Raw genomic sequence first — 107,780 nt, 5'->3', positions numbered from 1 at the left:
GACGCCGACGACGCCGACCTCACTGTCGGCGAGTGCGGGGAGTTCACCAAGCACGTTCGACCCCAGCAGCATCCCGGTAATGATGTAGAACGGAATCACCGACTGATCGATCCGACTCGAGCAGATGCCGGCGAACGCCGCCGCGATGAAGAGGATCCCGACGTCGACGAGCGCCGTTTCAGTCGCCACTCATCTCACCTCGGGCGAGAACGGCCGTTTCGATCACTCTTCGAGTCCGGCTCCGAGCAGTTCCTCGAACTGGGCGCAGTCCTCGCGGTCGCCGATGACGACTAACGTGTCGCCGACCTCGAGGATCGTCTCCGGCGTCGGCGGCGAGATCAGTTCCTCGCCGCGCTGAATGGCGACGATGGAGACCCCCGTCCGATCGCGGATATTCGCTTCGGCGAGGCTCCGACCGGCGACCTCGGCACCCTCGGCGACGCCGTACCACTCGAGGTAGGTGTCGTCGGAGAGCATCGTCTCGACCTGTTCGGCCTGTACCGGCTGGAAGTACGCCCCCTCGAGAATCGTCCCGATCTTCCGGGCGAGCCGGTCAGAGACCTCGAACAGTTTGTCGCTGTCGGCGTCCGCGTCCGACTTCAGGTAGACCTCCCGTTTTCCCGTGTTGTGGGTCACGATAACGAGCCGTTCGTCGCCGTCGAGTTCGACCTCGAACTTCTTCCCGACGCCGGGGAGGTCGCTCTCGTAGATAGCCATACGACAAAACGCGCAGCGAATGCTAATAAATGGCGTGACCCGGTCGCCGGATTCGGGGTCCGGTCCGTCGACCGCTTCGCGGCTTACTCCGCGAGCCCTTCGATGAGAAACGTCGCGGACGCGAGGTTCGTCGCGAGCGCCGTGTCGTGGACGTCACAGATCCGCAACAGCGCCGAGATATCGGGCTCATGGGCCTGCGCTCGCAGCGGATCGCGGAGGAAGACGATCCCGTCGAGGCGGTCCTCCGCGACTTCGGCACCGATCATCAGGTCCCCGCCGAGCGGGCCCGACTCCTTGCGTTCGATCTCGAGGTCGGTCTCTTCCATGAGCCGCGCGCCCGTGGTCCCGGTCGCGATCAGGTCGTACTGCTGCAGTTGCTCCTCGTGCGTCCGTGCGAACTCGATAATATCCGGTTTCTTCTCGTCGTGGGCGATCAGCGCGACGCGTGTCATACCGTCCCATCACCCTCGGTCGAAATAAACGCTCGTCCGTGGCGGCTATCGATTTTTGTGCGTGGCGACCGACCACCGGGTATGGACGACCCGACCGAACCCGGCGACCGATCGGCGAGACACGTCTGGTCGGCCGGCCGGTACCCCGCGATGGCCCCGAACATGCTGCCCGCCATCGCGCGACTGGTCAACGTCGCCGGCATCGACCCGGGCAACCGCGTCCTCGACGTCGGCTGCGGGACCGGCAACGCCGCGCTGACAGCCCGCCGAGCGGGGGCCGACGTCGTCGGTCTTGACCTCGCCCACAACATGCTCGAGCTCGCCCGCGACAACGCGGCGCTGGCCGGCTACGACGACATCGGTTGGCTCACCGGTGACGCAGAGACCCTCCCCGCGCCGGACGACGCGTTCGACGTCGTCCTCTCGAACTTCGGCCACGTGTTCGCGCCGGACTCGACCCGCGCCGGTGCGGAACTCCGGCGCGTGACGAGGCCGGGCGGACGCGTCTGTTTCACCGCGTGGTCGCCCAACGGCGTCGTCGGGGATCTCACCGACGTCCTGACCGACCACGTCGCAGACCCGCCCAGCGATCCCTGGTCGCACCTGCAGTGGGGCGACCCCGCGTTCGTCCGCGAGCAGTTCGCCGACGTCGCCGACTGCTCGTTCCAGCGCCGTCTCCTCGAGTTCCGGTACGCGACGCCCCATCACTTCTGGCGCGAGTTCGCCGAGGAGTCCGGCCCGCTCTCGCCGGTGCTCCGCCGTATGGACGACGACGACGCGCGGGCCGCGCTCCGCCGGGACGCCGTCGCGGCCCTCGAGGAGTGGTTCGGGGACAACGCGATCCGCGTCGAGTACCTGCAGGTGCGGGCCGTCGTCGAGTGAACGCGACGCCACACAACCGGCGGTCGCCGGCGGTAGGGATGAGCCGAGTCCTCGATCGAGTCCGGCAACGCCGGTCTCTCCGATCGGCGACTCGTCGCCCGCTGGTCCGCGAGCCCGCGCGTCGGGCCAAGCTATTTCGACGTTCGCCGGATAGGCGGGGCCATGTCCTTCGACCCCGACGCGGTCGAAACGATCGCGTTCGATTCCTACGGCACGCTCGTGGACGTCTCGGCCGTCGCCGACCCCCTCTCGGAACACGTCGACGAACACGATCCCGAACTCGTCGCGAACCTCTGGCGGGAGCGGTCGCTGTCGTACGCGATGGTCGGCAACGCGATCGGCGAGTACGACTCGTTCTACGAGATGAACCGCCACGCGTTACGGTACGCCCTCGAGACGATCGGCGTCGATATCGGCGCGGACGAGCGCGAGGAAATCCTCTCGACATATCACGATCTGCCGGTCTTCGACGACGTCCACGACGGCATCGAGCGGTTACGCGACGCGGGCTACGACTGCTACATCGTCTCGAACGGCAGCGAGGACATGCTCGAGTCGCTGCTCGAGGAGGCCGACCTCGGCGATCTGATCCGCGACACGGTCAGCGCCGACGAGATCCAGCAGTTCAAACCCCAACCCGAACTCTACCGCCACGCGGCCGACGAGATCGGCACGCCGATTTCGGAGATCGCCTTCGTCGCCGCGGGCTGGTGGGACGTACCGGGTGGTAGCAACGCCGGGATGCAGGGCGTCTGGATCGACCGGCAGGACACCCTCTGGGGACCCTACGAGATGGACCCGGATCTGACCGTCGAGAGCGTCCACGAACTCGCAGACACGCTCGACGCCTAGCGGATTCGATATCGGCTGGTACGGCGCAGCTACCGCCCATCCAGTGGGCTCTCGGCGGCTGTGCAGGTCCGATTCCTTGCAGGGTACGATTAAAGGCAGTCGGTGGCGAGGGACCAATATATGAGTGAACAGGTCGTTCTCACGTCGAACACCGCTCCGGACGCCGTCGACGATGTCCCGCCGAGTGCCAAACTCGTGTTGACCGTCCTCGCACACGAGGGCAGCCTCACACAGTCCCGACTCGCCGAAGAAACGATGCTTCCCTCCCGAACGGTCCGCTACGCGCTGAAACAGCTCGAGGAACACGACCTCGTCACCTCGCAGATCTCCTTTTCGGACGCCAGACAGCACGTCTATTCGCTGAATACCGACCGGTTCGCGGACCCGGCGTCGTAGGTCGCCGATCCGCCCTGCGGGGTCGTCGCCAGGCCCGGGGTTCTTTCGGGAGGTCGTCGTACGTGTCTCCATGCCCGCAGACATTCCCGGCATCCACCACGTGACGGCCATCGGGAGCGACCCCCGACGTAACCTGGAGTTCTACACCGAGACGCTCGGGCTCCGGCTGGTGAAGCGCAGCGTCAATCAGGACGACGTCTCGGTCTATCACCTGTTCTACGGCGACCGCGGCGGGAACCCCGGGACGAGCATGACGTTCTTCCCGTACCCCGACGCCCGTCAGGGGCAGGTCGGTACCGGACAGGCCAGTGCGGTCGCGTTCCTGATCCCGGACGGAGCGGTCGATTTCTGGACCGATCGACTGGTAGACGCCGGCGTCGACGCCGACGAACCACGCGACCGGTTCGGCGACACCGTGATTCCGTTTCGCGATCCCGACGGCCTCCCGCTCGAGCTCGTCGCCCGGGCCGACGCGCCCGCCGGCGATCCGCCCGAGGGACCGGTTTCGGACGAGCACGCGATCCGCGGGTTTTTCGGCGTGACGCTGTCGCTTTCGACGGCCGACCCGACCGAGGGAGTCCTGGAGACGATGGGCTACGCCGAGACCGATTCGGACGGGAGTCGCCGGCGGTACGAGAGCGACGGCGAACTGGGATACGTCGTCGACATCTGCGAGGAGCCACAGGCACCGCGGGGCCAGCCCGGTGCCGGGACCGTCCACCACGTGGCGTTTCGGACGACCGCCGACGACCAGCCCGAGTGGCGCACCGTCCTCCAGGGAGAGGGACTGCGCCCAACCGAGATCATCGACCGCAAGTGGTTCGAGTCCGTCTACGTCCGCGAACACGGCGGTGTCCTCTTCGAGTTCGCCACGAAGGAACCGGGGTATACCGTCGACGAAGACCTCGAGTCGCTCGGCGAGCGCCTCGTCCTCCCCGAGTGGCTGGAGAGTCGGCGCGACGAGATCGAAGCCGGGCTCCCGGACCTCTCGCTCGACTGATCCCGCGCGGACCGACGCCTGCGGGCGACTCGACTCGGCGGCTACCCCATCGACAGCCTGCGGGGTGGAACCCGAACGGCAGACGGAAGCGTTTTTCTCCCGCGCTCGCACGACTTACACCATGACAGAGACAGCGCTCAGCGCACACCACGTGGGTCTCACCGTCACCGATCTCGAGGAGACGCTCGCGTTCTACCGGGACGTGCTCGACCTCTCGGTCGCCGACCGGTTCAGCGTCGGCGGCGAGGCCTTCGCCGACGCCGTCGGTATCGAGGGTGCAAGCGCCGACTTCGCGCACCTCGAGGCCGACGGGGTCCGCATCGAACTCGTCGAGTACGATCCCGAAGCGCGGGGCTCCCCGGCCGCGGGGCTCAACCAACCGGGAGCCTCGCACGTCGGCCTCTCGGTCGACGACCTCGAGTCGTTTTACGAGACCCTCCCGGACGACGTGCCGACGATCAGCGAACCGCGGACGAGCGAGACCGGGACGACGATCCTGTTCCTCCGGGACCCCGAGGGGAACCTGATCGAGGTACTCGAGGCGTAACGAGCGGAACGTGCGGACGACGCGGTCGATATCGGCTCAGTCGAGGAGGAGAGGGCTATCGGCCGTTGCACGCCAGCGTCGATCGAACCTGTTCGACCTCCGCGTCACAGTCCGAGCAGACGCGCTTCTCGGTGGCGATGTAGACGTCGCCACAGCGCGAGCAGTGAAAGAGATTACCGAACGAGTTCGAGACGCGTTCCTCGCCGCCGTCGTCTCCGTGGGCGGTCTCGTCACCCGCCGTTTCCGGCTCGTCCAGCAGCGTCGACTGAACCTGTTCGCGGAGGCGATGTGAGAACGACGTTACATTATTCTTGATTCCCATACAGTGTCCGACTATTATACGAACGAAGTAGCTGATGTCTAAAATATTTGGAACGGCTCGGTGTACCGTAGCACACTGCGAGACGCGGCACTGGATCGACCGACACCGCGAACGAACCGCTGCCGACGACGCTGCGTGTCTCTCCGTCGACAAGAGCCGGTGACCGCTCGATCGCGTTTCGACGACCCACGGAAACGTGACGGGTATCTGTCTCGAGTGCGGCACGAACCGTTTCGGCCGACGGTATAGCAACCTTTTCGACCGTCGCGGGACCACGTCCGGCATGAACTTCTTCGACCGCTTGCACGACCGCATTCGGACGGTCGACAGCGTCGTCTCGGTCGGCCTCGATCCCGACCCGTCGCGCATCCCCGAGCACCTCCGCGAGTACGACCTGCCGCGCTGGGCGTTCAACCGGCGGATCATCGATGCGACCCACGAGCACGCCGCCGTCTACAAACCCAACGCCGCCTTCTACGAGGACCCGGACGGCTGGGCCGCCTTGGAGGAGACCATCGCCTACGCCCACGGGAAGGACGTCCCCGTCCTGCTCGACGCCAAGCGAGCCGACATCGGGAACACGACCCGACAGTACGCGCAGTTGCTCGAGCGGGCCGACGCGATCACCGTCAACCCCTACATGGGGCGGGACTCGCTGCAGCCGTTTCTGGCGGATGAGGAGGCGGGCGTCTTCGTCCTCTGTCGGACCTCGAACCCGGGCGGCGCCGACATTCAGGACCTCGAACTCGAGACGGGCGAGCCCGTCTACGAGCGGGTCGCGGCGCTCGCGGACCTCTGGAACGAGAACGACAACGTCGGGCTCGTCGTCGGCGCGACCCAGCCCGAGGAACTCGAGGACCTCCGCGAGCAGGTGCCCGACCTCCCCTTCCTCGTCCCCGGCATCGGCGCGCAGGGCGGCGACGCCGAGGCCGCCGTGGAGTACGGCCTCGCGGACGGCGTCGGGCTGGTCAACTCCTCGCGCGGGATCATCTTCGCCGGCGAGGACGATGGCGAGGAGTTCGCGAGGGCCAGCGGGCAGGCCGCAAAGCGGCTCAAGAAGCGGCTGAATCGGTACCGGTAGCGTCTCACGCCGACTCCGCGTCGCAGAGCGGCCGGGCCGTCGACATCGTCGCCGCAATTTCGGCGTCGGTAATCCGAACGCTGAGCTGCAGACAGGACTGCTCGTCCCCCTGCCCGAGGAGGGTCCCGGACGCCCGCTCGTCGCCGGTGACCGCGTGGTAGCCACGCCACTCTCGTTCCGATTCCGGCTCGATGGCGACCGTTCGGTGTGCGTCGGCCTCGAGTTCGAACTCGTGCCATTGTCCGAGTCCGTCGTCCGCCTCGAGAACGAAGTGGAACGATCGGGGCTCGGCCGTCTCGTTCGACAGCGCCAGATGGAGCGTTCGGAGCCGGTCGCTGTCCACGAACTCGGCACAGCCGGCGGTTCCGAGCAGACCACCGACGCTGGCGAGGGCGAATCGCCGACGGCTGACGGGCATAGTATCCGATTCCGAACTACAGATAAAAAAGCTAGGTTTCGGCCCGTTCGCCGTGTGACTCAGCGGCGCTCGCGATTCCTGTTGACCACGCGCCCGGCGATCCGACCGTCGACTACACGGCCGACGATTTCGACTGCGACCGGCTCCGGCGGTGGCTGCTCGTCGAGTCGCTCGAGCCCCTCGACGACGGCGATGTCCATCGGACTGGCGTCGTTCGGGTGGTCGGCGACGAGGCGGCCGTCGCGCTCCTCGAGTCGGAGTTCGAACCGCTCGCCGACGCCGAGTGACTCGCCGAGCAGGTCGCGAATGGAGGTCACGATATCGGGTGCGTTCGCTGTCGTCGGTTAGAACCGGTTGATCTCCACGTCGTCGTTTCCGGGCCCCGGCTGGGCCTCCGAGGCGCAGTCGGCACACAACTCCATACTGTCCTCGAAGTGGACCTCGCACGCGAGCGTGCCGCAGTTGGAACACCGCTCCTGTGCGGGACGGGACTCACAGATCTGACAGAGACCACTGACGCTCATACCGGGGGTACGCGCTCGAGGGGCTTGAAAGCGAGCCCGGCACGTTCGAACCGGTTCGTCGACGCCGAGACTGTGGCGGGTTCGGGGAGCGCACTGTGACGGCGGTCCACAGCTGTAGCCGTGATAGCGTGGTTGATGGCGTAGTTTTCTCCGACTCGATGGTTATTCTATGACAAACATTGTCAATACACGGGAAGGCTTTTGCCGTGTGCTCGACTACCAGGGGATATGAGCCGTGACCGGGCTCTCCTCGAGCGAGCCCTGGACCGTGGCGAACAGGACGGTGGCAACGTCGAGTTCAAGGAACGGTTGTCACGAGACGTCCACCTCGAGGGTGGGCGGCGAGAGAGCCTGGCCGCACAACTCCGACACCGACTCCTTTCGGGCGACGGCGAGGCGACGTACGTCGTCGGCGTCACCGACGACGGCGGCCTCGCCGGCATCGATCCCGATACCTTCTCCGAGACGATGGACGTGCTGTCCCTGCTGGCCGAGGAGGCCGACGCACACATCGAGGACGTCCAGACGTGGGGTATCAACGACGGGCTCGTCGGCGTCGCACAGGTCCGGGAAGGCGGCGTCCTCGAGACGGACGACGAACACGTCGTCGTCGGGACGGCCGGCCACGTCGACCACGGCAAGAGTACGCTGGTGGGCTCGCTCGTCACCGGCAAGCCCGACGACGGGGACGGTGCGACGCGGGCGTTCCTCGATGTCCAGCCTCACGAGGTCGAGCGGGGGCTCTCCGCCGATCTGTCCTACGCCGTCTACGGCTTCGACGACGAGGGCCCGGTCCGCGTTCGCAACCCGAACCGCAAGGCCGACCGCGCGGACGTCGTCCAGGAGGCCGACCGGCTCGTCTCCTTCGTCGACACCGTCGGCCACGAGCCGTGGCTCCGGACGACGATCCGCGGCCTCGTCGGGCAGAAACTCGACTACGGCCTGCTCGTCGTCGCCGCCGACGACGGCCCCACCCGCACCACGCGAGAACACCTCGGCGTCCTGCTCGCGACCGATCTCCCGACGATCGTCGCGATCACGAAGACCGACACCGTCGACGACGACCGCATCGAGGAGGTCGAACGCGAGGTCGAACGGCTCCTCCGCGAGGTCGACAAGTCGCCGCTGCGGGTCAGCCGCCACGGCATCGACGCCGCCATCGAGGAGATCAGCGAACGGGTCGTCCCCATCGTCGAAACGAGCGCGATCACGATGGACGGCCTCGAGACGCTGGACGAGTTGTTCGACCGGCTCCCGAAGACATCCCAGGACACCGGCGAGTTCCGGATGTACGTCGACCGCAGCTACTCGGTCACCGGCGTCGGCGCGGTCGCCTCGGGGACGGTCATGTCCGGCGAGGTCGAGGCCGGCGACGAACTCCTGATCGGGCCGATGGCCGACGGCCGCTTTCAGGAGGTCGAGGTCCGCTCGATCGAGATGCACTACCACCGGGTGGACAAGGCCCAAGCGGGCCGGATCGTCGGCATCGCGCTCAAGGGGATCAAGGAGAGCGCCATCGAGCGCGGGATGGTCTTACTGCCCCGCGACGCCGACCCCGACCCCGTCCGGGAGTTCGAAGCCGAGGTCATGGTACTCAACCACCCCACCCGGATCGGCGAGGGGTACGAACCGGTCGTCCACCTCGAGACGATCGGCGAGGCCGCGGCCTTCTACCCGGAGAACGGCCGCCTCTTGCCGGGCGATAGCGGCAAGACTTCCGTCCGGTTCAAGTTCCGTCCGTACCTCGTCGAGGAGGGCCAGAAGTTCGTCTTCCGCGAGGGCCGCAGCAAGGGCGTGGGGACGGTGACGGACGTCCACCCCGCGGACTGAGTCCGCGGTTTCGAGGCCGTGGGTTCACACTCCGCGCAGTAGCCGAACACAAGCGTTTATGCGCATAATACTCACACGTGAGTCATGGGAGCATCAGGGTCCACTCCGGATGCCGTTCGGGAACGCATTCGGGACATCTTTCGGCAATTGGACCGGCCGTCGACGCCGATAACGGTCGCTGGAGTCGTTACCGAACTCGACTGTACCCGTCGGATCGCTCGACACCACCTGCGTGAACTCACCGATCTCGGTGAACTACAGTCGACGGAGATACACGACGGGACTCGAGTCTGGTGGCAGTCCGGGGATCGGCGGGGGACTGACCAATCCGAGCGGCGGGAGAACGATCGCCGACAGCGCCGGAAGCCCAACACCACCGACCGCGAGGAACGCGAGCGGGAACTCGAGCGAACCGAACGCCGCTTCGAAGCGATCTTCGAGGACCCGAACATTCTCGTGGGACTGCTCGAGCCAGACGGGACGGTCGTCGACGTCAACGGGACGGCGATGGAGTACGTCGACGCCGACCTCGCGGACGTGACCGGCGAGCCGTTCTGGGAGACGCCGTGGTGGGACGAGGGCGATGGGGTTCAGTCGGCCGTCAGGGAGTGGACCGAGCGCGCGGCGGCCGGCGAGTACGTCGAGTTCGAGGTCGATCTCACTCGGCCGGACGGGTCGCAGTACACGCTCGACGGGGTCGTCAGGCCGGTCACGAACGACGACGGGGACGTGGTGTCACTGATCGTCTCGAGCCGCGACGTTACGGCGCGAAAACAGCACGAACGCGAACTCGAGACGCTCGAACGCCGCTACCGAACCCTCATCGACAACTTCCCGAACGGGGTGGTCGCCCTCGTCGACGAGGACCTCACCTATCAGACCGTCGGCGGGACCTTCCCGTACACCGACACCACGAACGAGGGAATCGAGGGACAGTCAGTGGCGGCGGCCGTACCGTCGGAACTGGCCGGCGAACTCGTCCCGCGTTACGAGGCCGCACTCGACGGCGAGTCCGACGCCTTCGAAATCGAACTCGACGGCGGGTTCTACCAGTTCCATACCGTCCCGGTACGTGACGACGACGGCGACGTCTTCGCGGCCTTGGGCATGTCACAGGACAGCACCGAACGCCGCGAGTACGAGCGCCGACTCGAGGAGTCCGAACGCCGGTATCGAACCCTCGCGGAGAACTTCCCGAACGGGTCCGTGACGCTGTTCGACGACGAACTGGTCTATACCCTCGTGGCCGGGCAGGGCTTTGCGGATATCTCGGTCGATCCGGCGACGGCCGAAGGACGACACGTCCGCGAGGTCTGGGACGACGACACCGCCGACGAACTCGAGCCGGCGTTCCGTGGGGCGCTCGCGGGCGAGGTGCGGTCCGTCGAGTTCGCCTACGAGGATCGGGAGTGGGTCGCACACGTCGTCCCCATCACCGACGATCAGGGCGACGTGGTCGCCGGGATGGCGATGATTCAGGACATCACCGACCGCAAGGAACGCGAGCGAGAGCTGACCGAGTACGAAACGATCGTCGAGACGGTCAACGATGGCATCTACGTGAAAGACCGAGCGGGGCGGTTCACGATGGTCAACGACGCGTACGCGTCGCTCACCGGGTACGACCGCGAGGACCTGATCGGCGAACACGCCTCCCTCGTCGTCGACGAAGACGCGATCGAACAGTCGGAAGCGATGCGGGACGCGATGTCCGACGGGATCGAGACCAATCCGACCATGGAAGCGGCGATCCGGACGGCCGACGGCGACACCGTTCCCACGGAGGGGACCCTCTCGACGCTCGAGACCGGTGACGGCGAGCGAAAGCAGGTCGGCGTCGTCCGGGACATCACCGACCGCAAGGAACGCCAGCAGCGCCTCGAGGAGTCCAACGAGCGCCTCGAGCAGTTCGCCTACGCCGCCTCCCACGACCTCCAAGAACCCCTGCGGATGGTCTCGAGTTACCTGCAACTGATCGAGCAGCGGTACGCCGACGAACTCGACGAGGACGGCCGCGAGTTCATCGAATTCGCCGTCGATGGCGCGGACCGCATGCGAACCATGATCGAGGGCTTGCTCGAGTACGCGCGGGTCGACACTCGCGGGGAGTCCTTCGAACCCGTCGAGGTAGACGCGGTCCTCGCAGCCGTCCGCGACGACCTCCAGGTCAAGATCGACGAGCGGGACGCCGAGATCACGGCGACATCACTGCCCCGCGTCGAGGCCGACAGCGAGCAGTTGCGGCAGGTCTTCCAGAACCTGCTGGACAACGCCATCGAGTACAGCGGTGACGAGCCACCTCGTGTCTCGATCGACGCCGAGCGCGACGGCGAGGAATGGCTGCTCTCGGTTCGCGACGAGGGCATCGGGATCGATCCGTCCGACGCCGACCGCGTCTTCGAGGTCTTCCAGCGCCTCCACACGCCCGACGACCACGACGGAAGCGGCATCGGGCTGGCGCTGTGCAAGCGGATCATCGAGCGCCACGGCGGCGATATCTGGATGGAGTCCGAACCCGGCGAGGGGACAACCTTTTACTTCACGCTCCCCGCCGCCACGGACTCGTAGATCGACTCTCGCCGAGTCGAACCCGCTCTTCTCCCGTCCTCGAGGCCCAATCCCCACCGAACGGCCGACTGAGCCGGTTCCGGACGGCCGCCGCGGCGCGGATCGAAACCAAAGTTGGTATGTCCGCCTCGGCACATCAGAGTGAGATAAGATGGTACAGACGAGCGTTATCGGTTGTGGCAACATGGGGAGCGCCCTGATCAAGGGGCTCTGGCGGGCGGGGAACCACACGGTGACCGCGTGTGATCTCGACCCCGACGCACTCGAGTCGGTCGCGGATTACGTCGACCACACGACATCGGACATCTCCGAGGCGGCCGACGCCGACGTCGTGATCGTCGCCGTGAAACCGGACATCGTCGGCGCGGTCCTCGACGATCTCGATCTCTCGCCGGACCAGACCCTTCTCTCTATCGCCGCCGGCGTCTCTACCGACTACGTCGAGGCGCGAACCGACGCGAACGTCGTCCGGATCATGCCGAACCTCGCGGCCGAAACCGGGGACATGGCGGCGGCGGTCGCCGGCGACGATATCACCGACGAGGTACGCGAACTGCTCGACGACGTCGGCGAGTTCGCCGAGATCGACGAGAGCCGGATGGACATCGCGACCGCGGTCAACGGGAGCGGCCCCGCCTTCGTCTTCTATCTCATTCAGGCGATGGCGGACGCGGGCATCGAGGGCGGTCTCGAGGAAGGTGACGCCGAGACGCTGGCCGCACAGACGTTCAAGGGGGCCGCCGAGACCGTTCTCCGCTCGGAGCAGAGCCTCGACGAACTGATCGACGCCGTCTGCTCGCCGAACGGGACGACCATCGAGGGGATGGAGGTCCTCTGGGACAGCGACGCCGATGCGGACGTCGCCGCGGCGGTCGCGGCGGCCGAAGAACGCTCGGGAGAACTCGCGGCCGAATTCGGCAGTGAGGACGATGAGTAAGGGATTCACGGACGCCGCCGTCGCGGAGACGCGGCAGTTGGCGGCCGACGCCGACCGCGTGATCGTCAAGGCCGGGACGAACTCCCTGACCGACGAGGACTCCAACCTCGACGACGGGAAACTCGACAAACTGGTCGACGACATCGAGGACCTGCTCTCCCGCGACAAGGAAGTCATCCTCGTCTCCTCGGGCTCGATCGGGGCCGGAACGGGTCGGATCGAACAGTCGAGCGGGACCGTCGAGGAGTCCCAAGCACTGTCGACCGTCGGTCAGAGCCTCCTCATGCACCGCTACACCGAGAGCTTCGACCGGTACGACCGGAAGGTCGCCCAACTCCTCCTGACCCAGCACGACCTCGAGAACCCGGAACGATTCACGAACCTCCGGAACACGATCGAGACGCTGCTCGACTGGGGCGTCGTCCCGATCATCAACGAGAACGACGCCGTCGCAACCGAGGAGATCCGGATCGGCGACAACGACATGCTCTCGGCGGCGACGACGATGGGCGTCGACGCCGACCTGCTGGTCACGCTGACCGACGTCGGCGGTGTCTACACCGGCAACCCGAAAGAAGACGACGACGCCGAGCGCATCGAGGCAGTCGGGGCGAACTACGACGAGGTCCAAGAAATCATCTCCGAGAGCACGTCAGATGGGTTCGGCGGCATCCAGACGAAAGTCGAGGGCGCACGCGACGTCAGCGAGCACGGCATCCCGGCCTACATCGCGAAGTCGACGGAACCCGACGTGCTCGAGAAGATCGCTACTGCCAAGCCCGTGGGGACCATATTCCTCCCCATCAACGGTGGGAGCGATGACTGAGACCGACATCGAACGGGACGTCGACGAGGCACAGACCGCGGCCCTCGAGCTCGCGAAACTGGGAGACGAGGAGCGGAGCGCGGCCCTCCACGAGATCGCCGACGCGATCGAAGCCCGCACGGACGAGATCCTCGCGGAGAACGAGACGGACGTCGAGGAAGGCGAGCGACTGCTCGAAGACGGCGAGTACACGCAGGCGCTGGTCGACCGGCTCAAACTCTCCGAGTCGAAGATCGAGGACATCGCCGAGATGGTCCGCAGCGTCGCCGAACAGGACGACCCGCTCGGCAAGACGCTCTCGGCCAGAGAGCTCGACGAGGACCTCGAACTCTACAAGGTCGCCGTCCCGATCGGCGTCGTCGGAACGGTCTTCGAGTCCCGGCCCGACGCGCTCGTCCAGATCGCCGCGCTCGGCCTGAAATCCGGCAACGCGGTCATCCTGAAAGGCGGCAGCGAGGCGCTGCACTCGAACCGCATCCTCTTCGAGATCATCGAGGACGCCGCGGCCGACGCCGGAATCCCGGACGGTTGGGCCCAGCACATCGAGGCTCGCGAGGACGTCGACGCCCTGCTCGAGATGGACGACGCGATCGACCTCCTCATGCCCCGCGGCAGCTCCGCGTTCGTGAGCTACATTCAGGACAATACGAGCATCCCGGTACTCGGCCACACGGAGGGGATCTGCCACGTCTACGTCGACGACGAGGCGGATCTCTCCATGGCCGAGGACATCGCCTACGACGCCAAGGTCCAGTATCCGGCGGTCTGTAACGCCGTCGAGACCCTGCTGGTCCACGAGGACGTCGCCGAGACGTTCCTGCCGGCGATCGCTGACCGCTACGAGACCGCCGACGTCGAGATCCGCGGCGACGAGGCGACTCGAGAAATCGTCGACGTCGAGGCCGCGACCGAGGCCGACTGGGACACCGAGTACGGCGACCTGATCGTCTCGATCCGCGTCGTCGACTCGCTCGAGGCGGCGATCGATCACGTCACCGCCCACGGCTCGAAACACACCGAGTCGATCGTGACCGAGGACGCCGACCGCGCGAGCGCGTTCATGCGCAGCCTCGACTCCGCGAGCGTCTTCCACAACGCGTCGACCCGCTTTGCCGACGGCTACCGATTCGGCCTCGGCGCCGAGGTCGGCATCAGCACGGGCAAGATCCACGCCCGCGGCCCCGTCGGACTCGAGGGGCTGACGACCTACAAGTACCACCTCGAGGGCGACGGCCACCTCGTCGCCACCTACGCCGGCGAGGACGCCGCGCCGTTTACACATCAGGAGTTCGACGGCGAGTGGATCCCCGGCCGGCTGTCCGACGAGTAGCGGTTTTACTTTTTCTCACGCGCGGGCGCGAGTCGGTATCTGCTTTCGTCTCGTTCCCCGTTTTCGCCTCGCTCGGCTACGTCGAGCAGTACTGCCCACTCGAGGAGTCGCTCGACTCGCTCCTCCGAAACGCTGTTCGGGCGGGAGCGCCGCTCGCTGTTCGACCGGTCGTCGCCCAACGCGTCGGCGACCGCCTCGGCGGTCAGCGGCTCGTCGGCGCGCTCGAGGACGGCCAGCGCCGCGTCGGCTCCGTACACGCGGTCTCGAAACGCCCGGCCAAGTCGATCTCGGTCGAGAGCCGGCGAATCCGCGTCGCTACTCGAGGCCGGACCGCGGTGACGAAAGCCCGCCGGCTCCTCGGCCGCGAGCTCGAGCGCGCGCAAGAAGGTGAGCCACGTCGCCGCCTCGTCCCGGGTCTCGAGGGGCGTTTCGTCGATGAGGAGCCGACAGCAATCGTCGATATCGCCGGCGTCGGTGGGGAGGGTTCGCCGGACCGTCGCGAGGAGCGCGAGGTCGGCGGGCGGTTCGGGAACCGGCTTGAACCGCACGATTACAGCTCGAAGGAGTCGACGAGCAGTTCCTCGTCCGTTTCGCCGTGCACGTAGGTCGGACCGCCGATCACGTCGATCGTCACCGCCGCGGGTGCAAAGAGGTCCGACGGCACCTCCGCGAAGTCCCAGTCGAGGTCGTCGAAGACCTCGCCGAACGGCCGGCCGTGGTCCTCGGCGGCGGTCGACGGCACCGAATCGAAGATATCGGCGTCCTCACGAACGGTGAGGTGTGCGCGCCCGCCGTAGGCGATCGCGTCGTTGGTGCGGGCGATCGCCGTCCGCTCGTCGCCCGCGACGGGCGCGACCGGTGCGCGGCCCGTCGCCGAGACGATGTCGAGGGGATCGTAGCCCAGTTCCGAGAGCCGGAAGGTCGCGAGTTCGGCGGCTCGAGCCGCGTTCGTAATACTCCCGGCGATGCTCGCGGTCGGATAGGCCAGCAGGAAGACGCTACTCGTCTCGACCTCGGCGCGGTCGGCGACGTGTTCGGCCACGGATTCGGTCGGGTCCATCTCGGTCTCGACGGCCAGCGCCGTCAGATCGAAGGCGTCGGTGTAGCCGATGCGGCGGAACTCGTCCTCTTCTGCCACCAGTGCACGCGCGGGCCCGCTGCCGAGCCCTTCGAAGTCTTCCGTCATCACTTCCCAGCCCGCCTTCTGGGAGCACAGCAAGGAGAGGGCCGGCTGATCCGTCGACAGTTCGACGTACGGAATCGACGCGTCGCCGAGTTCACCCAGCTCGTAGCTCGGCGTCGCCATCCCGGCCGTCTGGATCTCCGTCAGCAAGAGCCCGGCCTCGATCCCGCCGTCGAACTCGAGCCCGAAGTCGAGTACCGTCGATTCGTTCTCGAGGTCGTAGCCCCCGATGTTCAACTCCTCAGCGTAATCGAGGGCCTCGTCGACCAACTCGATCGCCATTCGATTGAGACTTTCCATGCGACCGGATTCACCCTCCGTGGTAAAACCGTTTGTCCGTTCGTGTCTGACCGGTGTCTGACGAGGGCAGCCTCGAACCTCGACGGTGTCGCCCGCGTCCTCGGTCGTCCCCGAAACCGACGCCGCGTCGACGCTCGTCTCGTCGTGCTCGACTCGCACCTCGTCGATCCCCCGATCCGCTCGTGCCGCCGCGGCTCCCTCGAGCGCCGTACGGTCGCCCGACCACCGCCGGCGCGCGGATCGGGTTCTTCGTGCTCGGCGTCGCGGCTATGGTCCATCCGAGCCTGCTGCTCCAAGCGGGGTCCCTCGTGGCCGCACTGGGGCTGTACGCGCTTCAGTCGACCATCGGAACGGAAACCGGATCGGCGGACCCGCAGGTCCCCGGTCAATAACGACGATCGGCGGTTTTTTCGTGGCGAGAACGGACCGACGATGGGAATCGATCGGGTACTTGCCCGGTTCGGGCGATAGCTGTCCGCCGTCGCGATCGCTCACTACCCCTCGCGGTTCGTCGCCGGCCGACCGAGGTGCTCTTCGACGGCCTCGACCTTCTCCGACGCGTCGACGTCTCGAGTCCGTTTGTCGTCGATTTTCAGCACCGTACTCACGCGGTCGGCGTCGACGGCGTCGTGAGCCGCCTGTGCGGCCGAAAAGAGTTCGTCCGTCGTCTCGGCCTCGATCACCGTCCCCATCGGGTTCGTCTCGTAGGTAACGTCGTACTCCTCGAGCGCGTCGACCGCGTTCGCGACTTCGTCGGCCATGCTGTCCTCGATTACCGGTGCGACGCTCAGTAGTGCGACTACCGTCATACGGATCACTAACGGCAGACGGGGACCTAAAGAGGTGTCATATGGACGTCTCCCCAGTGCCGACGAACGTCTCGAGGGCCCCGAACGGCCGCGACGCTCGCGGAGCGGTCGTCGGGGCCGTGAAAAACGATCAGTGCCGACTGCGAGGTGGCTGTGACCGAGGACGGTCAGTTCGTCGTCGGCGTTCGGGGCGCCTCCGCGGGCGGGTAGATGATGACGTCCCCGTTCGCGTAGACGTACACCTCGTGCTCGAGGGCCGTGAAGGCGATGTGGCCGCCCGTTCGCTCGGTGCCGTCGGCCTTTTTGCTGAAGATGCGATCGAGCGCGTCCGGGTCGACGCTATCGTAGAGGGAGAACTCCCCCTGTGAAACGTCGGTGTCCGCGATCGACGCGAGGGCGTGGACGATCGTCGTCGTGATCGTCGCGGTGCCGTCGGGGTCGTGGCGGAAGACGTAGCGGTCGTTTGGTTGGTCGTACTGGAGATCGTCCGTGCCGTCTGCGGGTGAGAGTTCGGTCTGCATTGCTAAATCTGATCGTTCAATCGTGTGTTAGACCGTAGTTACTCACGGTATAAAAGCCACTCGTCGCCGCAAACAGTAGTCATACGTGAACTAGTCTATCGTATGAGTATCGAATGTGAAATCCCTGTTCCGAAGGGCATTCCCGGGTCGGTGCCACCCGTTGGCCGCACACAGTCACGACAACACGGACTTTGACTTCGTCAATCGGTGATTGCCACCGCTCAGTTCGACCGCCGCTCACGTTCGTGGCTCCTGCTCTCGATTATCTCGAGTTCGGGGCGACAACGGGATCAGATCACACGGCCCGCCGCTTGCTACGGCCGCCCGGTGCCTTATCCACGCACGCGTCCTCGGCACACGTATGGCACCTGACTCTTCCAACGACATCAGTTCGGAACTCGAACGATTCGAGGACGACCTTCCGGCGACCGTCGACGAGGCGGCGATTAAGCGCATGCAAACGGTCGCCCGCATCCTCGACGAGGGGGTCCGGCTTCCGGGGACCGATTTCAAGTTCGGGATCGACCCGATCGTCGGGATCCTCCCCGGGGCCGGCGACACCGTCACGGGGGTCGTCTCGCTGTACATCGTCGCCGAGGCCGCCCGGATGGGCGTCTCCCAGTCGACGCTGCTCCGCATGCTCGCGAACATCGGCGTCGACACCATCGGCGGCTCCGTCCCCGTCCTCGGTGTGGTCTTCGACGCCTTCTGGAAGTCGAACAAGTGGAACCTCCGCCTCGCCCTCGAGGATCTCGCCGAAGCGGACGGGCAAGCGGACGTCGAACCGAAGACGGTTACGATCGATTAACTCGAGTAAACAAGCGAGTCGATGAGATGAATCGTTAGGGGTTCCTCCGTGCCGTTGTAATCGGCACGTACGCGCAACACACTATTGGGGGCGCTCGTAGGATTGGATTCAGAGAAGCGCCGACTGGGATTTGGACAAGGCGAAGACGGTCCCGCTCGCTCACGTCGTTCGCTCGCAGGCTGCGACTTCTCTCGTTCAAATCCCTGGATGATTTTCCGATACTCGAACTCCTCGCTTCGCTCGTCGTTATCGAGTATCGAAAAATGCGCTGGCTGGGATTTGAACCCAGGTTGTGACCATGGCAAGGTCACGTGATACCACTACACTACCAGCGCGCTCGACTGCCACTCGCTCTCGAGTGCAAATAGACGGTTGCCCCTCATCTATTTATAAATAACGAACCGATGACAAAGAGTTGGATATTCATCATCATCCGGGTTTCGGTGGGTGGTCCACTGCGGTATCATCAGCCCCGGGAACCATTTCGTGGCGCAAGTACAGACTCGAGGCTCGAGAAACGCGCTGGCTGGGATTTGAACAACGCGAAGACGGTCCTGCTCGCTCACGTCGTTCGCTCGCAGGCTGCGACTTCTCTCGTTCAAATCCAGAACGATTCCTGTCGCTCACGGAGTTGTTCGCGACAGAAATGCGCTGGCTGGGATTTGAACCCAGGTTGTGACCATGGCAAGGTCACGTGATACCACTACACTACCAGCGCCCTGTTGCACTCATACCTACTGCCGGATGGATGTATAAGGGTTGCGAATCGGTTCAGCATCGGCATGCCCACGCATGGCGATTCTCGAGCTATCGACCGCCGAGTCGGCCCGTCTTGCAGCAATTTTCTCCGATGCCGCTGCGGATCGAATGTGACTAGTTATCGCGAGTGAGTGTGTGTCCGTTCGGCACGAATTCGTGGGTGTGAGCCGTTGACAGCCGGAATCGAATCCGCTATTCTTTTAAGACCCTCTCCGCAATACATCGCTACAGTCTAGTGACGCGGCGCCGAAGCGTTTCGGCATGACTGTCAGCGTACTCGTGCCGTCGTCGCTCAGCCGAGAAGCCGAGGACAAACGCGAGGCAACTCGCAAACTCGGATACGTCGCCCGCGCGGCGACGATCTTCCGTGCTGATCGCTTGGTCGTCTATCCCGATCGGGATGGGGAAACCGGGCAGTTCGACGGCGGGTTCGTAAGCACCGTACTGCGATACGCCGCAACGCCCCCCTACCTCCGCAACGAGGCATGGGGGATGCGGGACGAACTGGAGTACGCGGGCGTCTTGCCGCCGCTCCGCGCCATGTCACAGACCGGCTCCGAATCTACCGGTTCGGGGTCGTCAAGACAAGGAATCGTGACCGAGGTCGGACCTGAAGGGCGCGTCCGGGTCAATTGCGGACTGCAACACCCGATCTCCCTCAACGTACCGCCGAAAATGGCGGTCGAGGAGGGGGAGCGCGTGACCGTCAGGATCTCTTCGCGACGACCGGTCCGGGCGAAGCTCGTCGACGAACCCCTTCCGGGGCTTTCGATCGAGCAGACGGACCTGCAGGCAGCACTCGGCCGTGAGGACGCCGGCGTTCGCATCGCGGCCTCCCGATTCGGTGCAGAACTCACCGTCGGGCGGCTCGAGACGCTGGCCGGACGCACCAAGCGCGACGGGATGACCGTCGCCTTCGGCGCGCCCGAGAGAGGGCTGCCGGCTATCCTCGGAATCGAGGAATCGGCCATCGAAGCGTCGTCCGGACAAGGCGACGCGGCCGATAACGGAGTCGAACCCACTGCCGATCCGGGGTTCGACCTCTGGCTAAACACGGTTCCGGATCAGGGAAGCGAGGTCGTTCGAACGGAGGAGGCTCTGTTCGCGACGCTTGCTCCCCTCTCACTGAGAGAGTGATAGAATGCCACAAGCAAATACACCACGCAAAGGCTCACTCGGGTTCGGCCCACGAAAGCGTGCGACCAGCGAGGTCCCACGCTTTAACTCGTGGCCGGACACTGACGGACAGCCGACGCTCCAGGGCTTCGCGGGCTACAAGGCCGGCATGACCCACGTCGTCATGGTCGACGATAAAGCGAACTCGCCGACCGAAGGGATGGAAGAGACCGTCCCTGTGACGATCGTGGAGACGCCGCCGATGCGCGCCGTCGCACTGCGAGCATACGAAGACACGCCGTACGGTATGAAGCCGATAACCGAGGTCTGGACCGACGAGTTCGTTCCCGAACTCGATCGCGTTCTCGACCTTCCCGGTGACGACTACGACACCGACGCCGCCGAAGACGAGCTTCGGGGCCTCCTCGAGGAGGGTCGCGTCGACGACGTCCGCGTCATCACCCACACGGTCCCGGGGGACGTTCCCTCGGTGCCGAAGAAGAAACCGGACGTGATGGAAACGCGCGTCGGCGGCGGCTCCGTCGACGACCGCGTCGAGTTCGCCCTCGAGACCGTCGCTGACGGTGGCGAACACGTCATGAACGACGTCTTCCGCGCCGGCGAGTACGTCGACGCAAGCGGCGTCACGAAAGGGAAAGGGACCCAGGGTCCCGTCAAGCGATGGGGCGTCCAGAAACGCAAGGGCAAGCACGCCCGGCAGGGCTGGCGCCGCCGCATCGGTAACCTCGGCCCGTGGAACCCGTCCCGCGTTCGGTCGACGGTTCCCCAGCAGGGTCAGACCGGCTACCACCAGCGAACGGAACTGAACAAGCGCCTCGTCGACATCGGCGACGGCGCAGACGCGACGGTCGACGGCGGCTTCGTCAACTACGGCGAAGTCGACGGACCGCACGCGCTGATCAAGGGCTCGCTCCCCGGACCGCAACAGCGCCTCGTGCGCTTCCGTCCGGCGATCCGACCCGGAGACCAGCCGCGCCTCGATCCCGAGGTGCGCTACGTCTCCACCGCATCCAACCAGGGATAACACATGGACGCAACAGTACGAAACCTGGACGGCTCGGACGCGGGCACGGTCGAGCTCCCGGCGGTCTTCGAGACCAACTACCGCCCGGACTTGATCGGCCGCGCCGTGCGCGCCGCGCAGGCAAACCGAAAACAGGACTACGGCTCCGACGAGTTCGCCGGCCTTCGAACGCCGGCCGAATCGTTCGGCAGCGGCCGCGGTATGGCCCACGTCCCACGACAGGAGGGTCGCGCACGCCGCGTCCCCCAGGCCGTCAAGGGACGAAAGGCACACCCGCCGAAAGCCGAGAAGGACCAGTCCGAATCGATCAACACGAAAGCAAAGAAACTGGCCGTCCGCAGCGCCATCGCTGCGACGACCGACGCCGAACTCGTCGCCGAGCGCGGTCACGAGTTCGACGAAGACGTCGAGACTCCCGTCGTCGTCGACGACGAGTTCGAGGACCTCCACAAGACACAGGAGGTCGTCGACTTCCTCGAGGCAGCCGGCCTCGCGGACGACATCGAACGCGCCGACGAGGGTCGGAGCGTCCGCTCCGGTCAAGGGAAAGCCCGCGGCCGGAAGTACAAGACGCCGACGTCGATCCTCTTCGTCACCTCCAGCGAGACCGGCCCGTCGCGAGCGGCCCGGAACCTCGCGGGTGCCGACGTGACGACCGCAGCGGAGGTCAACGCGGAGGATCTCGCGCCCGGCGCACAGCCGGGACGACTCACCGTCTGGACCGAGAGCGCACTCGAGGAGGTGGCCGACCGATGAGCTCGGCCATCGAACACCCGCTCGTGACCGAGAAGGCGATGAACGACATGGACTTCGAGAACAAGCTCCAGTTCGTCGTCAACCCGGACGCCTCCAAGCCGGAGATCCGGGACGAGGTCGAGGAGCGGTTCGAGATCTCGGTCGAGAACATCAACACGCAGGTAACGATGAACGGCAAAAAGAAAGCGATCGTCCGCCTCTCTGAGGACGACGACGCACAGGAAGTCGCTTCGCGAATCGGGGTGTTCTGAGAATGGGACGACGCATTCAAGGACAACGACGCGGTCGCGGTACCTCCACGTTCCGTGCCCCGTCCCATCGCTACAAGGCGAACCTCGAGCACAAAAACGAGGAAGACGACGACATCGTCCGCGGGACGGTCGTCGACATCGAACACGACCCGGCCCGATCCGCGCCGATCGCCGCCGTCGAGTTCGAAGACGGGGATCAGCGACTGATCCTCGCGCCGGAAGGCATCACCGTCGGCGAGGAGCTGCAGGTCGGTGTCAGCGCTGAGATCAAGCCCGGCAACACGCTCCCGCTCGCGGAGATTCCCGAAGGAGTGCCGGTCTGTAACGTCGAGGCCAACCAGGGCGACGGCGGTCGATTCGCTCGAGCCTCGGGGACCAACGCTGACCTGATCACGCACGACCGCAACGCGGCGGTCATCCAGCTTCCCAGCGGCGAGGTCAAGCGCCTCGATCCGCAGTGTCGTGCCACCATCGGCGTCGTCGCCGGCGGTGGCCGAACGGAGAAGCCGATGGTCAAGGCAGGGAACAAGTATCACAAGATGAAGGCTCGGGGCACCAAGTGGCCTCGCGTCCGCGGTGTCGCGATGAACGCCGTCGACCACCCGTTCGGTGGCGGCGGCCGACAGCACCCCGGCAAGCCCAAGTCCGTCTCGCGGGACGCCCCGCCGGGACGGAAGGTCGGTGACATCGCGTCCCGAAGCACCGGCCGAGGTGGAAACAAATGAGTCAGGAGTACCGAACCGGCCGTGAAGGTGAGTTCACCTACCGCGGCCACACGCTCGAGGAGCTGCAGGACATGGAGCTCGACGAGGTTGTGGAACTGCTACCCGCACGACAGCGGCGAAGTATCCAGCGCGGTCTCTCCGTCGAGAAGGAGAAGCTTCTCGAGGAGGCCCGCAGCAAGGGCGAAGAAGAGACGGCGAACGACCCGATTCGAACGCACCTGCGGGATATGCCGATCCTGCCGGAGTTCGTTGGACTGACCTTCGAGGTCTACAACGGACAGGCGTTCGAGCGCGTTCGCGTCGAACCCGAAATGATCGGCCACTACCTCGGCGAGTTCCGGCTCACCCGGACCTCCGTCGAGCACGGTCAGGCCGGTATCGGCGCGACCCGATCGTCGAAGTTCGTCCCACTGAAGTGATCATCGTATGGGAATCAACTACTCAGTCGACGCGGACCCCGACGCCACGGCGAAAGCCATGCTTCGGGAGCGTCATATGAGCAACAAGCACAGCAAGGAGGTCGCACGCGAGATCAAGGGCCGAACCGTCGGCGACGCGAAGGCCTACCTTCAGGACGTGATCGACGAGGTACAGTCGGTCCCGTTCAAGTCCCACAACGCCGGCGCGGGTCACCGATCCGACGTCGACGGCTGGGACGCCGGCAAGTACCCGGAGAAGGTCTCCGGCGAGTTCCTCGACCTGCTCGAGAACGTCGAAGCCAACGCGGATCATCAGGGCTTCGACGGCGAGTCGATGGAGATCGTCCACGTCGCCGCCCACAAGGTCGGCGAGTCCGTGGGCCGCAAGCCCCGCGCGATGGGGCGTGCCTCCTCGTGGAACACGCCGCAGGTCGACGTCGAGATCGTCGTCGAAGAAGTCGACGAGGACGAAGCAGGTGATAGCTAATGGCTGACGAACACCAATTCATCGAGAACGGCCTGCAGCGGTCCCAGATCGACGAGTTCTTCCAAGAAGAGCTCGGCCGCGCGGGCTACGGTGGCATGGACGTCGCCAAGACGCCGATGGGAACCCAGATCGTCCTCAAGGCCGAAAAGCCCGGGATGGTCATCGGCAAAGGCGGCGAGAACATCCGGAAGGTCACGACGGCCCTCGAGGAGAAGTTCAACCTCGAGGACCCCCAGATCGACGTCCAAGAGGTCGAAGAACCCGACCTCAACGCACGGATCGTCGCTGACCGACTGGCGAACGCACTCGAGCGCGGCTGGTACTTCCGAAAGGCCGGTCACACGACGATCGACCGGATCATGGAAGCCGGCGCGCTCGGCGCGGAGATCGTCCTCTCCGGGAAGGTCACCGGCGCGCGATCGCGTGTCGAGAAGTTCAACCGCGGCTACATCAAGCACAACGGCGAGCCCGCCGAAACGGTCGTCGACCACGGCCAGGGCGTCGCGGTCATGAAACTCGGCACCATCGGTGTCGACGTCAAGATCATCCCGCCGGGCGCGGAGCTGCCCGACGACTTCGAGGTCAACGAGGACATGGACCCCGAAGAGATCGTCCCCGACGCCGTCGAGGTCAACGAGGAAGGCGGCGTCGAGGAACTCCTCGAGGGCGAACCCGAGGACGCCGAGGCCGCCGAAAGCGGTGCTGAGGCCGCGGCCGACGAGACCGTCGAGACCGAAGACGAAGCCGACCTCGACGAGGACGTCGTCGAGGAGGTCATCGAAGAGGAAGTCGAGGCCGACGCCGACGAGGAGTTCGACGATGTCGAGGTCCCCGGCGGCGACGACGACGTCGAAGAAGAACTCGAGGAACTCGAGGAAGACGTCGAAGCGGAAGCCGAGGAACTCGTCGAGGAGATGGAAGACGAGGAGACGGACGAAGCAGATCCGGACGAGGGAGGTGACGCCTGATGGCGATCCTCCACGTCGAAGAGATCCGCGACATGACGCCCGCCGAACGGGCGGAAGAGCTCGAGGAACTCGAAACGGAACTGCTGAACGCCAAATCCGTCCTCGCCGCCGGTGGTGCCCCGGAGAATCCGGGCCGCATCGGCGAACTGGGCCGCACCATCGCGCGGATCAAGACGATCCAGCGCGAGGAAGGCGACCTGGACGACGAAGTCGAAGCGCAAGCGGAATAACGTAACCACACACAATGGCACTGACACCCGAGACCCTGCCGCGACACGAACTCAACGGACTCCCCGTCCGAGTCGTCGAGAGCGACGACTCCTCCCGGGTGGGTCTGGAGGGGCGGGTCGTCATCGAGACGACCAAGACCCTCTCTATCGAGATCCGTGACGGCGGCGAGTCTCGGGTCGTGATGGTGCCGAAATCGGGCTCGACGTTCGAGTTCGCGATCACAGATGACGCCGCCGAGGACGCGAAGTCCTCGGGGACTGCGTCCAAACTGGCCGATACTCAACCCGCTGTAGAGGAGCAATCCACTACGGCGGACCGAGCCGGCGGCGATGCCGCCGGCTGTCGCGATGACGGTCCCTCGCGGGACCGCCGTCGCGCTGCTGGCGAGGATGTAGCCTACGTTACGGTCGATGGATCGCGGCTGCTCTCACGACCCGCCCGACGCACGGAAACGAGTGGTGACTCACCATGGCAATAGGACTAGACGTTGAAACCCCTCCGGAACCAGAGAACCCGGAGGAATACGACTACGAGAAGTGTCCGTTCTACGGCGAACTCTCCGTTCGAGGACAGATCCTCGAAGGGACAGTCGTCTCGACGGACATGGACAAGACCGTAGTCGTCGAGCGAGAGTACGATGTGGCGGTCCCGAAGTACGACCGACACATGAAACGACGCTCGCGCATCCCGGCACACGTACCGGGCGTGCTCGAGCCGCTCTCGGTCGGTGACACGGTCAAGATCGCAGAGACCCGACCACTGTCGAAGACGAAATCGCACGTGGTCGTCGAAGTAACCGAAGAAGCGACTGCCGAGGACCTCGCCGAGCTCACGAATCAGGCCGAGCCTGAGCCGGCGCTTTCCGACGAGGACCTCGCCGCAGCCGAAGAGGGTGATCAGTGATGGAGGCGATGAAAGCCGACGTCACCCAGGGCCTGAAGAAGGGGTCCCTGGTCACGTGTGCCGACAACACCGGCGCGCGCGAACTCAAGGTCATCAGCGTCGCGGGCTACCACGGCACCAAGAACCGCCAGCCGAAGGCGGGGATCGGTGACAAGGTGACCGTCTCGGTCACCAAGGGTACCCCGGAGATGCGCCGACAGGTCCTCGAGGCCGTCGTCGTCCGCCAGCGGAAGTCGATCCGCCGGCCCGACGGCACGCGGCTCAAGTTCGAGGACAACGCGGCGGTCATCATCGACGAGAACGAAGAGCCCCGCGGCACGGAGATCAAGGGGCCGATCGCCCGCGAAGTCGCAGAACGCTTCGGAGCAATCGCCAGCACGGCGACGATGATCGTATAGATATGACTGAACAACCACACAAACAGCGAACCCAGACGGAACGCGCGCCGCTGCACCAGCGACAGAAGCAGCTGCACGCGACGCTGTCCGACGAGCTCCGTGAGGAGTACGACACCCGTCGAACCCGCGTCAACGCGGGCGACACGGTCGAGGTCATGCGCGGCGACCACGCCGGCGAGGAAGCCGAGGTCATCCGCGCGATCCTCGAGGACGGAACCATCCACGTCGAGGACGTGACCGTCGAGACGGCCGACGGCGAGGAAGTGCCGCGGCCGCTCGACCCCTCGAACGTCCGTATCACGGAACTCGACCTCGAGGACGAGCGTCGCGAGGCGCGTCTCGAAGGTGATAGCGAATGACGAAACACCAGAAACGACTATCGGTACCGAAGTCCTGGCCGGTCGAGCGAAAGACCGAGACCTTCACGGTCAAGGCCGACGCCGGTCCCCACGGCGAAGACGGCGTGCCGCTCGTCGTCCTCCTGCGGGACGTGCTCGGCTACGTGGACTCGCGGAAGGAAGCACGGTACGCCCTCTCCGAGGATTCGATCCTCATCAACGGCGACGCGATCAACGACGAACAGCGCCCGATCGGCATGTTCGACATCGTCGCGTTCCCCGAGCGAGGGGAGTACTACCGCGTCTTCCCCGACGAGGGCGGTCGGCTCGCGCTGACCGAGATCGACGAGGACTCGGCCCAGAGCCGCCTCGGCAAGATCACGGGCAAACAGCAAGTGTCGGGCGGCGACACCCAGCTGACGCTCCACGACGGGACGAACGTCATCGTCGAGGACGACTACAGCCCGAAGGACTCGATCGTCATCGACAACGACGACAAGTCCGTCGTCGCACACTTCCCCTACGAGGAAGGCGCACTCGTGACGGCCGTCCGTGGCAACCACGGCGGCAAGGTCGGCGAGATCGACGCGATCAACGTCACCCCGGGCAGCGGCTCGAACAGCGTCGGCGTTTCGACCGACGACGGCGGCTTCGAAACCGTCGAAGAGTACGTCGTCGTCATCGACGAGAACTTCACTGGTGATGACGATGAGTAGTGAAAGCGAGACCAGCGGCGACTTCCACGAGATGCGCGAACCGCGCGTCGAGAAGGTCGTCGTCCACATGGGCGTCGGTCAAGGTGGCCGCGAACTCGGCAAAGCCGAGGACATCATCGAGGCAGTCACGGGTCAGGAGAGCGTCCGGACCCAGGCGAAGCGAACCGAACCCGACTTCGGTATTCGTCAGGGCGACCCGATCGGCGCGAAGGTCACCCTTCGCGACGACGACGCCTACGAATTCCTCGAGAAGTCACTGCCGCTGACGGAGATCTCGCCGGCGCAGTTCGACGACACGGGGAACTTCAGTTTCGGTGTCGAGGAACACACCGAGTTCCCGAGCCAGGAGTACGACCCGAACGTCGGGATTTACGGGCTGGACGTCACCGTTAACCTGGTCCGTCCGGGCTACCGCATCGCCAAGCGCGATAAGGCCACCCGATCGATCCCCTCGAAGCACCGACTGACCCCCGAGGACGCCATCGGCTTCCTCGAGGCCAACTTCGACGTGAACGTGGAGGGAACGGACGATGAGTGAAAGCGAAACAGAAGAAAACGACCGCACGGGCGAGCACGCGGCAAAGCGAACGGGGCAGGCCGAGTCCTGCCAGCGCTGTGGCCGCGAGCAGGGACTTGTCGGGAAGTACGACATCAATCTCTGCCGGCAGTGCTTCCGCGAGATCGCCCGCGACATGGGATTCAGGAAGTACCGATAATATGACCGGGAACGATCCACTCAGCAACGCGCTCTCGGGACTCGATAACGCCGAGAGTGTGGGTCATCTCACCCACGAGGTAACGCCCGCTTCGAACGAGATCGGCAGCGTACTCGAGGTCTTCTACGACCGCGGGTACATCGACGGCTTCGAGTACGTCGACGACGGCAAAGCCGGTCAGTTCGAGGTCGAACTGAAAGGAGCGATCAACGAGTGCGGCCCCATCAAGCCCCGCTACGCTGCTGGCGCCGAAGACTTCGAGAAGTGGGAGAAGCGCTATCTCCCCGCTCGAGACTTCGGAGCCCTCGTCGTCACGACGAGCAGTGGCATCATGAGCCACTACGAGGCGCGCGACCAGGGTATTGGGGGCCAGGTGATCGCATACGTCTACTAATCATGCGAGTCGAACTGGAAATCCCCGAGAACGTATCCGTCGAGGTCGACCGTTTCGATGTGACCGTCGAGGGCCCGGAAGGCGCCGTTACGCGCCGCCTCTGGTACCCCGACGTGACCGTCGAAACCGACGACGATCAGGTGGTAATCGAGAGCGGTGCCGAGGACGCGAAGACGAATTCGACCGTCGGCACCTTCGAGAGCCACATCACCAACGCCATCCACGGCGTGACCGAGGGCTGGGAGTACGAGATGGAAGTCTTCTACTCTCACTTCCCGATGCAGGTCCGCGTGGACGGCGACGATGTCGTCATCGAGAACTTCCTCGGCGAAAAGGCACCGCGACGAACGACTATCCACGGTGAGACTGAGGTTACCGTCGACGACGAGCAGATCGTCCTCTCCGGCCCCAGCAAGGACGATGTCGGCCAGACGGCGGCCGACATCGAGCAGCTGACGAAGGTCAGCGGCAAGGACACCCGCGTCTTCCAGGACGGGGTCTACATCACCAACAAGCCCGCGAAAGGAGGTGCCTGATAGATGGCAGACGATCAATCGGACGACCCACAGGAACTCGAGGACATCAGTGGCGTCGGCGCGAGCAAGGCGGACGCGCTGCGAGAGGCTGGCTTCGAGTCCATTCAGGACGTCAAGGAAGCGGACCAGGACGACCTGGCCGAAGCCGAAGGCGTCGGGAACGCACTCGCCGCTCGTATCAAGGCCGACGTCGGTGACCTCGAGGTCACCGAGGAGACCGAGGCCGAAATCGAAGACGAAGGCGTCGAGGAGGAAGCAGAACCCGACGAAGACGTCGAAACCGAACTGCAGCCCCGCGGGCTGACCGAGAAGACGCCCGACCTCTCCGAAGAGGAGGAGCGACTCCTCTCTCGTCGGAAGAGCGAGGGGAAACCGCAGTTCAACCGACAGGACTACCACAAGAAAAAGCGGACGCCCGAATCCTGGCGACGACCCCGCGGTACGCTGTCCAAGCAGCGCCGCGGCGTCAAGGGCAAGGGGCCGAAAGTCCAGGCCGGCTTCCGAACGCCGAAAGCCGTCCGTGGCAAACACCCCAGCGGCTTCGAAGAGGTCTACGTCGAGAACACGGACGACCTCGAGGGCGTCGACGGCTCTCGAGAGGCAGTCCGTATCTCGTCCTCGGTCGGCGCGCGCAAGCGCGAACGCATCGAGGAACTCGCCGAAGAGCAGGACGTCCGCGTCCTGAACCCAACCTACGAGGAAGTCGAGGTGGAATCCAATGACTGATCTGACCGCACAGAAGCGACTGGCAGCCGATGTCTTAGACGTCGGTCAGAACCGCGTCTGGCTCGATCCCGACGCGCAAGGCGACATCGCCGAAGCGATCACTCGCGACGAGATCCGTGAACTCGTCGACGAGGGTCGCATTCAGGCCGCCGACGCGAAGGGTAACTCTCGCGGCCGCGCCCGCGAACGGAACGCGAAGCGCGCCTACGGCCACCAGAACGGCCAGGGCAAGCGCCGCGGCAAGAAGGGCGCACGCCAGAACGAGAAAGACGAGTGGCAGAACAAGATTCGCGCACAGCGACGGAAGCTGCGCGAACTCCGCGACAAGGGCGAGCTGACGCCCACGCAGTACCGCGAGCTCTACAAGAAGGCTGGCGGCGGGGAGTTCCGTAGCGTCCGGTACCTGTTGAACTACATCGACGAAAACTACGGTGACCAATAATGGCGACAGGACCACGATACAAAGTGCCGATGCGGCGTCGCCGTGAGGTCCGGACGGACTACCACCAGAGGTTGCGCCTGCTGAAATCGGGGAAGCCCCGCCTGGTTGCTCGCAAGAGCAACAAGCACACTACGGCGCAGCTGATCACTCCCGGACCTCAGGGAGACGAGACGCTCGCGAGCGCACATTCGAGCGATCTGGCGGAGTACGGCTGGGACGCACCCACGAGCAACATTTCCGCGGCGTATCTGACCGGCCTGCTGGCCGGCACACGAGCCGTCGAGGCGGGTCTCGAGGAAGCGGTCCTCGACATCGGTCTCAACACGGCCACGCCCGGCAACAAGGTGTTCGCGGTACAGGAAGGCGCAATCGACGCCGGCCTCGAGATCCCGCACAACGACAGCGTGCTCGCGGACTGGTCGCGTACGCGCGGCGAGCACATCGCCGAGTACGCAGAACAGCTCGACGAGCCGCTGTACAGCGGTGACTTCGACGCGACAGACCTCCCCGAACACTTCGACGAGGTACGAGAGGCGATTCTCGAATGAGTGGAAACAACTACAACGACAGCGGATGGGAACCCGTCACCCGTCTCGGTCGGAAGGTCCAGGAGGGCGAAATCGAGGACATGGAGACCGCCCTCAACTCGGGACTTCCGCTGAAGGAACCCGAACTCGTCGACCAGCTCCTTCCCGGACTGGAAGACGAAGTGCTGGACATCAACATGGTCCAGCGGATGACCGACTCCGGACGACGCGTGAAGTTCCGATGCGTCGTCGCCGTCGGTGACCGAAACGGATTCATCGGCTACGCCGAAGGCCGCGACGATCAGGTCGGGTCCGCCATCCAGAAGGCGATCGGTATCGCGAAGCTGAACATGATCCAGGTCCCCCGCGGTTCGGGATCCTGGGAGGACCGCTCGGACCGGCCACACTCGCTGACCCGACGGACGACCGGCAAAGCCGGCTCCGTCGAAGTCGAGCTCATCCCCGCCCCCGAAGGGCTGGGGCTGGCCGCCAGCGACACCGTCCGTCACGTCCTCGAACTGGCCGGGATCGAAAACGCCTGGACCAAGAGCCACGGCAACACCCGAACGACGGTGAACCTGGCCAAGGCGACCTACAACGCCCTCGAGAACGCCTCGCAGTCGCGCCATCCGCGACGGCGACCCGATCGAGAGCGAGCTGAGGTGAGCGAGTGATGAAGGCAATCGTTCAGATCCGCGGCGAAGTGAACCGACAGGAAGACGTCCAGGACACCCTGTCGATGCTCAACATCCACAACGTCAACCACTGCACGCTCGTCCCCGAGACCGACGCCTACGAGGGGATGATCGCGAAGGTAAACGACTACGTCGCCGTCGGAGAGCCCGACGCCGAGGTACTCGAGACCCTGCTCGCGAAGCGAGCGGAGCCCCTCGAGGGCAAGCAGTCGGATGTCGACGCGGAGTGGCTCGCCGACAACACGGCGTACGACGACTTCGGCGCTCTGGCCGAGGCGCTCCTTGCTGAGGAGACGACACTTCGTGACGAGGGACTGTCACCGACGCTTCGACTTCACCCACCGCGGGGAGGTCACGACGGTATCAAAAAGCCGACCGTTGAGGGCGGCCAACTCGGAAAGCATACAACAGGGGAGATTAACGACCTCCTAGAATCGATGCGATAACCATGACGAGCAAAAAACGACGCCAGCGCGGATCGCGGACCCACAGCGGCGGTTCCCACAAGAATCGACGCGGTGCGGGCCACCGTGGTGGCCGCGGCCGTGCCGGGCGCAGCAAACACGAGTTCCACAACTACGAACCGAAGGGCAAACACGGCTTCAAGCGACCCCACGACATCCGCGAGGATGTCGCGGAGATCGACGTCCAGAAGCTAGACGAGGACGCGATCCTCTACGTCGCAGAGGACCTCGCCGAGGAGACCGACGGCGGCTACCGACTCGACGCACGCGATATCGTCGAGGACGGCCACGAGGTCGACAAGGTGAAGGTCCTCGGATCCGGACAGGTCCGGAACACGCTCGAGATAACGGCGGACGCGTTCTCCGATGCCGCTCGCGAGAAACTCGAGGCTGCCGGCGGCGAGGCAGTCGTCTCGGAGCGAGGACAGGAGGACGACGCCGACGACGACCAGGACGAGGAATAACATATGGGATGGAAGGAAGCCGCTGAACCGGTCCTAACGCGGATGCCAGCAGTGCGCCGTCCGGAGGGGCACGTCCCCTTCAAGCGGAAGCTGATGTGGACGGCCGGCATCCTCATGTTGTACTTCTTCCTGACGAACATCACGCTGTTCGGTATGCAGTCCGGCGGGGCGACCGACCTCTTCGGCGAGTTCCGTGCGATCCTCGCCGGTTCTCAGGGGTCGGTGTTGCAGGTCGGTATCGGACCGATCGTCACCGCGAGCATCGTCTTACAGTTGCTCGGCGGTGCGAACCTGCTCGGTCTCGACACGGACGACCCGCGGGATCAGGTGCTCTATCAGGGCCTCCAGAAGCTGCTGGTCGTCATGATGGTGATTCTGACCGGGCTCCCGATGGTGTTCGCCGGCGGCTTCCTGCCAGCCCAGCAGTCGTTGCAACTCGGCGGGTTCATGCTCGATCAGACGGGCGTCCAGATGCTGATGTTCGCCCAGATCTTCGTTGGCGGTGTCCTCATCCTCTACATGGACGAGGTCGTCAGCAAGTGGGGCGTCGGCAGCGGGATCGGCCTGTTCATCATCGCCGGCGTGAGCCAGCGACTGGTCACCGGACTCGTCCAGCCCTCTCAGGGAGGGTTCTTCTTCGACTGGTACCGCATTCTGACGGGGCAAGTCGAAGTCGGCTCGCTCGTCTCGACGAGCGGCCTGCAAACGCTGCTGATCAACGAGGGCCACATCATCGCCCTGCTGACGACCGTGCTGATCTTCGGGATCGTCGTCTACGCGGAGTCGGTCCGCGTCGAGATCCCGCTGAGCCACGCGCGGGTCAAGGGTGCTCGCGGTCGCTTCCCCGTGAAGCTCATCTACGCGAGCGTCCTGCCGATGATCCTCGTTCGCGCTGTGCAGGCGAACGTCCAGTTCATGGGCCAGATCATGAACAGCCAGTGGGGCGGCATGCCCAGCTGGCTCGGGACCTACTCGTCACAGGGACAACCCACCGGCGGGTTCTTCTACTACGTGGCCCCGATCTACTCGCCTGAAGACTGGATGTGGTTCAGTGCGAACGTCGCCCAGGAGTGGTGGCAAGTGATGATCCGGATCGGCATCGACGTCACCTTCATGGTCGTCGGTGGCGCAATCTTCGCCATCTTCTGGGTCGAAACCACTGACATGGGCCCCGAATCGACGGCGAAGCAGATCCAGAACTCCGGGATGCAGATCCCCGGCTTCCGACAGAACGTCGGCGTCATCGAGAAGGTCATGGAGCGGTACATTCCACAAGTGACCGTCATCGGCGGCGCACTGGTCGGCCTGCTCGCCGTCTGGGCGAACATGCTCGGTACCATCGGCGGTGTGAGCGGAACCGGCCTGCTGCTGGCCGTCTCCATCACGTACAAGCTCTACGAGGAGATCGCCGAAGAGCAGATGATGGAAATGCATCCGATGATGCGCCAGATGTTCGGCGGCGAATAACGGCCATCTGCCATCTCGGTTCTTTTTCCGTTCGTTGTTTCGTGAGCGACTGCAGTCGCCACCGAAGTCGGCGACTCGTCGTTCAGTCCGAAATCGATTGTCCTTCGACCCGTTCGCGGACAGTTGCGAGGCGGCGAGCGACTTCGCGCTGCGTGTGGGAGCCGACGAGGTGATCCTCGAGCGTTCGGTCGAGGGCGAGCGTCTCCCGACAGATCGGACACTCGACCGGCGGCTTGAATGGCATATCCGCTTTCTCTGCCCGCTCGAGGGAAACCGTTACCGGATGCATGTGCGTGGTTCGACTCGAGAACAGTGTGGCTCGATCGTCCCGATACATCAATCAGACCGACTGTCCCGTACAGCGAGCAGCAAAAGGGTGTTTCCCGCGACCGTTGTAGCCCTGCACGATGACCGAGCAGCCATCGACCGACTGGGAGTTCGAGGCAGTGTTCGCGGACGCACTCGAGGCGGTACCGGACGACCAGTACGATCCCGAGCGGTTCGTCCCCGGCGTCGGACCGCTGTCGGCGGACGTGATGCTCGTCGGCGAGGCACCCGGCGGCCAGGAAGTGAAACAAGGCGAGCCCTTCGTCGGCCAAGCCGGTTCGCAACTGGATCGGGCCCTCGAGTCGATCGGATACGATCGGCGGGACTGTTACATTACCAATCTCGTCAAGGTGCGACCGCCGGAGAACCGCGATCCGCACGTCGACGAGATCGAGGCCTGGTGGCCGGTGTTAGACGCCGAGATCGACCGCGTCGATCCGGCCGTCCTCGTGCCGATGGGGAGTTTCGCGACGGCCGAGATCCTCGATACCGACGAGACGATCACCGATCTGCACGGCCGGGAGTTCGAGGACGACGGTCGGATCGTCGTCCCGTCGTTCCACCCGGCGGCGGCGCTGTACGACCGCAGCAAGGTCGACGCCATCGAGTCGGATCTGTCGACGGCCCTCGAGTTGGCGTAGTCCGGTCGGCGTCGGTCCCGTTCGAACGCTGCCGGCATCGATCCCGGTCCGTGCAGGCAGGAACGGCTTCCCCGAGACGGGACTACCCTCGGGCATGAGTCCGACGTTTACCGACGACGACATCGACAAGCCCGTCGAAAGCGCGGACGGTGAGACGCTCGGGACCGTCGCCACCGTCGACGGGGAGACCGCACACATCGATCCGGAGCCGGACATGACGGATTCGATCAAAGCCGTCCTCGACTGGGAGCCCGCGTCCGGCGATATCGTGCCGCTCGAGAGCGACGCCGTCGACGAGATCACCGACGACGCGGTTCGGATCGGTGCCGCGTTTTCGTCCGAAAGCGTCGAGCCGGACGACGAATCCGCGGCCGAGGCGGGGAACGGCCGTTCGGACGAGCGAGACGGCGGGTCGGAGCCGCGAGTAGGCGGTGATTCGGCCGCCGGACCGGACTCGGCGCCCGACACGGGAGCGGCAACTGACGTTCCCGGAGCGGACCGCGACCCCGACTCCGGCAGACCCGAGGAGTCGGAACCGATCGCGGACGACGAGTACTACGACACCGTCGAAGGGGGAGCGCGCGTCGATCCCGACAGGGAGATGGACGAGACCGAGGAACCGGCGACGAAGGGGACTGAATCGTCGGAGCGGGCAGCGCGGTCGGAGGAGACGGAGCCGGGCGAGGAGCGGACGGCTCGCGACGTCGATGTCGATCCGGACGACGTGACGGACGGTGATCCGGACGCCGAGATACGCAGTGGGGAGGACGTCGGAGACCGAACGGACTCGTGAGGGAGTGAGAGTTCGACGACGGACAGCACGGTGACGTGATCACCGAAAAGACGAGAAAGACGGCGAGAGAACGGATTGATTCGATCCGAAACGGTCGGCGTTGACGAGAGCCCTACTGGATCGAGTACCCTGCGGCGAGGGTCAGCAGGAACACCATGAACACCGCAGTGAGCATCAGATAGGTGATCGACCGGGGCTCGTCTTTCAGGTGCTGGAAGTAGCCGGCGATCAGCGAGACCTTGATGGCCGCGAGAATCATCGTACCGCCGACTGCCATCTGATAGCTGAAAATTTCGGGGAAGTGGAAGAAGACGAACTTCCCTGTCGCTAACAGTATCAATGCCACGTAAATCAGGGTGTACGACCGGAGACTCGCCATTAGTGGGGAATGTGGGTGACGGATACTTATACCTTCCTCATACGACTTCCGTCGGTCGATCGGCGGCGAAGCGACACGTAGATGGACCGCCGGAACGAAGCGCCGACAATGAGTGAACGGTCGGCTCTCGTTCGCCGAACCGGTATCGTTCTCGCGCTCGCGCTGGTCGCCCTCGCCGCCGGAGCCGGCCTCGCCGCCGCGAGCAACGTTGCGTCCGGCCTCACCGGCGGCAGCAGCGACGTGAGCGTCCCGACGTGGCTCTATCTCGCGACCGGCGGCGGTGCCGTCGGTGCTTCGGCGCTGTTGACGATGCTCGTCACCGATCGCGGGATCATCGGCACCTACCACGACCGCGCGCTCGAGGCGTCCGTCGACCGGCTGCTGACCGCCGGCTCGCTCCTGTTCGGCGCGATCGGCCTCCTCGGGCTCGCGCTCATCTTCGCCGCCGGCATCGACGGGCCGAACATCGGACTGGTCAGTGCGACCGTCCTGGTGACGTTCGTCGGCGGGCGCGCGCTGCTGACGATCGCCACGTACGCCGTCGGGAACCCGTGGCCGGCGCTCAATCCGTGGCGGCGGATCGCATCGGCGCTGCCCAACGGCTACGAGGAGTATCCCTCGTCCTACAAATCTTGGCCCGCCGTGGTGGCGCTGCTGACGTTCGTCTGGCTCGAGGTCGTCGCCCCGCTGACCTCGTCGCCGCGGGCGTTGCTGGCCATCCTCGTCATGTACTCGCTGTTTACGATCTCGAGTGCGGTCGTGTTTTCGCCGGAGACGTGGTTCCGGCGCGGCGATCCCCTCTCGCTGTGGTTCCGACTCTACGGAGCCGTCGCGCCGATTCAGCGGACCGACGACGGGTTCGAACTCCGGTATCCGGGATCGCGGTTGAGCGAGGCCGACCTCGTCACCGATCGCTCGCTCGTGGCGTTCGTACTCGTGTTGGTCTGGGAGCTGACCTACAGCGGGTTCATCGTCACGCCGATCGGCGTCCGGACCATCGAGGCGCTGGTCGGGATCGGACTGCCGCCCGTGCTCGTCTACCTGCTCTTGCTCGTCGGCGGTTTCGCCCTGTTCTGGAAGGTGTACTGGGTCGCCATCGACCGGACTCGCGAGCGAGCGGAGACGTACCTCTCCCGCGAGTACCTCGGGCTCAGGCTCGCCGCGCCGTTGCTCGCCATCGCGGCCGGCTATCACCTCGCACACTACGTCGGCTTCGGGCTCTCGCTGTCGCCGGCACTGTTCGACGCGCTCGCGATGCCGCTGAACCCGCCGCCGAACCCGACTCGATACGCGCTGCCGGGCTGGTTCGGCTACGTCGAGATCGCCGGCATCCTGCTCGGGCACGTCCTCGCGGTGTGGGTCGCACACACCGTCTCGTTCGACCTGTTCCCCGGGAAACTGCAGGCGATCAGGAGCCAGTTTCCGCTCATCATCGTCATGGTCTTCTTTACGATGGTGAGCCTGTATCTCGTCTCGCAGGGAACGATGGATCCGCCGTACGTCCCGAGCTAACCCTGCCGGCAGCCCGTCGAGACGCGAGCGCCAACCGGCAAACACTTCCTCGCGCCACCACAACGGTCGACCGAATGGCGACCGATCGCACGCTCAAGCGAACGTACGAGGTTCCCGCGGACGAAGCGCCCGGGGCGACCTGTCCGTACTGCGGACGGCCGTTCCGGTCCGAGCGATACGCGACCTTTCATATCGGCGTCGACCACCCCGAGGAGTGTTCCGAGGCCGAACGGGACGCCTTCGACGAGGAACGCGACGACGAGGAGTACGACCTGTTTACGTTTCACTTCAAGGCGGCCATCTCCGTCTTCCTCGTCTACTTCCTGTTTACGTTCATCTACGCGCTGGTCTGGGCGGGGTAGGCGACGCTCGAGCGGGCGATCCTCTTTCGGAACGACAGCCTCGAAGTAGTTCGTTCTCCAGAATCTCTTTGTTCGGTGACTACACAGTGACCGTATCATGGCGTCTGGCCGCTCCGGTACGATGTTTCCCTCCGTCCTCGCAGTCATCACTGTCCTCCTGCTCGCGTCCGTTTTCGCGCCGATCGCGCTCGAATCGGTGGCGGGGGCCGGCGACGAGTCACAGTCGACCGCTTCGGACGATTCGATCGTCATCGACGACGACCTTCCCGAAAACGGGTCGACTGTCGAGGTCGTCGTTCGACTCGAGGAGGCGACCGTCCGCGAGACGGCGTCCGATGCCGCGACGGAACGACGGCTCGAGACACACGCTGAGACGACGCAGGATCCGCTCCTCGACTACGTCCGGGACAGGGACGGGGTATCCGTCGAGGAGACGTTCTGGCTCACGAACGCCGTGCTGATCACCGTCGACACGGTCGAAGTCGACTACGAGACGTTCGAGCGATTCGACGCGGTCGAGGCCGTCCACGAGAACTTCGCGGTGACCGTTCCCGAGCCGCCGAATCATCCGAACGCGACGACGATGGCGACAGCGTCATCTCCCGCAGTAGGCGAGCGACGAACGACGACCGGACTCGCACAGCTGAACGCGTCCCCCGTCTGGGACGCCTACGACACGCAGGGCGAGGGCGTCCGCGTCGCGGTCCTCGATACCGGAATCGACGTCGACCATCCGGACCTCGAGCTCGCGACCGACGACCCGTCCGATCCGACGTATCCCGGCGGCTGGGCCGAGTTCAACGCGACCGGCCAGCGCGTCACGGGGTCGACGCCACACGATACGGGCACGCACGGAACACACGTCAGCGGAACCGTCGCCGGCGGGGCGACGACCGGCACCGCGATCGGCGTCGCCCCCGAGGTGGAACTGCTTCACGGGCTCGTTCTGGCCGATACGAGCGGCTCGTTCGCCCAGGTCGTCGCCGGGATGGAGTGGGCCCTGCGGGAGGACGCCGACGTGATCAGTATGAGCCTCGGCTCGACCGGCAAACACTCGCAGCTCATCGATCCGGTCCGAAACGCACGGGAGAGCGGTGCGGTCGTCGTCGCGGCGATCGGAAACGAGGGGGCGGAAACGTCCGGCTCCCCCGGTAACGTCTACGAGTCAGTCAGCGTGGGCGCGGTCGACCGGAACGGAGCCGTCCCCTCGTTCTCCGGCGGACAGCGGATCAACCGGACCGACTGGGCGGGGGCCCCGGACGACTGGGCGACACCGTCGTCGTACGTCGTTCCCGATGTCGTTGCACCCGGCGTCGCGATCACGAGCGCCGTTCCCGGCGGCGGCTACGAGTCGATGCCGGGGACGTCGATGGCGACGCCGCACGTCTCCGGAACGGCCGCGCTCTTACTGTCGATCGAACCCGACGCGACGCCCGACGAGATCGAGACGGTGCTCATCGAGACGGCCCGCGTGCCGGAGAGCCGTACTGCCGACGGGACGACGGACGGCACCGACGGTGATGTGGTCGACACCCGCTACGGCTACGGCATCGTCGACGCCAGCGCCGCCGCCGATGCACTCGTCGCTGCCCGCGCCAGTCTCGAGCCAGTGACGGCGGACGAGCCAAACGGCGAGACGGACGGAACCGACGCGTCCAACCCCCTCTCGAGTCCCGTTCTCCTCGGTGGCATCGTACTCGTCGCCGGCCTCGTCGCGGCGCTGACCGTCGCGAGTCGGCGGCGAAACGACGATCGCTAACTGGACCGCGTTCTCTATCGGGCTTCGAAACCCGGTGTGTCCTCTTCGAGCAACGGTTCGTGTGACAGCAGCGACTCGCTCGGCGCGACCCGGTCGGAGACCGTCTCCCAACCACGGAGTGGCGTCCGACTGCCTCGATTGGCGGGCGCGGTACCGTCCGGGATATCGGTCCCGCTCGAGTCGGCATCCGCTCCCGGTCAGCGAGTCCGCTGTCCGATCGCGGTATCGTCCCGGATGGTGTCGGTCACAGTCGAAGCGGGGGAAAATAGCCCGAAACGGCACGGCGGAATCACATGTAGCGCCGGAGCGCTACATCAGATAGAACAGCGGGAACAGGAAGACCCAGACGATGTCGACGAAGTGCCAGTAGAGTCCGAAGTACTCGACCGGCATGTGGTCCTCGAGATAGGCGTCGATCGAGACGACCCGGTAGATCATGAACACGGCGATCAACAGCCCGAGGAGCACGTGCAGCGCGTGCAGGCCGGTGGTCACGAAGTAAATCGAGTACTCGATTCCGCTGAACCAGTAGTGACCGTCGGCGAACTTGCTGCTGTACTCGAAGGCCTTGACGCCCATGAACACGAGTCCGAGCAGGACCGTCGCGGTCAGCGCGCCGAGTAGTCCCTTCTTGTTCTCGCGTTCGGCCATCACGTGTGCGAGGATGACCGTGAAACTCGAGGTCAGCAGGACGTACGTGTTGAACAGGCCGGCCTCGGTGATCGAGTCGAGGTGCCAGTTGCCCCATCCCATGTGGATGCGCATGAACACGTACGCGCCGATCGCAGCACCGAAGACGACGACGTCCGAGGCCAGGAAGACCCAGACGCCCATCTTCTCGTTGCTGATGCCGCCGAACGGCCAGCGTTCGGCGACGGCCATCTCGGGCGCATCGAACTGCTCGCGGCCGAACTGGAACAGTGTGACGGCCATCATTCCCAGTCCGAGCACTACGAGCGCCGGGTAGATGATGCTCTGTTCGGGTGCCGATGACAGGCTCACGAAGTCGCCGACATCGCTGTGGATGTGCGACTCGACGAACGAGAAGACGTACGGCGTGATGCCGCTGAGTCCGAGGAAGAAGGTGAACGTCGCGGCACCGATTCCGAGCGGCCAGATACTGGCGTGGTCGGCGTGCTCTTCCTCGTGGCTCGCGGCCGTTGTACCGGCTGTTTCCTGTCCGTGCGTGACACCGCCGTCGGTCGCGGCCGCAGTGTCGTCGACGAACTCGAGTTTGCCGCTGGCGTAGCTGGGCCGGTCCGGCCAGTTCTCGAGCGGCGGCGGCGATGGAATCGCCCACTCGGCGGTTCGCGAGTACGTCCACGGGTTGTCGGGCGCGTCGGGGCCCGAGACGAGACTCTTTCCGAGCGTGACGAACATGATCAGGAACGACGCGCCGAACACGAACGCCCCGACGGTCGCCAGCTGGTGGTAGAGCTGTGCGCTCTCAGCGTAGTGGAAGACACGTCGCGGCGTCTCCCAGGCCATGAACATCGGGAAGTACAGCAGATTGAACCCGATGAAGTAAACCGCGAAGTTGAGTTTCCCGAGTCGCTCGGAGTACATCTTCCCGGTTATCTTCGGCCACCAGTAGTAGATGCCGCCGACCAGCGCGGTGACGCCCGAGACCATCACGTAGTGGAAGTGGGCGACGACCCAGTAGGTGCCCCGGAACTCGTAGTCGAGGACGACGGCACCGAGGAAGACGCCGGTGATCCCGCCGAGGATGAACAGGACGAGGGCACCCAGCGAGAACAGGAACGGCGTCGTAAACCGAACTCGACCCTTGACCATCGTGTAGATCAGCGCGAAGACCATCAGGTCGAACGGCAACGAGATCCCGATCGTCGTCGCCATGAAGAGCGTCTTGATCGGGAGGTTGATCGTCGACAGGAACATGTGGTGCATCCAGACGAGGAACGACTGGACCGCGACCAGGACCATCGCGATGATGACCCACTTCCGCCCGACGAGTCGCCGACCGGTGAACGTCTGGAACGTCTCGAACATGATCCCCAGCGCGGGGAAGAAGACGATGTACACCTCCGGATGACCGAAGAACCAGAAGACGTGGGCCCACAGCAGGCTCGAGCCCTGATCGGTCGCGAAGTACTGCGTGAGGAACAGCCGATCGACCGATAGCAACAGGAGCGCTGCCAGCAGGGCCGCGAAGGCAAAGAGCATCATCCAGACGGTCAGCAGCCACGACCAGGAGAACATCGGCATGTTCCACAGGCCGAGCCCTTCCGCTCGGGATCGGTGCATGGTCACGAGGAAGTTCACCGATCCGATCGTGATCGAGATGACGAACAGGGTCAGCGCGAGAATCGTCGCGTTTCCGCCGGTCATCGCCTGCATCGCTCCCGTGTAGGTCGGCACGTTCAGCGGGGCATACATCGTCCAGCCGCCGGAGAACGAACCGCCCTGGAAGAACGAGATCCCCATCAGAATCCCCGAGAACAGGTAGAACCAGTAACTCAGGGCGTTCAGACGGGGGAACGCGAGGTCCTTCGCCCCGATCTGGAGCGGGACGAAGTAGTTCGCGAAGCCGCTCGCGATCGGTGACAGGAACCAGAAGACCATGATGAGTCCGTGCGCGGAGACCGCTTGGTAGAACTGATCGTTCGTGAGCAGACCCGTACCGCCAGCCTCCCACAGGTGAGTCCGGAACAGCAGCGCGAGGAGGCCCCCGAACAGGAGGAAGAAGATCGCCGTCGAGATATAGAGGATCCCGACGTCCTTGTGGTTGGTCGTGACCAACCAGCGTTTGACCGACCGCATCGGCGGGAGATCACTCATCAGTTCTCGCCTCCGTCGTTCGCGTCACTTTCGTTGGCATTACTTTCCGTCTCATTCATCTCGAGCGTGAAGGTGTCGTCGGTCGGACTCTTCACGTCGGTTTCTTCGATCGGCTCGAACTGGCCGTCGGTCGGCGTCACCGTCACGTTGTACGGCCCGGCGTGCTCGAGTTCGTCGATCGTGATCGATCCGTTCTCGAACTCGTCGGCCGTGTACGTCTCGTTGAAGTTCGTTTCCTGATGGTCGAGCGTCAGTTCGTAGCCGTCGGTGACACGGGACTCGTTTTGATCCTCCATGGTGAACGACATCGTCAACTGGTCGTCCATCCACTGGTCGAACTCGTCGGGTTCCACGACCTCGAGCGTGCTGACCATCGAGGTGTGGTACTCGCCACAGAGTTCATAGCACTGAATCTCGTATTGGCCGGTCTCGTCGGCCTGGAACCACGTTTCGTCGTACTCGCCCGGAATAGCGTCGGCTTTCACCCGTTGCTCGGGTATGCCGAACGCGTGCCAGACGTCGCCCGAGGTCACCTGCACCCAGACCCGCTCGCCGGCGGGAACGCGGAGGTTACTCGGCTCGACGCCGTTTTCGTACTCGTAGCTCCACGCGAAGCCGTCGCCGACGACTTCGACGTTGAGCGCCTCTTCCTGTGCGCTCTCGCCCTCGTCGGCGGGGTCCTCGACGTACAGGAGCATCCCGTACGTCCAGATCACCAGCGAGATGACGATGATGGCACTGATACCGAACGAGAGAAACAGTTTCTTACCGCCCTTTCCGCCTGTCGGTAACTCCCCGACGGATGGCAGATCTTCGTCATCGCCGGCATCGCCCGTATCACGGTACTTGTACGCGTTGTACAGCGTATACGTGATCACGACGATACCGACGAGCGCACCCAGTCCGAGGAAGACCAGGAAGATCCGGTCGAACACGTCGACACGTGTCTGCATCGGGGTCGTCAGTAGGTTGATGATTGTATTCACCTCTTTTGAACTCCAGTTATATGTCGGAGGATGATTGCTGGGGCCACTTATCTATTTGGAAACCGCCCGACTGATGCCGTCTGTCGGCGAGCGTCCGGCGGACCGCTGTCTCGATTTTCGGATGGGGGCCCGTCTTTTCGGTCCATCACTGTGCCGTTGGGCCCGACGCTCTTTTTTCTGTCGCTGTCGTACGCAGAACCTGTCTAACGAACCACATACCAACCCCGCATACGAGGGGTTCCCCGAGCGGGTTCGGCTCGAGCGCGATTCCGAATCGAATCGTCTCGCCCGCTCGAGTTGGATTACCGTTCTCCGTTACTGTTCGTCCCCTCGCTAGCGATGGAGCCGGCCGTTCACGGTTGCTCACACCTCGACGGCCCAGACGCGAAACACCGACGGGAGGTCGTACACCTTGCAGAAGACGTCATCGACGAATTGGGCGATCCGGTTGGGATCCGCCTTCGCGCTGATCCGGACGTTGACTCCCTCGACTTCTTCGGGCCGATTCAGTTCGTCGATTTTGAACGCCGGGAACTCGCCGAGGACTGTCTTGAGCGTATCCAGTTCCTCGTCAGTACAGTCGACGTTGATCGTCCCGTCACCGAACTGCACCCACGGGACGCCGAGTTCGGCAGCCGTCTCGGCGTCGGTATCAGTGTCCGTGTCAGTCTCGAGGGCGCTCTCGTCGGCCTCGAGTGTCAAGAATCCGCTCCCGCGTTCGCGATGGGCGGTGATGGCATCGACGTACAGTTTCCGTCGCTCGGCGGGCTCGGTGGCATCGAAGCGAGTCATAATCGGACGAACGTGCCCGATTCTTTAAGCCTTTATGTGCTGGCACTGAACGAGGCCGTATGGCTCAGCCACGAATCCTGATCCTGGGCGCGCCCGGGGCGGGTAAGGGGACTCAGAGTGCAAAGATCACCGAGGAGTTCGACGTCGATCACATCACGACCGGCGATGCCCTCCGGAACAACAAGGAGATGGACATCTCCGACATGGACACCGAGTACGATACCCCGGGCGAGTACATGGATCAGGGCGAACTCGTCCCCGACGCGGTCGTCAACGCCATCGTCGACGAGGCGCTCAGTCAGGCCGACGGCTTCGTCCTCGACGGCTACCCGCGGAACGTCGAGCAGGCCGAGGAACTCGAGGACATGACTGACCTCGATGTCGTGCTCTATCTCGAGGTCAGCGAAGACGAACTCGTCCACCGACTAACGGGCCGACGGATGGATCCAGAGACCGGCGACATCTACCACGTCGAGTACAACCCGCCGGAGGACCCCGAAGTCGAGGAGCGACTGGTCCAGCGGGACGACGACACCGAAGAGACGGTCAAGGAGCGACTGTCGGTGTTTCGGGAGAACACCGAGCCGGTTATCGAGTACTACGACGACGCGGGCGTGCTCGAGCGAGTCGACGGCGAGCAGGCACCCGACGCGGTCTGGGAAGACGTGAAGGAAACGATCGACGACGCGGCGTAAATTGGCGGATTAGTTGTTTTTGACGTCGATCTTGTGATGAGCGATGTTGAGGTAGGTGATCTGTGGCGGTAATCGGTACGATTCGGGATGGAGGGGGATATCAGCCGCCTTGAGGCTATCGTCGTAGGTGAGCTCTGCTTTCGAAGCCTGTATGTTCACTGATGACGCAACGATGGACCCGTAAACGGAGGGGTTCGAATGGATACAGATCTGACTGTCACAGTTGCCCTTCTCCGTTGACGACCAACTGTCATCGTTACTTGCAGCGTAGAGGACTCCTTCGAAGCGAGAGTTCCCACCCGGACCGAATTGGGCGCGCATCTCGGAGGTACCGAATACCTGTATGCGTTGTGCACTGGTGTCTTCCCCGCACGGGTCGACGCATATATCGCCACCGTTCGTGGCATCTAGGTCTCCTGTCGTATACACCTTCAGTGAATGGTCATCACTCGCCTCGGTGACAGTGATCGTCGAATCGCTCGCGTTGATATCACCGTCGAGGAATAGCGTTGCGTTCCCGTCTGAGAGATCGACTTTCAGATGGCCTGATTCTTCGATACTGTCAGCGACGTATGTCCCGTCGCCTTTCGTGAGAGTCGTATCGATCGTCCCGAGATCCTCGTCAACGCCTATCGAGTCGGTTTCCGTGTCGTTCATCATGCTCTCGATAACGGAATCGAGAGCCGGCATCTTTCCTGGACTCACTGGTCCGTCGACGTCCGCGTTCTTGTGTGCGTCGTACCCGTTCGCGTAGGTGATCCCCGAATCGAAAGCGGAGTCGACCTCCAGATACCCGAGTTTCACGGTGACCGTTCGGTTCGCATGATCGACGTTCCGGACGACGGCGTCACCGGCTTGATGTCTAAAATACGACTCCCAGCCACGATAGTAGTCGCTCGTCACCGTCATCGTAACCGATTCGTTCTCCACGAAATCCTGCATCGGTACGGTGGTGTTGTGGGACATCGTTACTTCGCCCGACGACAACTCCTTCTTTTCACTGATGTCTGCCACCGAGAGCCACAAGGTTTCCTGCTCCACGTCGTAATCGATCGGCGGTGCGGACAGCATCCGCGTCTTGTTCCCTCGCTCGCGCCAGACGCCACCGGCCTGATAAGCGACAATGCTCCCGCCGTCACCTCGGTACTCGATCGCACCGAGTTGGATCTCCTTACTGACGTTGCTGGACTCGATTTTGATTGTTCCGGCGTTGGTCTTGGTGATTGCACCGGTCTGTCCAGACGTGAACGTCATGGCGTGTGTCACGTCGTCGTTCGTCGCTGCCGACGACATCTGCTGACTCAACTCGACGAACGACTGTTCGATACGCTCCTGCTCGGATCGCTGTTCCGCATCGGCCATCGCTTCACTGCCGACGAGCAGAATGCCGATGCTGGCTGTGGCCACCATGCCGATCAACAACACGAGAGCCAGTACGGAGGCTTGCCCTCGAGCCTCCCCCCCACGCCCACCGCACCGTGAATTCATGCTCAGAACAGTTTCTCTTTCGGTGATAAGATGCTCGTCCGATCATATCTTCCAGAATCGTTTATCTCTGTTTAGTACTGATATTCACTACACTATCCGCGGTAGAATATTATGCCATAGAGGGGGCTTATGGCACAGATTGAGACATTAAACAATACCAAACGATTGCCGCTTAATACGGAGAACAGTAGGGTCGGTGTCTGATGAAGGAAGCAAATCTCACCGCCTCGATCACATCTACTGGTCAGTCTCTCCCAATTTTAACCGACTGCTCTGTCACCTCAACGGAGTAATCGTTCGGGGATGTCGTCGGTTCGTCCATGGACGCGACTTCGAACGTTGCTGGGGATGACGCTGTTACGTTCGAAGCAATTCCTTCGAAGATATCACTCAGGTTTTCTGCATTTGATACGTGTTCGTACCTGCCGCCAGTTTCGTTGGCAATGTCCTTCAATAGGTCCTCGTCTGCATCTCCACCGAGTCCAATAGTATATATCGTGGCCGGAGAGGAATTTGCTGCTTCTAACGTCTTTTGTCTAGGGTCGTCAACACTCCCGATCTCATTTTTCCCATCTGTAAGTAGGATCATGACTTCTTTCGAGTTAGAATCTGGCTGGTATATCCCATTCGCTTTCTCGATTCCGCTTTTCATGTACGTCCCTCCTCCAAAGTTAGCTACGAGTGATTGATTGACTGCAGTGAAATCCGAATCGAGCCCTTCTTCATGAAGACGACTTGCAGTCGTATCGAACTCAACAGCCCCTGCTCTGTCCGTCTCATTCAATTGACCTACGAACGTTTCAGAAGCAGTGACACGATATCCAAGGGGATCACTACCAGATTCGTTTGTTATAATATCCACTTCTGGTTCAGTAGTACCACAGATGATTCCGATACACCATTCCTCATCTTCCCCATCGACTCGGACTTGTTCATCCGTTTTGATTACACCTCTCTCACCGGAGGAAACTGTCCGGTAATCTCCGCTCTCGCCAACTTCTAATGGGTCGGACTCGTCTTCAAGCTTGAACTGTCCCGTATACGAAGGATAGTGCCAATCGTTTCCTTCAATGCTTTCTGTCGAATATCCCATCGAACCTGATCGGTCAAGCACGAATGTCACATCGATCGGAACCCGTTCTTCACCGTACTCGACCGTTATATCCCTATTTTCTTCTGGGATTGGGATATCGGTCCGAAGCGTCTTGTCGAAGTGGATGTCCAAATCACCGTCAATATTATCGACTTCCCCGCCGACAACCGACCCATATATTTCGGTGTTGGCGAACGTGAGACCGCTTCCCGGCGCGTAAATAACGCCGTGGAAGTCGTTTTCGACGGTAACCTCGGAACTGCTCGTTCCGTAGATCCACAGGTTTCGGGCCCGTTTCCCGTCTACCTCGACATCGCTTGTCTCGATATTTCCGGAGACATAGAAGTACGCTTGCCCATTGCCCTTTATATTGACCCCCTCGAGATCGAGGTTGCCGTCGATGGCAACGTGAACGGCACCATTACTGGTATCGATTTCATCGATGCCATTGACGGTGCCCTCCGCGTAGTAGAACCCGTCTTCGTCAGATTTAGCCTCGAGCGTTCCCGTGGCTCCCGATGTCGTGTTTTCGTACTCCTCGATCAGACCGATCGCCCGATCAGTTTCCCGATTAATACCGTCGACCTCGTCGAACGGTCTCGACATCTTTGCACCGAACATCCGTGCCGGAGTGGATCCAGTGACGTTGTAGACTTCCGTTCCGTTGATCACGTCCATCCGCTCTCCGCCCGGTTCAGTGGCAAAGGCGATGTTAGAGAGGTTCGCATCGTCCTCGCTTTCGAACTTACCGTTGACCACGGGAACACCGGTGACGTTCGCATCCGCTCCCAAGTTGAACCCGTCGTTGGCTACGAGCAGATCTTCCGTGACGTTGTCGTCGTCGGTCCATCCGGCACTACTGTTGTACCTGTCGACTGTGATCGAACTGTCGACGGTCAGTTCGTCTCCCTCGGTGTAGAGTCCGCCGTATATCGTCGGGTCAATCCCGACGTGGCTCGCGAATGGATTCTCTCCTTCGATCGGTGCGATCACGGTGACTTCTTCGCTGCCTTCGTTGTGGCAGATCGTGGTCTCAGTGGGTGTTCCACTGGGGTTACAATCGCCGCCCGAAGCATCGAACTCCTCTCGTAGGAAGTCCGCCCACGCGTTGTGGTACGGGGAGTCGGAGACCGTTATTTTGACGTAATTGACGAAGCCGAGATCCCGCGTCAGATCCATGCCGTCGCCGCCCGAGCCCGATCGGGTCGTTACCCTGTTCTCGCCCCCCTCGACGTTGCCACTGAGATTAGCAATAGAGATATCGAGCCGTCCGTTGGTGTCGTCGGTACCGTTCGGCTCCTCGTAGTATCGAATATCCGGCTTCGAAACGACTCTCGCATTCTCGCCTTCACCTCGCCAGACCCCGCCGGCTTGATGGGCAAAGACGTTCCCCGCTCCGTCCTCGTATCTAATGGTCCCCATCGAGATCGTCTCGCTCCGTTCGGCGTACTCGTTTACGGCGGTAATCTGTATATCCCCGCCGTCGGAGAGGTTGTATTCACCGTCTTCCTCGAGATAGACGGAGCCGGTCGTATTGTCCAGCATCGCCGTCTGAAGGTCGTTATCGAACTGGAGCATCGCTTGCTCGCCGCGTTCGGCCGATGCCTGTGTCTCGATCGAGTCCAGCGCGATCATCCCCACACCGACAACGAGCGTGGCACCGATAACGACCAATCCGAACAGCAGTATGATCCCGACCTGTTGACTCGCTCCCCGTTCCGTTGACTCGGCCACTGATGGCCCCCTCCCTCGTCGTCTCATTCGTTGGCTGGTCTATTACTATTCATATTATAAAAATCTGGGCCCGATATATTCCCCGTCTGTGAAAACTATAATAAACTCTCGAAACATTATATGTCCATAATTCCGCCGCTACAAACTGTAATAAACGGTGGAAAACAGGCACTGTCGCGTTCCGGATGGGAGATCGTGACACCATATTGGTAGTATCTGAACTGACTAGCCGCTCTATGGGTGCCCGTGTTCTCTACTGCAGACCGAAGAAAAACACTTGTATACCGGACGACGCCTAGCACAAAGCAGATGACGCGTACAGCCGAGAAGATCGACGCCCTCGTCCGTGAGGATTCCTCGATGGCGAGCGCCCTCGAGGCGATCCGCGAGGAAGCCGACAGGAACGGCGGCGAGGTCCAGTGGGCCGACGTCAGCGACGACCTGACGAGCGGACAGTGGGGGCGATTGATCGAGAAAGGAGTGTTAGTCGACGGCGACGAGGGGTTTGAGATCGCCGATCGCGAGGCCTACGATCAGGCCCTCGACGGTGACGGCGACGGCGGTGCCGCGGCCGACGTCGATATCGACGAGGAGGAATCGAGCTGGTCACAGTGGGACAAACTCGCCGGCGTCGGCGCGCTGCTGTTGATGCCCGGCTACTGGTTCGATTCGATTCGGAACGTCGTCGGGAGTACGATCAACGCCGTTCTCGGACCGCTCGATGCGGCGTTGCCGTTTTACGGCGTGATCCTCTCGGTCGCGTTGATCACCGGTCTCTACTCGTCGCTGCTGCAGGCGAACCTAATGAACACGGAGGTCATGGGGAAGTACCAAGAGCGAATGCAGGCCGTCCAACAGGAGCAAAAGGACCTCCGTCAGGAGAAGAAAGACGCCGAAGAACGCGGGGCGAGCGAGGCCGAAATCGAGCGCATCGAAAACGAGATCGAGCGCGCACGCGAGGAACAGATGGAGGCAATGGCGGACAACCTCGGGATGTTCAAAGAGCAGTTCCGCCCGATGGTCTGGATCATGCTGTTGACGATTCCGCTGTTCCTCTGGATGTACTGGAAGATCCAGTCGGTCGGGATCGACGGCGCGGAAGCGACCGTCGTCATGCCGCTGGTCGGCGAGACCAACTGGCAGTCAGGGCTGTTCGGCCCGATGCCGGCGTGGATCGTCTGGTACTTCCTGTGCTCGATGGGGTTCTCCCAACTCCTCCGGAAGTCCCTGAACATCGATATGTCGCCGTCGAGTACCTGATCCGGCTCGCAGCGGTTTTCCGATTCGACAGCTCTTCTCACGACTACTCATCGCGTCCGCAGACGCGGCCGCTGCCCGCGCTCGCTGATTCAAAACCCATTTTACCCGGCCCCTCGCAGAGGGAGTATGTTACTCACCGTCTCCGGCCCGCCGGGAAGCGGGAAGAGCACGACTGCCGAGTTGCTCGCCGAGGCCTTCGATCTCGACCACGTCAGCGGCGGTGACATCTTCCGCGAACTGGCCGACGAGCGCGGCTATACGCCCCTCGAGTTCAACAAACTGGCCGAGGAAAACGACGAGATCGATCGCGACCTCGACCGACGGCTGCGCGAGATCGCCGTCGAGGAAGACGATCTGGTCCTCGAGTCCAGACTCGCCGGCTGGCTGGCCGGCGAGCAGGCGGATTTCCGCTTCTGGCTCGACGCGCCGGCACGGGTTCGCGGCGAGCGGATCGCCGACCGCGAGGACAAGGATCCCGTTCGTGCGACCGAGGAGACGCAAGCCCGCGAGGCCAGCGAAGCCCAGCGCTACGAGGAGTACTACGGGATCGACATTCGGGACCTCACGATCTACGATCTCTCGGTCAACACGGCTCGCTGGGAGCCCGACGCCGTCCTCGACATGCTCGTCACCGCCGTCGAGCGCTACGACGCCGACGGCGACGAAGGGAAGGCGCTCGTAACCGGCGTCGAGTACGACTTCTGATGAGCCTGCGTGGCCCACCAGCGGACCGGTCGCCCGCCGAGTTGCTCACCTTCGGCGTCGTCAACCTCGATAAGCCGCCCGGCCCCTCCTCGCATCAGGTCAGCGGATGGCTTCGGGACGCCGTCGTCGACACGCTCGCCGAACGCGGCGTCGAGTCGACGATCGACCGCGCCGCCCACGCCGGTACCCTCGATCCGAAGGTGACCGGCTGTCTCCCGGTCATGCTCGGCGACGCGACCCGGCTCGCACAGGTCTTCCTCGAGGGCGGCAAGGAGTACGTCGCCGTCCTCGAGTGTCACGCGCCGGTTCCCGCCGACGCCGAATCGGTCGTCGCGGAGTTCGAGGGGCCGATCTATCAGAAACCGCCCCGCAAGAGCGCGGTGGCCCGTCGCCTGCGCGTGCGCGAACTCTACGATCTCGAGGTGCTCGAGACCGATGAACGTCGCCTCCTCCTGCGAATCCGCTGTGAGAGCGGGACCTACGTCCGGAAACTGTGTCACGACCTCGGACTGGCGCTGGGAACGGGCGGGCACATGGGACACCTGCGCCGGACCGCGACGGATCCGTTCGACGACCGCACCCTGCACAGCGCCCACGACTTCCTCGACGCGCTCGGCTTCTGGCTCGAGGACGACGATCCCGAACCGCTGTACGACGTGGTCGATCCCGCCGAGCGGATTCTCGAGGGGATTCCGAGCGTCGTCATCGCGGAGAGCGCGGCCCGCGAGGTGGCCGAGGGGGCTCCCGTCTACGCGCCGGGTGTGCTCGAGGCCGACGACGGGATCGACCACGGAGCGCTGGTGGCCTGCTACACGCCCAACGGCGCGGCGGTCTGTCTCGGCGAACTGGCCGGCAGCGTCGACGCCGAGAGCGGGGTCGTGGTCGACCTCGAGCGGGTGCTGGTCTAACGTGTCGGGCTCGAGGCCGTGAAACCCGGTGACGAACCGGTGACGAAACGACACCCTTAAGCGGCAGACGACCATCGGTTCACGTGCGGGACCGTGGGGTAGTGGTATCCTCTGCGGATGGGGTCCGTAGGACCCGAGTTCAATTCTCGGCGGTCCCACTTTTTCGACGCAGCAAGCGAGGGAGCGGAGCGACCGTCGCAACGCAAGGAGAAAAAGTGGGATCAGGGAGCAGCATCGCTGCGACCGTGGTCCCACTCGAAATTCTCTAAGTGTTCAACTCTTAGCGGCTCGTACCCTCGAGACGGCCGAAAATCTAATTCTCGGTTTCAGTATATCATCACGTAGCCGACAGGCTGTCTGGAGGTGGTCGGCGTGACGGTCGCGCCGTGGCCATCGGTCGACAACTCGACCTGCGACCACTGCGAGCGCACGTCACCGACCGATTTCGTCGCGTCTTCGGTGACGACGACGATCGCACTCCGAACAGGAGGTTGCGAAGCTCGCGTGGTCGCACGTGATCGTCCGATGGGAGTCGGTCCGGAGGTGACCATTGGGTGAGCCGCGGTGAGCGTCGACGCCGATCACGACGATCGTGACCTCGAGGCCGAGTTGGCGAGTCCATCGGCCGGCCAGATCGGCATTCTTGTCGACGCAGTCTGCGTGGGCTGTGGACGGACCCGTGTCAAGCGGACAAGCCTCGAGGATATAGACCAAGACGGTGCTGACCCTATGACGCTCGAGGCGACGGACTGCACGTCGTTCAAGCACGTCTGCGATCCGTGCGGGGTGCGATGTGGAGGAATCCAATCGCGGTTCTCACCGGCTCACTCGAGACTGAACGCGAGCGACGTAAGTAACGGTACCCCAAGTCGAGACGACACCGCACGAGACCGAGGGCCGCTGGAAGTGGCCTGACTGGGTTCGTGGTCTGTACGACGCGCTCTCGTCAGTCATGTTCGGGCCGCCCTTCGAGAGCTATCTCGAGATCGATACCGAGATCGACGGCGACTATCACAACCGTATCCGTCACATCGCCGACGGCCAGTGATCGCTCGAACTGGTTGAGAGAATCGACGCCTGATTGACAATCTATTTGATGGGCTTGAGAACACTCCATAGGTCGACGGTCCGTAGATAAACGCGCCGCTCGAAGTTCAACTCACCTGGCAGATAAAAGAAAAATCGGTGTCCGACTTAGCTGTCGTCGTAATCGTAGGTGTTGATGACGTTATCGCTCCCGTCGTACGTCCCGATCACTTGGATTGTGCCGGTACCGCCGTCGGTACAGGTTACTGTAGCTGAACTACCGACGTCTCCGAGCGTTGTGCTGGAACTCCCTGAGATGTCACAGTCACCGCTGGCTTCGACAGTCAATTCATCGGCTCGGTCTCTGGAGTTCACTGTAACCGTGATTTCGCTATCACTGCCAGATGTATCCTCATCGAACGAAATACCGGCTTGTGCGCTCTGACTCTGGCCTTGCCCCATATCGAGGACGAAGGCCGCGATCACGGCCGCGAGAATGACCGTGATTGCCACCATCAGGATAACCCCAATGACGGGTGATACTGCTCTTTCATCGCTATTCCCAATCAGCTTCGAACGGTATTGTGTCAAGTCTTTAGAACTCATGGTTCAACCTCGTAGGTGTTGATGACGTTTTCGCTACCGTCGTAGGAACCAGTCACGGTGATCGTACTATCGCCACAACCCGAGAGCGTGATTGAATCGCCTGCGGATGGGTCGTCGTTATCGGCACTAGGACTGTTAAATCCATTAGTATTATCGATGCTGCTACAGGAATGATCGATAGCTAGAGAATCAACCCGGTCGGCAGAGTTCACCGTAATCGTACCGCCGTCACCGTCTTGGTCGAACTGAAGCCCTGCCTGCGCACTCTGACTCTGGCCCTGTCCCATATCGAGGACGAAGGCCGCGATCACGGCCGCGAGAATGACCGTGATTGCCACCATCAGGATAACTCCGATAACAGGAGATACTGCGCGCTCGTCGTCCGACCCGATCAGCTTCGATCTGTATTGTTTCAAATCCATGTTTGCCACAGCACCGACAGATGAACGGTGAGAAAGCTTATCCGAACCCTCGTGGAACCGAGGGGTGCGGACCGGGGGAAATGGAACCACCCGTTTGTCCCCGCTTTCTCGAGCCGCCACCGTCTGATGCTAATAGCCACGACTCAATCAGGACCATATATATCTTCCTGATAGTCAAGCAATCCGAACGGTCAAACGATTTCAGTTATGATAATCAGTGGCCGCTATCCACCGTACAGCGGGGCCTTGAAGCGTCGCCGTCTTGCGATTAGCCGACCACACCGGGAAGACATAGATATTTGACTACTCAAGCTCACCGACTCGCCATGTCCGTTTCGGAACCGATCATCGACGAACAAACACTCGCGCGCACCTACGATGGTAGGGCCTACGCCGGCCGTGGGATACAGTCGAAGAATACCGCGCGGTCATGCGGTATGCGTCGAACCATCCGAACAAAGGGTCCCAAGCCGTTTCCACAGCGACCGAGACGCCGCGATCTTGAATCCGAACGTGGGTTGACGACGGCGGCGCGCCCGATGTAGTCCGCGGCCTCGAGACAGCCCGCGACTATGGGTGTCTTGAGGCGGGTTACGGTGATCCCGAATTTACAGCCCTGAATACGCCCGTCGCGAACATCTTTTCCGGCGGCTCGATTTCGGAGGCCTACTACCAACCGTCGTTTGTGATCAACCATTGCAGCGAAGAAAGCCATGCCTTCCATGCCCTCGAGTTGGCCGGGTCGAGTTTGACTACTCGAACTAAGCACCAACCCTGTCCACTGACGACTGCTGGTCTCCGAGCGTATGCTCTCAGTCGTTGAGTACGGGAGTATTCAATCCCCTAATTTGCCGAACTACAGGGGGAGTAGTGGGAGTACGAACTCGGCGGTCGGGCCGAAAAATGAGAACGCGAACACTCCCATGAGAACAGTTGTGAGTCCGCTTCCGATACCCAGTAGGGCAGCACCGACGGACGTGTTGGAACGGTCGAACGCAGCGGAAAGACTCCATAGCCCAGTCCCGGCCGCGACGACGAGAGCGAGGAGGGCGATTCCCTGTACCGTCTCGTCGGCAGTGTAATTCCGCACCACCATGGTTACGAGAACGAGTTGCCCGCCGACGAGGATGGTTCCTGCATAGGTAAACCCGAGCCACAGTGACCGGTCGGTTACGGTCGCACGTACCCATGGAAGGCGGGTGACACCGTATACGGCGAGCGGGAACAAGGGGAACACGTATCGAACGGTGAGCATCGCGTGGAGTGGAAGCCGGTAGATGTACAGTAGCGTGACCAGGATCGCATAGGTCAGGACGAAAATATCCGCGGCAAAGACCGGTCGGGACCGAAGGCGCAGAGACGAACGGCTACTCAAACTGTCGAATACCGTCCGAAAGGCGACAACGGGTGCGGCGATCAATACGCCTGCGATCGGAAGCGCTTCTAAGAAGGCGACGTTGATAGCGCGGCCGGTCGCACCGGATGACGAAAATCCGAAGTAGCCGCTCCGAACGAACGTACGGTACAGTCTGGTCGGCTCCTGACGGACTGCAGTAAGACCGTCGGTGAGAAACTCCGTGAAGAGGAGAACCCTGTCGAGAATACCGAGCAGTGGCGCTATAATTCCGCCGACGGTACTGCCGTCATCCGTGGCACTATCAGTTCCACCTCCAGTTTCTGAGCCTCGGTCTGTAGCAGACGTGTTCCCAGACTCCGAGTCACCACCCGAAGTAGACGTGTTCCCGGTCCCCGAGCTATCACCTGCAGTAGACGTGTCCTCTGCCCCTGAGTTCCCACCCGAAGTAGATGTATCCCCAGTCACCCGGTTGCCGACCGCATCGCCACCGTAGCGATCGAGCATCCGTGGCGGCGTGAACGGGTCACCGGATATCAGATAGTTCGTCAGGAAAAATGGGAGCAACGAGACGAGCAATCCCATCGCAACCGTCGCAAGCGTTCGGACGCTATTCTCTCGAGCAGTAGCAAAGTCGGCAACGACCAGAGCCCCGAGCAGAACGAGCCCCTCGGATGCGTGTAACCACGCAGTAAGGCCCACCGGAACGTAGGCGACGGCCCTGTATCGCCGGTACGTCGAGATGCGGTCGGTCTCTCGGCTTCGGTAGAGGAAGAACAGCGTGAGCAGCGCGAACAGGGCAGTAAGAACGTGCCGTTTCGGGATCGTCGCCCAGAGCAGCGCCGGTGATGCTACCCCGACAGCGATGCCAGCTGCAAACCCGACATCGGACGAGTGGATGCGTGAGAGAAGCCGATAGACGACGAGTGCACATCCGGCAGTAGCGAGTATCGTCGCGAGTTGGAGCGCGGGATACGCGAGGTGAACGAGCGGAAACGGCGTCGCAATGGCCACGCTGATGACGAAACTACTGAGTGCAATCCCTCCCCCGACGAGATGGGCTGCTCTGTGACGGTTCACTAGCCGTCCGCCGACGCTGACGGTGGCGAACACCGAGAGGCTCCACAGTGCTGCAAGAGCGACGCGGACGTCGGCGACTGCAGCGACCCCGTCCAGAACCCAGAGGATCGGAAGTGCGAAAACGATATGTGCGAAGTTCCGCGGAAACGCTTTTCCGTTGTAGTCGGCCATTCCCGGACTTCTGAGTGTCTCCCCATATGCCGGCGTGGTGACGTGGAGGTGTCCATCGCTCAGCGCGACTAGTCCGTTGGCAACGGTCAGGTTATCGTTGATCGAAAACGTCGTTCGCCAGAGTACCATCGCTGCGCTACACGTGAGGAGAAAGACGAAGACGCCACCGTAGTCCCCGAACACCAGCCGTCCGAGGCGGTGTGCGATGGCAGTCGCTCGTTGCGAGTGGGTATCGAGAACGGCATAATATCGTGATCGAGAGCTCACGCTGCCACCTCTACCGTGATATTTCGCCTGATCAGCGTCCGTTCGACGGTGGTTTGGTTCTCAACGCCGTGGTAGGTCAGACGCACTTCTGCATCGTACTGCTCCTCGCTGACGCGGTCCGGGCTGAGGGTAGTTTCCGACATAGAAACGTGGAGCATTTCGGGGGATTCCTCGCTTACCGTCACCGCGGAAAGCGAGGTGATACCAAGTTCGCTAATACTGATCTCATAGGTAACTCTCACACACCCTTGGACATCGGTTGCCCTCACTGTCGCGTCAGGAACGTCAAGTTTCCAGACTTCCGCCCCGAACTCGGATCGTGTGAGAGTCGCCGACTCGGGAATGGACGATGGCTGGATTACCGCGTTTCCCTCGCTGGAGAGTGAGCCTCCCTCACAGGGACTCTCATACGTCGTGAATTCCACCGGCACGAATGGACCTGAAGCGAGTACCGTCGCAGTAATGATACTGACGACGATAATCGACACAACTCGAGGCCCGACCATACTGATTCCTCATCTCGAGGTATGTACAATAAGTATAGCGGTAGATAGTTCCTAGAAGTCGGGTCGTCCGCGAACTCGAGCAGGAGACGATCGATTTCCAGTAGGGCTATCACATCTGTCTCTCCGGCCTGTCGAAAGTCGAAGTTCTCCACGGCGCTACGTGACGCGGAGCTCGATTCGAACCTCGAGAAACTGGGGTCACCGACGAGTGTGTTCGGTGATCGACTCTGCGAGAGGGCAAGCACATCATCAGATCATCAATGAGTTAACGTTCTCGAGCCCGTTTCGAACGGTTCGACTAGCCCACGAACCCCACAGCGACCGCATTCGTCGATGACCGGTCGCCGCCTCGAGACTGTATCGAGGGAGTTATTTACGTCCTCATTGCCGGGAGGGATATGACGAGTTCAGTTCCGACCAGTCTCAGGGTCGTCGAGGGGGTGGCGGCACACGAGGGCGTCGATCCGGTCGAGTTAGAGCCGCCGTTACACGAGGTGATCGATACGGACGCGCTCGATGCGCTGTTTCGGTCGACGGGCGACTCGAGTGCGACGATCGAGTTCACGTACCGCGGAAAGCGCGTGTGCGTCGACGATTCGGGACAGGTCCAGGTGACCGAAGCGTCCAGCAATACCGGTGGCTCGACGGTCGCCGAATAACGGGGCCGCTCGGTCGATCGGACATGAGGGCGACGCCAGTGGACTCGGATTACGGCAACGCTCGAGCGGTAGCAGCGCCACTGCCTCGTGTTTGACTCGGGGCTCGAGGAGGCGGAATCCGAAAACGAGGTGTGAAGCACCTCTTGGCGTTCGTCTGCCGGGCGTTCGTGAGCCTCGAGTCAGTCGTCCGATCCGACGAACGACGTCGCCGGTGTGAACATGTGGTCGTCGAGGTATCCCCAGTCGTCGAAGTCGCCGACGCCGCCGCTCGCGGAGAACCCGTAGTAGTCACGCGGCGCGTTGTAGTTCATCACGCTCGAGTAGCTGCTGAAGCGGTACTCGTCGGTATCGATCCCCTCGAAATCGGTGTTCGAGAGACCGAGCGAGTGACCCAGTTCGTGCATCGCGGTCGATCCGGTCTGATCGCGGCCCGACTGCGATTCGACCATCATCGTCCCGAGGCCGGCTTTGCCGATGACGTTCCCCTCGCTCGTATCGCCGGCCACGTCCTCGACGATGACCAGATAGTGATAGCCCAGTCCCTGCCGATCGAAATACCGCGCCCGAATCTCGTTCAAGTCGCCGACGTCGGTCTCCGAGTCCCACGGAATCGTCTCGTCGAGGTCCACGTGGAGGGCCGCGCCGGTCGACCCGTCGGGATTCTCGAGCGGGGCCTCGTCGAACTCGGTGACGATCCGCTCGACTTCGCGCCGCTCGAGGTCGGTCCGCTCCATGGTGTCGGCCTCGACGTAGATGTCCGTTCTGAGCGGGTCGGCGTCGGGGAAAACGTCTTGCCGATTGACTTCCGCACCGTCCGAGAGTCCGTCCCCGTCGGTATCGGAAGTCGTCGGTTCGGTCCCGTACTCGTGGACTTCCTCCCCGTCCGCCAGTCCGTCGTCGTCCGTATCGGCAACGGTAGGATCGGTCTCGTGCTCGAGCACTTCCGGGCCGTCTGCGAGGCCGTCCCCGTCCGTATCAGCGGTCGCGGGCTCGGTCCCGTATTCCTCGAGTTCGCCGAAATCGGACAGGCCGTCGTCGTCGGAATCCACTGCGAGCGGATCGGTCTCGTACTCGCGCAGTTCGTCGCCGTCCGCGAGGCCGTCGCCGTCCGTATCCGAACTGGTCGGATCGGTGCCGGTCTCGCGTCGTTCCGTGCCGTCTTCGAGGCCGTCGCCGTCCGTATCGGCCTCGAGCGGGTCCGTCCCGACCTCGGACACCTCCGCGCCGTCGTCGAGTCCGTCCCCGTCGGTATCGGCCGCGGTGGGGTCGGTCCCGTATCGCCGTTCGGCCCCGTCCGCGAGGCCGTCGCCGTCGGTGTCGGCGTCGAAGACGGCAGTTCCGTCGCGGAGTTCGGTCACCGGCGGGACCCCGTCGGAGTCGGGATCGACGACCGTCGTCCCCCCGACGAAGCCGACCGTGCCGAGTCCGACGAGGAGGACGAGAACGAGCCCCGCGGTGGACCGCGACGATACCATTTTCTGAATGTCACGAACGAGGGACTATCTGTATTGTGGCTTCGGTACGGATCGGCGCGAATACCGCGACCCGCCGGCCGGACCGATTTCGATCCGCCTCTCGCCGGTTTCACTTTCACCTCGCTGTCCAAACCCTCTTACACGCCGGTCCCCGAGACGACGGTAATGGACGGGAACGAGCGCCTCGAGTTGCCGGTCGCCGACGACGCCCTTCCGTTCGATCCGGCCACGACCGCGATCGAGGACGGTGACGTGTTCGAGCTGCTCGAGCCCGCGGTACAGGAGTGGTGGCTCGAGGAGTTCGGCGAGTTCATTCCCGAGAACGAGGGCTTCTTCACGCCGCCACAGCAGGGGGCCATCCCGAAGATCCACGACGGGACGAACACGCTGGTCTGTGCCCCGACCGGGTCGGGGAAGACGATGTCGTCGTTCCTCTCGATCATCAATTACCTCTACGAGCGAGACCGCGAGGAGCCCGACGGCCTCGTGAACTCCGTCTACTGTCTCTACGTCTCGCCGCTGAAATCCCTCGCGAACGATATCCACCGCAATCTCGAGGTCCCCCTCGAGGGGATCGAAGAGATCGTCGCCGAGCGCGACGGCGAGGAATCGATGGGCGAGATCCGCCACGCGATCCGCCACGGCGACACGTCCTCGAGCGACCGCCAGAAGATGCTCGAGGAGACGCCACACATCCTCAACACGACCCCCGAGACCCTCGCGATCTTACTCAATTCCCCGAAGTTCCGCGAGAAACTCCGCACCGTCGAGTACGTCATCGTCGACGAGATCCACTCGTTGGCGGCGGGCAAACGGGGCACCCACCTCTCGGTCAGCCTCGAGCGACTCGAGGCGATGGCCAACGGAGAGATCACCCGGATCGGCTGCTCGGCGACGATCGAGCCCCTCTCACGGGTCGCGGAGTTCCTCGTCGGCTGCGAAGCGAACGGCGAGCCTCGCAACTACGAGATCGTCGACGCTCGCTTCGCCCGCGAGTTCGACATGCGACTCGAGTGCCCCGCGGACGACCTGATCAACACGCCCCGCGAGGTCGTCCAAGAGCGGTTCTACCGAATGCTTCACGAACACATTCAGGAGCATACGAACACGCTGGTCTTTACCAACACGCGCTCCGGGGCCGAACGAGTCCTCCACAACCTCCGGGAGGACTTCGACGCCTACGACGAGGACAATTCGGGCTGTCACCACGGCAGCCTCTCGAAGGAGGTCCGACAGGACATCGAGGGCCGGCTGAAAGACGGTGACCTCGACGTTGTCACCTCCTCGACGAGCCTCGAGTTGGGGATCGACATGCCCCACGTCGACCTCGTCGTACAGGTCGGCTCGCCGAAGTCCGTCGCCGCCCTCCTCCAGCGGATCGGCCGCGCGGGCCACCGCGTCGGCCAGACGGTGACGGGTCGGGTCATCGCCCTCGACCGGGACGAACTCCTCGAGTGTGCGGTCATGCTCAAAAAGGCCGAAGACGGGTTCGTCGACTCGGTGTCGATCCCCGAGAACGCACAGGACGTGGCCGCCCAGCACGTCTACGGGATGGCGATTGCAGAGATCCGACCCGAAGCCGAACTGAAGCGGATCCTCCGGCGGGCCTATCCCTACCGGAACTACGGCGAAGCGGAGTACGAGTCGCTCATGCGGTACCTCACCGCCGAGTACGCCGGCTTGGAGGAGAAAAACGTCTACGCGAAGGTCTGGCGCGACGAGAACGACCCGCCCGACGGCCAACACCATCACGAGGAGTTCCCCGTCGGCGAGCCCCTGATCGGGAAACGCGGTCGGCTCGCGCGGGTCATCTACATGACCAACATCGGCACGATCCCGGACTCGTTCGCCTGCGACGTCACGACGCGCGCGAGCGACGAGTGGGTCGGCCAACTCGACGAGTCCTACCTCGACACCTTGGAGAAGGGCGACGTCTTCGTCCTCGGCGGCGACCACTTCGAGTACCGCTACCGGCGCGGGTCGAAGGTCTACGTCGACCGCACGAGCGCCCGGCCGACGGTCCCCTCGTGGTACTCCGAGCGCCTCCCGCTGTCCTACGATCTGGGCTGTGAGATCCTCGCGTTTCAGGGGGAACTCCTCGAGCGCTACGCGGCCGGCGGGCCGCCCCGGGTCCGCGCGTGGCTCCGGGAGTTCCCGCTGGACGACGACAGCGTGCGGGCGATCGCCCGGCTGTTCGACTACCAGTGTCAGTACGCGGGCGCGGAGAGCGTGAGCACGACCGATCGCCTCTCGATCGAAGTCGTCCGGGACCGCGAGGAGTACGAGCGCCACTACTACGTCCACTCGACGTACGGCCGCAAGGTCAACGACGGGCTCTCGCGGCTGTTCGCCTACCGTTGTGCACAAGAGGCCACTGCGAACGTCCGCGTGGCGGTCGCGGACAACGGCTTCGTCCTCTCGATGCCGCTGAACCGGAAAGTCGACATCGAGGGGATCATCGCGGACCTCGCGGCGGAGGACGTCCGCGACGACCTCCGTGCCTCCCTCTCGGGAACCGACCTGCTCCAGCGCTACTTCCGGATCAACGCGACCCGCGCGCTGATGATCCTCAAGCGCTACAAGGGCTACGAGAAGTCCGCGGCCGAACAGCAGGTTTCCAGCGAGATGCTGCTCGGCTTCGCCGAGGAACTCGAGGAGTTCGCGGTGATCGAGGAGACCTACCGCGAGATCCTCGAGGACAAACTGAACGTAAGCGAGATCGAGGACATCGTCGACGCGATCGACGCGGGCGAACTCGCCGTCTCCCGGCGACTTCTCGATTCGCCGACGCCGCGAGCGTTCGGGCTCGCGACGCTGTCGGCGAGCGACGTCGTCCTCGCCGAAGACGAGAGCGCCGCGCTGCAGTCGTTCCACGAGCACGTCCTCGAGGAGATCGGCGAGGAGTCGCTGGCGGGGCTGACGGCGGGCTCCGAAGACGAGTAGCTGCCGGATGGGGTTAACATCGGTAGCCCTCTCCCAAACTGACTTTATCTTGGAAGGTGAACGGACGGTGTGTCACCACGGATTATGCGAGTGAAACACACACGGAACGGTCGAGATCGCCGCGATCGCCGGCTCATTGCCGTCCGCCGCCGATCGGGGGACGCCGCGAACGGAGGGTCCTGAATGGTCGACCACGACGCGTGGAGCGACCAACAGTCGTCGACGACGGTCTCGGTCGACGGCCACGACCTCGAGGTCGCCTACCACGAGGACGGCCCCGACGAGAGCGCGGCCCCGCCGGTCGTCTTCCTCCACGGCATTCCGACGTGGTCGTTCCTCTGGCGCGATATCGTCCCGGCGGTCGCCGAGGATCGGCGGACCATCGCCCCGGATCTGGTCGGCTACGGGAACTCCGCGATGGGCGACGGTTTCGACCGCTCGATTCGCGCACAGGAGGCGATGCTCGAGGCCCTGCTCGACGACCTCGGGGTCGAGGAGATCGCGCTGGTCGCCCACGATATCGGCGGCGGTGTCGCGCTGCGCTTTGCCGCACACAGCCCCGAGCGGGTCGAGCAACTCGTCCTCTCGAACGCCGTCTGTTACGACTCGTGGCCGGTCGAGTTCGTCTCGGATCTGGGGCTGCCCTCGACCGCCGACCTGGACCGTGAAGACCTCGAGGAACAGCTCGACTCGGCGTTCGTCGAGGGGGCCTACGGCGAGGCCGACCCCGAGTTCGTCGCGGGGATGAAAGCGCCGTGGCTGACCGACGAGGGTCACCTGTCGCTGGTTCGGGACGCCGTCGCGACGAACACGAACCACACGACCGAACTCGACTACGGCGCGATCACCGCCGAGACGCTGCTGCTGTGGGGCGAAGACGACGTCATGCAACCCTACGCCTACGCGGAGCGACTCGCCGAAGACATCGCCGACGCCGAACTCGACCCGCTGTCGGACGCCTACCACTGGGTCCCCGAGGACCGGTCGGACGCCTACGCCGATCGGCTCCGTGAATTCCTGACAGGAGCGGAAGTGTAACAATATGTCAGCTACGACAGTCACGATACCATGAGCGACGACGAACCACCGAACTGGGATTTCAAGGACCGCGATATCGCGATCCTCTGTGAACTCTCGAACGATCCGCAACTCTCCTCGCGGGAACTCACGCAGGTGCTCGAGGCGGAGTACGACATCGACGTCTCCCACGTCACCGTCAGCGAGTCGATCAGGCGGATGCGCGACGAGGGGGTCTTCCGCGAGGCGATCATCCCGAACGAGGAGTACTACATCTTCGCGCTGTTCGAGTTCAAGTTCAACGCGGAGCACTTCGCCGACAACTGGCGCGAGGCGATGGAGTACATCAAGGCGGACAAACACACCCTGTTTTTCTTCCTCTCGGACGGGGAGTACCAGTGGAAGACGGTGATGATGTTCCGCGACCGCCAAGAGGTCTCCCGGTGGATCCACGAGTGCTACACGGAGTACGGCAACGTCATCGCGAACATCCGGAACTCGGCGGTCCACAACGTCCTCAAGTTCCAGACCGATCCGCGGATCTACGAGGACCTGCGAAAGGAACGCAACGAACGATAACCCACCCGCCCTGATTCTCCCGCGGTCAATCGCAGTTCGCGCGAGAGCGATCTCATCTCGTCCTCGCCGGCCACGACGTTCCGGCCGACTCGAGGGGCTTCGAACCGAGTGCGCAGTCAGTTCCCGTCGATGCCGTCGCGAAACAGCCGGTAGGTGGTGCGACCGACGGCGGCCTCGCCGTCGGCCCCCTCGACAGTGACGTCCGTGACGCCGGTCGAGCCGCCGGCCCGGAGCACCTCGGCCTCGGCGCGCAGGTCGCCGGTCGCGGGCCGGAGATACGAGACGTTGAGATCCGTGGTCGTCAGGTGGGCCTCGCTGGGGTCCTCGAACGTGCTCCGCAGCGCGAACGCGCTCGCGGTGTCGATCAGCGTCGCCACGATCCCGCCGTGGACCGGATCGTAGCCGTCGCTCCCGATCGGGTTCTCGAAGTCCTCGTTCCGTTCGACGACGAGGACCGCCCGCCCCTCCTCGAGGGATTCGACCTCGAGGTCGAGCCACGACAGGTAGCCGTGGCGCTCGACGAACGACGCCCACTCCGGCCAGCCCGGCGCGTCCGACGACCCGCCGGTCATCTCACTTGCCCTCGAACTCGGGCTCGCGGTCCTCGGCGAACGCCGCGGTGCCTTCCAGCACGTCGTCGGTGCTGATCAGGAGGCCGAAGCCCTGACTCTCCATGGCGAGTGCGGCGTCGAGGCTGGCGTCTTGGCCCTCGTTCATGACCTTCTTGGCGACTTTCAGGCCGATCGGCGGGCCACTGTGCAGGTCGTCGACGAACTCCTCGACGGTGTCGTCGAAGTCATCCCGCTCGACGGAGCGGTTGATCAGGCCCCAGTCCTCGGCGCGGTCGGCGTCGATGTGATTGCCCCGGAAGACCAGTTCCTTCGCGCGGGTCTCCCCGAGGATGCGGGTGAGCCGCTGGGTCCCGCCGCCGCCGGGGATCAGGCCGAGGCCGATCTCGGGCGCGCCGAAGGAGGAGCGCTCGGTCGCGATCCGCAGGTCACAGGCCAGCGCGAGCTCGAGGCCGCCGCCGAGACAGAAGCCGTCGATCTTCGCGAGGACGGGCCGCGGGAAGTCGTTGACCGTCTCGAAGGCGGGCGTGACGTCCATGAGGTCCGCCGGGTCCGCGTCGCCGAAGCCGGAGATGTCCGCGCCGGCGCTGAACGCGCGGTCGCCCGCGCCCTGGAGGGTGACACACCGGACCTCGTCGGTGTCGACCGACGTGAGCAGGTCGTCGATCTCGGCGAGCAGGTCGTCCGAGAGCGCGTTCATCCGGGACGGCCGGTCGAGTTCGATCTCGAGGAGGCCGTCCTCGAGCTCGTAGTTCAGGTCGTGGTAGGGGCCGAGTTCGGCGTCGCCGTAGTCGTAGAAGCCCGCGCCGGCGTCCTCGCCAGTCTCGCCCTCCGCGACGAGTTCCTCGAGGTACGGATGGGGCTCGAAGCGGTCCTCGCCCGTCTCCTCGTAGAGTTCCTCGAGTTTCCCGAGGACGGTGTCGAGACCGATCTTATCGGCGCGTCGGCAGATTCCCTCGGGGAAGCCGAGACCGAGTTGGACGCCGGTGTCGACCTCCTCGGGGGTCGCGACGTCCTCGCCGACGAGGAAGGCCGCGCGGTTGATCATGCGGGCCTCGACCCGAAGCCAGTCGAAGTCGCCCGCGTCCTCGGGCTCGTAGTCCGCGCCGTCGCCCTCCTCGTAGTCGTAGAAGCCCTTGCCGGTCTTCTGGCCGAGTTCCTCGGCTTCGACCTTCTCCTCCGTGATCGGGGGGATCGGGCTGTCGCCCTCCTTGCGGACGTGGTAGCCGACGTCGATTCCGGTCAGGTCGGCGAGTTCGAACGGTCCCATCGGATAGCCCCGCTCGTGGGCCATCGTCGCGTCGGCCTGCTCGATCGTCGCCTCGCCGTTCGAGACCATGAACGCGGGCTCGCCGCCGAAGGGACCGACGATGGTGTTGACGACGAAGCCGCGGACGTCCTTGCGGACGTAGATCGGCGTCTTGCCGACCGATTCGACCCACTCGTAGCCGGCCTCGGCGGCCTCGTCGCTCGTGTCTTCGCCGTAGATGACCTCGACGAGGTCCATCTTCACCGGCGGGTTGAAGAAGTGTAGGCCAAGCACGCGCTCGGGCGTGTCGACGGCTTCCGCGATGTCCGAGATCGGCAGGCTCGAGGTGTTCGTCGCGAGCAGCGTGTCCTCGCTCGTGTACTCCTCGAGGTCGGTGAAGATGTCGTGTTTCAGGTCGAGGTCCTCGGGTGCGGCCTCGATCACGAGGTCGGCGTCGGCGACGGCCTCCTCGAGATCCGTCGTCGTGTCGATCCGCGAGAGGATCTCGTCGGCGGACTCGTCGATCAGCTCCTTTTCCTCGAGCTTCTGTAGACTCCACTCGATGGACTCGTAGCCGTCTTCGACGAACTCCGATTTGATGTCCCGCATCGTGACATCGTAGCCGCCCATGGCGGTTACTTCGGTGATCCCGTGTCCCATGTTCCCCGCGCCCAGAACCGCAACGCGGTCGATGCTGTCCAGTGACATGGTCGTGCCATCGGCCGGAAATGTCTTAATTCCACCGACACCGCTTTACCATTGTTAAGAGTTGCTTCGAACCGCTCACAATCCGTATACTGACATCCGGCTGCTGGAACTGTTGTAATGTTTCCAGCCGTTTACTCGGAAGTGAGACGGTACTCGCGTTCGATTGCCGAACCGTCGGCAGCGACACTGCGGCGATTCGGATTTGATCGCGGGTCTCAGTTCGCAAACGATCGGGGTGGAACGTTTAGAGCGGCTCGTCGCCCTCGATGATCCGTTTGGCCCGCGCGGCAAGCGCCGGCACGCGGTCTTCCATCTTCGGGTACATCGGATCGTCGCTGTTGCCCTCGAGATAGCGCCGGAAGAACATCTCGCCGAGGGCGGCCAGCTTGTAGACGGCCAGCGTTCGGTAGAACCGCTCGTGTTCGAACTCGTAGCCGGTTCGGTCCTCCCAGCGTTCGACCAGTTCGGCCCGGCTCGAGTAGCCGTCCCGTTCCATGAAGCGGGTTGTCAGTTCGGGGATCGACGGCTCGGGGTCTTTCGCGTCGCGCCAGTAGGAGAGCATCCAGCCCAGGTCCGCCCGCGGGTCGCCGAGCGTGGCCATCTCCCAGTCGAAGACGCCGACGAGTTCCGGCGGCGTCCCGGGGGCGAACATGACGTTGTCGAGCTTGTAGTCCCCGTGGACGAGCGTGTGGGGGTGCTCTTCGGGGACGTTGTCCCGAAGCCAGTCGCCGACCTCGTGGAGGTCCGGAACCTCGCGTTCGTCCTCGGTGACCTCGAACGCCCACGAGAGCTGTTTCCCCCAGCGGTCGACCTGCCGTTGGGTGTACCCCTCGGGGCGGCCGAACTCGCCGAGACCGATTGCCTCGTACTCGAGGTCGTGGATCGTCGCCAGCGTGTCGACCAGTTCCTCGCCGATCCGACGGCGGTGCTCGGGCGCGGCGAACCGCTCGGGTTCGCCCTCCCGGAGCACGTCGCCCTCGAGTTGCTCCATCACGTAGAAGTCGCTCCCGATGACGTCGTGGTCCTCGCAGGCGAGCAGCGGTTCCGGAACCGGCACGTCCGTGTCGGCCACGGCATCGGTCACGCGATACTCGCGGAGCACGTCGTGGGCCGTGTCGGCGGTTTCGCCCGGCGGCGGCCGCCGGATGACGAGTTCGCGGTCGCCCCACGTCACGAACAGGGTCTCGTTCGAGTGGCCCTCCTGATGGCGGGCGATATCGTAGTCGTCGACCTCGCCGAGATTCGCCTCGAGATACGCGACCAGCGCGTCCTCGTCGACGAGGCGTTCGTAGTAGTTCTCGCTCATGGGGCTCTCCGTACCGGTGTGGTGGCTGCCGTTAGATCACGGATCTCGATCGACATGGTATACGGTAGCATAACTGTCTGCCTAACGAAAATAGTTACGCTGTCTCCCTTATTTTACAATGTTCATGTGGTTAGCACAGGTCCCCGCCCGGCCCTGATCGAACGAGCCGCTCATGTCGCTCTCGTCGCGACCGTCTCCTCCGTCGTCGGGCTACGTCCCGCTGTCCGGCGAGCGCGGCACATCGCCGTCGACGATCTCGAGAACCTCTTCCGGCGAGTCGATCCGGTAGGAGACCGCCGGGCCGTCGTCGGCTCCGAACGCGACGCCGTGCAGTCCCGCCTCGGCGGCTCCCTTCACGTCGTGCTCGTATCGATCCCCGATCATCAGCGACCGCTCGGGATCGACGCCGGCCGTCTCGAGCGCCGCCTCGAACATCGCGGGATCGGGCTTGGTCCGTCCGACCGCCTCCGAGGTGGTGATCGAATCGAAACACTCGCGGACGCCGAACCGCTCGAGCATCTCCCGGCCCTCCGCGTCGTCGACGTCGCTGATGACGCCGACGTGGAGGTCCCGGTCGGCGAGGCGTTCGATCGTCTCGACGGCACCCGGCACCGGCTCGATCGACGAGCGAACGATCTCGTCGAATCGGGGTTGCCACTCCTCCCGCGGGATCTCCTCGCCGACGACCGCTTCGACGCCGCGGTGGTAGCCGTCCCGCGCGGAGCGGAACTCGGTCCCGTCGCGCTCGCGGAAGTACTCCCCGACCGCCGTCCCCCACGTGTCGACGGCCTCCTCGACCGTCGCGTCGACGCCGTGGCGCTCGCACAGCTCCGCGACGAACTCGGCGTGTGCGCCCTGTACCGAGTCGAGCGCGAGGATGACGCCGCCGATGTCCCAGAAGACCGCCTCCCACTCGGGGTCAGTCGAGTCGGTCGTGCCCTCGCCCGCGTCGCCGCTCATCGGTCGGGCCTCGCGGTCGCCGCTTGGTCGGCCGCGTCTATCGCGCCACCGTTGCTCTCGAGTCGCCGCGTCGAGCCGTATTCGAGCGTGTGTCCAATCATGGGTCTCGGATTCCTCACGGCGACGGCCGTTCCGCCGCCGTCGCGTAACTATCTGTGTCAGCGATTGCCACTCACTTAACGGTACGGTATCCATACCCATCTTTATTAACAGTTGCTACGAATGGGCGAGTGGAACTAACAATGGTAAGAAATCGAACGCCGATCGCAGTCGCAGGTGAGCGCCCATGAGTACCGCCCAGTTCAGCGTCGACGGCGACGTCGCCATCATTACCGGCTCCTCGAGCGGGATCGGGAAGTCGATCGCGGAGCGGTTCGCCGCGGACGGCGTCGACGTGGTCGTCTGCTCGCGCGAGCAGGACAACGTCGATCCGGTCGCCGAGGGAATCAACGAGAGCGACAAACCGGGCCGAGCGCTGGCGGTCGAGTGCGACGTGACCGACCGCGAGGCCGTCGAGGCGCTCGTCGAGGCCACCGTCGAGGAGTTCGGCGGGCTGGACGTGCTGGTCAACAACGCCGGGGCCTCCTTCATGGCCGACTTCGACGACATCTCGCCGAACGGCTGGGAGACGATCATGGACATCAACGTCAACGGCACCTACCACTGCACCCACGCCGCCGCGGAGCACCTCAAGGACGGCGGCGGTGCGGTGATCAACCTCGCCAGCGTGGCCGGCCAACGGGGCTCGCCGCTGATGAGCCCCTACGGCGCGGCCAAGGCGGCGGTGATCAACCTGACGACGACGCTCTCCTACGAGTGGGCCGACGACGACGTCCGCGTCAACTGTATCGCGCCGGGCTTCGTCGCGACGCCGGGCGTCGAGAGCCAGATGGGCGTCTCCGCCGACAACATCGACCGCGAGGCGGTCGCGCGCCGCATCGGTACCGTCGAGGAGATCGCCGACCTCACGCAGTTCCTCGCGAGTCCCGCCTCGTCGTATATCGTCGGCGAGACCATTACCGCACAGGGCGTCCCGCAGATCGACGAAGAGCACGACGTGTAGACTCGCGTCTCCGCTCGAGCGACTCGAGACGCGAGTCGTCCTCGAACTGACACCCGGCAACGATCGATCAGTCGCCGACGGGGTCCGTTTCGGTCCTCGTTCCCGGCCTCATCGGACACCACTCGGAGCGGTGGTGGCGTTCGTCGGCGCTCGTTTCGATCGGACCCCGCGATAGTCAGTGTATAAGAGCCCTCTAATCGGATTTAATTCGGTCAAATCACTCAGTACGGTACGAACGGTGTCTACCATATTCGGGCAGTCCGCGGGTCGGCAAGACGTATGCTCGAACGACGTGCCGATGCCGATATCGGACTCCCTGCCTCGGCGGGGACCCGACTGCTCCGGCAGTTCGCTACACACCTCGAGGCGGTTGTCCTCCGGTTCGACGCGCGCGAGAATCAGTGGCGGCGTTCTCGCCGGCCGGTTCCGCGGGCCAGCGAACGACTCGAGTGCGCCGAAAAACAGCACGCGGATCGGTCCCGACTCGAGTGATGAGCGACCGAATCCACAGCGTCGATGCGATGCGAATCGTCGCGATCGGCTTCGTCGTCGTCATCCACACGAACCCGTTCGAGGGCGTCGGAACCGACGGCAATGCGTTCAATTTCGCGCTGGAAACGACGGCGCGATTCGCGGTCCCGTTCTTCTTCGTGGCAGCGGGGTACTTCTTCGCGCTCGGAGCTGCCCGCCGCGACCTGACGGCCGCGATCGTCGATCGAGTCACCGGTCTCGTCTCGCTTTACGTCTACGGGATCGTCCTCGCGGCCCCGGTTTTCCTCACGGCAACTGTTTTGCCGGCGGATTCCGGCGGGCGTGATATCGTGCGCAGCGCGATTCCCAAACTGGTCGAATTCGGTTCGCCGCTCGAGTTGCTTTACTACGGGACGTCCGTCTCCGAGATCCTGTGGTTTCTCCCGGCGCTCGTCTTCTCGTATCTGCTGATCGCTCTCTGTCTCGAGAGCGGTCTCGGGGGTTACGTCCTGCCGATTTCCCTCGGCTTCCACCTCGTCGGACTCTTGGGGTCCGGTTATACGATGTTCGTGGATATTCCGTTCGAGATCAGAGACGCGCTGTTCTTCGGGTTCTTTTACGTGAGTCTTGGCTACACCATCTACTCGCGCGACTGGCAACCGAGTCCCGAGCGAAGTACGCTCTATCTGGGAGCGACCGTCCTCTTCGGCGCGCTCCATCTCGGGGAACGGTACGTACTGGGGTACGTCCTCACGGGGGAGACGATCGGTCAGGGCGTCTACGCTCCCAGTTATACGATCGCGACCGCACTGGGTACCGTCTCGCTGTTCTGTTTTCTCCTCTCGCGACCGGGGCTCGGGCGGTCCACCGCGTTACCCTCGTGGGGACGGCGGTACGCCGTCGGTATCTACGTCGCACACCCGCCAGTGTTGTTCGTTCTGGAGACGGCGAGCGAGACGGTCAGTCCGTTCGGATACGAGATCTCGAATACGATCCTCTGGCATCTCGGTTCGACGCCCGCAACCGTCCTCGGGGCCCTGATCGTCTATCTCGCCAGTCGCAAACTGAGAGCTATCGCGGGCGACGGAAACGACCTGCCGCGATCGGAGCGGCTCCGAAACCTCGGGTCGAAATAGACCGAATCGGCTCGTCACTCGAGCCCGATAGAAACGCTCGCCCTCACGCCACCAGTTCCCATACAGACAAAAGGCCGGACTCCGTCTGTGTCTGACGATGACTGATAGAGATGTCCACCTGCCGGTGGCCGCACAGCCGACGATCGACTCGATCGTCGACTACGCTCAGACGGCCGAGGACGGCGGCTACGACTGCGCGTGGCTCCCCGAGACGTGGGGACGGGACGGCGTCACGGTGCTCTCCGCGATGGCCGAACGCACCGAGTCAATCGATATCGGCTCGAGCATCCTGAACACCTACTCGCGGACGCCGGCCGTGCTGGGCCAGACGGCGGCGACGCTACAGGAGCTGTCGGAGGGCCGGTTCCGGCTGGGACTCGGTCCGAGCGGGCCCGTCGTGATCGAGAACTGGCACGGCGTCGAGTACGGCAACCCGCTTCGGCGCACCCGCGAAACGGTCGACATCGTCCGGCAGGTGCTGTCGGGCGAGACCGTCGACTACGACGGCGAGGCGTTCGATCTGTCCGGATTCCGCCTGCGCTGTGACCCGCCGGAGACCCCGCCGCCGATCGAGGTCACCGGCATGGGGCCCAAGGCGGTCGAACTCGCGGGCCGCTTCGCCGACGGCTGGCACGGCATCATGCTCACCCCCGAGGGGATGGCAGAGCGCATCGAAGACATCGAGCGCGGTGCCGACCTCGGCGACCGCGACCCCGACGACGTACAGGTCACCGCCGGCGTCACCTGCTGCGTGCTGGACGATCCGGCGGAGGCCCGCGCGCTCACCCGCCAGCACATCGGGTTCTACATCGGCGGCATGGGCACGTTCTACCGCGACGCCCTCGAGCGGCAGGGCTACGACGAGGCCACGGAGATCCACGACGCGTGGCAGGCCGGCGACCGCGAGCGCGCACTCGAGTTGGTCGACGAGGCCATCCTCGACGACCTCTGTGCGGTCGGCGATCCCGAGACCGCCCGCGAGCAACTCGAGGCCTACGAGGCGGTCGACGGCCTCGACGCCATCGCGGTCAGTTTCCCGCGGGGCGCGAGCGAGGAACAGGTCCGCCAGACGATGGACGCGGTCGCACCCGACGCCTGACGCGTTCCGAACCGACGCCTGAACGGCTTCCGAACCGGTGTTCGGCGTGTCCGCTGAGTTGCGTTGGCTACGGATCGCTATCGTGTTCGCACGAACGAGTCGATTTCTGCCGAGATCACCGCCGGTGCTTCGGCGGGACCGCTGTGACTCACACCGTCGAATTCGACGAGGCGGCTGTGCGGGAGCACGTCGTGGGTTGCGCGGGCGCTCTCCCGGAGAAACCCGGGGCCGTCGGTGCCGGTCAAGACGAGTACGGGGGCGGCAACGTCCAGACTGCTCGGGAGGCGGTATCGCTCGACGGCGCGGTTCATCCGGACGACCTCTTCGGCGAGGTCCGTACACGCCGGCCAGACCGGCCACTCCGCGAGCCACGCGTCGAGATCGTCGATCCCGTCGGGGTGGAGAACCTGCTCGATGTACCGCTTTACTGCCTCACGTCGTTTCCCCGCGTCGATGAGCGTCTGCATCCGGTCCGCGAGGTCGGCGTCCGCGCGGTAGTCGTCGGGGAGGATCGCCGGTTCGTACGCGACGACTGCCGCCACTGGTGTGTTCGTCGCCGTTTCGATCGCGGTGAGTGCGCCGTAGGAGTGACCGAAGAGGATGGGCTCCTCGTCGAACGCGTCGACGAGTGTTCGCACGTATTCGACTTCCCGATCCAGCACCTCGTCGGCGCTGGTCTCGGCTCGATCATCGAGACACGTTCCGAATCCCGGGCGTTGCGGGACGATCGCGGTGTATCCGTCCAGGTGTGGAATAACGGGCTGCCAGTATTCTTTGGGAGCCATGCCTCCGTGGAGGAGAATCAGCGGTGGGCCGTCACCGTGGCGCTCGTACGTTACCTCGATTCCGGCATCGGAGTGTGTCGTCTGCATGCGTCACTGCATTCGGGACAGACTGGGCTAAGCCGTTCTCTCAGTGCTGGGGGCTTTTATATGAGCGAGGGAACGACGAGTGTCGTTTCGATATGTCAATTTGCGCCGCTCCTTCCCGACTAACGGGCTACTGTGAACTCTCCTCGAGCGACGGTTCTCCGACAGCTACAAACCGTGCATCCACCCAGTTCGTGGTATGCCCGGCAAGGTGAGTCCGGACGATTTGCTCGCACACGTCTTCGAGCGGACGGGTGCGGCCGAAACGGACGAGACGGTAGTACAGGGCCCCGCGGACGGCGAGGACGCCGCCGCGATCGACTGGCCCGACGGCGACGGCACGCTCGTGGTCAGTTCTGATCCGATCTCGCTCGCCGCAGAGGGGGTCGGCACGCTCGGCGTCGCCGTCGCGTCGAACGACGTGGCCGTCTCGGGGGCCGACCCGCGCTGGCTGACGGCCGTCGTCTTGCTCCCGAGCGACGCCGACGCGACCGATACTGGTGGTTCCCTGCTCGAGCAAATATCTAGCGACCTCGACGCGGCTGCTCGCGAGGTCGGCGCGTCCATCGTCGGCGGCCACTCGGAGTACGTCGACCAACTCGAGCGGCCGATCCTCTCGCTGACGGCGATGGGGATGACCGAGCGCTTCGTCCCGACCGGTGGCGCGAAACCCGGCGATGCCGTTCTTCTCACTAAGGCCGCCGGAATCGAGGGCTCGGCCATCCTCGCGGCCGACTTCGGCGACGACCTCGCGGTCGATCCCGAAACCCGCGAGCGCGCCGAAGGGTTCCTCGAGGAGATCAGCGTCGTCCCGGAGGCGCGGATCGTCCGGGAGTACGCAACGGCGATGCACGACCCCACCGAGGGCGGCGTCGCGGCCGGCCTGCTCGAGGTCGCCCGCGCGTCGAACGTCCGACTCGAGGTGGACCGCGACGCGGTCCCGATCCGCGAGGAGACTGCGGCGCTGTGCGACGCCGCGGGCGTCGACCCGCTGCGGATCTTCGGCTCCGGCGCGCTGCTCGCGACCGTCCCCGCCGACGCGGTCGACGACTGTCTCGCGGCGCTCGAGGACGCCGAGCTCGAGGCCGCGGCGATCGGCACCGTGAGCGACCGCGAGGGCGGCGAGTCCGAGCTCGTCCTCGACGGCGAGTCGATTACCGACCCCATCGAAGACGACCTCTACCCGCTCTGGGAGGCGGCCGACGCGGCGGAGTGAGCCGCGGCTTCGTCCGGTCGGGTGAGGATCGCGCCGATCCCGGTTGCGATCGAGGCCAGCGCGACGACGGCAACCCCTTCTCCCGGACGAAACCCGCTCATCGGAGTGCACGAATTCGCGCGCTTGGAACTTATTGACAGGGGAGTTCACCGAGGCCCATGGCGAAGATCGCGTACGAAGGGCCCGACGGAACGGCGTCCGAGGAGGTGGCAGCCGAGAACATCACCGACTCGGGGAAGGTACAGGGCGTCCGCATCAGACTCGAGGACGAGAGCTTCATCCACCTGCCGTACACCCGCCTGTACTGGATTCGGATGAGCGAGGAGGAGGGGAGGGTGGACTACTCGTCGGCGTAGCCGGTCTTCTCGCTCTCGCTGCCGGTCGATCGGTCGGCGACGACTCGCTGCGCGACGGCCGCCGCTTACCCGCTCGAGTTCAGGGCGTCATCACGACTTTGATGCAGTCGTCGTCCTTGTTGTTGAACGTCTCGTACATCGCCGGGCCGTCCTCGAGTCCCACCTGATGGGTGATGACGAAGGAGGGATCGATCTCGCCGTCCTCGATCCGCTCGAGCAGCGGGTTCAGATAGCGCTGGACGTGGGTCTGGCCCGTCTTGATCGTCAGGGCCTTGTTCATCACCGACCCGAACGGGAGGTTGTCCGACCGCCCGATGTAGACGCCGGGGACCGAGAGCGTGCCGCCCTTCCGGCAGCACTTGATCGCCTGCCGGAGCACGTGGGGCCGGTCGTCCTCGAGTCGCGCCTCCTGTTTGACCTGATCGGCGACGCCCATGGCACCCGTGCCGTGGGCCTCCGTTCCGACCGCGTCGATACAGCGGTCCGGCCCGCGGCCGCCGGTCATGTCCATCAGTCGGTCGTAGACATCGTCGTTCTCGAAGTCGATGATCTCCGCGTTCCCGTGGTCCATCGCCATCTCGAGTCGCTCCGGGACGCGGTCGATGGCGATCACCCGATCCGCGCCGAGCATCCACGCGCTCTGGATGGCGAACTGCCCGACCGGGCCGCAGCCCCAGACCGCGACCGTGTCGTTCTCCTCGATGTCCGCGTTCTCGGCGGCCATGTATCCCGTCGGGAAGATATCGGAGAGGAAGAGCACTTGCTCGTCCGGCAGGTCGGACTCGATCTTGATCGGCCCGACGTCGGCGTAGGGCACCCGCAGGTACTCCGCCTGCCCGCCGGCGTAGCCGCCCAGCATGTGGGAGAATCCGAGCAGGCCGGCCGGCGAGTGGCCCATCACCTCGCTCGCGACCTCGGCGTTCGGATTCGAGTTGTCACAGAGCGAGTACAGTTCGTTCTCGCAGAACCAACACGAGCCACAGCTGATCGTGAAGGGGACGACGACCCGATCGCCGACCTCGAGGGTCTCGACCTCGCTGCCGACCTCGATCACCTCGCCCATCGGCTCGTGGCCGAGTACGTCGCCCTCCCGCATGCCGGGCATGTAGCCGTTGTAGAGGTGGAGATCGGAGCCGCAGATTGCGGTGGCCGTGACCTCGATGATCGCGTCGGTCGGGTTGACGATCTCGGGCTCGGGTACGTCGTCGATGCGGACGTCCTGTTCGCCGTGCCACGTGAGTGCTCTCATCGGTTCGGTCCTCCTCGCCCGCGTCGCTTCGATTCCGTGAACTCGCCCGCGCTACTCTCGTCCATTGTGCGTTCTCGGGAGCATGCCACACGCAAGAACGCACTAAAAGTGGGCCCTGCTGGTGCAGTGCCGGCGGCACCCGCCGGGACGAGGGTCGGGACGAACCGAGACGGGATCGGCGAATGAACCGCCGGTCGGCCGGCCGCTCACCGCCGCGCCCACTCGAGCATCCGTTCGTAGACCGGGTCCGACGCGAGCGCCGACGAGTCGCCGACGAGCACCAGCGCGCGCTTGGGCCGGGTCAGGGCGACGTTGATCCGCCGGTAGTCCTCGAAGATCGGCCCCTCGAGCGAGCCGGTCGCGGTAAAGGAGACGATGATGACCTCCTGACTCGAGCCCTGGAAGCGGTCGACGGTGTCGACGGCCACGTCGTCGGGAACGTGTTTCGAAATCTCCGACACCTGCGCCCGGAAGGGGGCGATGACACCGATTTCGGACCGGTCGAGCCCGGCGTCCTCGTACGTTTCGATCAGTTCCGCGATTCGTGCGGCCTCCTCTCTGTCCGTGTACTGTCCCCGGTCGCCCTCGACGTCGACGAACGAGACCGGATCTCGCAGCGTCTCGGGAAGTCGGTCGCGGGAGACGCCCTCGAGATCGTCCAGATTTCGGCTCGCAACGTCGGGCGTCGCGGGCCGAAGCTGGCCGTCGTAGAACTCGGTCGAGGCGAAGACCTGAATGCGCTGGTTCATTCGGTACTGCCGGTCGAGCATCACGCCGGCCTCGGGGTGGCAGTCGACGAGTCGCTCGAACAGCGACTCGGTGAGGTCGTTTTCGGCCCGGACGACCGGCGGGAGCTGCTCGTGGTCGCCCACGAGGACGAACCGCTCGGCCAGATTGATCGCCGCGCAGGTTCCCGGCTCCGTGAGCTGGGCGGCCTCGTCGACCAGCGCCGCGTCGAACTGCTGTTCCTTCATGATCCGCGAGCCGCACGTCGAGGTCGTCGCAGCCACCACCTGTGCGTTCTGCAGTTTCGCGACGCGGTCCTCGGGCTCTCCCGCTCGCTCGAGGCGATACGGCTCCATGTCATCGCGGATCCCGCTCTCGGAGCCGACCCGGACGACGCGCTCTTCGTCGATGACATCGTCGAGTTGCTCGAGTAAAGCCTCCAAGGCGTTGTCCACGGCGCGGTTCGTAAAGGCCGACAGCAGAACGCGCTCGCCGCGCTCGACCATCGCGCGGATGGCGCGGGCGATGGTGTAGGTCTTCCCGGTGCCCGGCGGGCCGTGGATCAGCGCGCAGTCCTCGGCACCGACGGCCTTCGTCACGGCCTCGTTCTGGCGCTCGTTGTTGTCGATGAACGTCTCCTCGATCTCCCCGAATTCGGGCTCGGCCCGCCCGAACAGGATGTCTTTCCGGCGTTCGTCGCCTTTCAGGAGCGCGTCGTGCATCGCGACGAGCAGCCGGTCGGTCGTCAGTTCGGAGGGGTAGACGTCGAGCCGGGTGACTTCGACCGGCTCGTCCGCGGTGATCACGATCTCGTCGTTGAGCCGTTCGATTCGAGCCAATTCTGAGTTCCCGCGAACCGGATGACCGTCGCTGGCCAGCACCAGATCGCCCTCCCGAAGCTTCGAGTTCGCACCGCCCGTGTTGCGCGCTCTGAGTTCCCACCGGCCGCCCTCGAGCGGCCGCTTCTCGACGAACGCGAGGTCGATCAGCGCGCGGTCGTCGTCGGCCCGCTCCTCGGCCGTTTGCTCCCAGAGCTTGGCGTACTCGCGGTGGACCTCCCGGCGCTCCTCCTCGATCGCCCGGTAGAAGCGATCGAAGTACTCGCGTTCCTCCTCGGGCAGGGACTGCCCGATCTGGCCGGCCTTGGACTCCTGATCGAGCCGGCCGGAGACGACCATGCAGGTGTCCTGTTCGAAGCAGTACTCGCACTTCGCGTCCGCCTCGTACCCCGTCGGGATGTCGCCGGAGGTTTCCATCGCCGCGATCTCATTGCGCAGCCGGACGACGTACTTCAGGAGCCCGTCGCCCATCGAGAACTCCTTCGCGGGGGTCAGGTCGCCGGTCTCCTCGTTGCGGTCCAGCGCCGAGTTCTTCGTGTAGAGCAGCGTGCCGATATCGACGTCGCCGCCGTGTTCCTCGAGCAAGAGCGCGTAGCAGGCGGCCTGAACTTTGTCCTTGAACCGCGGCTCCTTCTTGAGGTTCTTCCCGGTCTTGAGTTCGACCGGGGCCCCTCGGCGGACGGCGTCGGCCCGGCCCCGAATCCCGAAGGTCTCGCTGATGAGCAACTGCTCGGAGCGCCAACTGTCCTCCTCCGTCAGGCGACCCTGCTCGAGCCAGCCCTCGATCGCTTTGGCGTTCTCCCGGATCTCCTCCTTGACGGCGTCGGGGGTCTCGCCGAGCAGCCCGAGTTGGAGGCCCCGTTCCTCGACGCGGGCGTCGATCGACTCCTCGAGGTCCCGACCTCGGAGCAGGTCGCCGAACACCTCGTGGACGAGGGTCCCTTTCACCACGGGGTAGTTCAGCGGTACCCCGGAGAGCTTGTTTAGGTAGTAGAGACGGGGACACTCGACCCAGTTGCGGATCGAGGTAACGCTGACGAGGAAGGACGGCTCGACGACGACGTAGGACTCGCCCGTCGTTGCGTACTGCATCTCACCCTGATACTCCTCTTCTTTCGCGTTCGTCACGAGCAGCTCCATCCCCGGCTCGAGCAACTCGGCCGACTCGGTCCACTTGTTCCAGAGCGTCACCGTCGTCGTCTCGCGGCTATCTGCGACGGCCGCCGTTCCGCCGTCGCTGCGCGTCGGCGCGGCGTCGCCGGCGGGCTCGTCGCCCTCGGTCGCGATCCGGAGCGGGACCTCCGCGAGGTCGCTCTCGCCGTAGCTCGTCGACACCGACCGCACTTCGACCTCGTCCGCGACGGTTCCGCGTACGTGCACAGCTATCGTCACGAGCGAGCGATCAAAAACGCTATCGGTCGCAGTGCTGCACTGCGTTGCGCTCGCGCGAGTCGGACTCGTCCGCCCAGTCGCGCGCAGTCCGCGCCGACGATCGAGTCCGGTAATTCGTGATTACCACGGCTCTCGGTTTCGCTCGAGTCGCCACCGCGGCTGGAACAGGCACGTCGCTTTTGGGATCCCGAACCCTACGCTCGGTGCCATGAGTGACCCGAACGACGACGATCGTCGGACGAGCGACGAGTCGGGACCCCGGACCGGTTCGGGGGGCAGAGCCGACGACGGGCCGGTCAATCGGCCGGAAGAGGCGGCCGCCGACATCGACTCCGGAACCGGCATCGGAGACGGGGAGCGCTCCGGCGGTCGCGACCCGCGCGACGAGTCGACACAGGTCGCAAGCGAGGAGCGGCGGCGCAAGACCTCCGTCGTCAGCCTGCTCGTCGCCGTCCTCGGCGCGTGGGTCGCGCTCTCGGTGGTAGTCTTCGAGACCGCCGCGGCACCGCTGTGGAACAACGTCTTGGTCGGGCTCGTCGTCCTCGCCGCCGCCGGCTACAACTACTATCGGGTTGCAAACGACGTCCCGCTCAGTACCGGTATCGCGTCGCTGATCGCCGTCCTCGGGATCTGGCTGATCGTCTCGGCCGCGCTGCTCGAGATGACCGGCGGCCTCTTCTGGAGCACCCTCGCGACCGGGGTCCTGATCGCCGGACTCGCGGGGTACAACGCCTACGAGGCCCGCGAGGCGCGGACGGTCGCGACCGAACCCGGGCCGGGCGCTTAGGCCTGGTCGGTCCCGTACTCGGTCTCGAGCCGGCGGACGCGGTGTTCGGCGGCGTGGTGGCCCATCGCGACGACGGCGAACCCGACCATGACACAGGCGAAGGCGATCGAGACGACCGGCGAGACGCCGTTGACGTAACTATTGCATACCTGGCCGAGCGCCAGCGCGAGCGGTGCGAGCGTCAACAGCGAGCTCTTGGCCGGCGTGGCGCGAAACAGTTCGACGAACGAGAGTGGTTGGCGGACGGACATAGGGAAAGCGCTGGTTACGTTTCCTGACTGGGGAGTCATGGTATTCCTTTTGGTTCTAATCGGGTGTTTCGGACCGTGAAGGTCCAATTATGGCGTTTTTCGGTGCAACCGACACGTTCATTCTGCGCGCGGTCCAATCGCCGCCCATGCGGATTCGCGAGTGGCAGGACATACTCGAAGACGTCACGGAGCGAAACGTCGATCCGGAGGACTGGCGCGCCGTCGCCGGTGACCGCGCCGGCGGCGTCGGCGAAGACATGTACCTCGCGCATCCCCGGGCCGGCGTCTTCTTCCTGAAAACGTACGCGAAGAATCCCTTCGAGGTCCGCGGCGTCGGCACGCGAGTCGCCCGCAGCCTCGACGACGAAATCGGCTCGTTCATGCCCGAACGGGACTCTGGCGGGCGCTTCGCGGTCCAGTCCCCGCCCGAAGACGAGGCGGAGGCCGAGACGGTCGGCAAGCGCCTCGAGACGGTTCTCGAGACGCACGCGGACGCGCCGACCCGGCCCCAAGACCTGTTCGACGACGTGATGGAGGCCATGGAGAGCCCCGCCTTCGGGCCGATGGAGTACGATCAGTACGACCGGCCCGACGAACTCGAGGGGCTCGCCGAACGCTTCGACGAGGCAGACGAGTTGCTGAACGCGGAACTCGAGGACCTGATCGAGACCGACGAGGTCGACCGCGGCTTCATGTGAACCGAACGTTTTCCGCTCGGGTCGCTCACTCCGTTCGCAACCACTCACGCAAAAACGTCCTCAGAAATCGAAGATTTCTGATGGGCCCGCGAGAGCGGAACTCTCGTGGACTTCGATGAAAAAGTCCGCCGCCGCGGGGCGTTGCCCCGCTCCGGCGGTGTCGTTCGAAAGAGCGCTGAGCGCTCTTTCGTGACTGAGCGAATCGGAGATTCGCGAGGTCCGCGAAGCCGGAAGGCTTCGCTTGATGCCGAGAGAGCGCTGCTCTCTCGTAGCAAATCGCTCACTTCGTTCGCGAATACTTGCGTAGAGTTCTCCTCAATCGACGAACAGACGGACAGCCCAATCGAGCAATCGAATGCACCTGCGACTGTCCGGTGAATCTTTGCAACCGGCCTCCGATAGACGCCATATGAGCGACCACGCCGAGACCGTCGTCCGCAACTACTACGATGCGCTCCGGAACGGTGACCCCCTCGAACCGTACTTCCTCGCAGGCGAATCGACCGTCAAGTTCGGCATCAGCGAGTCCCTGTTCGGGGGCAGCGAGGTCGCCACAGCCCTCGAGGAACAGACCGAAACGACCGACGACTGGACGATCGAGAGCCGCAATCTCGTCGTCAAGGAACGAGATGCGTTCGCGACGGTCGCCGATGAAGTCGACATGGAGTGGACGGACACCGACAGCGGCGAGCGGTATCGGTTCGACAGCCGCTGGAGCGCCACGCTAGTTCGGCAATCGGACGACGGCTCGAGCGCGAGCGACTGGCGATTCGCGACGATGCACGTCAGCGCCCCCCGCGAGCTATGAGCCGCGGTCGCGGGCCGGGACGGGGCTCCTCGCGCTCGAGCGAGCGACCCGCCGGTTCCGGACAGCTCAAAGCCGTCTTCGTGTTACTGGTCGGGCTGTCGGGCGGCCTGATCGCGATCCAGAACAACGCCCCGCTGGCGGTGATCGGCGCGGCGATCGTCGGCGGGAGCGTCGCCGGCGGCGCGTTATTGTGGTACCTGATCTGGATCACCACCGACTGAATTTACTGTGCGCCCGCTGCGGTGCGCGCGCTGGCCCACGACGAGCGAATAGCGAGTCGTGGGACACACCTGCGCGAGGGATGAGCGAACGAACGACAGTGAGTGAGCGTTAGCGCGGGACCAACGGTCCCGCGAACCGTCCGAACGGGCACTTCGTGCCCGTGAGGAGAAATCGGTTGGGGAGGGAGTGGCGATTCCCTGTTGCCACGATAGCAGGACGCCCGTCTCCTCCCGTGCTAGTCTTCCTCGATTGTGCCTGAAAACGAGCCTTCGAGCCGGAAAATGACCCTCTCGCAATGAGTCTTTGAGAACGGACCGACTTAGCGATCGACGCGCTGAATCCACGTCCCCGGCGCGTCGAGTTCGTCGTGGCTGGGGAGGTTCTCGGGCTGGTCCCAGACGAGACTCGCCGTCTCGAGGTCGCGGACGGCGACGACGTGCTCGAAGAAGTTCTTCCCGCGCTCGTACTGGCGCTCTTTGAGCCCGAGCCCGAGCAGGCGTCGGAAGAGCTTCTGGAGCGGTCCGCGGCCCTGCCGGCGCTCGTCGAGTTTCCGGCGCAGGTCCTCGTACTCCTCGTCGAAGGCGTGGTCCATCAGGAGTTCAGCGTAGCCCTCGACGACGGTCATCGCGGCGTCGAGATCGCGGAACGCCTCCCGGTCGAACGAGCCCTCTGAGAGCGTCGCGATCCCCTCTTCCATGCGGGACTCGAGGTGATCCGAAAGCCACGGCGCGGCTCCGAACTCGGCGGCGTGGGTCACCTCGTGGAAGGCGATCCAGCGGCGGAACCGGTCGGCGTCGACGTCGAGTTTCGACGCGGCGTTGAGGATGTTCGGCCGGACGAAGTACAACGCGTGGTCGTTCGCGGGCGCGTCGGCCAGCAAGAGCGGGTCGTACTGCCCGAGGACGTTCCGCCCGAGGAACGAAAGCAGGACGGTCATCGTCCCCGTGTTGATCGTCCGGGCGACGCCGGGGAACGTGCCGGTGTGGGTCTCGAGCGTGCCCATGACCCGTTCGAAGGTGGCGACGTTGGCGTCGATCCAGTGGTGGCGGTTCTGGATCTCGACGGTCTCGGGGACGTCGAACTCGGCCCCCGAAACGGTCCGCACGGCAGCCCTCGCGTCCCGAACGTCGCTGGCGTAGGCCTCGCGCTCCCCGGGCTCGAGATCGAGCGAGCCGGGGTCGGTCGCCGCCTTAGCGGCGTCGGCGGCCGACCGCCAGTCGATCGCGTCGTCACCGGACGCCCCGGCAACCGCCCGGGCGCTGCGATAGAGATTCACGACTATCGGTACGGGAAGGATGCGCAAAAGCGTTCGGCTCGGTCCAGCCCGGTGCGACCGCCGGATTAGTTGACGATGACGTCCGGTTCGTCCTCGGGCTCGAGTTCGGGGTCCTCGTCGTCACCGCGGAATCGCTTGGCGGCGGCCGCGATCCCGACGAGGACGACCAGCGCGACCAGCGCGCCGACGGCGCTTTTGCCCGTGCCGCCGGACTCGTCATCGGTGTCCTCCGTGTCGATTTCGGTCTCGGTCTCGGTCTCGAGGTCCGTCGACGAGTCGGTCCCGCCGAACGGCAGTGCATCGCTGAGCGATCCCAGTCCGAACCGTGCGTCGCCGTCGAAGCGTAGTTCGATGAGGGTGAAGTTGGTGTCTCCCATGGGCGGACGCTCAACGAGTGCACACTTAGCCGTTTGGTTAGGTCTCCGTTACTGACGTGTGTAGCGACAGGTTACGAGAATTGGCTCGTCTCACCGACTGAACCGTTCGACTGCTGGCCGGGTAGTACGACACCGTGTCTGCCGACTCCGTATCGTCCGCTCGTGTTCGTTCAGTTTGATCCCTCACTGGGCAGTGGGATGATCTCTTCCATCCCTCTGATACCGCGGGCGAAACCGTCGCGGATAGATACGCTTTTGTTTAGTTGGAATATTAACCCGATCATGGTACTCCACAACCCTGCCGTCCGATGGGGCTACGCGTTACTCAGTGGTCTCGCCATCGCCGCGGTCGCTCTCTTCGTTCTGGACGGAACGGCGCAACTCGTCGCACTGGGAATCGCCGTTATTGACGTCGTTACCACACCGCTGATCCTCAAAACCGTGGCCGAGAACGGTCAAACTGAAGCCGTTTAAGGCGACGTGCTCGATAGATCGTCGCTTCAAGGCGGCCCTAACTGGTATCGCTGAACGGGTTCCGGCGGATTGCGGACCGGTACGATTAAGTGTCCATCACCTGCGGTGTTGCGTATGAGTGGACGACCGCTGGACGTCCTCGAGGCGTCGCTCGGCGAACGCGTTACAGTGCGACTCAAGAGTGGCGACGAGTACGTCGGCGATCTCGCCGGCTACGATCAACACATGAATCTGGTACTCGAGGACGTGACGATTCCCGTCGAGGGCGGCGTCGAAGAGGAGCCGCCGGTCGAAGACACAACCATTATACGCGGCGATAACGTCGTTTCGATCACTCCATGACTGGTGCAGGAACCCCGAGCCAAGGAAAGAAGAACAAGACGACCCACACGAAGTGTCGTCGCTGCGGAGAGAAATCCTATCACACGAAGAAGAAAGAGTGCTCGTCGTGTGGCTTCGGCAAGTCCGCCAAACGCCGCGGCTACGAGTGGCAGTCGAAAACCGGCGACAACTGAACGCTTCGGTCTTCTGTTCGATTCTGCCGGCTTCTCGAATTCTCGCCTAGTTCCGACTGTTCGCCGCCCGAATCCCCCGATCGGCCAGCCTCGAGTCCCGATTAGAGCGGCGCGAACCAACGGGTTCGAGCCGCCGATGGACAGCCCTTAGTTCGACGCCGCGAAGGGTCGCGTATGGCAACGACAGACGCCTTCGCCGGCCTCGAGTGTGTCGACTGCGGGGCGATCGTCGACGCCGCCGAGTCCCACCGGTGTCCGGACTGTGGCGGGTCGCTCGATCCGACCTACGACTACGACGCGATCGACCTCGATCGCGAGACCCTCGCCGCCCGGCCGTTCGACTCGCAGTGGCGCTACGCCGAACTGCTCCCCTTCGATCGCGAGTCGGCGGTGACGACGAACGAGGGCGCGACCCCGCTGGTCGACTGCCCGGAACTGGCCGACGAACTCGGCGTCGAACGCGTCTACATCAAAGACGAGGGACGGAATCCCACGGGCTCGAGCACGGACCGCGGCGCATCGGTGGCCGTCACCGCGGCCGCCCGGGACGGCGCAACCGACGTCGCGCTTCCCTCGCCGGGCAACAGCGGGCAGGCCGTCGCGGCCTACGCGGCCCGCGCGGGACTCGACTCCCACGCGTATCTGCCCTCCCGCTCCGGCTTTACGAACAAGGCGATGGTCAACGTCCACGGCGGCGACATGAACGTCGTCGGGGGCCGCTACGGCGACGCCGCCGGCGCGTTCGAGGAGGGGCTCGACGAACACGACGACTGGTACTCGCTGGCAGCGTTCGCCACGCCCTACCGCCACGAGGGCGCGAAGACGATGGCCTACGAAATCGCCGAGCAACTCGAGTGGGAGGGTCCCGACGTGATCGCGTACCCGACGGGGGCCGGGACCGGGCTCGTCGGACTCGCCAAGGGCGCACGGGAGCTGCGGGAACTCGACCTGATCGACGAGCTGCCGGCCCTCTACGCGGCGCAGGCGTCGGGCTGTGCGCCCATCGTCGAGGCCGTCGAGGACGACCGCGAGGAACACGAGCCGGTCGAACACCCCGACACGATCTGTGGGGAACTCGAGATTCCGGACCCCGCTGCGAGCCCGCGGGTCCTCGACGCGATCCGTGAGACCGGCGGCGGCGCGGTCGCGACCGACGATCCGGACATCCTCGAGTCGGCCGTGCAGGTCGCCAAATCGACGGGCCTCGAACTCATCCCGAGCGCGGCGGCCGCGGCCAGCGGCGCATGGGAACTCGCCGAGCGCGGCGCGTTCGACGGCGATGAAACGGTCGTTATCGTCAACACCGGCTCCGGCAACAAGGAGGCCGACGTGTTGCGCAGCCACCTGATGAGCCAGGGCGTCTAGGGCGGGCTGCAGTAGCGGGTAATACACCCGAATACAGCCGTTCGAACCGCTAGCAGGGCCGCAGGTCGACTTCGGGACCCGAACGCTTTCCACCGACAAGGTCTTGACTGCGAGACGAGTAGATCGAACGAGTACCAATGTGTGAACATTCACCAGAGTGTTCGAACGGGGCCTCGTGCCAGCTCGTCCTCGAGAACGGACGGACCGGCCTCGAGACCGCCGAATACTACTGTAAGGCCCACCTCGTACTGCGGATCTGGGAGGTCGAGAACGACACCTCGCTCCGGGCCGTCAGCGCCGAACAACTGTAGCGGCGCACGGACCGCGTTCGCGTTTCGGTCGCGCGTCGACCGATCGAATCGGGTGATCGCGGCCGGACTCGACAGCGATCAGATCGCCGCGCTAGCGCTCGTGTCCGAGCCAGGCGGCGCTTCTGACGTGCACGTCTCGAGACGGGGTCGTTCCGTAGCGTTTTTGCTGGTTGTCGGGAAACGGGGCGGTATGACTACCCCCTGGGACGATTGGAATCATATTCTCAAGATCGATCCGGACAAGGAGTTACCCGAGGGCGTGACCTACGGCGATCTCTGTGCGACCGGCACCGACGCGATCGAAGTCGGCGGCACCATGGGCATCACCGAGGAGAACATGAGCGCCGTCATCGAGGCCTGCGCCGAACACGACGTGGCGCTCTATCAGGAGCCGTCGAACCCCGAGGTCGTCCTCGAGGACGACGCGCTCGACGGCTATCTCATCCCGACCGTCTTCAACGCCGGCTCGCCGTTCTGGATCACCGAGGCCCACAAGGAGTGGGTCCGGCTCGAGGGCGAACTCGACTGGGAGCGGACGACGACGGAGGCCTACATCGTCATGAATCCCGAGGCCGACGTGGCGGAACTGACCGAGGCGAACTGCGACCTCGAGGCCGACGACGTCGGCGCGTACGCGACCGTCGCCGAGCACATGTTCGGCCAGGAGATCGTCTATGTCGAGTACTCCGGCACCCTCGGCGACGAGGCGGTCGTCGAGGCCGCCGCCGAGGCCACCGACGAGTCGACGCTGTTCTACGGCGGCGGCATCCACGACTACGACTCCGCGTACGCGATGGCCCAGTACGCGGACGTCATCGTCGTCGGCGACCTCGCACACGACGAGGGGATCGAGGCCGTCCGCGAGACCGTCGCGGCGGCGAACGACGCCTAACGCGCGATCAAGCTCAGCGGTCCGCTCTTCTTCCGATTCGGCTGCGGTTCTCACAGCGCGCCAACTCGAGCGGCGCGGCAACGGCCGCTACTCGGCGACGAGCGCTCGCAGCCGCGGCAGCGCGTCCGTTACGTCCGCTCGAGAGACGATATCGGCGATGTCGTCACACGGCGTCGACTCGAGGTTGACGATTCCCACCGTCGCGCCGGTCGACGCGGCGAGTCGCGGCAGCGACGCGGCCGGTTCGACGACGAGCGAGGAGCCGATCGCGAGGAAGACATCGCTCTCGCGGGCGAGCGACCGGGCGCGCTGGATGACCGCACCCGGAAGCTGCTCGCCGAAGAGGACGACATCGGGTTTGAAGACGCCGCCGCAGTCGCAGGTCGGCGGTAGTTCTCCCTCGGCCGCGCGCTCGAAGATCGGCTCGCCGTCCCGGCGCTTCCCGCAGTCGGTACAGCGGACCCGCTGGGAGTTGCCGTGGAGTTCGAGAACCGTCGCCTCGCCGGCGTTCTCACCGTCGGTCGTCCCCTCGCGGGCCGACGCCGCCGCCTCGCCGTGTAACCCGTCGGTGTTCTGGGTGAGGATCGCCTCGAGGTCGCCGTCCCGTCCCATCGCGGCCAGCGCCTCGTGGGCCGCGTTGGGTTCGAACTCACCGTCGAACATCTCCCGCTGGAGGTCGACGCGGTCGTCCCAGAACCCCGCCGGATCGCGCTGCAATCGGCCGTAGGCGAACTGTCCCTCGTCGAATCGCTCCCAGACGCCGTCGTCGCCCCGGAACGTCGGCACGCCCGAGGGCGCTGAGATGCCCGCGCCGGTGAAGGCGACGACCGTCTCCGCGTTCCGGATATCGTCCGCGAGTCGTTCGAGGCCGTCCATACCTAGCGGCACCGCCGCGGGACCCAAAAAGACGCGGACGGCGATGTGCCATCGCTCCGTGGGTGGGAGTTCGAGCGCACTCGAGCGCTCGGGGGTGCCAATTGCGCGCTCGTCGGTCGCCGATCGCGACTCCGAACGACTGTGCTTAAGTTCCGCCTGCGTGAATCGGGTGGTATGCAGGACAGAACCTACACTGCCGACGCCGAGCCGGGTGACGACGCGACGGTCGCCGGCTGGGTCCACGAGATCCGCGATCTCGGGGGCATCGCCTTCCTGATTCTCCGGGATACGAGTGGCAAGATCCAGATCAAGTTCGAGAAAGACGAGATGGACGAGGAGTTAGTCGAGACCGGTCTCGGCGTCTCCCGCGAGAGCGTCGTCACGGTCTCCGGTGCGGTCGAGGAAGAGCCCCGCGCGCCGACGGGCGTCGAGGTCACCCCCGAGTCCGTCGAGGTCGTCGCGCCCGCGGACCCGGAACTGCCGCTCGACCCCTCCGAGAAGGTCGACGCCGACCTCTCGACGCGACTCGACAACCGCACGCTCGACCTGCGCAAGGAAGACGTTCAGACGATCTTCGAGATCCGTTCGGACGTGCTGCGCGCGGTCCGCGACCAGTTCCGCGAGTTCCGCTGCACGGAGATCAACACGCCGAAGATCGTCGCCACGGGGACCGAGGGCGGTACCGAACTGTTCCCGATCACCTACTTCGGCGAGGAGGCCTTCATGAACCAGTCGCCACAGCTGTTCAAGCAGCTGATCGCGGGCTCGAACGTCGAGCGCGTCTTCGAGATCGGCCCGATCTTCCGCGCCGAGGAACACAACACGCCGCGACACCTCAACGAGGCCACCTCGATCGACTTCGAGGGCGCGTTCTGCGACCACGAAGACGCCATGGACGTCGCCGAGGGCATCGTCAAAGCGTCCTACGAGTCCGTACAGGAGAACTTCGGCGAGCAACTCGAGGAACTCGACATCGCCGAGGACTTCGAGGTTCCGGAGGGTGACTTCCCGCGCATCAGCTACGAGGAGGCCATCGAGCGCATCAACGCGACGGGCGAACTCGACGAGCAGCTCGTCTGGGGCGACGACCTCTCGACGCCGGCCGAGGAGGCCCTCGGACAGGATGTCGGCGGCCACTACTTCATCACGGACTGGCCCAGCGAGATCAAGCCGTTCTACATCAAGGACCACGACGACGACCCCGAACTCTCGACCGGCTTCGACCTGATGCACCCGCGCATGGAACTGGTCTCGGGCGGCCAGCGCGAGCACCGCCACGAGAAGCTCATCGAAGGCTTCGAACAGCAGGGCCTCGACCCCGACCAGTTCGAGTACTACACCAAGATGTTCAAGTACGGCATGCCGCCCCACGCCGGCTTCGGCCTCGGCGGCGAGCGCCTGCTCATGACCATCCTCGGGCTGGACAACATTCGAGAAGCAGTGCTGTTCCCGCGAGATCGCCAGCGTTTGTCGCCGTAGGCGACAACTCTGGGAGCCGGCGAGACGAGCGAAGCGAAGTCTCGCAAGACCGGCAGCGCCTGTCGCCGTAAGGCGACGGCGCAACTGTCGAGTGGGAGCCAGAGAGACGAATGGGGAGAGTCTCTCGCTGTTCCCGCGAGATCGCCAGAGACTGAGCCCGTAGGGCGAAGTCTCTGGGAGCAAGCGAAGCGAGTGAAACGAGTTTCGCGTGATCGCCAACGTCTGAGTCCGTAGGCGACGACGCAACTGTCGAACGGGGGCTCGTTGGACGACCAGCGCGAGTCCAACGGTGGACACGACACCACCGCTATTTATCGCCGCGTCTGGCTACAGACCCCGTAGTCGCGCGGCTATCGAATCGTACCCGAGCGAGCGGCCTGTCCGGACGGGAACGGCGGGACGCAGCGAAAAAACGACACGGGCACTCCAAATCGCAGTTCACGGCGGGCGCAGCGGGACGGGAGACCCAGCCCTAGCCGCCGTTGCTACCGTCACAGGAGCCACTGTTGATAGCGCCGGCGAGGTCGCTACCGACCATCGAGTCGCCCAGATACGCGAGGTGACTCCCGACGCTGGCGGTGACGTCGACGTCCGTGTAGTTCGGGGCGGGATCGCAGCCGGCTCCCTCGGTTCCGAGGGCCGTGTCACCGAAGCCGCCGTAGGCGCTGCCGACCGTCGAGTCGTTGTTCGAGTGGTAGTTGCGGACCTCGCAGGCGTTGTCCAGACCGGCGCTCCACGGACTGCCACAGACTTCCGACCCGTCGGCGGCCGCGCCCAGCGGGGCGACGGTCTCGATCTGGTAGCCGCTGCCGAGTTCGGTCGCGGTCCAGAGGACACAGCGACCGCCAAGCGAGTGGCCGACAAGTCGGACGTTACCGCCGCCGCTGTCGTAGAACTCTTCGATGAGGTCGGCCGTAACCTCGCCGACGTTCTCGGTGTCGGCTTCCGCGCCGATGAAGTTGAAGTTGGTCGCAGGCCACTCGAGAGCGACCGTCTCGGTCGGCGAATAGCCGCCCGACTCGAGGGAGTTCTCGACGTTCGAGGCCTGACTCGAGACGGTGGTGTCGCCGAACCAGCCGTGGACGAACACGAGCAGTTCGTCCGTGACCGGGAGGCTGCCGTCGGCGCTCCAGCCGAACAGGCCGTCGTCGATTTCGATGACGTCGGGGCCGAGGACCTGTGCCGACGCCGAACCGGAGGCGGCTGCGAGTCCCGTCCCGGCGATGGCCGTCACGCCAGTCGCTTTTAGGATGGATCGTCTAGTCGATCCGGTCGATTCCTCGAAACGTCGCTGTGTACCGTTCTCGCTGTCGTTGTCTGCCATGACGCGTCGGAATCATGATTGGTAATACGGTAATTCGTTATTCTTCAGTTCTGAATACAGTTATGTCGGGGTCCGATCACACTTCAATAGTATAACTATTATGAGCATTGTGGCGGTCGCGAGCATCCGCCGTAACTCGCGCGCACCGGGATCGCAAACACGCCTACAAGCAGAGCAAACGACATTGGAATGGGACTCCCGCCGGAAATATTAGGTGCGATTCCTGAGACCGATTCCACAAACCGTCCGTAGAGCGGTCGAAATCGGCTTTTGAGGTGCCTGTGTGAGCCGACTGCTCTAATCGACGACTCAAAACTGGTGGTTGCGGAACATTTTTTATTGATAATTGTGTGGGTTATTACCATGAAACGGGTGACCTACGTTGTCACTCCACACCGCGGGTACTTCGATCCAACCGAGCGGTGGTGTCGCGAGAACGACCTTCGATTCGAGGCGATCCACCAGATCGGTCTCCTCGAGGACGGGACCGTCAAGGCCCTTCTCGAGGTGGCCGGAACGCCGCCACAGGTCCGGTCGAACGTTCCCGACGACCTCTCGCGACTCGTCGACCGCGAGCTCAGCGCCGAGGACGGGCGGACGATGTTACAGCTTCGGTATGAGCCGACTGACCTCAATCGCCGGTTCATCGAGCCGTTCCATACGACCGGCGTGATCGTCCAGTACCCGATCGTGTACGTCGATCCGGACCGATCGTCGCTTCGAACGACCGTAACCGGGCCCGACGACGATGTCCAGCGGCTCATCGAGAGCTACCGGGAACTCGCAGCCCTCACCGTCGAGGCCGTCTCGAACTCGTTGCCGTCGGTCGATCAGCGCTACGACGATCTCACCGAGCGCCAGCAGGAGGTACTGGAGATGGCCTACGAGCACGGCTACTACGACGATCCGCGCGGTGCCACCTACGAAGAGATCGCAGCCGAGTTGGACTGTTCGGCGAGTTCCGTCGGACAGATCCTCCGCCGGACCGAATCCACGCTCGTCTCGGCGACCGTCGCGAACCGATCGCACGACTCGTCGTAACGTCGCCGAGCGCTGTCCTCCGGTTCTTGCCCGTCGTTCCGGCTCCCATCGCCGAGCAGGGAATCTACAACGTTATATCGTTCCGACCGATACGACGGGATAATGCGCGAGGAGGCGACGGCGTTCGTCCCCGGACACGTCACGGGATTTTTCAGCGCTCACCCGGACGACGATCCGACGAAAGCCGGCTCACGGGGTGCGGGACTGACGCTCACAGACGGTGTCGAAGTAACGGTCGAACCGGCAGAGGAATCAGCGATCGTCCTCGACGGAACCGAACTTGAGGTCGATCCGGTGACGACCGTCCTCGAGACGCTCGACGCGACCGCCCGCGTCGAAGCGAATTCCGAACTGCCGCTCGGAGCCGGGTTCGGCGTCTCGGGAGCGATGGCGCTCGGTACGGCGCTCGCGGCGAACCGCGTCTTCGAGCGCAAGCTCTCGGAGAACGAACTCGTGACGATCGCTCACGGTGCCGAGGTACAGGCCGGGACGGGACTCGGCGACGTGGTCGCGCAGGCCCACGGCGGCGTTCCGATCCGCCTCGAGCCGGGCGGGCCACAGGACAACAAGCTCGACGCGATTCCGGCGCGGGCGCGCGTCGAGTACGTTTCGTTCGGCGAACTCTCGACGGCCGACGTGCTCTCGGGCGACACCGAGCAGCTCACGGCCGCCGGCAAGGAGGCGCTCTCCCGGGTCGTCGAGGAACCGACGCTGCTCTCCTTGCTGTACGCCTCGAGGCTGTTCGCGCGCGACGCCGGCCTGCTCACGGAGCGGGTCGCGGAGGCGATCCGCGAGGTCTCGGCGGCCGACGGACAGGCGTCGATGGCCATGCTCGGCGAAACCGTCTTCGCGCTCGGGACGGGACTCTCCGACGCCGGCTACGAGCCGTCGGTCTGTGCGACGCATCCGGCCGGCGCGGTGTTGCGGTAGTTAAGTACCCCTGCTATCTATCAGCCGGTGTAGATATCTGCCGCAGAATCGCCGGACAGTCGGTGGTCGGACTTGATTCAGCGATCGTTTTCGCGGACGGAATCCGATTCGATTCGACACCGACGCTCTACGTTGGTATCGGATCCCTCGAAAATTGGCGATAGAGCGGTTCTGTCCGCCTGTAAGGGCGTGTTTTTCGATTCTATCGGCGGACTGCGAGGACCGGATCACTGCCGGATAGATTGTTCTGAACCTACATGACTGATTTCGTATGGCTAGCCAGAACTTTATTATGATTCGTTCAAGTTATCCGGTCAAGTTTGGCAATGGCATCACTGACTGACATTCACCAAAACCTGTTTCAACTGTATGAACACTACGTCGGCGAACCCGACTCAAGCAAGGACGTCTACGGCTATTGGCTGTTTATCGTCGGCTACATCATCGGGGCCGCCGGCGTGGCGTCGTTCGTGATCGGCTACGCGGGCGAGGGGAATCCCTACACGCTGATCAGGATTTCGGGGGTCACGGCCGCGACGGGGCTGGCCTTCTGCCTGTTCGGGATCGTCCTCATGTTGCCGGTGCGGACGAGGGGGATTCAGGCGAGCGTCGTCGGACTGCTCGTCGCGTTGGGGGGCGTCGGCTTTTTCGGGTGGGCGTATCCGTACAACTGGCGGAATCTCGGCGTCGACTACAGCGTCGAGGTCATTTCGGTCTACACGTTCGGTATCGGGATCATCGCGGGCGTGACGGCCCTCGTTCCCGTGCTCACGGGACAGAAGGGGATGTTCGTCGAGGAGGAAGGAACGACGGACGATCCGCCGATTCTCACGGGCGACGCGATGGAAGGGGCCCAGTTCGCCGCCTTCCGCGACGACAACGGCGACTGGAAGTGGCACGTCCTCCACCTCGAGGCGCTGGCCCAGAGCACGGAGAGTGCCGTGACGCGGCCGGACGCGACGGAGGGGATCGAGCGCGTTCAGAACCAGATCAGCTCCGCGGGGCTGATGGAGCTGACGACTTCGGCGTTCCGGCTCTACGAGGACCGGGATGGCACGTGGCAGTGGACGCTCGCGCGCGACGACGGCAGCATCGTCGGCTCCTGTGCCGGCGAGTTCGACCGGCGTGACGGCGCCGAGGAGTCGGTAAGCTTCCTGAAAGACCGCGGCCCGGACGCCGACGTGATCGAAATCGAGGGGGCCGCGTTCACCTACGCCGAGAAGCGCGATCAGTGGCACTGGCAACTCGTCGACGACGACCGAACGCCGCTCGCCTCGAGCGAGGACGGGCATTCGACACAGGAGCGAGCCGAGGAGGCCGCCCGCTCGTTCGCCGAGCGGTTCGACCGCGCGCGAGTGCTCGACGTCGAGCACATCGGCGTGGAACTCTGTGAACGGGCCGACGGCTGGACGTGGCGGTTCGTCGACGCCGCCGACGAGGTCGTCGCGAGCAGCGCCGCCGAGTTCGACTCCCGGCGCGACGCCGAGAAGGCCGCCGAAGCGTTGCTGCCGGCGCTCGAGTCGGCGTCGGTCACCGTCTCCGGCGAGCCGACGTACGAACTCTACGAGTCCGGCGAGGAGTGGCGCTACCGGCTCGTCGACGCGAACGAACACGTTGTCGCGCGCGGTCCGGAGGGGACCGCCGAGCGCGACGCGTCCGAGCGGTGGACCAACCAGTTCGGCGACCACGCGCTCGAGTCGGACGTCGTCGAGATCAAGGACGCGGAGTACGAGGTCTACCCCGCCGACGCCGAGGCCGACGCGGCTCCCGACGACGCGCCGGGCGGCGAGGACGACGACCTTCCGACGCCGTTCGAGGAACCCGAACCGGCCGCCGACGGCGGAACGGTCGCGGACGACGCACCGGCGGCGGACGACACCAGCCCGTGGCACTGGCGGCTCGTCACCGACGACCGCGAGGTCGTCGCCGCGAGCACCGAGCCACACGCCGACGCCGAGGCGGCGACGACGGCGATCGAACGCGTCCGCGAGCAGGCCAGCGAGGCCGAGCTCATCGAGTTCGAGAACGCCGCCTTCCAGGTCTACGAGGCCGACTCCGGCGAGTGGCGCTGGCGGCTCATCGACGAGGACGGCAACGTGCTGGCCGACAGCGGCGAGGAACACACCTCCCGCGGCGAGGCCGCCGAAGCGATGATGACGCTCAAAGAGCAGGCCCCCGACGCCGAACTGCTCGAGATCGAGACCGCGGCGTTCGAACTGTTCGTCAACGAGGACGACGAGTGGGGCTGGCGGCTCATCGACGAGGCCGGCAAACTCGTCGCCGAGGACCCGGCGACTCACCCGACTCGCGGCGCCGCGCGACAGGCGATGAACCGCCTGCTCGAGTACCTCGACTCCGACGTCCGGACGATGGACCGGGCGGTCTTCCAGACGTACGCGACCGAGGACTGGCACTGGCGGTTCGTCATGCCGTCCGGCGAGACCGTCGCCGTCGACGGCGAGGCGTACCCGACCCGCGACGAACTGGTCGACAGCCTCGACGACATCCGCGACGCCGCCGCGTCGGCCGGTCGCTACACGATCGGTGACGTGTCGGTCCAGCTCTACGGCACCGACGAGTGGCGCTTCCGACTGCTCGACCGCGATCGCGAGGAGATCGCCGACTCGAGTATCTCCTACGCCGACCGCGAGGCCGCGATGGCCGGCGTCGACGAACTGCAGGCGAACGCGACCGACGCGCCGATCTTCGCGATCGACGACGCCGCGATCCGACTCGACGGTTCCGACGACTGGTCGTGGGAACTCGTCGACCGCGACCGCGAAGTGATCGCCAACGGGGTCGGCACCGCCGCGAGCAAGGCCGACCTGTTCGACGCGATCGAGGAGGTCCGCCAGCTCGCGCCGATGGCCGGCCGCGTCGACTTCGACGTCGCCTCCTTCGAACTCGTCGCCGACGAGGACGACCGCTGGCAGTGGCGGCTCATCGACGAGGACGGCCGGACCGTCGCGACCGGCTCCGAGACCCACGAGACGGCCGACGACGCGCGCGCGGCCCTCGAGGACGTTCGCAAACTGATCGAGTCCGCGAGCATCCTCGAGATTGACAGCGTCTCGTTCGAACTCCACACCGCCGAGGACGGCTGGGTCTGGCAGCTGATCGACGAGTACGGGACGACGATGGCCGAAAGCACCCAGACCTACGAGAGCCGGACCGACGCCCGCGAGGCGATGAACGACGTGAAGGCGCAGGCCCCCGAGGGCTGGATCACGTTCACGGAATAGCGGTCTCCCCGGCTATCGACGGCTATCAATCGACTTTTTTACCGACCGACCCGAGTACGATCGTGAGCGATTACGACAGCGTCTCCGCCGACGTCGAGCACGAGGAGGAGATCCCGAAGGATCACCCCAGATATCAGGATCTGCTCACCCGCCACCGGATCGAGGCGGGCATCGAGAAGGGGATCACGCATCTGCAGGGGATGCACGCCGAGGGTCGGGGCAGCGCCTTCGACTACCTGCTGGGCGAGGAGACGATTCCGAGCGCCGACGACGCCGAACGGACCGCCGCGGCCCACCTCCTGCTCGCCGAGCGGCCGGTGCTCTCGATCAACGGCAACGTCGCGGCGCTGGTCCCCGGCGAGATGGCCGCCCTCGCCGACGCCACGGGCGCCGCTCTCGAGGTCAACCTCTTCAATCGCACCCCGGAGCGGATCGAGGCCATCGCCGATCACCTGCGCGAGCACGGCGCGGACGAGGTGAAGGGACTCGAGGCCGACGCGCGGATTCCGAACCTCGACCACAAGCGGGCGAAGGTCGACGCCGACGGCATCTACGCGGCCGACGTCGTGCTCGTACCGCTCGAGGACGGCGACCGCGCCGAGGCGTTAGACGAGATGGGTAAGACCGAGATCGTGATCGACCTCAACCCGCTGTCGCGCTCGCCGCAGGTCGCCGACGTACCGATCGTGGACAACATCATCCGCGCGGTGCCGAACATCACCGAACACGCCCGCGAGTTGGCCGACGCCGACGAAGCCGAACTTCGAGAGATCGTCGAGGCCTTCGACCGGGACCGAGCGCTCGAGGAGGCGGAGGAACGGATCCGGTCGGGCGACCTCTGATCGGCCGCGGTCTCGCTCGAGACCAACTATTATCTGTCACCGTCCCGAACGGTCGGGCGATGCCATCGCTCGAGCCACCATGTCTGCGATCGGAACACGCCTCCCGCGGCGCGGCCGAGGGAGCGAAACTCGGCGGGAAGGTCGGCGGTCTCGCCGGACCGGCGGGCGGTGCGGTCGGGGCCGGCGTCGGCGCGGCGACCGGCTACCTCGCGGGGACGGCCCGCGATCGGGTCGACTCGCTGACACCGTTTTGAATTCATCGGGCGCGAGCGTGCGACCGTCCGGGACACTACCGTCGTTCAAGAAGGCATAAATCCGTCCGTTGATTCCACTCAGACAGCAATGGATACCTACGACCTGATCACGCGAAACGCCGAGGAGGTCGTCACCGACGAGGAGGTCAGCGACCTCGCGGCGGATCCCGCGGGGAAACGCGCCTACGTCGGCTACGAACCCTCCGGCGTGCTCCACCTCGGCCATCTCCTGACCGCGAACAAACTCATCGATCTCCAGGAGGCGGGCATGGACGTCGTCATCCTGCTGGCGGACGTCCACGCCTACCTCAACGACAAGGGGACCTTCGACGAGATTCAGGACACCGCCGAGCAGATGAAAGCGCAGTTCCTCGCCTACGGCCTCGACGAGGCCCAAACCGAGTTCGTCTACGGCTCCGAGTTCCAACTCGACGAGGAGTACGTACTCGACCTGCACACGCTCGAGGTCGACACGACGATGAACCGCGCCCAGCGCGCGATGGCCGAGATACAGGGCGACGAGACGGCCAAGGTGAGCCACCTCGTCTACCCGCTGATGCAGTCCTTGGACATCGAGTACCTCGACCTCGATCTGGCCGTCGGCGGCTTGGACCAGCGCAAGGTCCACATGCTCGCCCGCGAGAAACTGCCCGAAGTCGACTACGAGGTCCGGCCGGCCCTGCACACGCCCATCGTCGCCGACCTCACCAGCGGCGAGGGGAAGATGTCCTCGAGCGAGGGCGTCACCATCTCGATGGAGGACTCCACCGAAGACCTCGAGGAGAAGGTCAACTCGGCGTACTGCCCGCCGACCCGCGATCCGGAGCCGGACGACGACGGCAACGAGCGCGAGAACCCCGTCCTCGAACTCTTCGAGTATCACGTCTTCCCGCGGTTCGACGAGATCGTCGTCGAGCGCCCCGAGAAGTACGGCGGCGACCTGACTTACGAGGACTACGAGGCCCTCGCCGACGACCTCGAGTCGGGCGAACTCCACCCCGCCGACGCGAAGGGCACGCTCGCGACCTACCTCGACGAACTGATCGCGCCGGGCCGCGAGAAGCTGCGCGAGATCCGCGACTAGTCGGCTCCCCCGAGAGTCGCGGCTAATCGACATCCCGCCTCGAGGGCTCGCGTGTCGGCCCTACTCGACGAACACGCACTCGTCGTCGGTATCGAGGAGGATGCTGAACAGTTGCCCTTCGACGGCCCGGAGGTGCTGTGAGAAGGTCGCCGGCGAGATACCGAGTTCGTCGGCGAGTTCGGTGGCCTCGTGTTTTCGCGGCCAGTCGTAGTAGCCGTTCATGTAGGCGGTGAGAAACACCTCCCGCTGCCTGTCGGTGAGCGCATCGATAACGGTCTGTTTGAAATCGTGGTGCGTAAACAGCGGCGTCGACCGCTGCCGGTCGCGAGAATCGTCGACCGTCACCGTCGGATGCTCCGTTTCGAATCGCTCGACGAGTTCGTCGGCGTCGGCCCGTGAAGACACCTCCGCGACGAGCCGGCCGTCACCGCCGTCGGCCTCGACGGTCCGCGGAATCGCCCCGAACTCGACGACGCTCCTCGCGACGCAGCGCTCGCGGACGTGGAATCGTAATCGACCGCCGTCCTCGTGGCGCGCCACGAGTTCCGCATCGACGTCGTCGCTCCGGTCGACCGCCTCGAGGACCCGCTCCGGCCGGGCACCCTCGAGGGTGAAGTACTCGACGAACCCGGCCTCGGAATGCGGAAAGAGCACCTCGAGATCGACCCGACAGTCCTCGGCCCGCGACGCGTCGACGAACGGGTAGGACGTGTCGCGAACCCGAAACTCGACTTCGACGGCGTCTTTCGCCCGACGGCCTCCGCGGTCCATGCGTTATTGTCACCGTCCCGGTACTGGTCCGTTTCCCCTTGACTCGCAAGCGGTTCGGCCGCGATCCGAGACGTCGACAGTCGGTGCTAGCCGCCGTTCGCGTGCCGTCGTCGGTCGGTCACCTCACTGCAGAGCACACCTCGTGATGGCGTGGTGTGTAGCGAGAGACTATCGATCTAAGCGGAAGATATCGCCCGTGATGGCGCTGTAAACGACGAATTTTCCGGCCTGACTACAACCAGTCTTATCACCGTCTCCGGTGGAGGTCCGGCCGATCCATGGGACGCGAAACCGAGTCCGACGACTCGTCCGCCGACGCATCGCGCCGTTCGTTCCTGCAAACCGGTACGCTCGCCTCGGCGGGCCTCGCACTGGGGCTGTCAGGTGTGGCACCCGCCGCGGCGACCGGCGGTGACTCGACCGGTTCCGACGAGATGCCCGCCGGCGACGCAGCGAGCGACACCGAACTGAACCTGGCGGACGTGGGCTTTCTCCAGTTGATGGCCTACCACCACCGCGGCGGGATCGAAGCCGCCTCGCTGGTTCCGGAGCGGACGAACCACGACGCGTTGGCCGAGTTCGCCGAGACGGTACTCGAGGGCCAGCGGGAGGGCCTCGCGCGGATCGAATCGATCCTCGCCGAGGCCGGGATCGAACCCGGGCACCTGCTCGAGGCCGATCTCGACGCGGTCAGGGACATGGTGACGTCGATCCCCGGCAACCCCCGCCCGAACGAACTCGCGTACCTGCAGCGCCTCGAGGGGACGACCTTCGACCTGCGGTTCATCGAAACGTTCGCGAACCACCACCGCGGCGCGATCCAACTCTCACACCTCGTTCTTCGGGAGGGCCAGTCGCCCGCGGTCGAAGCGATGGCGACCGACATCATCGAGACCCAGCAGGCACAGATCGCCCGAATGTACACCTGGTACCTCGACTGGGTGCAGCACGCCTAGCGCGACCGCGGCGGGCGGCGGCCGCCGATCAGCCGATTGAAGTGCGCGCGACCCCCTTGCGAGTCCATGAACGAGACGCGACGGGCGATCCTCGAGGCGATCGCGGACGGGCCGGTATCGGGGCCCGAACTGGCCGAGTCGCTCGATATCTCGCGGGCGGCCGTCTGGAAGCACATCGAGGGGCTGCGCGAGGCCGACTTCGAGATCGAGAGCGGGCCGGCCGGCTACGAACTGACCGCCGTCGCGGCGTACAACGCCCCGGCCGTCGAGTTCGAACTCGAGGCCCCGTTCTCGGTCGAGTACCACGACTCCGTGGGAAGCACCAACGACCGGGCGCGCGAGCTGGCGGCCGAGGGCGCGACGGACGTGGCCGTCCTCGCGGACGAACAGGTCGGCGGCCGCGGCCGCCTCGAGCGCGAGTGGTCCTCGCCGTCGGGCGGCGTCTGGGTCAGCGTCCTGACGCGACCGGCCGTCGCGCCCGCGCAGGCCCCGCTGTACACGCTCGCGGCGTCGGTCGCCACGGCGACGGCGGCTCGAGAGGCGGGCGTCGACGCCCGGATCAAGTGGCCCAACGACGTGGTCGTCCCGGTCGGCGACGACGGCGACTACCGAAAGCTCGCGGGGATCCTCACGGAGATGGAGGGAGAGACCGACCGCGTGGAGTGGCTCGCCGTCGGGATCGGCGTCAACGCGAATCTCGACGCCGACGCGCTACCCGAGGGTGCGACCAGCATCCGCGAGGAGGCGGGTGACGTCGACCGGCGACGGTTCGTCCAACGGCTCTTGGAGTCGTTCGATCGGTATCGGGAAGACCTCGAGGCGGTCGTCCCCGCGTGGCGCGATCTGGCGCTGACGATCGGCCAGCGCGTGCGCGTCGACCGCCCCGCTGGCGAAATCGTCGGTGAGGCGATCGACGTGACGGAGTCCGGGGCCCTCGTCGTCGAGACCGAGAACGGGCGGGAGACCGTTACGGCGGGCGACTGCGAGCACTTGCGACCGATCTGACCGAGCGCCGCAGTTTCAAACGCCGAGCAGGATCGAACCGGTGGTCGCGGCGACGACCCAGCCCACGCCGGTCCACGACACCACGAAAAACGCCTCGCGAGCGCTGGCTTCCGTCCAGTCGGAACTCACGTCGAGGCGATCCTGCATTCCCTCGATGGTCCGTCCGAGGCCGACCGCCGATGACCACGCGGTGACGCCGAACCCGAGGACGAGCGCGCCGAGTGCAAACGCCGTGTCGGTCGCGGCTCGCGGCGTCCAGACCGTCAGCAGCGCCAGCGAGGCGACCGCACCGAGCGCGGCTCCGATGGCCACCCAGCGAGCGGCGGCGACCGCGAGCCGGCGGACCCGCTCGACGGGGTCCCTCGAGACGGGAACGCTGGGATCAGTCGACGGCATCTCGCATGCGGGGATCTAAGGCGTCCCGCATCCCGTCGCCGAGGAGGTTGAATCCGAGCACCGTCAGCGCGAGGAATAGGCCGGGGAAGAACGACCACCACCACGCCCCGGAGAACAGTCCCTTCTCGACGCCCTCCGAAAGCATCATCCCCCACGACGGGTCGCCGGGAGCCGCGCCGAACCCGAGGAACGACAGCGCCGCGATGTCGATGATGGCGAGCCCGTAGTTCAGCGTGGACTGGACGGTGATCGGTGCCAGACAGTTCGGCAGGACGTGGCGGATCAGCAGCCGCGGATCGGTCGCGCCGAGGGCCCGCGTCGCCTCGATGTACTCGTCCTCGAGGACTTTTAGCGCCGCCCCGCGCACGACGCGGGCGAACCGCGGCGTGTACACGAGCGTAAGCGCGATGACTGCCCGCCACAGCCCCAACCAGTCGGGGAAGATCGTGACGAGCGCAAGCGCCAGCAGCAGCGACGGGAACGACAGGAGTACGTCCATCGTCCGCATGATCACGTTGTCCGTGAGGTCGCCGTAGTACGCCGCGACGATCCCGGCGGTGATGCCGAGGGCCGTGGACGCGACGACGGTCGCGGTCCCGAACTTCAGGGCGTACCACGCGCCGTACAGCACTCGCGGGAAGATGTCGCGGGCTTGGCCGTCCGTTCCGAACCAGAACGCGCTACTCGGCCCCACCTTCGTCGGGTTTGCCCCGAACTGCGTGTCGACGATGGCGTCGAGTCCGTACGCGAGTCGGGCGTAGATGGCGACGAGGAACATCCCGACGATGAGACTGAGGCCAATGACGGCGATGCGGTTCGACAGCAGTTCCGTGAGGAACGGGCTGGCGCGAAGGCGCTCGATGGTGCTGCGTTCGACGGTCGATGATTGGGTTTCCGTGCTCATTGGTCGATTCGTGGGTCGAGGATGGAGTACGTGATGTCGACGAAGAGGTTCACTATTGTGTACATGAGCGCGAAGACGAGGACGGTCGCCTGCACCACGGGATAGTCGCTACCGTCGATGGCGGAGACGAGCAACGTCCCGATGCCGTTGATCTCGAAGACGGTCTCGGTCAGCACGGAGCCGCCGAGCATCGAACCGAACTGGATACCGATGATGGTGATCACGGGGATGAACGCGTTCCGGAGCCCGTGTTTCATGATCGTGGTCTTCGCGCCCTGGCCCTTCGCGCGGGCCGTCCGCATGTAGTCCTGTCTGACGACTTCGAGCATCGACGACCGCATCATCCGGGAGATGAACGCCATCGAGTAGATGCCGAGCACGAGGACGGGCATGAACAGGTGACGAGCCGCGGACTGAAACGCGGCCATGTCCCCGGCCAGCAGCGTGTCGACGAGGATGAATCCGGTCGTCGAGTCGATGAAGTGCGTCGATCCGATGCGCCCGCTCGTCGGGAGGACGCCGAGGATCTGTGCGAACAGCAGTATGAGGAGCGGCCCGCTCCAGTAGATGGGGACGCTGATCCCCGTCAGCGCGCCGATCCGGGAGAAGTGGTCGGTCAGCGTGTCCTTCTTGACGGCGCTGATAATCCCGAGCGGGAGTCCGAACAGCAGGCCCGCGATCTGTCCGAGAACCGCGAGCTCGATGGTGATCGGGAGTCGGTCGGCGAGAATCTCGCTGACGTCGCTACCCTGTCGGACCTGATAGGACTGTCCGAAGTCGAGCGTCACGGTGTCGTGAAGGAATCGGAGATACTGCTGCCACAGCGGATCGTTGAGTCCGAGGTCGGACCGAATCTGCTCGACGAAGTCTTGACTCGCGCGTTCGCCCGCGATGACGACGGCGGGGTCACCCGGCGAGAGATGGAGGATCGCAAAAACCACTGTTGCCACTCCGAACAGCACCGGACCGAGCAACAGCAGGCGTTTGGCGACGAACCGCTTTGATACCATTATTCTGAGCTAATTTTGAGGGGTTAAAAATGTCCCGTCAGCCGGGCGCGTTACTCGAGCTCCACCAAGTGGAGGTGCGGGCCGCCGATAGCCGAGACGTCGTAGTTGCTGACGTTGTTGCGGACGCCGCGGATTTCGTCGGCGTAATCGATGTAGACCCAGGGTGCCTCGTCGTGGGCGATCTGGGCCGCCTCGTGGTAGAGGTCGGCGCGTTCGTCCTGATCCGACGCCTGCTGGGCCTCTTCGACGAGATCCATGAACTCCTGGTTCGCCCACGCGGCGCGGTTGGACGTGTTGTAGCCCTCCGTGCTCCAGTCGACCCAGTCCTGTCCGTCGGGAGACTCCACCTGCGGGTGGAGCAGGACGTAGTAGAAGTTGTCCGGGTCGGCGTTGTCCGTGTACCAGCCGGCGAGGGACGCGTCGTGTTTCCCGTCGCCGGTATAGGTGAGGTAGTCCGAGAACGGCCGCTCGTCGATGGTGACGTCGATACCGACGTCCCCGAGGTTCGTCCGGATGGTCTCCGCCGTCGACGACGGAGCCGGGTTGTAGCCGCGGGCGTTCTGGAAGGTCGTCAGGTCGAAGGAGAAACCGTCGCCGTATCCGGCCTCTTCCAACAGCGACCGTGCCTGATCGGGGTCGTAAGCGTACGGACTGAGGTCGTCGTTGTGTCCGAACAGCGCCGGCGGACACGGCTGGTCGGCCTGTTCGGCGATGCCGGAGTAGACCTCGTTGACGATGGATTCGGTGTCGATGGCGTAACTGATCGCCCGCCGGACCCGCGCGTCGCGGAACTCCTCGACGCGGGACTGGTTGAACGACATGTAGCCGATGTTGATCCCCTCTCCCGACTGGATTTCGGCGGCGTCGGAGTCCTCGACCGACCCGATGTTTTCGGGCGCGAGGTTGTCGATGATCTCGAGTTCGCCTTCGACGAGAGCCTGCGTACGCGTGGAGTTCTGGCCGCGCTCGAGGAACAGGAGTTCCTCGACGTTCGGACCGTCGCCCCAGTAGTTGTCGTTAGGGGTGAGCAGGATGCGGCCGTTCGAGTTGTCGAGTTCCTCGAGTTGGAACGGACCGGTGCCGTTGGCGTCCGCGTTGAAGTCGAAGTCGCCCTCGATGTCGTCCTTGGAGAGGACGACGGCGGCGAACATCGCGAGGTTACGCAGGAACGGCGCGTACGGATCCGTAAGCGTGATGTTCAGCGAGTAGTCGCCGTCGGCTTCGACGGAGTCGATCCAGTTGCCGAGCGTGAACGGCCCGTACGCGGAGGCGTCCTCGAAGTAGTAGTCGTAGTCCTCGTCGACGAACCGGCGGTAGGTCGCGACGAAGTCCTCGGCGGTGAAGTCGGTTCCGTCGTCGAACTGTGCGTCCTCGCGCAGTTCGATCGTGACGTCCTCGCCGTCCATCGACCAGTCGGTCGCGAGACTCTCCGTAATGGCCGCCTCGCCGGGCTCGAAGTCGATGAGCCCGTCGTAAACCTGGTTCGTGACCTTCGACACCTCGCCGCTGGTCGTTCGCTGCGGATCGAGCGTGTCCGAGTGGGAACTGCGCCCGTACCGGAGCGTGCCGTCGCTGCCACTGCTACCGCCGAGACAGCCGGCCATGGAACTCGCTGCAGTTGCGACAACCGTTGCGCTGCCGGCAGACTTCAGGAAACTCCGCCTGGAAGGCTGACCGTCATTACCTGACATACCAGTAGTCCGTAATTCGAACTATATAATGGTACCGGACAATATTGTCAACTCTATACTGGTTGAGAAGCGTTTACTGGCCGTGCTGGCCGGTCGGAGAAACGAGTCGCGACTCGATGGACTGGGTTCCGAAAACGCCGAACGCACCCGGCGGATCCGAGCGATTAACTGGCACCGCGTCTGCGATTACTCGGCTTCGGTGTAGATGTGACAGGCGGCGGGGTGGTCGCTGTCGTCGAGTGCGGGGTCGTTTCGCTCGCAGACGCTCTCAAACGTGTCCGCGAGGACGGCCTCGGCGGCCTCCCAGTCGCCGTCGTCGAGGTGCCGGTAGGACTCCTCGACCGCCTCGCGAGCGCGACCGGAGAGCGGTTCGTCGAAGAACTGCGCGTTGAGCGCGGCGGTCAGGTCGCTGCCGCCGTCCGCGACCGCTCGAGGCGGCGCTTCGGCGACGGCTTCCTCTCGGGCCGCCTCGAGATCGATGTCGCGCGATTCCACGCGTTGTCGATAGAACATGACCTCGCGGTAGCGCTCCTGTTCGATGTCGAGATTGTCGGGCGGGATGATCGACGGACACCGAGTCCGGAAGTGACAACCCGACGGCGGATCGATCGGGGAGGGAACGTCGCCTTTCAGGATGGTGCGGTCGTCGGTATCTGCCAGCGGATCCGGTTCGGGAATCGCCGACAGCAACGCGTTCGTATACGGGTGTCTCGGGTCGGCGAACAGGTCGTCGGTCTCGGCGATCTCGACGATCTCGCCGAGGTACATCACCGCGATGCGATCCGAGATGTGCCGGACGACCGAGAGGTCGTGGGCGATGAACAGGTACGTCAGCCCGAACTCCTCTTGCAGGTCCTCTAAGAGGTTGATAATCTGTGCCTGCACGGAGACGTCTAGGGCCGACACCGGCTCGTCGGCGACGATGAAGTCGGGGTCCACCGCGAGGGCACGAGCGATGCCGACGCGCTGGCGCTGCCCGCCCGATAGTTCGTGGGGATAGCGACCGTACTGGCTCTCGTCGAGTCCGACCTCTTCCAGAAGCTGGATAACGCGGCGGCGTCGCAGCAGGCGCGCGGAGTCGCCGGCGGACACCGACACATCGATAGCAGTGATGCGACCGTCCTCTCGGGTGATATCGGTCTGAACGCCGAGCGGACCCTCGACATCCACGGTGATATCGTCGTCCTCGATGGTGACATCGTCGCTATCGACAGTCACGACATCGTCGCCTTCGGCAATCATGACGTCGGCGCCCTCGACAGTCACGGATACCGGAACGACCGTCTCGCCATCGGTGCTCCCCAGGAGCGCGTCTGCATTGTCCGAAACCTCGACGGAGACGACGTCTTCACTGATCCCCTCAACGGTAACGTCCGCTCGCGTGACGACGTCGGGGTCGCTCTCCGGGAGGCCGTGAATCTTCAGCGGTTCCATGACCGTCTGTCCGACGGACATCCGCGGATCGAGACTCGACATCGGGTCCTGGAAGACCATCTGCATGTCCTTACGCTTCTCGCGGAGTTCCGACTTCGAGAGGTCGCCGAGGTCCTCGCCGGCGAACACCACCGTGCCGTCGGTCGGCGGGTTGAGGTGGAGGATGGCCCGACCCGCGGTCGACTTGCCACAGCCGGACTCGCCGACCAGTCCGAGCGTCTCGCCCTCGTGGACGTCGAAGCTCACGCCGTCGACTGCCTTTACGCTCGGCTTTTCACCCATGAACCGGTCGAGATAGCCGTCCGCTTGCTGGTAGTACTTTCGCATCTCGCGGATTTCGACGATCGGCTCGCCGATGTCGTGCTCGGCCGCGGACGCGGCGTCGTCGTTGCCGTACTCGTCCTCGTCGAAGTCCTCGAGGAGACACTTCGAGCGGTGGTCGACGCCCTCGGGACCGTGCTGGCGGAACTGGATCTCGCCGTCGCGACACTCGGGCTGGGCCCACGGGCACCGGTCCGCGAAGTGACATCCCTCGGGCATGTCGATGAGGTCGGGAACGTTGCCCTCGATGGGCGTCAGACGGTCTTTCTCCTCCGTCGGGATGGATTCCAAGAGCGTGTACGTGTACGGGTGGCTCGGATCGGCGAAGATCTCTTCGACGGGACCCACCTCGACGATCTCGCCGGCGTACATCACCGCGACCCGGTCGCAGGTCTCCGCGACCACGCCGAGGTCGTGGGTGATCATCAGCACCGACATCCCGAACTCCTCTTGGAGGTCGTCGATGAGGTCGAGAATCTGGGCCTGGATGGTCACGTCGAGGGCTGTCGTCGGCTCGTCGGCGATGAGGAGGCTCGGCTGGCACGCGAGCGCGATGGCGATGAGCACCCGCTGGCGCATCCCGCCGGAGAACTCGTGGGGGTACTCCTCGAGGCGCGTCGTGGCCTCCGGGATGCCGACCTCGGTGAGAATGTCCACGACATCTTCCATGACTTCCTCGTCGTGTTCTTGCCCGCCGATAGACGGCAGAATTTCCCGGACGGCGTTCAGCCACGTGTCCCGTTTCCGTTCGCCGTACTGGTGGAGCCGCAGGGACTCCGCGACCTGCTCGCCGACGGTCACCGCGGGGTTCAGAGAGGTCATCGGGTCCTGGAAGATCATCCCCATCTCGCT

The 107,780-nt window shown here is 64.5% G+C and carries 118 protein-coding genes, 3 tRNA genes and 4 pseudogenes (2 of these 125 only partly in view); 81 read left to right on the top strand and 44 right to left on the bottom strand.

Annotation, left to right across the window (positions count from 1 at the left end; genetic code table 11):
- The 3 genes from ACT4ML_RS02000 to ACT4ML_RS01990 all read right to left on the bottom strand — a co-directional run.
- A protein-coding gene (locus ACT4ML_RS02000) for a cation:proton antiporter (RefSeq protein ID WP_444719352.1) crosses the window boundary here: on the bottom strand, positions 1-189 show its beginning. The gene continues 1,143 nt to the left of window position 1, outside the view; only the first 189 of its 1,332 coding nucleotides appear in the window; the start codon lies at positions 187-189; the stop codon falls past the left edge of the window.
- Positions 190-222: 33 nt separating this feature from the next.
- A complete protein-coding gene (locus ACT4ML_RS01995; protein ID WP_138244129.1) occupies positions 223-717 on the bottom strand; it encodes a cation:proton antiporter regulatory subunit in 495 nt (164 codons plus the stop codon).
- 83 nt (positions 718-800) lie between these two features.
- The gene (locus ACT4ML_RS01990; protein ID WP_138244130.1) at positions 801-1,169 is read right to left on the bottom strand and encodes a methylglyoxal synthase; all 369 of its coding nucleotides are present in this window, start codon (positions 1,167-1,169) and stop codon (positions 801-803) included.
- An 81-nt stretch (positions 1,170-1,250) separates the two neighbouring features.
- Between ACT4ML_RS01990 and ACT4ML_RS01985 the strand changes: the two genes are divergently transcribed.
- From ACT4ML_RS01985 to ACT4ML_RS01965, 5 genes are all read left to right on the top strand, one after another.
- Positions 1,251-2,051: a class I SAM-dependent methyltransferase gene (locus tag ACT4ML_RS01985; protein WP_444719351.1), complete on the top strand. Its 801-nt coding sequence runs from the start codon at positions 1,251-1,253 to the stop codon at positions 2,049-2,051.
- Positions 2,052-2,213: 162 nt separating this feature from the next.
- Positions 2,214-2,903 carry a haloacid dehalogenase type II gene (locus ACT4ML_RS01980; RefSeq protein WP_444719350.1) on the top strand — a complete coding sequence of 230 codons (690 nt, stop codon included), beginning with the start codon at positions 2,214-2,216 and terminating at the stop codon, positions 2,901-2,903.
- Between the two features lie 120 nt (positions 2,904-3,023).
- A complete protein-coding gene (locus ACT4ML_RS01975) occupies positions 3,024-3,299 on the top strand; it encodes a MarR family transcriptional regulator (protein WP_444719349.1) in 276 nt (91 codons plus the stop codon).
- A gap of 70 nt (positions 3,300-3,369) precedes the next feature.
- Positions 3,370-4,299, top strand: coding sequence for a ring-cleaving dioxygenase (locus ACT4ML_RS01970; protein ID WP_444719348.1), 930 nt, complete (start codon positions 3,370-3,372; stop codon positions 4,297-4,299).
- Positions 4,300-4,420: 121 nt separating this feature from the next.
- Positions 4,421-4,846, top strand: a complete 426-nt coding sequence (locus ACT4ML_RS01965) for a VOC family protein (RefSeq protein WP_444719347.1) — start codon at positions 4,421-4,423, stop codon at positions 4,844-4,846.
- Between the two features lie 55 nt (positions 4,847-4,901).
- On the opposite strand, the gene ACT4ML_RS01960 is transcribed toward ACT4ML_RS01965, so the two are convergent.
- Positions 4,902-5,168 (bottom strand): hypothetical protein, encoded by a 267-nt coding sequence (locus ACT4ML_RS01960; RefSeq protein ID WP_444719346.1) that lies wholly within the window; start codon positions 5,166-5,168, stop codon positions 4,902-4,904.
- A 283-nt stretch (positions 5,169-5,451) separates the two neighbouring features.
- Between ACT4ML_RS01960 and pyrF the strand changes: the two genes are divergently transcribed.
- Complete coding sequence (pyrF, locus tag ACT4ML_RS01955) at positions 5,452-6,249, top strand: orotidine-5'-phosphate decarboxylase (RefSeq protein WP_444719345.1); 798 nt, start codon at positions 5,452-5,454, stop codon at positions 6,247-6,249.
- Positions 6,250-6,253: 4 nt separating this feature from the next.
- Here pyrF and ACT4ML_RS01950 read toward each other — a convergent pair whose 3' ends face one another.
- The 3 genes from ACT4ML_RS01950 to ACT4ML_RS01940 are packed head-to-tail and all read right to left on the bottom strand — an operon-like array spanning position 6,254 to position 7,191.
- Positions 6,254-6,667, bottom strand: a complete 414-nt coding sequence (locus tag ACT4ML_RS01950) for a hypothetical protein (RefSeq protein WP_444719344.1) — start codon at positions 6,665-6,667, stop codon at positions 6,254-6,256.
- A gap of 59 nt (positions 6,668-6,726) precedes the next feature.
- Positions 6,727-6,984, bottom strand: coding sequence for a hypothetical protein (locus ACT4ML_RS01945; protein WP_444719343.1), 258 nt, complete (start codon positions 6,982-6,984; stop codon positions 6,727-6,729).
- Between the two features lie 27 nt (positions 6,985-7,011).
- Positions 7,012-7,191 (bottom strand): hypothetical protein, encoded by a 180-nt coding sequence (locus ACT4ML_RS01940; protein ID WP_444719342.1) that lies wholly within the window; start codon positions 7,189-7,191, stop codon positions 7,012-7,014.
- A 228-nt stretch (positions 7,192-7,419) separates the two neighbouring features.
- Here ACT4ML_RS01940 and ACT4ML_RS01935 point away from each other — a divergent pair, with 228 nt between their 5' ends.
- The 6 genes and pseudogenes from ACT4ML_RS01935 (at position 7,420) to ACT4ML_RS01910 (ending at position 14,682) form a co-directional block, all read left to right on the top strand.
- Positions 7,420-9,021, top strand: coding sequence for a GTPBP1 family GTP-binding protein (locus ACT4ML_RS01935; RefSeq protein ID WP_138244141.1), 1,602 nt, complete (start codon positions 7,420-7,422; stop codon positions 9,019-9,021).
- An 84-nt stretch (positions 9,022-9,105) separates the two neighbouring features.
- A pseudogene (locus ACT4ML_RS01930) lies at positions 9,106-10,146 on the top strand (PAS domain-containing protein); the annotation flags it as partial.
- A complete protein-coding gene (locus ACT4ML_RS01925) occupies positions 10,129-11,589 on the top strand; it encodes a sensor histidine kinase (RefSeq protein WP_444719877.1) in 1,461 nt (486 codons plus the stop codon). The pseudogene ACT4ML_RS01930 and the gene ACT4ML_RS01925, both read left to right, overlap by 18 nt.
- Before the next feature lie 151 nt (positions 11,590-11,740).
- Positions 11,741-12,526 carry a pyrroline-5-carboxylate reductase gene (proC, locus tag ACT4ML_RS01920; RefSeq protein ID WP_444719341.1) on the top strand — a complete coding sequence of 262 codons (786 nt, stop codon included), beginning with the start codon at positions 11,741-11,743 and terminating at the stop codon, positions 12,524-12,526.
- Positions 12,519-13,352: a glutamate 5-kinase gene (gene proB, locus ACT4ML_RS01915; protein WP_444719340.1), complete on the top strand. Its 834-nt coding sequence runs from the start codon at positions 12,519-12,521 to the stop codon at positions 13,350-13,352. Before proC ends, proB begins: the two co-directional genes overlap by 8 nt.
- Entirely contained in the window at positions 13,345-14,682 is a 1,338-nt protein-coding gene (locus tag ACT4ML_RS01910) for a glutamate-5-semialdehyde dehydrogenase (RefSeq protein WP_444719339.1), read from the top strand. The genes proB and ACT4ML_RS01910 overlap by 8 nt, the downstream gene beginning before the upstream one ends.
- A gap of 5 nt (positions 14,683-14,687) precedes the next feature.
- Here the strand turns inward: ACT4ML_RS01910 and ACT4ML_RS01905 are convergent, their stop codons facing one another.
- The gene (locus tag ACT4ML_RS01905; protein ID WP_444719338.1) at positions 14,688-15,230 is read right to left on the bottom strand and encodes a hypothetical protein; all 543 of its coding nucleotides are present in this window, start codon (positions 15,228-15,230) and stop codon (positions 14,688-14,690) included.
- A 2-nt stretch (positions 15,231-15,232) separates the two neighbouring features.
- Entirely contained in the window at positions 15,233-16,165 is a 933-nt protein-coding gene (gene mch / locus ACT4ML_RS01900; protein WP_138244147.1) for a methenyltetrahydromethanopterin cyclohydrolase, read from the bottom strand.
- A gap of 182 nt (positions 16,166-16,347) precedes the next feature.
- Between mch and ACT4ML_RS01895 the strand changes: the two genes are divergently transcribed.
- Positions 16,348-16,557, top strand: coding sequence for a hypothetical protein (locus tag ACT4ML_RS01895; protein WP_444719337.1), 210 nt, complete (start codon positions 16,348-16,350; stop codon positions 16,555-16,557).
- Positions 16,558-16,659: 102 nt separating this feature from the next.
- Here the strand turns inward: ACT4ML_RS01895 and ACT4ML_RS01890 are convergent, their stop codons facing one another.
- The gene (locus tag ACT4ML_RS01890; RefSeq protein WP_138244148.1) at positions 16,660-16,974 is read right to left on the bottom strand and encodes an MTH1187 family thiamine-binding protein; all 315 of its coding nucleotides are present in this window, start codon (positions 16,972-16,974) and stop codon (positions 16,660-16,662) included.
- A 167-nt stretch (positions 16,975-17,141) separates the two neighbouring features.
- Complete coding sequence (locus ACT4ML_RS01885) at positions 17,142-17,495, bottom strand: HalOD1 output domain-containing protein (RefSeq protein ID WP_138244149.1); 354 nt, start codon at positions 17,493-17,495, stop codon at positions 17,142-17,144.
- Positions 17,496-17,856: 361 nt separating this feature from the next.
- On the opposite strand from ACT4ML_RS01885, the gene ACT4ML_RS01880 reads away from it, so the two are divergent.
- The gene (locus tag ACT4ML_RS01880; protein ID WP_444719336.1) at positions 17,857-18,303 is read left to right on the top strand and encodes a DUF4112 domain-containing protein; all 447 of its coding nucleotides are present in this window, start codon (positions 17,857-17,859) and stop codon (positions 18,301-18,303) included.
- Positions 18,304-18,567: 264 nt separating this feature from the next.
- On the opposite strand, the gene ACT4ML_RS01875 is transcribed toward ACT4ML_RS01880, so the two are convergent.
- Together ACT4ML_RS01875 and ACT4ML_RS01870 are read right to left on the bottom strand one after the other, a co-directional pair.
- Positions 18,568-18,638 (bottom strand) — tRNA-Gly (locus tag ACT4ML_RS01875).
- Between the two features lie 312 nt (positions 18,639-18,950).
- Positions 18,951-19,021, bottom strand: a tRNA-Gly gene (locus ACT4ML_RS01870).
- 302 nt (positions 19,022-19,323) lie between these two features.
- On the opposite strand from ACT4ML_RS01870, the gene ACT4ML_RS01865 reads away from it, so the two are divergent.
- Genes ACT4ML_RS01865 through secY form a run of 25 tightly spaced genes read left to right on the top strand, consistent with a single transcriptional unit; the run spans position 19,324 to position 33,846 of the window.
- Positions 19,324-20,199 carry a putative RNA uridine N3 methyltransferase gene (locus tag ACT4ML_RS01865; protein WP_444719335.1) on the top strand — a complete coding sequence of 292 codons (876 nt, stop codon included), beginning with the start codon at positions 19,324-19,326 and terminating at the stop codon, positions 20,197-20,199.
- Between the two features lie 4 nt (positions 20,200-20,203).
- Complete coding sequence (locus ACT4ML_RS01860) at positions 20,204-21,223, top strand: 50S ribosomal protein L3 (RefSeq protein ID WP_444719334.1); 1,020 nt, start codon at positions 20,204-20,206, stop codon at positions 21,221-21,223.
- 3 nt (positions 21,224-21,226) lie between these two features.
- Positions 21,227-21,979: a 50S ribosomal protein L4 gene (gene rpl4p / locus ACT4ML_RS01855; RefSeq protein ID WP_444719333.1), complete on the top strand. Its 753-nt coding sequence runs from the start codon at positions 21,227-21,229 to the stop codon at positions 21,977-21,979.
- On the top strand, positions 21,976-22,230 hold the full coding sequence (locus tag ACT4ML_RS01850) for a 50S ribosomal protein L23 (protein ID WP_138244154.1): 255 nt from the start codon (positions 21,976-21,978) through the stop codon (positions 22,228-22,230). The genes rpl4p and ACT4ML_RS01850 overlap by 4 nt, the downstream gene beginning before the upstream one ends.
- Before the next feature lie 2 nt (positions 22,231-22,232).
- Entirely contained in the window at positions 22,233-22,955 is a 723-nt protein-coding gene (locus ACT4ML_RS01845) for a 50S ribosomal protein L2 (protein ID WP_444719332.1), read from the top strand.
- Complete coding sequence (locus tag ACT4ML_RS01840; protein WP_444719331.1) at positions 22,952-23,374, top strand: 30S ribosomal protein S19; 423 nt, start codon at positions 22,952-22,954, stop codon at positions 23,372-23,374. The genes ACT4ML_RS01845 and ACT4ML_RS01840 overlap by 4 nt, the downstream gene beginning before the upstream one ends.
- A gap of 7 nt (positions 23,375-23,381) precedes the next feature.
- Positions 23,382-23,861: a 50S ribosomal protein L22 gene (locus ACT4ML_RS01835; RefSeq protein WP_006430973.1), complete on the top strand. Its 480-nt coding sequence runs from the start codon at positions 23,382-23,384 to the stop codon at positions 23,859-23,861.
- Positions 23,861-24,829, top strand: coding sequence for a 30S ribosomal protein S3 (locus tag ACT4ML_RS01830; protein ID WP_444719330.1), 969 nt, complete (start codon positions 23,861-23,863; stop codon positions 24,827-24,829). Before ACT4ML_RS01835 ends, ACT4ML_RS01830 begins: the two co-directional genes overlap by 1 nt.
- Positions 24,829-25,059, top strand: coding sequence for a 50S ribosomal protein L29 (rpmC, locus tag ACT4ML_RS01825; RefSeq protein WP_444719329.1), 231 nt, complete (start codon positions 24,829-24,831; stop codon positions 25,057-25,059). The genes ACT4ML_RS01830 and rpmC overlap by 1 nt, the downstream gene beginning before the upstream one ends.
- 14 nt (positions 25,060-25,073) lie before the next feature.
- Entirely contained in the window at positions 25,074-25,538 is a 465-nt protein-coding gene (locus ACT4ML_RS01820) for a ribonuclease P protein component 1 (protein ID WP_444719328.1), read from the top strand.
- Positions 25,529-25,963: a 30S ribosomal protein S17 gene (locus tag ACT4ML_RS01815; protein WP_444719327.1), complete on the top strand. Its 435-nt coding sequence runs from the start codon at positions 25,529-25,531 to the stop codon at positions 25,961-25,963. Before ACT4ML_RS01820 ends, ACT4ML_RS01815 begins: the two co-directional genes overlap by 10 nt.
- Positions 25,963-26,361, top strand: coding sequence for a 50S ribosomal protein L14 (locus tag ACT4ML_RS01810; protein WP_006180012.1), 399 nt, complete (start codon positions 25,963-25,965; stop codon positions 26,359-26,361). Before ACT4ML_RS01815 ends, ACT4ML_RS01810 begins: the two co-directional genes overlap by 1 nt.
- Positions 26,362-26,363: 2 nt before the next feature.
- Positions 26,364-26,720, top strand: coding sequence for a 50S ribosomal protein L24 (gene rplX / locus ACT4ML_RS01805; protein WP_138244161.1), 357 nt, complete (start codon positions 26,364-26,366; stop codon positions 26,718-26,720).
- A complete protein-coding gene (locus ACT4ML_RS01800) occupies positions 26,717-27,415 on the top strand; it encodes a 30S ribosomal protein S4e (RefSeq protein WP_444719326.1) in 699 nt (232 codons plus the stop codon). Before rplX ends, ACT4ML_RS01800 begins: the two co-directional genes overlap by 4 nt.
- On the top strand, positions 27,408-27,953 hold the full coding sequence (locus ACT4ML_RS01795) for a 50S ribosomal protein L5 (RefSeq protein ID WP_444719325.1): 546 nt from the start codon (positions 27,408-27,410) through the stop codon (positions 27,951-27,953). The genes ACT4ML_RS01800 and ACT4ML_RS01795 overlap by 8 nt, the downstream gene beginning before the upstream one ends.
- Positions 27,946-28,131: a 30S ribosomal protein S14 gene (locus ACT4ML_RS01790; RefSeq protein WP_006430983.1), complete on the top strand. Its 186-nt coding sequence runs from the start codon at positions 27,946-27,948 to the stop codon at positions 28,129-28,131. The genes ACT4ML_RS01795 and ACT4ML_RS01790 overlap by 8 nt, the downstream gene beginning before the upstream one ends.
- A gap of 1 nt (position 28,132) precedes the next feature.
- Positions 28,133-28,525: a 30S ribosomal protein S8 gene (locus ACT4ML_RS01785; protein ID WP_006430984.1), complete on the top strand. Its 393-nt coding sequence runs from the start codon at positions 28,133-28,135 to the stop codon at positions 28,523-28,525.
- Positions 28,526-28,527: 2 nt separating this feature from the next.
- Entirely contained in the window at positions 28,528-29,061 is a 534-nt protein-coding gene (locus ACT4ML_RS01780; protein ID WP_444719324.1) for a 50S ribosomal protein L6, read from the top strand.
- Between the two features lie 3 nt (positions 29,062-29,064).
- Positions 29,065-29,787: a 50S ribosomal protein L32e gene (locus ACT4ML_RS01775; protein WP_444719323.1), complete on the top strand. Its 723-nt coding sequence runs from the start codon at positions 29,065-29,067 to the stop codon at positions 29,785-29,787.
- The gene (locus ACT4ML_RS01770; protein WP_444719322.1) at positions 29,780-30,229 is read left to right on the top strand and encodes a 50S ribosomal protein L19e; all 450 of its coding nucleotides are present in this window, start codon (positions 29,780-29,782) and stop codon (positions 30,227-30,229) included. The genes ACT4ML_RS01775 and ACT4ML_RS01770 overlap by 8 nt, the downstream gene beginning before the upstream one ends.
- Positions 30,229-30,777: a 50S ribosomal protein L18 gene (locus ACT4ML_RS01765; protein WP_097378336.1), complete on the top strand. Its 549-nt coding sequence runs from the start codon at positions 30,229-30,231 to the stop codon at positions 30,775-30,777. Before ACT4ML_RS01770 ends, ACT4ML_RS01765 begins: the two co-directional genes overlap by 1 nt.
- Positions 30,774-31,430: a 30S ribosomal protein S5 gene (locus tag ACT4ML_RS01760; RefSeq protein ID WP_444719321.1), complete on the top strand. Its 657-nt coding sequence runs from the start codon at positions 30,774-30,776 to the stop codon at positions 31,428-31,430. Before ACT4ML_RS01765 ends, ACT4ML_RS01760 begins: the two co-directional genes overlap by 4 nt.
- A complete protein-coding gene (locus ACT4ML_RS01755) occupies positions 31,430-31,897 on the top strand; it encodes a 50S ribosomal protein L30 (protein WP_444719320.1) in 468 nt (155 codons plus the stop codon). Before ACT4ML_RS01760 ends, ACT4ML_RS01755 begins: the two co-directional genes overlap by 1 nt.
- A 2-nt stretch (positions 31,898-31,899) precedes the next feature.
- Positions 31,900-32,379: an uL15m family ribosomal protein gene (locus ACT4ML_RS01750; protein ID WP_138244169.1), complete on the top strand. Its 480-nt coding sequence runs from the start codon at positions 31,900-31,902 to the stop codon at positions 32,377-32,379.
- A gap of 3 nt (positions 32,380-32,382) precedes the next feature.
- The gene (gene secY, locus ACT4ML_RS01745; protein ID WP_444719319.1) at positions 32,383-33,846 is read left to right on the top strand and encodes a preprotein translocase subunit SecY; all 1,464 of its coding nucleotides are present in this window, start codon (positions 32,383-32,385) and stop codon (positions 33,844-33,846) included.
- 82 nt (positions 33,847-33,928) lie between these two features.
- Here the strand turns inward: secY and ACT4ML_RS01740 are convergent, their stop codons facing one another.
- On the bottom strand, positions 33,929-34,090 hold the full coding sequence (locus tag ACT4ML_RS01740) for a hypothetical protein (protein WP_444719318.1): 162 nt from the start codon (positions 34,088-34,090) through the stop codon (positions 33,929-33,931).
- 163 nt (positions 34,091-34,253) lie between these two features.
- Here ACT4ML_RS01740 and ACT4ML_RS01735 point away from each other — a divergent pair, with 163 nt between their 5' ends.
- Positions 34,254-34,814: a uracil-DNA glycosylase gene (locus tag ACT4ML_RS01735; RefSeq protein WP_444719317.1), complete on the top strand. Its 561-nt coding sequence runs from the start codon at positions 34,254-34,256 to the stop codon at positions 34,812-34,814.
- 94 nt (positions 34,815-34,908) lie between these two features.
- A complete protein-coding gene (locus tag ACT4ML_RS01730) occupies positions 34,909-35,607 on the top strand; it encodes a hypothetical protein (protein WP_444719316.1) in 699 nt (232 codons plus the stop codon).
- Between the two features lie 112 nt (positions 35,608-35,719).
- Here ACT4ML_RS01730 and ACT4ML_RS01725 read toward each other — a convergent pair whose 3' ends face one another.
- Positions 35,720-35,986 (bottom strand): cytochrome C oxidase subunit IV family protein, encoded by a 267-nt coding sequence (locus ACT4ML_RS01725; protein ID WP_444719315.1) that lies wholly within the window; start codon positions 35,984-35,986, stop codon positions 35,720-35,722.
- Positions 35,987-36,094: 108 nt separating this feature from the next.
- Between ACT4ML_RS01725 and ACT4ML_RS01720 the strand changes: the two genes are divergently transcribed.
- The 3 genes from ACT4ML_RS01720 (at position 36,095) to ACT4ML_RS01710 (ending at position 39,619) form a co-directional block, all read left to right on the top strand.
- A complete protein-coding gene (locus tag ACT4ML_RS01720) occupies positions 36,095-37,498 on the top strand; it encodes a hypothetical protein (RefSeq protein WP_444719314.1) in 1,404 nt (467 codons plus the stop codon).
- Between the two features lie 74 nt (positions 37,499-37,572).
- The gene (locus tag ACT4ML_RS01715; RefSeq protein ID WP_444719313.1) at positions 37,573-37,860 is read left to right on the top strand and encodes a DUF7410 domain-containing protein; all 288 of its coding nucleotides are present in this window, start codon (positions 37,573-37,575) and stop codon (positions 37,858-37,860) included.
- A 97-nt stretch (positions 37,861-37,957) separates the two neighbouring features.
- Complete coding sequence (locus ACT4ML_RS01710; RefSeq protein WP_444719312.1) at positions 37,958-39,619, top strand: S8 family serine peptidase; 1,662 nt, start codon at positions 37,958-37,960, stop codon at positions 39,617-39,619.
- Between the two features lie 309 nt (positions 39,620-39,928).
- Here the strand turns inward: ACT4ML_RS01710 and ACT4ML_RS01705 are convergent, their stop codons facing one another.
- The 3 genes from ACT4ML_RS01705 to ACT4ML_RS01695 all read right to left on the bottom strand — a co-directional run bounded on the left by ACT4ML_RS01705 (position 39,929) and on the right by ACT4ML_RS01695 (position 44,196).
- Positions 39,929-42,418, bottom strand: coding sequence for a cbb3-type cytochrome c oxidase subunit I (locus ACT4ML_RS01705; RefSeq protein ID WP_444719311.1), 2,490 nt, complete (start codon positions 42,416-42,418; stop codon positions 39,929-39,931).
- A complete protein-coding gene (gene coxB, locus ACT4ML_RS01700; protein ID WP_444719310.1) occupies positions 42,418-43,404 on the bottom strand; it encodes a cytochrome c oxidase subunit II in 987 nt (328 codons plus the stop codon). Before coxB ends, ACT4ML_RS01705 begins: the two co-directional genes overlap by 1 nt.
- A 363-nt stretch (positions 43,405-43,767) precedes the next feature.
- Entirely contained in the window at positions 43,768-44,196 is a 429-nt protein-coding gene (locus ACT4ML_RS01695) for a hypothetical protein (protein ID WP_444719309.1), read from the bottom strand.
- Between the two features lie 59 nt (positions 44,197-44,255).
- On the opposite strand from ACT4ML_RS01695, the gene ACT4ML_RS01690 reads away from it, so the two are divergent.
- Positions 44,256-44,891, top strand: a complete 636-nt coding sequence (locus ACT4ML_RS01690; protein WP_444719308.1) for an adenylate kinase — start codon at positions 44,256-44,258, stop codon at positions 44,889-44,891.
- Between the two features lie 9 nt (positions 44,892-44,900).
- Here the strand turns inward: ACT4ML_RS01690 and ACT4ML_RS01685 are convergent, their stop codons facing one another.
- Together ACT4ML_RS01685 and ACT4ML_RS01680 are read right to left on the bottom strand one after the other, a co-directional pair.
- Positions 44,901-46,379 carry a DUF7289 family protein gene (locus ACT4ML_RS01685; protein WP_444719307.1) on the bottom strand — a complete coding sequence of 493 codons (1,479 nt, stop codon included), beginning with the start codon at positions 46,377-46,379 and terminating at the stop codon, positions 44,901-44,903.
- A gap of 244 nt (positions 46,380-46,623) precedes the next feature.
- Positions 46,624-49,206 (bottom strand): vWA domain-containing protein, encoded by a 2,583-nt coding sequence (locus tag ACT4ML_RS01680; RefSeq protein WP_444719306.1) that lies wholly within the window; start codon positions 49,204-49,206, stop codon positions 46,624-46,626.
- A 309-nt stretch (positions 49,207-49,515) separates the two neighbouring features.
- Between ACT4ML_RS01680 and ACT4ML_RS01675 the strand changes: the two genes are divergently transcribed.
- From ACT4ML_RS01675 to ACT4ML_RS01645, 7 genes and pseudogenes are all read left to right on the top strand, one after another.
- On the top strand, positions 49,516-50,466 hold the full coding sequence (locus tag ACT4ML_RS01675; RefSeq protein WP_444719305.1) for a DUF106 domain-containing protein: 951 nt from the start codon (positions 49,516-49,518) through the stop codon (positions 50,464-50,466).
- 126 nt (positions 50,467-50,592) lie between these two features.
- Positions 50,593-51,171, top strand: coding sequence for a (d)CMP kinase (cmk, locus tag ACT4ML_RS01670; protein ID WP_444719304.1), 579 nt, complete (start codon positions 50,593-50,595; stop codon positions 51,169-51,171).
- Positions 51,171-52,079, top strand: coding sequence for an RNA-guided pseudouridylation complex pseudouridine synthase subunit Cbf5 (locus ACT4ML_RS01665; protein WP_444719303.1), 909 nt, complete (start codon positions 51,171-51,173; stop codon positions 52,077-52,079). Before cmk ends, ACT4ML_RS01665 begins: the two co-directional genes overlap by 1 nt.
- Before the next feature lie 87 nt (positions 52,080-52,166).
- Positions 52,167-52,237: transfer RNA gene (locus tag ACT4ML_RS01660), tRNA-Pro, on the top strand.
- A 205-nt stretch (positions 52,238-52,442) separates the two neighbouring features.
- A pseudogene (locus tag ACT4ML_RS01655) lies at positions 52,443-52,555 on the top strand (DUF7563 family protein); the annotation flags it as partial.
- An 88-nt stretch (positions 52,556-52,643) separates the two neighbouring features.
- Positions 52,644-52,936 (top strand): annotated as a pseudogene (locus ACT4ML_RS01650) (hypothetical protein).
- An 8-nt stretch (positions 52,937-52,944) separates the two neighbouring features.
- A pseudogene (locus ACT4ML_RS01645) lies at positions 52,945-53,121 on the top strand (DNA-binding protein); the annotation flags it as partial.
- A gap of 152 nt (positions 53,122-53,273) precedes the next feature.
- On the opposite strand, the gene ACT4ML_RS01640 reads toward ACT4ML_RS01645, so the two are convergent.
- From ACT4ML_RS01640 to ACT4ML_RS01625, 4 genes are all read right to left on the bottom strand, one after another.
- Positions 53,274-53,711, bottom strand: coding sequence for a type IV pilin (locus tag ACT4ML_RS01640; protein ID WP_444719302.1), 438 nt, complete (start codon positions 53,709-53,711; stop codon positions 53,274-53,276).
- Positions 53,708-54,133, bottom strand: coding sequence for a type IV pilin (locus tag ACT4ML_RS01635; protein WP_444719301.1), 426 nt, complete (start codon positions 54,131-54,133; stop codon positions 53,708-53,710). The genes ACT4ML_RS01640 and ACT4ML_RS01635 overlap by 4 nt, the downstream gene beginning before the upstream one ends.
- An 856-nt stretch (positions 54,134-54,989) precedes the next feature.
- Positions 54,990-56,921, bottom strand: a complete 1,932-nt coding sequence (locus ACT4ML_RS01630; RefSeq protein ID WP_444719300.1) for a hypothetical protein — start codon at positions 56,919-56,921, stop codon at positions 54,990-54,992.
- An 80-nt stretch (positions 56,922-57,001) separates the two neighbouring features.
- Positions 57,002-57,511 carry a hypothetical protein gene (locus ACT4ML_RS01625; protein WP_444719299.1) on the bottom strand — a complete coding sequence of 170 codons (510 nt, stop codon included), beginning with the start codon at positions 57,509-57,511 and terminating at the stop codon, positions 57,002-57,004.
- 398 nt (positions 57,512-57,909) lie between these two features.
- Here ACT4ML_RS01625 and ACT4ML_RS01620 point away from each other — a divergent pair, with 398 nt between their 5' ends.
- Positions 57,910-58,170 carry a HalOD1 output domain-containing protein gene (locus ACT4ML_RS01620; RefSeq protein ID WP_444719298.1) on the top strand — a complete coding sequence of 87 codons (261 nt, stop codon included), beginning with the start codon at positions 57,910-57,912 and terminating at the stop codon, positions 58,168-58,170.
- 179 nt (positions 58,171-58,349) lie between these two features.
- On the opposite strand, the gene ACT4ML_RS01615 is transcribed toward ACT4ML_RS01620, so the two are convergent.
- Positions 58,350-59,645, bottom strand: coding sequence for a hypothetical protein (locus ACT4ML_RS01615; RefSeq protein ID WP_444719297.1), 1,296 nt, complete (start codon positions 59,643-59,645; stop codon positions 58,350-58,352).
- Between the two features lie 165 nt (positions 59,646-59,810).
- Between ACT4ML_RS01615 and ACT4ML_RS01610 the strand changes: the two genes are divergently transcribed.
- From ACT4ML_RS01610 to ACT4ML_RS01600, 3 genes are all read left to right on the top strand, one after another.
- Complete coding sequence (locus ACT4ML_RS01610) at positions 59,811-62,588, top strand: ATP-dependent helicase (RefSeq protein ID WP_444719296.1); 2,778 nt, start codon at positions 59,811-59,813, stop codon at positions 62,586-62,588.
- Between the two features lie 183 nt (positions 62,589-62,771).
- Positions 62,772-63,626 carry an alpha/beta fold hydrolase gene (locus tag ACT4ML_RS01605; protein ID WP_444719295.1) on the top strand — a complete coding sequence of 285 codons (855 nt, stop codon included), beginning with the start codon at positions 62,772-62,774 and terminating at the stop codon, positions 63,624-63,626.
- Positions 63,627-63,656: 30 nt separating this feature from the next.
- Complete coding sequence (locus ACT4ML_RS01600; protein ID WP_444719294.1) at positions 63,657-64,184, top strand: Lrp/AsnC family transcriptional regulator; 528 nt, start codon at positions 63,657-63,659, stop codon at positions 64,182-64,184.
- A 116-nt stretch (positions 64,185-64,300) separates the two neighbouring features.
- On the opposite strand, the gene ACT4ML_RS01595 is transcribed toward ACT4ML_RS01600, so the two are convergent.
- The 4 genes from ACT4ML_RS01595 to ACT4ML_RS01580 all read right to left on the bottom strand — a co-directional run bounded on the left by ACT4ML_RS01595 (position 64,301) and on the right by ACT4ML_RS01580 (position 68,976).
- Entirely contained in the window at positions 64,301-64,756 is a 456-nt protein-coding gene (locus tag ACT4ML_RS01595; protein ID WP_444719293.1) for a PaaI family thioesterase, read from the bottom strand.
- Between the two features lies 1 nt (position 64,757).
- Positions 64,758-66,710: a 3-hydroxyacyl-CoA dehydrogenase/enoyl-CoA hydratase family protein gene (locus ACT4ML_RS01590; RefSeq protein WP_444719292.1), complete on the bottom strand. Its 1,953-nt coding sequence runs from the start codon at positions 66,708-66,710 to the stop codon at positions 64,758-64,760.
- A 244-nt stretch (positions 66,711-66,954) separates the two neighbouring features.
- Positions 66,955-68,016: a phosphotransferase family protein gene (locus ACT4ML_RS01585; RefSeq protein WP_444719291.1), complete on the bottom strand. Its 1,062-nt coding sequence runs from the start codon at positions 68,014-68,016 to the stop codon at positions 66,955-66,957.
- A gap of 210 nt (positions 68,017-68,226) precedes the next feature.
- Entirely contained in the window at positions 68,227-68,976 is a 750-nt protein-coding gene (locus tag ACT4ML_RS01580) for an HAD family hydrolase (protein WP_444719290.1), read from the bottom strand.
- Positions 68,977-69,262: 286 nt separating this feature from the next.
- Here ACT4ML_RS01580 and ACT4ML_RS01575 point away from each other — a divergent pair, with 286 nt between their 5' ends.
- The 4 genes from ACT4ML_RS01575 (at position 69,263) to ACT4ML_RS01560 (ending at position 72,745) form a co-directional block, all read left to right on the top strand.
- Positions 69,263-70,039 (top strand): SDR family NAD(P)-dependent oxidoreductase, encoded by a 777-nt coding sequence (locus ACT4ML_RS01575; RefSeq protein ID WP_444719289.1) that lies wholly within the window; start codon positions 69,263-69,265, stop codon positions 70,037-70,039.
- Positions 70,040-70,318: 279 nt separating this feature from the next.
- Positions 70,319-70,531: a hypothetical protein gene (locus ACT4ML_RS01570; RefSeq protein WP_444719288.1), complete on the top strand. Its 213-nt coding sequence runs from the start codon at positions 70,319-70,321 to the stop codon at positions 70,529-70,531.
- The gene (locus ACT4ML_RS01565; protein WP_444719287.1) at positions 70,531-71,646 is read left to right on the top strand and encodes an acyltransferase; all 1,116 of its coding nucleotides are present in this window, start codon (positions 70,531-70,533) and stop codon (positions 71,644-71,646) included. Before ACT4ML_RS01570 ends, ACT4ML_RS01565 begins: the two co-directional genes overlap by 1 nt.
- Before the next feature lie 97 nt (positions 71,647-71,743).
- Entirely contained in the window at positions 71,744-72,745 is a 1,002-nt protein-coding gene (locus ACT4ML_RS01560) for a TIGR04024 family LLM class F420-dependent oxidoreductase (protein ID WP_444719286.1), read from the top strand.
- Between the two features lie 77 nt (positions 72,746-72,822).
- Here ACT4ML_RS01560 and ACT4ML_RS01555 read toward each other — a convergent pair whose 3' ends face one another.
- A complete protein-coding gene (locus tag ACT4ML_RS01555) occupies positions 72,823-73,617 on the bottom strand; it encodes an alpha/beta fold hydrolase (RefSeq protein WP_444719285.1) in 795 nt (264 codons plus the stop codon).
- A gap of 196 nt (positions 73,618-73,813) precedes the next feature.
- On the opposite strand from ACT4ML_RS01555, the gene ACT4ML_RS01550 reads away from it, so the two are divergent.
- Positions 73,814-74,830, top strand: coding sequence for an AIR synthase family protein (locus tag ACT4ML_RS01550; RefSeq protein ID WP_444719284.1), 1,017 nt, complete (start codon positions 73,814-73,816; stop codon positions 74,828-74,830).
- Here ACT4ML_RS01550 and ACT4ML_RS01545 read toward each other — a convergent pair.
- A complete protein-coding gene (locus tag ACT4ML_RS01545; protein WP_444719283.1) occupies positions 74,794-74,931 on the bottom strand; it encodes a hypothetical protein in 138 nt (45 codons plus the stop codon). The genes ACT4ML_RS01550 and ACT4ML_RS01545 overlap by 37 nt on opposite strands.
- A gap of 57 nt (positions 74,932-74,988) precedes the next feature.
- On the opposite strand from ACT4ML_RS01545, the gene ACT4ML_RS01540 reads away from it, so the two are divergent.
- Complete coding sequence (locus tag ACT4ML_RS01540) at positions 74,989-75,186, top strand: hypothetical protein (RefSeq protein ID WP_444719282.1); 198 nt, start codon at positions 74,989-74,991, stop codon at positions 75,184-75,186.
- A gap of 79 nt (positions 75,187-75,265) precedes the next feature.
- Here the strand turns inward: ACT4ML_RS01540 and ACT4ML_RS01535 are convergent, their stop codons facing one another.
- Together ACT4ML_RS01535 and ACT4ML_RS01530 are read right to left on the bottom strand one after the other, a co-directional pair.
- Positions 75,266-76,435 carry a zinc-dependent alcohol dehydrogenase gene (locus ACT4ML_RS01535; RefSeq protein WP_444719281.1) on the bottom strand — a complete coding sequence of 390 codons (1,170 nt, stop codon included), beginning with the start codon at positions 76,433-76,435 and terminating at the stop codon, positions 75,266-75,268.
- 206 nt (positions 76,436-76,641) lie between these two features.
- Positions 76,642-79,380, bottom strand: a complete 2,739-nt coding sequence (locus ACT4ML_RS01530) for an AAA domain-containing protein (RefSeq protein ID WP_444719280.1) — start codon at positions 79,378-79,380, stop codon at positions 76,642-76,644.
- 220 nt (positions 79,381-79,600) lie between these two features.
- Between ACT4ML_RS01530 and ACT4ML_RS01525 the strand changes: the two genes are divergently transcribed.
- Positions 79,601-80,179: an SPW repeat protein gene (locus ACT4ML_RS01525; protein ID WP_444719279.1), complete on the top strand. Its 579-nt coding sequence runs from the start codon at positions 79,601-79,603 to the stop codon at positions 80,177-80,179.
- Here the strand turns inward: ACT4ML_RS01525 and ACT4ML_RS01520 are convergent.
- Positions 80,176-80,430 carry a hypothetical protein gene (locus ACT4ML_RS01520; protein WP_444719278.1) on the bottom strand — a complete coding sequence of 85 codons (255 nt, stop codon included), beginning with the start codon at positions 80,428-80,430 and terminating at the stop codon, positions 80,176-80,178. The genes ACT4ML_RS01525 and ACT4ML_RS01520 overlap by 4 nt on opposite strands.
- A 146-nt stretch (positions 80,431-80,576) precedes the next feature.
- Between ACT4ML_RS01520 and ACT4ML_RS01515 the strand changes: the two genes are divergently transcribed.
- The 3 genes from ACT4ML_RS01515 to ACT4ML_RS01505 all read left to right on the top strand — a co-directional run bounded on the left by ACT4ML_RS01515 (position 80,577) and on the right by ACT4ML_RS01505 (position 82,157).
- Positions 80,577-81,128 carry a hypothetical protein gene (locus ACT4ML_RS01515; RefSeq protein WP_444719277.1) on the top strand — a complete coding sequence of 184 codons (552 nt, stop codon included), beginning with the start codon at positions 80,577-80,579 and terminating at the stop codon, positions 81,126-81,128.
- Between the two features lie 409 nt (positions 81,129-81,537).
- Positions 81,538-81,936: a nuclear transport factor 2 family protein gene (locus ACT4ML_RS01510; RefSeq protein ID WP_444719276.1), complete on the top strand. Its 399-nt coding sequence runs from the start codon at positions 81,538-81,540 to the stop codon at positions 81,934-81,936.
- Positions 81,933-82,157: a hypothetical protein gene (locus ACT4ML_RS01505; RefSeq protein WP_444719275.1), complete on the top strand. Its 225-nt coding sequence runs from the start codon at positions 81,933-81,935 to the stop codon at positions 82,155-82,157. Before ACT4ML_RS01510 ends, ACT4ML_RS01505 begins: the two co-directional genes overlap by 4 nt.
- A gap of 320 nt (positions 82,158-82,477) precedes the next feature.
- Here ACT4ML_RS01505 and ACT4ML_RS01500 read toward each other — a convergent pair whose 3' ends face one another.
- Positions 82,478-83,434, bottom strand: a complete 957-nt coding sequence (locus ACT4ML_RS01500; protein ID WP_444719274.1) for a zinc-dependent metalloprotease — start codon at positions 83,432-83,434, stop codon at positions 82,478-82,480.
- Between the two features lie 65 nt (positions 83,435-83,499).
- Positions 83,500-83,811: a hypothetical protein gene (locus ACT4ML_RS01495; RefSeq protein ID WP_444719273.1), complete on the bottom strand. Its 312-nt coding sequence runs from the start codon at positions 83,809-83,811 to the stop codon at positions 83,500-83,502.
- A 282-nt stretch (positions 83,812-84,093) separates the two neighbouring features.
- Here ACT4ML_RS01495 and ACT4ML_RS01490 point away from each other — a divergent pair, with 282 nt between their 5' ends.
- The 6 genes from ACT4ML_RS01490 (at position 84,094) to ACT4ML_RS01465 (ending at position 87,368) form a co-directional block, all read left to right on the top strand.
- The gene (locus ACT4ML_RS01490) at positions 84,094-84,285 is read left to right on the top strand and encodes a hypothetical protein (protein ID WP_444719272.1); all 192 of its coding nucleotides are present in this window, start codon (positions 84,094-84,096) and stop codon (positions 84,283-84,285) included.
- A 114-nt stretch (positions 84,286-84,399) separates the two neighbouring features.
- Positions 84,400-84,627, top strand: a complete 228-nt coding sequence (locus ACT4ML_RS01485; RefSeq protein WP_138244219.1) for an LSM domain-containing protein — start codon at positions 84,400-84,402, stop codon at positions 84,625-84,627.
- A complete protein-coding gene (locus tag ACT4ML_RS01480; protein ID WP_006186041.1) occupies positions 84,624-84,800 on the top strand; it encodes a 50S ribosomal protein L37e in 177 nt (58 codons plus the stop codon). The genes ACT4ML_RS01485 and ACT4ML_RS01480 overlap by 4 nt, the downstream gene beginning before the upstream one ends.
- Positions 84,801-84,974: 174 nt before the next feature.
- Positions 84,975-86,165, top strand: coding sequence for a threonine synthase (locus ACT4ML_RS01475; RefSeq protein ID WP_444719271.1), 1,191 nt, complete (start codon positions 84,975-84,977; stop codon positions 86,163-86,165).
- Between the two features lie 137 nt (positions 86,166-86,302).
- Positions 86,303-86,476 carry a hypothetical protein gene (locus ACT4ML_RS01470; RefSeq protein ID WP_175416355.1) on the top strand — a complete coding sequence of 58 codons (174 nt, stop codon included), beginning with the start codon at positions 86,303-86,305 and terminating at the stop codon, positions 86,474-86,476.
- Positions 86,477-86,666: 190 nt separating this feature from the next.
- Positions 86,667-87,368, top strand: coding sequence for a phosphoglycerol geranylgeranyltransferase (locus tag ACT4ML_RS01465; RefSeq protein WP_444719270.1), 702 nt, complete (start codon positions 86,667-86,669; stop codon positions 87,366-87,368).
- Between the two features lie 87 nt (positions 87,369-87,455).
- Here ACT4ML_RS01465 and ACT4ML_RS01460 read toward each other — a convergent pair whose 3' ends face one another.
- Positions 87,456-88,244 carry an SIR2 family NAD-dependent protein deacylase gene (locus tag ACT4ML_RS01460; RefSeq protein ID WP_444719269.1) on the bottom strand — a complete coding sequence of 263 codons (789 nt, stop codon included), beginning with the start codon at positions 88,242-88,244 and terminating at the stop codon, positions 87,456-87,458.
- A 174-nt stretch (positions 88,245-88,418) separates the two neighbouring features.
- Here ACT4ML_RS01460 and aspS point away from each other — a divergent pair, with 174 nt between their 5' ends.
- Complete coding sequence (gene aspS / locus ACT4ML_RS01455) at positions 88,419-89,723, top strand: aspartate--tRNA(Asn) ligase (RefSeq protein WP_444719268.1); 1,305 nt, start codon at positions 88,419-88,421, stop codon at positions 89,721-89,723.
- Between the two features lie 472 nt (positions 89,724-90,195).
- On the opposite strand, the gene ACT4ML_RS01450 is transcribed toward aspS, so the two are convergent.
- Positions 90,196-91,047 carry an esterase/lipase family protein gene (locus ACT4ML_RS01450; RefSeq protein ID WP_444719267.1) on the bottom strand — a complete coding sequence of 284 codons (852 nt, stop codon included), beginning with the start codon at positions 91,045-91,047 and terminating at the stop codon, positions 90,196-90,198.
- A gap of 363 nt (positions 91,048-91,410) precedes the next feature.
- On the opposite strand from ACT4ML_RS01450, the gene ACT4ML_RS01445 reads away from it, so the two are divergent.
- The 6 genes from ACT4ML_RS01445 to ACT4ML_RS01420 all read left to right on the top strand — a co-directional run bounded on the left by ACT4ML_RS01445 (position 91,411) and on the right by ACT4ML_RS01420 (position 98,440).
- Positions 91,411-92,088 carry a helix-turn-helix domain-containing protein gene (locus ACT4ML_RS01445; protein WP_444719266.1) on the top strand — a complete coding sequence of 226 codons (678 nt, stop codon included), beginning with the start codon at positions 91,411-91,413 and terminating at the stop codon, positions 92,086-92,088.
- A 102-nt stretch (positions 92,089-92,190) separates the two neighbouring features.
- Entirely contained in the window at positions 92,191-93,018 is an 828-nt protein-coding gene (locus ACT4ML_RS01440; RefSeq protein ID WP_444719265.1) for a pantoate kinase, read from the top strand.
- Positions 93,019-93,344: 326 nt separating this feature from the next.
- On the top strand, positions 93,345-96,260 hold the full coding sequence (locus ACT4ML_RS01435) for a DUF1508 domain-containing protein (RefSeq protein WP_444719264.1): 2,916 nt from the start codon (positions 93,345-93,347) through the stop codon (positions 96,258-96,260).
- Positions 96,261-96,322: 62 nt separating this feature from the next.
- On the top strand, positions 96,323-97,102 hold the full coding sequence (locus ACT4ML_RS01430; RefSeq protein WP_444719263.1) for a 4-phosphopantoate--beta-alanine ligase: 780 nt from the start codon (positions 96,323-96,325) through the stop codon (positions 97,100-97,102).
- 59 nt (positions 97,103-97,161) lie between these two features.
- Positions 97,162-97,356 carry a hypothetical protein gene (locus tag ACT4ML_RS01425; protein ID WP_138244230.1) on the top strand — a complete coding sequence of 65 codons (195 nt, stop codon included), beginning with the start codon at positions 97,162-97,164 and terminating at the stop codon, positions 97,354-97,356.
- An 88-nt stretch (positions 97,357-97,444) separates the two neighbouring features.
- Positions 97,445-98,440 carry a tyrosine--tRNA ligase gene (locus ACT4ML_RS01420; RefSeq protein WP_444719262.1) on the top strand — a complete coding sequence of 332 codons (996 nt, stop codon included), beginning with the start codon at positions 97,445-97,447 and terminating at the stop codon, positions 98,438-98,440.
- Positions 98,441-98,500: 60 nt separating this feature from the next.
- Here ACT4ML_RS01420 and ACT4ML_RS01415 read toward each other — a convergent pair whose 3' ends face one another.
- Positions 98,501-99,211, bottom strand: a complete 711-nt coding sequence (locus ACT4ML_RS01415; RefSeq protein WP_444719261.1) for a helix-turn-helix domain-containing protein — start codon at positions 99,209-99,211, stop codon at positions 98,501-98,503.
- A 278-nt stretch (positions 99,212-99,489) separates the two neighbouring features.
- Here ACT4ML_RS01415 and ACT4ML_RS01410 point away from each other — a divergent pair, with 278 nt between their 5' ends.
- Both ACT4ML_RS01410 and ACT4ML_RS01405 read left to right on the top strand, forming a co-directional pair.
- Positions 99,490-100,167, top strand: coding sequence for a DUF305 domain-containing protein (locus ACT4ML_RS01410; protein ID WP_444719260.1), 678 nt, complete (start codon positions 99,490-99,492; stop codon positions 100,165-100,167).
- Between the two features lie 66 nt (positions 100,168-100,233).
- Complete coding sequence (locus ACT4ML_RS01405) at positions 100,234-101,172, top strand: biotin--[acetyl-CoA-carboxylase] ligase (protein WP_444719259.1); 939 nt, start codon at positions 100,234-100,236, stop codon at positions 101,170-101,172.
- A gap of 15 nt (positions 101,173-101,187) precedes the next feature.
- Here ACT4ML_RS01405 and ACT4ML_RS01400 read toward each other — a convergent pair whose 3' ends face one another.
- The 5 genes from ACT4ML_RS01400 to ACT4ML_RS01380 form a co-directional block, all read right to left on the bottom strand.
- A complete protein-coding gene (locus tag ACT4ML_RS01400; RefSeq protein WP_444719258.1) occupies positions 101,188-101,568 on the bottom strand; it encodes a DUF7268 family protein in 381 nt (126 codons plus the stop codon).
- Positions 101,555-102,472 (bottom strand): ABC transporter permease, encoded by a 918-nt coding sequence (locus ACT4ML_RS01395; RefSeq protein ID WP_444719257.1) that lies wholly within the window; start codon positions 102,470-102,472, stop codon positions 101,555-101,557. Before ACT4ML_RS01395 ends, ACT4ML_RS01400 begins: the two co-directional genes overlap by 14 nt.
- Entirely contained in the window at positions 102,469-103,482 is a 1,014-nt protein-coding gene (locus ACT4ML_RS01390; RefSeq protein WP_444719256.1) for an ABC transporter permease, read from the bottom strand. The genes ACT4ML_RS01395 and ACT4ML_RS01390 overlap by 4 nt, the downstream gene beginning before the upstream one ends.
- Before the next feature lie 50 nt (positions 103,483-103,532).
- Positions 103,533-105,173 carry an ABC transporter substrate-binding protein gene (locus tag ACT4ML_RS01385; RefSeq protein WP_444719255.1) on the bottom strand — a complete coding sequence of 547 codons (1,641 nt, stop codon included), beginning with the start codon at positions 105,171-105,173 and terminating at the stop codon, positions 103,533-103,535.
- A gap of 186 nt (positions 105,174-105,359) precedes the next feature.
- Positions 105,360-107,780 carry the 3' portion of a dipeptide ABC transporter ATP-binding protein gene (locus tag ACT4ML_RS01380; RefSeq protein ID WP_444719254.1) on the bottom strand. It continues 636 nt past the right edge of the window, so only the last 2,421 of its 3,057 coding nucleotides appear in the window; the start codon falls outside the window, past its right edge; its stop codon occupies positions 105,360-105,362.

This window comes from Natrinema sp. LN54, assembly GCF_052439245.1.
GTDB classification, from domain to species: domain Archaea; phylum Halobacteriota; class Halobacteria; order Halobacteriales; family Natrialbaceae; genus Natrinema; species Natrinema versiforme_A.
Note: the sequence above shows the minus strand (reverse complement) of the source record. Positions and strands in the feature narration are given on the sequence as shown.

Excerpts from the sequence above, each read along its gene's own strand:
- ACT4ML_RS01995 (WP_138244129.1), bottom strand. The coding sequence starts at position 717 with ATGGCTATCTACGAGAGCGACCTCCCCGGCGTCGGGAAGAAGTTCGAG.
- ACT4ML_RS01990 (WP_138244130.1), bottom strand. The coding sequence starts at position 1,169 with ATGACACGCGTCGCGCTGATCGCCCACGACGAGAAGAAACCGGATATT.
- ACT4ML_RS01985 (WP_444719351.1), top strand. The coding sequence starts at position 1,251 with ATGGACGACCCGACCGAACCCGGCGACCGATCGGCGAGACACGTCTGG.
- ACT4ML_RS01980 (WP_444719350.1), top strand. The coding sequence starts at position 2,214 with ATGTCCTTCGACCCCGACGCGGTCGAAACGATCGCGTTCGATTCCTAC.
- ACT4ML_RS01975 (WP_444719349.1), top strand. The coding sequence starts at position 3,024 with ATGAGTGAACAGGTCGTTCTCACGTCGAACACCGCTCCGGACGCCGTC.
- ACT4ML_RS01970 (WP_444719348.1), top strand. The coding sequence starts at position 3,370 with ATGCCCGCAGACATTCCCGGCATCCACCACGTGACGGCCATCGGGAGC.
- ACT4ML_RS01965 (WP_444719347.1), top strand. The coding sequence starts at position 4,421 with ATGACAGAGACAGCGCTCAGCGCACACCACGTGGGTCTCACCGTCACC.
- ACT4ML_RS01960 (WP_444719346.1), bottom strand. The coding sequence starts at position 5,168 with ATGGGAATCAAGAATAATGTAACGTCGTTCTCACATCGCCTCCGCGAA.
- pyrF (WP_444719345.1), top strand. The coding sequence starts at position 5,452 with ATGAACTTCTTCGACCGCTTGCACGACCGCATTCGGACGGTCGACAGC.
- ACT4ML_RS01950 (WP_444719344.1), bottom strand. The coding sequence starts at position 6,667 with ATGCCCGTCAGCCGTCGGCGATTCGCCCTCGCCAGCGTCGGTGGTCTG.
- ACT4ML_RS01940 (WP_444719342.1), bottom strand. The coding sequence starts at position 7,191 with ATGAGCGTCAGTGGTCTCTGTCAGATCTGTGAGTCCCGTCCCGCACAG.
- ACT4ML_RS01935 (WP_138244141.1), top strand. The coding sequence starts at position 7,420 with ATGAGCCGTGACCGGGCTCTCCTCGAGCGAGCCCTGGACCGTGGCGAA.
- ACT4ML_RS01925 (WP_444719877.1), top strand. The coding sequence starts at position 10,129 with ATGTCACAGGACAGCACCGAACGCCGCGAGTACGAGCGCCGACTCGAG.
- proC (WP_444719341.1), top strand. The coding sequence starts at position 11,741 with ATGGTACAGACGAGCGTTATCGGTTGTGGCAACATGGGGAGCGCCCTG.
- proB (WP_444719340.1), top strand. The coding sequence starts at position 12,519 with ATGAGTAAGGGATTCACGGACGCCGCCGTCGCGGAGACGCGGCAGTTG.
- ACT4ML_RS01910 (WP_444719339.1), top strand. The coding sequence starts at position 13,345 with ATGACTGAGACCGACATCGAACGGGACGTCGACGAGGCACAGACCGCG.
- mch (WP_138244147.1), bottom strand. The coding sequence starts at position 16,165 with ATGGAAAGTCTCAATCGAATGGCGATCGAGTTGGTCGACGAGGCCCTC.
- ACT4ML_RS01890 (WP_138244148.1), bottom strand. The coding sequence starts at position 16,974 with ATGACGGTAGTCGCACTACTGAGCGTCGCACCGGTAATCGAGGACAGC.
- ACT4ML_RS01885 (WP_138244149.1), bottom strand. The coding sequence starts at position 17,495 with ATGCAGACCGAACTCTCACCCGCAGACGGCACGGACGATCTCCAGTAC.
- ACT4ML_RS01880 (WP_444719336.1), top strand. The coding sequence starts at position 17,857 with ATGGCACCTGACTCTTCCAACGACATCAGTTCGGAACTCGAACGATTC.
- ACT4ML_RS01865 (WP_444719335.1), top strand. The coding sequence starts at position 19,324 with ATGACTGTCAGCGTACTCGTGCCGTCGTCGCTCAGCCGAGAAGCCGAG.
- ACT4ML_RS01860 (WP_444719334.1), top strand. The coding sequence starts at position 20,204 with ATGCCACAAGCAAATACACCACGCAAAGGCTCACTCGGGTTCGGCCCA.
- rpl4p (WP_444719333.1), top strand. The coding sequence starts at position 21,227 with ATGGACGCAACAGTACGAAACCTGGACGGCTCGGACGCGGGCACGGTC.
- ACT4ML_RS01850 (WP_138244154.1), top strand. The coding sequence starts at position 21,976 with ATGAGCTCGGCCATCGAACACCCGCTCGTGACCGAGAAGGCGATGAAC.
- ACT4ML_RS01845 (WP_444719332.1), top strand. The coding sequence starts at position 22,233 with ATGGGACGACGCATTCAAGGACAACGACGCGGTCGCGGTACCTCCACG.
- ACT4ML_RS01840 (WP_444719331.1), top strand. The coding sequence starts at position 22,952 with ATGAGTCAGGAGTACCGAACCGGCCGTGAAGGTGAGTTCACCTACCGC.
- ACT4ML_RS01835 (WP_006430973.1), top strand. The coding sequence starts at position 23,382 with ATGGGAATCAACTACTCAGTCGACGCGGACCCCGACGCCACGGCGAAA.
- ACT4ML_RS01830 (WP_444719330.1), top strand. The coding sequence starts at position 23,861 with ATGGCTGACGAACACCAATTCATCGAGAACGGCCTGCAGCGGTCCCAG.
- rpmC (WP_444719329.1), top strand. The coding sequence starts at position 24,829 with ATGGCGATCCTCCACGTCGAAGAGATCCGCGACATGACGCCCGCCGAA.
- ACT4ML_RS01820 (WP_444719328.1), top strand. The coding sequence starts at position 25,074 with ATGGCACTGACACCCGAGACCCTGCCGCGACACGAACTCAACGGACTC.
- ACT4ML_RS01815 (WP_444719327.1), top strand. The coding sequence starts at position 25,529 with ATGGCAATAGGACTAGACGTTGAAACCCCTCCGGAACCAGAGAACCCG.
- ACT4ML_RS01810 (WP_006180012.1), top strand. The coding sequence starts at position 25,963 with ATGGAGGCGATGAAAGCCGACGTCACCCAGGGCCTGAAGAAGGGGTCC.
- rplX (WP_138244161.1), top strand. The coding sequence starts at position 26,364 with ATGACTGAACAACCACACAAACAGCGAACCCAGACGGAACGCGCGCCG.
- ACT4ML_RS01800 (WP_444719326.1), top strand. The coding sequence starts at position 26,717 with ATGACGAAACACCAGAAACGACTATCGGTACCGAAGTCCTGGCCGGTC.
- ACT4ML_RS01795 (WP_444719325.1), top strand. The coding sequence starts at position 27,408 with ATGAGTAGTGAAAGCGAGACCAGCGGCGACTTCCACGAGATGCGCGAA.
- ACT4ML_RS01790 (WP_006430983.1), top strand. The coding sequence starts at position 27,946 with ATGAGTGAAAGCGAAACAGAAGAAAACGACCGCACGGGCGAGCACGCG.
- ACT4ML_RS01785 (WP_006430984.1), top strand. The coding sequence starts at position 28,133 with ATGACCGGGAACGATCCACTCAGCAACGCGCTCTCGGGACTCGATAAC.
- ACT4ML_RS01780 (WP_444719324.1), top strand. The coding sequence starts at position 28,528 with ATGCGAGTCGAACTGGAAATCCCCGAGAACGTATCCGTCGAGGTCGAC.
- ACT4ML_RS01775 (WP_444719323.1), top strand. The coding sequence starts at position 29,065 with ATGGCAGACGATCAATCGGACGACCCACAGGAACTCGAGGACATCAGT.
- ACT4ML_RS01770 (WP_444719322.1), top strand. The coding sequence starts at position 29,780 with ATGACTGATCTGACCGCACAGAAGCGACTGGCAGCCGATGTCTTAGAC.
- ACT4ML_RS01765 (WP_097378336.1), top strand. The coding sequence starts at position 30,229 with ATGGCGACAGGACCACGATACAAAGTGCCGATGCGGCGTCGCCGTGAG.
- ACT4ML_RS01760 (WP_444719321.1), top strand. The coding sequence starts at position 30,774 with ATGAGTGGAAACAACTACAACGACAGCGGATGGGAACCCGTCACCCGT.
- ACT4ML_RS01755 (WP_444719320.1), top strand. The coding sequence starts at position 31,430 with ATGAAGGCAATCGTTCAGATCCGCGGCGAAGTGAACCGACAGGAAGAC.
- ACT4ML_RS01750 (WP_138244169.1), top strand. The coding sequence starts at position 31,900 with ATGACGAGCAAAAAACGACGCCAGCGCGGATCGCGGACCCACAGCGGC.
- secY (WP_444719319.1), top strand. The coding sequence starts at position 32,383 with ATGGGATGGAAGGAAGCCGCTGAACCGGTCCTAACGCGGATGCCAGCA.
- ACT4ML_RS01740 (WP_444719318.1), bottom strand. The coding sequence starts at position 34,090 with ATGCCATTCAAGCCGCCGGTCGAGTGTCCGATCTGTCGGGAGACGCTC.
- ACT4ML_RS01735 (WP_444719317.1), top strand. The coding sequence starts at position 34,254 with ATGACCGAGCAGCCATCGACCGACTGGGAGTTCGAGGCAGTGTTCGCG.
- ACT4ML_RS01730 (WP_444719316.1), top strand. The coding sequence starts at position 34,909 with ATGAGTCCGACGTTTACCGACGACGACATCGACAAGCCCGTCGAAAGC.
- ACT4ML_RS01725 (WP_444719315.1), bottom strand. The coding sequence starts at position 35,986 with ATGGCGAGTCTCCGGTCGTACACCCTGATTTACGTGGCATTGATACTG.
- ACT4ML_RS01720 (WP_444719314.1), top strand. The coding sequence starts at position 36,095 with ATGAGTGAACGGTCGGCTCTCGTTCGCCGAACCGGTATCGTTCTCGCG.
- ACT4ML_RS01715 (WP_444719313.1), top strand. The coding sequence starts at position 37,573 with ATGGCGACCGATCGCACGCTCAAGCGAACGTACGAGGTTCCCGCGGAC.
- ACT4ML_RS01710 (WP_444719312.1), top strand. The coding sequence starts at position 37,958 with ATGGCGTCTGGCCGCTCCGGTACGATGTTTCCCTCCGTCCTCGCAGTC.
- ACT4ML_RS01705 (WP_444719311.1), bottom strand. The coding sequence starts at position 42,418 with ATGAGTGATCTCCCGCCGATGCGGTCGGTCAAACGCTGGTTGGTCACG.
- ACT4ML_RS01695 (WP_444719309.1), bottom strand. The coding sequence starts at position 44,196 with ATGACTCGCTTCGATGCCACCGAGCCCGCCGAGCGACGGAAACTGTAC.
- ACT4ML_RS01690 (WP_444719308.1), top strand. The coding sequence starts at position 44,256 with ATGGCTCAGCCACGAATCCTGATCCTGGGCGCGCCCGGGGCGGGTAAG.
- ACT4ML_RS01685 (WP_444719307.1), bottom strand. The coding sequence starts at position 46,379 with ATGAATTCACGGTGCGGTGGGCGTGGGGGGGAGGCTCGAGGGCAAGCC.
- ACT4ML_RS01675 (WP_444719305.1), top strand. The coding sequence starts at position 49,516 with ATGACGCGTACAGCCGAGAAGATCGACGCCCTCGTCCGTGAGGATTCC.
- cmk (WP_444719304.1), top strand. The coding sequence starts at position 50,593 with ATGTTACTCACCGTCTCCGGCCCGCCGGGAAGCGGGAAGAGCACGACT.
- ACT4ML_RS01665 (WP_444719303.1), top strand. The coding sequence starts at position 51,171 with ATGAGCCTGCGTGGCCCACCAGCGGACCGGTCGCCCGCCGAGTTGCTC.
- ACT4ML_RS01640 (WP_444719302.1), bottom strand. The coding sequence starts at position 53,711 with ATGAGTTCTAAAGACTTGACACAATACCGTTCGAAGCTGATTGGGAAT.
- ACT4ML_RS01635 (WP_444719301.1), bottom strand. The coding sequence starts at position 54,133 with ATGGATTTGAAACAATACAGATCGAAGCTGATCGGGTCGGACGACGAG.
- ACT4ML_RS01625 (WP_444719299.1), bottom strand. The coding sequence starts at position 57,511 with ATGGTCGGGCCTCGAGTTGTGTCGATTATCGTCGTCAGTATCATTACT.
- ACT4ML_RS01620 (WP_444719298.1), top strand. The coding sequence starts at position 57,910 with ATGACGAGTTCAGTTCCGACCAGTCTCAGGGTCGTCGAGGGGGTGGCG.
- ACT4ML_RS01615 (WP_444719297.1), bottom strand. The coding sequence starts at position 59,645 with ATGGTATCGTCGCGGTCCACCGCGGGGCTCGTTCTCGTCCTCCTCGTC.
- ACT4ML_RS01610 (WP_444719296.1), top strand. The coding sequence starts at position 59,811 with ATGGACGGGAACGAGCGCCTCGAGTTGCCGGTCGCCGACGACGCCCTT.
- ACT4ML_RS01605 (WP_444719295.1), top strand. The coding sequence starts at position 62,772 with ATGGTCGACCACGACGCGTGGAGCGACCAACAGTCGTCGACGACGGTC.
- ACT4ML_RS01600 (WP_444719294.1), top strand. The coding sequence starts at position 63,657 with ATGAGCGACGACGAACCACCGAACTGGGATTTCAAGGACCGCGATATC.
- ACT4ML_RS01595 (WP_444719293.1), bottom strand. The coding sequence starts at position 64,756 with ATGACCGGCGGGTCGTCGGACGCGCCGGGCTGGCCGGAGTGGGCGTCG.
- ACT4ML_RS01590 (WP_444719292.1), bottom strand. The coding sequence starts at position 66,710 with ATGTCACTGGACAGCATCGACCGCGTTGCGGTTCTGGGCGCGGGGAAC.
- ACT4ML_RS01585 (WP_444719291.1), bottom strand. The coding sequence starts at position 68,016 with ATGAGCGAGAACTACTACGAACGCCTCGTCGACGAGGACGCGCTGGTC.
- ACT4ML_RS01580 (WP_444719290.1), bottom strand. The coding sequence starts at position 68,976 with ATGAGCGGCGACGCGGGCGAGGGCACGACCGACTCGACTGACCCCGAG.
- ACT4ML_RS01575 (WP_444719289.1), top strand. The coding sequence starts at position 69,263 with ATGAGTACCGCCCAGTTCAGCGTCGACGGCGACGTCGCCATCATTACC.
- ACT4ML_RS01570 (WP_444719288.1), top strand. The coding sequence starts at position 70,319 with ATGCTCGAACGACGTGCCGATGCCGATATCGGACTCCCTGCCTCGGCG.
- ACT4ML_RS01565 (WP_444719287.1), top strand. The coding sequence starts at position 70,531 with ATGAGCGACCGAATCCACAGCGTCGATGCGATGCGAATCGTCGCGATC.
- ACT4ML_RS01560 (WP_444719286.1), top strand. The coding sequence starts at position 71,744 with ATGACTGATAGAGATGTCCACCTGCCGGTGGCCGCACAGCCGACGATC.
- ACT4ML_RS01555 (WP_444719285.1), bottom strand. The coding sequence starts at position 73,617 with ATGCAGACGACACACTCCGATGCCGGAATCGAGGTAACGTACGAGCGC.
- ACT4ML_RS01550 (WP_444719284.1), top strand. The coding sequence starts at position 73,814 with ATGCCCGGCAAGGTGAGTCCGGACGATTTGCTCGCACACGTCTTCGAG.
- ACT4ML_RS01545 (WP_444719283.1), bottom strand. The coding sequence starts at position 74,931 with ATGAGCGGGTTTCGTCCGGGAGAAGGGGTTGCCGTCGTCGCGCTGGCC.
- ACT4ML_RS01540 (WP_444719282.1), top strand. The coding sequence starts at position 74,989 with ATGGCGAAGATCGCGTACGAAGGGCCCGACGGAACGGCGTCCGAGGAG.
- ACT4ML_RS01535 (WP_444719281.1), bottom strand. The coding sequence starts at position 76,435 with ATGAGAGCACTCACGTGGCACGGCGAACAGGACGTCCGCATCGACGAC.
- ACT4ML_RS01525 (WP_444719279.1), top strand. The coding sequence starts at position 79,601 with ATGAGTGACCCGAACGACGACGATCGTCGGACGAGCGACGAGTCGGGA.
- ACT4ML_RS01520 (WP_444719278.1), bottom strand. The coding sequence starts at position 80,430 with ATGTCCGTCCGCCAACCACTCTCGTTCGTCGAACTGTTTCGCGCCACG.
- ACT4ML_RS01515 (WP_444719277.1), top strand. The coding sequence starts at position 80,577 with ATGCGGATTCGCGAGTGGCAGGACATACTCGAAGACGTCACGGAGCGA.
- ACT4ML_RS01510 (WP_444719276.1), top strand. The coding sequence starts at position 81,538 with ATGAGCGACCACGCCGAGACCGTCGTCCGCAACTACTACGATGCGCTC.
- ACT4ML_RS01505 (WP_444719275.1), top strand. The coding sequence starts at position 81,933 with ATGAGCCGCGGTCGCGGGCCGGGACGGGGCTCCTCGCGCTCGAGCGAG.
- ACT4ML_RS01495 (WP_444719273.1), bottom strand. The coding sequence starts at position 83,811 with ATGGGAGACACCAACTTCACCCTCATCGAACTACGCTTCGACGGCGAC.
- ACT4ML_RS01490 (WP_444719272.1), top strand. The coding sequence starts at position 84,094 with ATGGTACTCCACAACCCTGCCGTCCGATGGGGCTACGCGTTACTCAGT.
- ACT4ML_RS01485 (WP_138244219.1), top strand. The coding sequence starts at position 84,400 with ATGAGTGGACGACCGCTGGACGTCCTCGAGGCGTCGCTCGGCGAACGC.
- ACT4ML_RS01480 (WP_006186041.1), top strand. The coding sequence starts at position 84,624 with ATGACTGGTGCAGGAACCCCGAGCCAAGGAAAGAAGAACAAGACGACC.
- ACT4ML_RS01475 (WP_444719271.1), top strand. The coding sequence starts at position 84,975 with ATGGCAACGACAGACGCCTTCGCCGGCCTCGAGTGTGTCGACTGCGGG.
- ACT4ML_RS01470 (WP_175416355.1), top strand. The coding sequence starts at position 86,303 with ATGTGTGAACATTCACCAGAGTGTTCGAACGGGGCCTCGTGCCAGCTC.
- ACT4ML_RS01465 (WP_444719270.1), top strand. The coding sequence starts at position 86,667 with ATGACTACCCCCTGGGACGATTGGAATCATATTCTCAAGATCGATCCG.
- ACT4ML_RS01460 (WP_444719269.1), bottom strand. The coding sequence starts at position 88,244 with ATGGACGGCCTCGAACGACTCGCGGACGATATCCGGAACGCGGAGACG.
- aspS (WP_444719268.1), top strand. The coding sequence starts at position 88,419 with ATGCAGGACAGAACCTACACTGCCGACGCCGAGCCGGGTGACGACGCG.
- ACT4ML_RS01450 (WP_444719267.1), bottom strand. The coding sequence starts at position 91,047 with ATGGCAGACAACGACAGCGAGAACGGTACACAGCGACGTTTCGAGGAA.
- ACT4ML_RS01445 (WP_444719266.1), top strand. The coding sequence starts at position 91,411 with ATGAAACGGGTGACCTACGTTGTCACTCCACACCGCGGGTACTTCGAT.
- ACT4ML_RS01440 (WP_444719265.1), top strand. The coding sequence starts at position 92,191 with ATGCGCGAGGAGGCGACGGCGTTCGTCCCCGGACACGTCACGGGATTT.
- ACT4ML_RS01435 (WP_444719264.1), top strand. The coding sequence starts at position 93,345 with ATGGCATCACTGACTGACATTCACCAAAACCTGTTTCAACTGTATGAA.
- ACT4ML_RS01425 (WP_138244230.1), top strand. The coding sequence starts at position 97,162 with ATGCCATCGCTCGAGCCACCATGTCTGCGATCGGAACACGCCTCCCGC.
- ACT4ML_RS01420 (WP_444719262.1), top strand. The coding sequence starts at position 97,445 with ATGGATACCTACGACCTGATCACGCGAAACGCCGAGGAGGTCGTCACC.
- ACT4ML_RS01415 (WP_444719261.1), bottom strand. The coding sequence starts at position 99,211 with ATGGACCGCGGAGGCCGTCGGGCGAAAGACGCCGTCGAAGTCGAGTTT.
- ACT4ML_RS01410 (WP_444719260.1), top strand. The coding sequence starts at position 99,490 with ATGGGACGCGAAACCGAGTCCGACGACTCGTCCGCCGACGCATCGCGC.
- ACT4ML_RS01405 (WP_444719259.1), top strand. The coding sequence starts at position 100,234 with ATGAACGAGACGCGACGGGCGATCCTCGAGGCGATCGCGGACGGGCCG.
- ACT4ML_RS01400 (WP_444719258.1), bottom strand. The coding sequence starts at position 101,568 with ATGCCGTCGACTGATCCCAGCGTTCCCGTCTCGAGGGACCCCGTCGAG.
- ACT4ML_RS01395 (WP_444719257.1), bottom strand. The coding sequence starts at position 102,472 with ATGAGCACGGAAACCCAATCATCGACCGTCGAACGCAGCACCATCGAG.
- ACT4ML_RS01390 (WP_444719256.1), bottom strand. The coding sequence starts at position 103,482 with ATGGTATCAAAGCGGTTCGTCGCCAAACGCCTGCTGTTGCTCGGTCCG.
- ACT4ML_RS01385 (WP_444719255.1), bottom strand. The coding sequence starts at position 105,173 with ATGTCAGGTAATGACGGTCAGCCTTCCAGGCGGAGTTTCCTGAAGTCT.